General features: G+C 64.7%; 109 protein-coding genes and 1 pseudogene (1 of these 110 cut by a window edge). 69 read left to right on the plus strand and 41 right to left on the minus strand.

The features are described 5' to 3' along the window. Both AWB70_RS18185 and prpB read right to left on the minus strand, forming a co-directional pair. On the minus strand, positions 1–473 hold a 473-nt coding region (locus tag AWB70_RS18185), incomplete at its 3' end, for a citrate/2-methylcitrate synthase (protein ID WP_327349537.1). Positions 474–496: 23 nt separating this feature from the next. Further along, positions 497–1387 carry a methylisocitrate lyase gene (gene prpB, locus AWB70_RS18190; protein WP_053569638.1) on the minus strand — a complete coding sequence of 297 codons (891 nt, stop codon included), beginning with the start codon at positions 1385–1387 and terminating at the stop codon, positions 497–499. 182 nt (positions 1388–1569) lie between these two features. Between prpB and prpR the strand changes: the two genes are divergently transcribed. After that, positions 1570–3438, plus strand: a complete 1869-nt coding sequence (gene prpR, locus AWB70_RS18195; protein ID WP_041731809.1) for a propionate catabolism operon regulatory protein PrpR — start codon at positions 1570–1572, stop codon at positions 3436–3438. A 1-nt stretch (position 3439) separates the two neighbouring features. Here prpR and AWB70_RS18200 read toward each other — a convergent pair whose 3' ends face one another. The 3 genes from AWB70_RS18200 to pcaH all read right to left on the minus strand — a co-directional run bounded on the left by AWB70_RS18200 (position 3440) and on the right by pcaH (position 5150). Continuing rightward, on the minus strand, positions 3440–3745 hold the full coding sequence (locus AWB70_RS18200; RefSeq protein WP_053569637.1) for a DUF2288 domain-containing protein: 306 nt from the start codon (positions 3743–3745) through the stop codon (positions 3440–3442). An 87-nt stretch (positions 3746–3832) separates the two neighbouring features. Further along, the gene (gene pcaG / locus AWB70_RS18205) at positions 3833–4441 is read right to left on the minus strand and encodes a protocatechuate 3,4-dioxygenase subunit alpha (protein ID WP_045454858.1); all 609 of its coding nucleotides are present in this window, start codon (positions 4439–4441) and stop codon (positions 3833–3835) included. Positions 4442–4448: 7 nt separating this feature from the next. After that, positions 4449–5150: a protocatechuate 3,4-dioxygenase subunit beta gene (gene pcaH / locus AWB70_RS18210; protein ID WP_014251183.1), complete on the minus strand. Its 702-nt coding sequence runs from the start codon at positions 5148–5150 to the stop codon at positions 4449–4451. Between the two features lie 114 nt (positions 5151–5264). On the opposite strand from pcaH, the gene pcaQ reads away from it, so the two are divergent. Further along, complete coding sequence (gene pcaQ, locus AWB70_RS18215; RefSeq protein ID WP_053569636.1) at positions 5265–6203, plus strand: pca operon transcription factor PcaQ; 939 nt, start codon at positions 5265–5267, stop codon at positions 6201–6203. 212 nt (positions 6204–6415) lie between these two features. After that, positions 6416–6784, plus strand: a complete 369-nt coding sequence (locus AWB70_RS18220) for a response regulator transcription factor (protein WP_041731807.1) — start codon at positions 6416–6418, stop codon at positions 6782–6784. A 6-nt stretch (positions 6785–6790) separates the two neighbouring features. Here AWB70_RS18220 and AWB70_RS18225 read toward each other — a convergent pair whose 3' ends face one another. Further along, complete coding sequence (locus AWB70_RS18225) at positions 6791–7504, minus strand: lysophospholipid acyltransferase family protein (protein WP_053569635.1); 714 nt, start codon at positions 7502–7504, stop codon at positions 6791–6793. A 120-nt stretch (positions 7505–7624) separates the two neighbouring features. Here AWB70_RS18225 and pip point away from each other — a divergent pair, with 120 nt between their 5' ends. Continuing rightward, positions 7625–8602 (plus strand): prolyl aminopeptidase, encoded by a 978-nt coding sequence (gene pip / locus AWB70_RS18230; RefSeq protein WP_053569634.1) that lies wholly within the window; start codon positions 7625–7627, stop codon positions 8600–8602. A 29-nt stretch (positions 8603–8631) separates the two neighbouring features. On the opposite strand, the gene AWB70_RS18235 is transcribed toward pip, so the two are convergent. Next, positions 8632–9852 (minus strand): EAL domain-containing protein, encoded by a 1221-nt coding sequence (locus tag AWB70_RS18235; protein ID WP_235024285.1) that lies wholly within the window; start codon positions 9850–9852, stop codon positions 8632–8634. Between the two features lie 300 nt (positions 9853–10152). Here AWB70_RS18235 and AWB70_RS18240 point away from each other — a divergent pair, with 300 nt between their 5' ends. The 4 genes from AWB70_RS18240 (at position 10153) to AWB70_RS18255 (ending at position 16355) form a co-directional block, all read left to right on the plus strand. Continuing rightward, entirely contained in the window at positions 10153–10575 is a 423-nt protein-coding gene (locus tag AWB70_RS18240; RefSeq protein ID WP_014251177.1) for a hypothetical protein, read from the plus strand. 553 nt (positions 10576–11128) lie between these two features. Next, a complete protein-coding gene (locus AWB70_RS18245) occupies positions 11129–11905 on the plus strand; it encodes an N-acyl amino acid synthase FeeM domain-containing protein (protein WP_014251176.1) in 777 nt (258 codons plus the stop codon). 151 nt (positions 11906–12056) lie between these two features. Further along, positions 12057–15026 (plus strand): putative bifunctional diguanylate cyclase/phosphodiesterase, encoded by a 2970-nt coding sequence (locus tag AWB70_RS18250; protein ID WP_053569632.1) that lies wholly within the window; start codon positions 12057–12059, stop codon positions 15024–15026. 108 nt (positions 15027–15134) lie between these two features. Next, complete coding sequence (locus AWB70_RS18255) at positions 15135–16355, plus strand: ROK family transcriptional regulator (RefSeq protein ID WP_053569867.1); 1221 nt, start codon at positions 15135–15137, stop codon at positions 16353–16355. A 2-nt stretch (positions 16356–16357) separates the two neighbouring features. Here AWB70_RS18255 and AWB70_RS18260 read toward each other — a convergent pair whose 3' ends face one another. Continuing rightward, the gene (locus AWB70_RS18260) at positions 16358–16984 is read right to left on the minus strand and encodes a LysE family translocator (protein ID WP_045454846.1); all 627 of its coding nucleotides are present in this window, start codon (positions 16982–16984) and stop codon (positions 16358–16360) included. Between the two features lie 131 nt (positions 16985–17115). Between AWB70_RS18260 and AWB70_RS18265 the strand changes: the two genes are divergently transcribed. The 3 genes from AWB70_RS18265 to hutI all read left to right on the plus strand — a co-directional run bounded on the left by AWB70_RS18265 (position 17116) and on the right by hutI (position 20614). Further along, positions 17116–17580 carry an Lrp/AsnC family transcriptional regulator gene (locus AWB70_RS18265; protein WP_045454843.1) on the plus strand — a complete coding sequence of 155 codons (465 nt, stop codon included), beginning with the start codon at positions 17116–17118 and terminating at the stop codon, positions 17578–17580. Positions 17581–17723: 143 nt separating this feature from the next. Beyond that, on the plus strand, positions 17724–19397 hold the full coding sequence (gene hutU / locus AWB70_RS18270) for a urocanate hydratase (RefSeq protein WP_053569631.1): 1674 nt from the start codon (positions 17724–17726) through the stop codon (positions 19395–19397). Next, a complete protein-coding gene (hutI, locus tag AWB70_RS18275; protein ID WP_053569630.1) occupies positions 19394–20614 on the plus strand; it encodes an imidazolonepropionase in 1221 nt (406 codons plus the stop codon). The genes hutU and hutI overlap by 4 nt, the downstream gene beginning before the upstream one ends. Before the next feature lie 69 nt (positions 20615–20683). On the opposite strand, the gene AWB70_RS18280 is transcribed toward hutI, so the two are convergent. Further along, positions 20684–20938, minus strand: coding sequence for a GlsB/YeaQ/YmgE family stress response membrane protein (locus tag AWB70_RS18280; protein WP_053569629.1), 255 nt, complete (start codon positions 20936–20938; stop codon positions 20684–20686). A 208-nt stretch (positions 20939–21146) separates the two neighbouring features. On the opposite strand from AWB70_RS18280, the gene AWB70_RS18285 reads away from it, so the two are divergent. Further along, the gene (locus tag AWB70_RS18285) at positions 21147–21644 is read left to right on the plus strand and encodes a hypothetical protein (protein WP_053569628.1); all 498 of its coding nucleotides are present in this window, start codon (positions 21147–21149) and stop codon (positions 21642–21644) included. Between the two features lie 93 nt (positions 21645–21737). On the opposite strand, the gene AWB70_RS18290 is transcribed toward AWB70_RS18285, so the two are convergent. Then, a complete protein-coding gene (locus tag AWB70_RS18290; protein WP_053569627.1) occupies positions 21738–23546 on the minus strand; it encodes an OmpA family protein in 1809 nt (602 codons plus the stop codon). A gap of 135 nt (positions 23547–23681) precedes the next feature. Continuing rightward, positions 23682–23918 carry a hypothetical protein gene (locus AWB70_RS18295; protein WP_143281656.1) on the minus strand — a complete coding sequence of 79 codons (237 nt, stop codon included), beginning with the start codon at positions 23916–23918 and terminating at the stop codon, positions 23682–23684. Between the two features lie 159 nt (positions 23919–24077). On the opposite strand from AWB70_RS18295, the gene AWB70_RS18300 reads away from it, so the two are divergent. After that, positions 24078–24374 carry a YciI-like protein gene (locus AWB70_RS18300; RefSeq protein ID WP_045454830.1) on the plus strand — a complete coding sequence of 99 codons (297 nt, stop codon included), beginning with the start codon at positions 24078–24080 and terminating at the stop codon, positions 24372–24374. A 14-nt stretch (positions 24375–24388) separates the two neighbouring features. On the opposite strand, the gene AWB70_RS18305 is transcribed toward AWB70_RS18300, so the two are convergent. Both AWB70_RS18305 and AWB70_RS18310 read right to left on the minus strand, forming a co-directional pair. Further along, positions 24389–25381 carry a LysR family transcriptional regulator gene (locus tag AWB70_RS18305; protein ID WP_053569626.1) on the minus strand — a complete coding sequence of 331 codons (993 nt, stop codon included), beginning with the start codon at positions 25379–25381 and terminating at the stop codon, positions 24389–24391. Between the two features lie 178 nt (positions 25382–25559). Beyond that, positions 25560–26825 carry a mechanosensitive ion channel family protein gene (locus AWB70_RS18310; protein WP_053569625.1) on the minus strand — a complete coding sequence of 422 codons (1266 nt, stop codon included), beginning with the start codon at positions 26823–26825 and terminating at the stop codon, positions 25560–25562. A 205-nt stretch (positions 26826–27030) separates the two neighbouring features. Here AWB70_RS18310 and AWB70_RS18315 point away from each other — a divergent pair, with 205 nt between their 5' ends. From AWB70_RS18315 to AWB70_RS18395, 17 genes are all read left to right on the plus strand, one after another. Beyond that, the gene (locus AWB70_RS18315; protein ID WP_053569624.1) at positions 27031–28029 is read left to right on the plus strand and encodes a MurR/RpiR family transcriptional regulator; all 999 of its coding nucleotides are present in this window, start codon (positions 27031–27033) and stop codon (positions 28027–28029) included. Then, positions 28026–28991 carry an isoaspartyl peptidase/L-asparaginase family protein gene (locus AWB70_RS18320; RefSeq protein WP_053569623.1) on the plus strand — a complete coding sequence of 322 codons (966 nt, stop codon included), beginning with the start codon at positions 28026–28028 and terminating at the stop codon, positions 28989–28991. Before AWB70_RS18315 ends, AWB70_RS18320 begins: the two co-directional genes overlap by 4 nt. After that, the gene (locus AWB70_RS18325) at positions 28988–30886 is read left to right on the plus strand and encodes a dipeptide ABC transporter ATP-binding protein (RefSeq protein WP_045454816.1); all 1899 of its coding nucleotides are present in this window, start codon (positions 28988–28990) and stop codon (positions 30884–30886) included. Before AWB70_RS18320 ends, AWB70_RS18325 begins: the two co-directional genes overlap by 4 nt. Before the next feature lie 25 nt (positions 30887–30911). Then, positions 30912–32462, plus strand: a complete 1551-nt coding sequence (gsiB, locus tag AWB70_RS18330; RefSeq protein ID WP_053569622.1) for a glutathione ABC transporter substrate-binding protein GsiB — start codon at positions 30912–30914, stop codon at positions 32460–32462. A gap of 48 nt (positions 32463–32510) precedes the next feature. Further along, a complete protein-coding gene (gene gsiC / locus AWB70_RS18335) occupies positions 32511–33431 on the plus strand; it encodes a glutathione ABC transporter permease GsiC (RefSeq protein ID WP_014251158.1) in 921 nt (306 codons plus the stop codon). 7 nt (positions 33432–33438) lie between these two features. Next, positions 33439–34329, plus strand: coding sequence for a glutathione ABC transporter permease GsiD (gsiD, locus tag AWB70_RS18340; protein ID WP_045454810.1), 891 nt, complete (start codon positions 33439–33441; stop codon positions 34327–34329). Beyond that, positions 34326–35300: a DmpA family aminopeptidase gene (locus tag AWB70_RS18345; protein WP_053569621.1), complete on the plus strand. Its 975-nt coding sequence runs from the start codon at positions 34326–34328 to the stop codon at positions 35298–35300. Before gsiD ends, AWB70_RS18345 begins: the two co-directional genes overlap by 4 nt. Next, complete coding sequence (locus AWB70_RS18350; protein WP_053569620.1) at positions 35297–36121, plus strand: M55 family metallopeptidase; 825 nt, start codon at positions 35297–35299, stop codon at positions 36119–36121. Before AWB70_RS18345 ends, AWB70_RS18350 begins: the two co-directional genes overlap by 4 nt. Before the next feature lie 102 nt (positions 36122–36223). Further along, positions 36224–36442, plus strand: a complete 219-nt coding sequence (locus AWB70_RS18355; protein WP_045455844.1) for a hypothetical protein — start codon at positions 36224–36226, stop codon at positions 36440–36442. 33 nt (positions 36443–36475) lie between these two features. Then, positions 36476–36853 carry a fluoride efflux transporter CrcB gene (gene crcB / locus AWB70_RS18360; protein WP_014251154.1) on the plus strand — a complete coding sequence of 126 codons (378 nt, stop codon included), beginning with the start codon at positions 36476–36478 and terminating at the stop codon, positions 36851–36853. Positions 36854–37005: 152 nt separating this feature from the next. Continuing rightward, entirely contained in the window at positions 37006–37485 is a 480-nt protein-coding gene (locus tag AWB70_RS18365) for a GNAT family N-acetyltransferase (protein ID WP_014251153.1), read from the plus strand. A 122-nt stretch (positions 37486–37607) separates the two neighbouring features. Further along, positions 37608–39146: a histidine ammonia-lyase gene (gene hutH, locus AWB70_RS18370; RefSeq protein WP_053569619.1), complete on the plus strand. Its 1539-nt coding sequence runs from the start codon at positions 37608–37610 to the stop codon at positions 39144–39146. Next, positions 39143–39838 (plus strand): histidine utilization transcriptional repressor HutC, encoded by a 696-nt coding sequence (gene hutC / locus AWB70_RS18375; RefSeq protein WP_014251151.1) that lies wholly within the window; start codon positions 39143–39145, stop codon positions 39836–39838. The genes hutH and hutC overlap by 4 nt, the downstream gene beginning before the upstream one ends. 4 nt (positions 39839–39842) lie before the next feature. Continuing rightward, positions 39843–40418 carry a HutD/Ves family protein gene (locus AWB70_RS18380; RefSeq protein ID WP_167351000.1) on the plus strand — a complete coding sequence of 192 codons (576 nt, stop codon included), beginning with the start codon at positions 39843–39845 and terminating at the stop codon, positions 40416–40418. A 55-nt stretch (positions 40419–40473) separates the two neighbouring features. Further along, the gene (locus tag AWB70_RS18385) at positions 40474–41874 is read left to right on the plus strand and encodes a formimidoylglutamate deiminase (protein WP_053569617.1); all 1401 of its coding nucleotides are present in this window, start codon (positions 40474–40476) and stop codon (positions 41872–41874) included. Between the two features lie 9 nt (positions 41875–41883). After that, positions 41884–42687, plus strand: a complete 804-nt coding sequence (hutG, locus tag AWB70_RS18390) for an N-formylglutamate deformylase (RefSeq protein ID WP_053569616.1) — start codon at positions 41884–41886, stop codon at positions 42685–42687. A gap of 312 nt (positions 42688–42999) precedes the next feature. Beyond that, entirely contained in the window at positions 43000–43308 is a 309-nt protein-coding gene (locus AWB70_RS18395; protein ID WP_014251147.1) for a DUF4148 domain-containing protein, read from the plus strand. A 227-nt stretch (positions 43309–43535) separates the two neighbouring features. On the opposite strand, the gene AWB70_RS18400 is transcribed toward AWB70_RS18395, so the two are convergent. Continuing rightward, a complete protein-coding gene (locus AWB70_RS18400) occupies positions 43536–44240 on the minus strand; it encodes a TetR/AcrR family transcriptional regulator (RefSeq protein ID WP_053569866.1) in 705 nt (234 codons plus the stop codon). Between the two features lie 375 nt (positions 44241–44615). Between AWB70_RS18400 and AWB70_RS18405 the strand changes: the two genes are divergently transcribed. The 8 genes from AWB70_RS18405 to AWB70_RS18445 all read left to right on the plus strand — a co-directional run bounded on the left by AWB70_RS18405 (position 44616) and on the right by AWB70_RS18445 (position 53709). Continuing rightward, positions 44616–45896, plus strand: coding sequence for a Zn-dependent hydrolase (locus tag AWB70_RS18405; protein ID WP_053569615.1), 1281 nt, complete (start codon positions 44616–44618; stop codon positions 45894–45896). An 88-nt stretch (positions 45897–45984) separates the two neighbouring features. Beyond that, positions 45985–47319 (plus strand): NAD(P)-dependent oxidoreductase, encoded by a 1335-nt coding sequence (locus AWB70_RS18410; protein WP_053569614.1) that lies wholly within the window; start codon positions 45985–45987, stop codon positions 47317–47319. 21 nt (positions 47320–47340) lie between these two features. Beyond that, positions 47341–48627, plus strand: a complete 1287-nt coding sequence (gene preA / locus AWB70_RS18415) for an NAD-dependent dihydropyrimidine dehydrogenase subunit PreA (RefSeq protein ID WP_053569613.1) — start codon at positions 47341–47343, stop codon at positions 48625–48627. 27 nt (positions 48628–48654) lie between these two features. Continuing rightward, a complete protein-coding gene (locus AWB70_RS18420) occupies positions 48655–50142 on the plus strand; it encodes an NCS1 family nucleobase:cation symporter-1 (protein WP_053569612.1) in 1488 nt (495 codons plus the stop codon). A 667-nt stretch (positions 50143–50809) separates the two neighbouring features. After that, on the plus strand, positions 50810–52273 hold the full coding sequence (hydA, locus tag AWB70_RS18430; protein WP_053569611.1) for a dihydropyrimidinase: 1464 nt from the start codon (positions 50810–50812) through the stop codon (positions 52271–52273). A 121-nt stretch (positions 52274–52394) separates the two neighbouring features. Continuing rightward, complete coding sequence (locus tag AWB70_RS18435) at positions 52395–53159, plus strand: CDP-diacylglycerol diphosphatase (RefSeq protein WP_233387928.1); 765 nt, start codon at positions 52395–52397, stop codon at positions 53157–53159. A gap of 105 nt (positions 53160–53264) precedes the next feature. After that, complete coding sequence (locus tag AWB70_RS18440; RefSeq protein WP_053569609.1) at positions 53265–53543, plus strand: BrnT family toxin; 279 nt, start codon at positions 53265–53267, stop codon at positions 53541–53543. After that, positions 53524–53709 (plus strand): hypothetical protein, encoded by a 186-nt coding sequence (locus tag AWB70_RS18445; protein ID WP_014251138.1) that lies wholly within the window; start codon positions 53524–53526, stop codon positions 53707–53709. The genes AWB70_RS18440 and AWB70_RS18445 overlap by 20 nt, the downstream gene beginning before the upstream one ends. Positions 53710–53713: 4 nt before the next feature. Here AWB70_RS18445 and AWB70_RS18450 read toward each other — a convergent pair whose 3' ends face one another. The 3 genes from AWB70_RS18450 to AWB70_RS18460 all read right to left on the minus strand — a co-directional run bounded on the left by AWB70_RS18450 (position 53714) and on the right by AWB70_RS18460 (position 55874). Beyond that, the gene (locus tag AWB70_RS18450) at positions 53714–54046 is read right to left on the minus strand and encodes a hypothetical protein (protein ID WP_014251137.1); all 333 of its coding nucleotides are present in this window, start codon (positions 54044–54046) and stop codon (positions 53714–53716) included. A 94-nt stretch (positions 54047–54140) separates the two neighbouring features. Next, the gene (locus AWB70_RS18455; RefSeq protein WP_053569608.1) at positions 54141–55415 is read right to left on the minus strand and encodes an aspartate carbamoyltransferase; all 1275 of its coding nucleotides are present in this window, start codon (positions 55413–55415) and stop codon (positions 54141–54143) included. Positions 55416–55454: 39 nt separating this feature from the next. After that, the gene (locus tag AWB70_RS18460) at positions 55455–55874 is read right to left on the minus strand and encodes a secondary thiamine-phosphate synthase enzyme YjbQ (RefSeq protein WP_014251135.1); all 420 of its coding nucleotides are present in this window, start codon (positions 55872–55874) and stop codon (positions 55455–55457) included. Between the two features lie 124 nt (positions 55875–55998). Between AWB70_RS18460 and AWB70_RS18465 the strand changes: the two genes are divergently transcribed. The 3 genes from AWB70_RS18465 (at position 55999) to AWB70_RS18475 (ending at position 58703) form a co-directional block, all read left to right on the plus strand. Further along, on the plus strand, positions 55999–56478 hold the full coding sequence (locus AWB70_RS18465; protein ID WP_053569607.1) for a hypothetical protein: 480 nt from the start codon (positions 55999–56001) through the stop codon (positions 56476–56478). A 71-nt stretch (positions 56479–56549) separates the two neighbouring features. Continuing rightward, the gene (locus tag AWB70_RS18470) at positions 56550–57926 is read left to right on the plus strand and encodes an NfeD family protein (protein WP_053569606.1); all 1377 of its coding nucleotides are present in this window, start codon (positions 56550–56552) and stop codon (positions 57924–57926) included. Between the two features lie 3 nt (positions 57927–57929). After that, positions 57930–58703: a slipin family protein gene (locus AWB70_RS18475; RefSeq protein WP_014251132.1), complete on the plus strand. Its 774-nt coding sequence runs from the start codon at positions 57930–57932 to the stop codon at positions 58701–58703. Here the strand turns inward: AWB70_RS18475 and AWB70_RS18480 are convergent. Continuing rightward, positions 58700–59236 (minus strand): carboxymuconolactone decarboxylase family protein, encoded by a 537-nt coding sequence (locus tag AWB70_RS18480; RefSeq protein WP_014251131.1) that lies wholly within the window; start codon positions 59234–59236, stop codon positions 58700–58702. The genes AWB70_RS18475 and AWB70_RS18480 overlap by 4 nt on opposite strands. A gap of 185 nt (positions 59237–59421) precedes the next feature. Here AWB70_RS18480 and AWB70_RS18485 point away from each other — a divergent pair, with 185 nt between their 5' ends. From AWB70_RS18485 to AWB70_RS18505, 5 genes are all read left to right on the plus strand, one after another. After that, positions 59422–60363 (plus strand): LysR family transcriptional regulator, encoded by a 942-nt coding sequence (locus tag AWB70_RS18485; protein ID WP_053569605.1) that lies wholly within the window; start codon positions 59422–59424, stop codon positions 60361–60363. A 173-nt stretch (positions 60364–60536) separates the two neighbouring features. After that, positions 60537–61628, plus strand: a complete 1092-nt coding sequence (locus AWB70_RS18490; RefSeq protein WP_053569604.1) for an HlyD family secretion protein — start codon at positions 60537–60539, stop codon at positions 61626–61628. A gap of 11 nt (positions 61629–61639) precedes the next feature. After that, a complete protein-coding gene (locus AWB70_RS18495) occupies positions 61640–63214 on the plus strand; it encodes a DHA2 family efflux MFS transporter permease subunit (RefSeq protein ID WP_014251128.1) in 1575 nt (524 codons plus the stop codon). Positions 63215–63241: 27 nt separating this feature from the next. Next, positions 63242–64696, plus strand: coding sequence for an efflux transporter outer membrane subunit (locus AWB70_RS18500; RefSeq protein WP_014251127.1), 1455 nt, complete (start codon positions 63242–63244; stop codon positions 64694–64696). Next, positions 64693–65142 carry a PaaI family thioesterase gene (locus AWB70_RS18505; protein ID WP_053569603.1) on the plus strand — a complete coding sequence of 150 codons (450 nt, stop codon included), beginning with the start codon at positions 64693–64695 and terminating at the stop codon, positions 65140–65142. The genes AWB70_RS18500 and AWB70_RS18505 overlap by 4 nt, the downstream gene beginning before the upstream one ends. Positions 65143–65184: 42 nt before the next feature. Here the strand turns inward: AWB70_RS18505 and aptA are convergent, their stop codons facing one another. Beyond that, a complete protein-coding gene (gene aptA / locus AWB70_RS18510; protein WP_053569602.1) occupies positions 65185–66513 on the minus strand; it encodes an omega-aminotransferase AptA in 1329 nt (442 codons plus the stop codon). A 155-nt stretch (positions 66514–66668) separates the two neighbouring features. Between aptA and AWB70_RS18515 the strand changes: the two genes are divergently transcribed. After that, positions 66669–68084, plus strand: coding sequence for an aminotransferase-like domain-containing protein (locus AWB70_RS18515; RefSeq protein WP_053569865.1), 1416 nt, complete (start codon positions 66669–66671; stop codon positions 68082–68084). Positions 68085–68102: 18 nt separating this feature from the next. Here AWB70_RS18515 and AWB70_RS18520 read toward each other — a convergent pair whose 3' ends face one another. The 7 genes and pseudogenes from AWB70_RS18520 to AWB70_RS39725 form a co-directional block, all read right to left on the minus strand. Next, positions 68103–68363, minus strand: a complete 261-nt coding sequence (locus AWB70_RS18520) for a hypothetical protein (RefSeq protein ID WP_014251123.1) — start codon at positions 68361–68363, stop codon at positions 68103–68105. A 173-nt stretch (positions 68364–68536) separates the two neighbouring features. After that, complete coding sequence (locus AWB70_RS18525) at positions 68537–69190, minus strand: H-NS histone family protein (protein ID WP_053569601.1); 654 nt, start codon at positions 69188–69190, stop codon at positions 68537–68539. A 65-nt stretch (positions 69191–69255) separates the two neighbouring features. Continuing rightward, positions 69256–70035: an ABC transporter substrate-binding protein gene (locus AWB70_RS18530; protein WP_014251121.1), complete on the minus strand. Its 780-nt coding sequence runs from the start codon at positions 70033–70035 to the stop codon at positions 69256–69258. A gap of 144 nt (positions 70036–70179) precedes the next feature. Beyond that, the gene (locus tag AWB70_RS18535) at positions 70180–70584 is read right to left on the minus strand and encodes an Hsp20/alpha crystallin family protein (protein ID WP_014251120.1); all 405 of its coding nucleotides are present in this window, start codon (positions 70582–70584) and stop codon (positions 70180–70182) included. Between the two features lie 13 nt (positions 70585–70597). Further along, a complete protein-coding gene (locus AWB70_RS18540) occupies positions 70598–71032 on the minus strand; it encodes an Hsp20/alpha crystallin family protein (protein ID WP_053569600.1) in 435 nt (144 codons plus the stop codon). Between the two features lie 214 nt (positions 71033–71246). After that, entirely contained in the window at positions 71247–71624 is a 378-nt protein-coding gene (locus AWB70_RS18545; RefSeq protein WP_053569599.1) for a DUF934 domain-containing protein, read from the minus strand. Further along, a pseudogene (locus AWB70_RS39725) lies at positions 71621–73121 on the minus strand (nitrite/sulfite reductase). The gene AWB70_RS18545 and the pseudogene AWB70_RS39725 overlap by 4 nt, the downstream one beginning before the upstream one ends. Positions 73122–73320: 199 nt before the next feature. Here AWB70_RS39725 and AWB70_RS18555 point away from each other — a divergent pair. Further along, a complete protein-coding gene (locus tag AWB70_RS18555; protein WP_014251116.1) occupies positions 73321–73509 on the plus strand; it encodes a DUF2970 domain-containing protein in 189 nt (62 codons plus the stop codon). A gap of 70 nt (positions 73510–73579) precedes the next feature. Continuing rightward, positions 73580–74563, plus strand: coding sequence for a 2-dehydropantoate 2-reductase (locus AWB70_RS18560; RefSeq protein WP_053569597.1), 984 nt, complete (start codon positions 73580–73582; stop codon positions 74561–74563). Between the two features lie 7 nt (positions 74564–74570). Here the strand turns inward: AWB70_RS18560 and AWB70_RS18565 are convergent, their stop codons facing one another. Beyond that, on the minus strand, positions 74571–75776 hold the full coding sequence (locus AWB70_RS18565; protein ID WP_053569596.1) for an NAD(P)/FAD-dependent oxidoreductase: 1206 nt from the start codon (positions 75774–75776) through the stop codon (positions 74571–74573). A gap of 251 nt (positions 75777–76027) precedes the next feature. On the opposite strand from AWB70_RS18565, the gene AWB70_RS18570 reads away from it, so the two are divergent. Beyond that, the gene (locus AWB70_RS18570) at positions 76028–76408 is read left to right on the plus strand and encodes a nucleotide pyrophosphohydrolase (RefSeq protein ID WP_053569595.1); all 381 of its coding nucleotides are present in this window, start codon (positions 76028–76030) and stop codon (positions 76406–76408) included. Between the two features lie 52 nt (positions 76409–76460). Next, entirely contained in the window at positions 76461–77642 is a 1182-nt protein-coding gene (locus AWB70_RS18575; protein ID WP_053569594.1) for an acyl-CoA dehydrogenase family protein, read from the plus strand. A gap of 34 nt (positions 77643–77676) precedes the next feature. Here AWB70_RS18575 and AWB70_RS18580 read toward each other — a convergent pair whose 3' ends face one another. Beyond that, on the minus strand, positions 77677–77928 hold the full coding sequence (locus AWB70_RS18580; RefSeq protein WP_053569593.1) for a DUF4148 domain-containing protein: 252 nt from the start codon (positions 77926–77928) through the stop codon (positions 77677–77679). 202 nt (positions 77929–78130) lie between these two features. Between AWB70_RS18580 and AWB70_RS18585 the strand changes: the two genes are divergently transcribed. The 5 genes from AWB70_RS18585 to AWB70_RS18605 all read left to right on the plus strand — a co-directional run bounded on the left by AWB70_RS18585 (position 78131) and on the right by AWB70_RS18605 (position 82059). Further along, complete coding sequence (locus AWB70_RS18585) at positions 78131–79168, plus strand: M14 family zinc carboxypeptidase (protein ID WP_045454712.1); 1038 nt, start codon at positions 78131–78133, stop codon at positions 79166–79168. Then, entirely contained in the window at positions 79165–79968 is an 804-nt protein-coding gene (locus AWB70_RS18590; protein ID WP_053569592.1) for an alpha/beta fold hydrolase, read from the plus strand. The genes AWB70_RS18585 and AWB70_RS18590 overlap by 4 nt, the downstream gene beginning before the upstream one ends. Positions 79969–79993: 25 nt before the next feature. Beyond that, positions 79994–80500 (plus strand): cupin domain-containing protein, encoded by a 507-nt coding sequence (locus tag AWB70_RS18595; protein ID WP_053569591.1) that lies wholly within the window; start codon positions 79994–79996, stop codon positions 80498–80500. A gap of 287 nt (positions 80501–80787) precedes the next feature. After that, entirely contained in the window at positions 80788–81027 is a 240-nt protein-coding gene (locus AWB70_RS18600) for a DUF3622 domain-containing protein (protein WP_014251107.1), read from the plus strand. Between the two features lie 138 nt (positions 81028–81165). Next, positions 81166–82059 carry a GNAT family N-acetyltransferase gene (locus tag AWB70_RS18605; RefSeq protein WP_053569590.1) on the plus strand — a complete coding sequence of 298 codons (894 nt, stop codon included), beginning with the start codon at positions 81166–81168 and terminating at the stop codon, positions 82057–82059. 26 nt (positions 82060–82085) lie between these two features. Here AWB70_RS18605 and AWB70_RS18610 read toward each other — a convergent pair whose 3' ends face one another. Then, positions 82086–82280: a DUF1059 domain-containing protein gene (locus tag AWB70_RS18610; protein ID WP_014251105.1), complete on the minus strand. Its 195-nt coding sequence runs from the start codon at positions 82278–82280 to the stop codon at positions 82086–82088. Between the two features lie 137 nt (positions 82281–82417). On the opposite strand from AWB70_RS18610, the gene nthA reads away from it, so the two are divergent. Genes nthA through AWB70_RS18635 form a run of 5 tightly spaced genes read left to right on the plus strand, consistent with a single transcriptional unit; the run spans position 82418 to position 85622 of the window. Then, positions 82418–83065, plus strand: coding sequence for a nitrile hydratase subunit alpha (nthA, locus tag AWB70_RS18615; protein ID WP_053569589.1), 648 nt, complete (start codon positions 82418–82420; stop codon positions 83063–83065). Then, positions 83062–83724: a nitrile hydratase subunit beta gene (gene nthB / locus AWB70_RS18620; protein ID WP_053569588.1), complete on the plus strand. Its 663-nt coding sequence runs from the start codon at positions 83062–83064 to the stop codon at positions 83722–83724. Before nthA ends, nthB begins: the two co-directional genes overlap by 4 nt. Then, positions 83721–84518, plus strand: coding sequence for a nitrile hydratase accessory protein (locus tag AWB70_RS18625; RefSeq protein ID WP_053569587.1), 798 nt, complete (start codon positions 83721–83723; stop codon positions 84516–84518). The genes nthB and AWB70_RS18625 overlap by 4 nt, the downstream gene beginning before the upstream one ends. Before the next feature lie 22 nt (positions 84519–84540). Next, positions 84541–84927, plus strand: coding sequence for a tautomerase family protein (locus AWB70_RS18630; protein WP_053569586.1), 387 nt, complete (start codon positions 84541–84543; stop codon positions 84925–84927). Next, a complete protein-coding gene (locus tag AWB70_RS18635; RefSeq protein WP_053569585.1) occupies positions 84924–85622 on the plus strand; it encodes a 4'-phosphopantetheinyl transferase family protein in 699 nt (232 codons plus the stop codon). The genes AWB70_RS18630 and AWB70_RS18635 overlap by 4 nt, the downstream gene beginning before the upstream one ends. 7 nt (positions 85623–85629) lie before the next feature. Here AWB70_RS18635 and AWB70_RS18640 read toward each other — a convergent pair whose 3' ends face one another. Continuing rightward, positions 85630–86136, minus strand: a complete 507-nt coding sequence (locus tag AWB70_RS18640; protein WP_014251099.1) for a M48 metallopeptidase family protein — start codon at positions 86134–86136, stop codon at positions 85630–85632. Positions 86137–86397: 261 nt separating this feature from the next. On the opposite strand from AWB70_RS18640, the gene AWB70_RS18645 reads away from it, so the two are divergent. Both AWB70_RS18645 and AWB70_RS18650 read left to right on the plus strand, forming a co-directional pair. Then, positions 86398–86913: a metal-dependent hydrolase gene (locus AWB70_RS18645; RefSeq protein WP_014251098.1), complete on the plus strand. Its 516-nt coding sequence runs from the start codon at positions 86398–86400 to the stop codon at positions 86911–86913. 28 nt (positions 86914–86941) lie between these two features. Continuing rightward, the gene (locus AWB70_RS18650; protein WP_053569584.1) at positions 86942–87436 is read left to right on the plus strand and encodes an LEA/WHy family protein; all 495 of its coding nucleotides are present in this window, start codon (positions 86942–86944) and stop codon (positions 87434–87436) included. On the opposite strand, the gene AWB70_RS18655 is transcribed toward AWB70_RS18650, so the two are convergent. Beyond that, positions 87430–87840, minus strand: a complete 411-nt coding sequence (locus AWB70_RS18655) for a cupin domain-containing protein (RefSeq protein ID WP_082378106.1) — start codon at positions 87838–87840, stop codon at positions 87430–87432. The genes AWB70_RS18650 and AWB70_RS18655 overlap by 7 nt on opposite strands. Before the next feature lie 214 nt (positions 87841–88054). On the opposite strand from AWB70_RS18655, the gene AWB70_RS18660 reads away from it, so the two are divergent. The 4 genes from AWB70_RS18660 (at position 88055) to AWB70_RS18675 (ending at position 94831) form a co-directional block, all read left to right on the plus strand. After that, the gene (locus tag AWB70_RS18660) at positions 88055–92920 is read left to right on the plus strand and encodes an NAD-glutamate dehydrogenase (RefSeq protein ID WP_053569583.1); all 4866 of its coding nucleotides are present in this window, start codon (positions 88055–88057) and stop codon (positions 92918–92920) included. Positions 92921–93087: 167 nt separating this feature from the next. Then, positions 93088–93765 carry a CsgG/HfaB family protein gene (locus tag AWB70_RS18665; protein ID WP_053569582.1) on the plus strand — a complete coding sequence of 226 codons (678 nt, stop codon included), beginning with the start codon at positions 93088–93090 and terminating at the stop codon, positions 93763–93765. A gap of 22 nt (positions 93766–93787) precedes the next feature. Beyond that, on the plus strand, positions 93788–94150 hold the full coding sequence (locus AWB70_RS18670; RefSeq protein WP_053569581.1) for a DUF4810 domain-containing protein: 363 nt from the start codon (positions 93788–93790) through the stop codon (positions 94148–94150). Positions 94151–94159: 9 nt separating this feature from the next. Continuing rightward, positions 94160–94831 (plus strand): DUF799 domain-containing protein, encoded by a 672-nt coding sequence (locus tag AWB70_RS18675; protein WP_045454679.1) that lies wholly within the window; start codon positions 94160–94162, stop codon positions 94829–94831. A gap of 91 nt (positions 94832–94922) precedes the next feature. Here the strand turns inward: AWB70_RS18675 and AWB70_RS18680 are convergent, their stop codons facing one another. Next, the gene (locus AWB70_RS18680; RefSeq protein WP_053569580.1) at positions 94923–95183 is read right to left on the minus strand and encodes a hypothetical protein; all 261 of its coding nucleotides are present in this window, start codon (positions 95181–95183) and stop codon (positions 94923–94925) included. Positions 95184–95630: 447 nt separating this feature from the next. Here AWB70_RS18680 and AWB70_RS18685 point away from each other — a divergent pair, with 447 nt between their 5' ends. After that, the gene (locus AWB70_RS18685; RefSeq protein ID WP_053569579.1) at positions 95631–97019 is read left to right on the plus strand and encodes an FAD-binding oxidoreductase; all 1389 of its coding nucleotides are present in this window, start codon (positions 95631–95633) and stop codon (positions 97017–97019) included. A gap of 53 nt (positions 97020–97072) precedes the next feature. Here the strand turns inward: AWB70_RS18685 and AWB70_RS18690 are convergent, their stop codons facing one another. From AWB70_RS18690 to AWB70_RS18700, 3 genes are all read right to left on the minus strand, one after another. After that, positions 97073–97429 (minus strand): host attachment protein, encoded by a 357-nt coding sequence (locus AWB70_RS18690; protein ID WP_045454673.1) that lies wholly within the window; start codon positions 97427–97429, stop codon positions 97073–97075. 123 nt (positions 97430–97552) lie between these two features. After that, positions 97553–99049 carry a succinyl-CoA:acetate CoA-transferase ScpC gene (gene scpC / locus AWB70_RS18695; RefSeq protein ID WP_053569578.1) on the minus strand — a complete coding sequence of 499 codons (1497 nt, stop codon included), beginning with the start codon at positions 99047–99049 and terminating at the stop codon, positions 97553–97555. Positions 99050–99300: 251 nt separating this feature from the next. After that, on the minus strand, positions 99301–101307 hold the full coding sequence (locus AWB70_RS18700) for an FUSC family protein (RefSeq protein ID WP_053569577.1): 2007 nt from the start codon (positions 101305–101307) through the stop codon (positions 99301–99303). A gap of 152 nt (positions 101308–101459) precedes the next feature. On the opposite strand from AWB70_RS18700, the gene AWB70_RS18705 reads away from it, so the two are divergent. After that, complete coding sequence (locus AWB70_RS18705) at positions 101460–102419, plus strand: LysR family transcriptional regulator (protein ID WP_014251087.1); 960 nt, start codon at positions 101460–101462, stop codon at positions 102417–102419. Position 102420: 1 nt separating this feature from the next. On the opposite strand, the gene AWB70_RS18710 is transcribed toward AWB70_RS18705, so the two are convergent. The 6 genes from AWB70_RS18710 to bcsB form a co-directional block, all read right to left on the minus strand. Beyond that, positions 102421–103104 carry a Fe2+-dependent dioxygenase gene (locus AWB70_RS18710; protein ID WP_014251086.1) on the minus strand — a complete coding sequence of 228 codons (684 nt, stop codon included), beginning with the start codon at positions 103102–103104 and terminating at the stop codon, positions 102421–102423. A 52-nt stretch (positions 103105–103156) separates the two neighbouring features. Continuing rightward, positions 103157–105427: a TonB-dependent siderophore receptor gene (locus AWB70_RS18715; protein ID WP_053569576.1), complete on the minus strand. Its 2271-nt coding sequence runs from the start codon at positions 105425–105427 to the stop codon at positions 103157–103159. A 443-nt stretch (positions 105428–105870) separates the two neighbouring features. Continuing rightward, positions 105871–106824 (minus strand): LysR family transcriptional regulator, encoded by a 954-nt coding sequence (locus AWB70_RS18720; protein ID WP_053569864.1) that lies wholly within the window; start codon positions 106822–106824, stop codon positions 105871–105873. Between the two features lie 61 nt (positions 106825–106885). Further along, on the minus strand, positions 106886–111412 hold the full coding sequence (locus tag AWB70_RS18725; RefSeq protein WP_053569575.1) for a cellulose biosynthesis protein BcsC: 4527 nt from the start codon (positions 111410–111412) through the stop codon (positions 106886–106888). Then, positions 111406–112572: a cellulose synthase complex periplasmic endoglucanase BcsZ gene (gene bcsZ, locus AWB70_RS18730; RefSeq protein ID WP_053569574.1), complete on the minus strand. Its 1167-nt coding sequence runs from the start codon at positions 112570–112572 to the stop codon at positions 111406–111408. The genes AWB70_RS18725 and bcsZ overlap by 7 nt, the downstream gene beginning before the upstream one ends. 1 nt (position 112573) lies before the next feature. Beyond that, positions 112574–113491, minus strand: partial view of a cellulose biosynthesis cyclic di-GMP-binding regulatory protein BcsB gene (gene bcsB, locus AWB70_RS18735; RefSeq protein WP_143281658.1) — the end only. It continues 1578 nt past the right edge of the window; the window shows 918 of its 2496 coding nt (coding positions 1579–2496); the start codon falls outside the window, past its right edge; the stop codon is at positions 112574–112576.

Below are 113491 nucleotides of genomic sequence, written 5' to 3' on the forward strand. Positions count from 1 at the left end.
CGCTTGCCGTTGTGCGAATAGTGATACCAGTACAGCAGCATCGAGCCGAGCGAAGCCATCAGGCGATCGGCGATATCCTTCGCGCCCGGCACGTTGTGATCGTCCTTCTCGGGCAGCAGCGTGCCGAGCACGGAGACGCCGGTGCGCATCACGTCCATCGGATGCGCTGAGGCCGGAATCCATTCCAGTGCGGCCTTGAGATTCGCGGGCAGGCCGCGCAGCGCCTTCAGCTTGGTCTTGTACGCCTTCAGCTCGGCGGTATTCGGCAGCTTGCCGTGCACGAGCAGATAGGCGATCTCTTCGAACTCGGAAGTCGTCGCAACATCGAGAATGTCATAGCCGCGATAGTGCAGATCGTTGCCGGTCTTGCCCACCGTGCACAGCGCGGTATTGCCTGCCGTCACGCCGGACAATGCGACGGATTTCTTCGGCTTGAATGCGCCGGTTGCGGTGCTGTTGTCTGCTTCGCTCATCGATTTGTCTCCTGAAACAAGGGTCATTTCTGTGCCGCGAAAAGCTGATCCAGCTTGTCTTCGTAGGCGTGATAGCCAAGATACCGGTACAGATCGGCACGCGACTGCATCGTCTCTACGGCGGCCTTTTGCGTGCCGTCGCGCTTCACCGTTTCATAGAAGTTCAACGCCGCCGCGTTCATCGCACGATACGCGCCGCAGCAGTACAACGCGATATCGACGTTCGCGCTCTTCAACTCGTCGACGGTGAAGAAGGGCGTCGAACCGAACTCGGTCAGATTCGCGAGAATCGGCACGCGCACGGCAGCCTTGAAGCGGCGATAGTCGTCGAGGGTCTTCATCGCTTCGGGGAAGATCATGTCCGCGCCCGCTTCCACATACGCGACGGCGCGTTCGATCGCGGCGTCGATGCCTTCGGCGGCGGCGGCATCGGTGCGCGCCATGATGACGAAGGTGTCGTCCGTGCGCGCATCGACGGCGGCCTTCACGCGATCGACCATTTCGCCGGTCGGCACGACTTCCTTGCCCGGCCGGTGCCCGCAGCGCTTCTGCCCGACCTGATCCTCGATATGCACGGCGGCGACCCCCGCCTTGATGAACGAACGGATCGTGCGCGCGATGTTGAAAGCGCCGCCCCAGCCGGTGTCGATATCGACCATCAGCGGCAGCGACGACGCGTCGGTGATGCGGCGCGCGTCGATCAGCACGTCTTCCATCGTGCTGATGCCGAGGTCCGGCATGCCGAGCGAATTCGCGGCAACGCCGCCGCCCGACAGATAAAGCGCCTTGAAACCGACGGCTTCGGCCATCTTCGCGGCGTAAGCGGTGATCGCGCCGACGACCTGCAACGGCGCTTCCCCGGCGACGGCTGCGCGAAAGCGCGCGCCGGGCGTGTTGGTGGACAACTGGCTCATGTTTCTGCGTCTCCGAAAAGGTGCATCTCAAAAGGCAAGTTGCGGGCCATGCGCTAAGTCATTGATTTTTATGAGATGGCAATTCGACCGAACGAGCGTGTTATTTCAAAATTGAAATCGCTGTTTCAGGCACGAAATCGCAGCGGTATCATGAGCCGCCGCCTCTCTTTCGACGCATCGACATGGATCCTTCCCACACTCCGCGCATCTGGGCCATCGGCATCAGCAAGCTGCGCGACCTGTATCGCGATGTCGCGTCGGCTTACGACGGCGTCGCCGATCTGCGCATCGTCGCGCGCGGCTATGAAGATGCCGTCAACGATATCGAGCACGCGGGCGTCGATCGTCCGGATGTGATCGTCGCGGCGGGATCGAACGGCAGCTATCTGAAAGCGCGTACCGGCGTGCCGGTCGTGCTCGTCGCGCCGACGGGCTTCGACGTGATGCACGCGCTCGCGCGCGCCAAGCGCGAAGCGGATCGCGTCGCGCTCGTCACGCACGGCGAGACGCCGCCCGAGCTGAAGCGCTTCTTCGCGGCGTTTGGCGTCGAGGTCGAAAGCGCGTCCTATCTAGCCGCCGAAGACGCCGAAGCCTGCGTGCTCGATCTGCGCGATCGCGGCGTGAAGGCGATCGTCGGTCCGGGGCTCGTCACGGAACTCGCGGAAAAGGCCGGGCTCAGGTCGGTGTTTCTGTACTCGCGCCCGTCCGTGCAGGCGGCCATCGACACGGCGCTCGAAGTCGCGAACGCGACGCTCGCCGAGTCGATGCGACGCCGCCGCCTCGATCAGGTTCTGCAAAATCTGCGCGACGGCGTGATCGCGCTCGACGCGCAAGGCCGCATCGAGGCGCTTTCCGGCAAGATGGCGCAGCTTCTGCGGCTGAACCCGTCGCAGGCGGTCGGGCGGCGGCTCGCGGAGCTGGCGCCGGATGTGGCGGCGGCCGTACCGGCGGCGCCGGGCGAATCGCTGGAAACGGTGCGCGGCGCGAGCTATGTCGTGCATCGCAGCGCGTGGGGCGAGGGATCGAACGAAACGGGCGGCGCGATCGTCACGTTTCAGGAATCGGTCGCGCTGCAACGGATGGACCGCTCGGTGCGCACGCGTCAACGCGCGCCGCAACTGACGGCGCGCTACGTGATCGGCGATCTGCTCGGCGAAAGCGCGGCCATCGAAGCGGCCCGAGCGCGCATGCGCCGCTATGCGCGCTCGGAGGCGACCGTGCTGATTCGCGGCGAGAGCGGCACCGGCAAGGAGCTCGCGGCGCAGGGCATCCACAACGCGAGCGCGCGGCGCGAGTTCGCGTTCGTCGCGCTCAATTGCGGCGCGTTTCCGGAGACGCTGCTCGAAAGCGAGCTGTTCGGCTACGAGGAAGGCGCGTTCACGGGCGCGCGGCGCGGCGGCAAGCCAGGCCTGATCGAAACGGCGCATCGCGGCACGCTCTTTCTCGATGAAATCGGCGAAATGCCGCTGCCGCTGCAAAGCCGCCTGTTGCGTGTGCTGCAGGAGCGCGAAGTGGCGCGTCTCGGCTCCACGGAGCCGCTACAGGTCGATGTGCGCATCATCGCGGCGACGCATCGTGCGCTGACGGAGCACGTCGAAAAGGGCGAGTTTCGCGCGGACCTGTTCTATCGGCTGAATATTCTGAATCTGGCGCTGCCGCCTTTGCGCGAGCGCGCCGCCGATATCCCGATGCTCGCCGCGCATTTGCTGGCCAGAACGCGCCTATCGATCGACGACGACGCCCTCGCGATCCTGATGGCGTATCGCTGGCCGGGCAACGTGCGCGAGTTGCAAAACGTGATGGAGCGCGTCGCGGTGGAGATGGAGGACGAGCCGGAGCGGCCGGTGACGCCCGCGCTGCTCGCGGACATCGCGCCTGAAATCATGAACGGCGATCAGCCGGATCTCACGCTCAGGGCGCGCGTGAAACGCACGCAGGCCGATGAAGTGCGCGCCGTGCTCGACGCATTCGACGGGGACCGAGAGAAAGCGTGCGCCGCGCTCGGCATCAGCAAGACGACGCTGTGGCGCAAGCTGAGCGGTACGGGCTGACTCAGCCGCGTTCCTGCACGCACACCCACGGCGACGTGACGACGGCCCACAATTCCGGATCGCGCGCGGCGAGATCGGTGGCGGTTTCGGCTTGCATGCGTTCGATCAGTCCGGCGGAAAGCCATTGCGAGACCTGCTGCGTGTCGTCGTTGGCGACGGCTTCCGCGATGCTCACCAGATCGAGGTCGCCCTTCACCCAGATGAGCTTGCCCTGCGCGAAGAAGCGTTCCAGTTCGGACCAGCCGATCTGGGCGGTTTCACCGAGGAGCTTGGCGTAGAGCGGGCTGGGCGTGGGAGCGTCGGACATGAGAAAAGCGCAGAAGAAAACGAAAGGCGTCCGACACTATAGCGCAGTGCCGGACGCCTTCGTTTCAAACGACTGCTGCGAGAAGCGTTACAGGTCGAAGAAGACCGTTTCGTTCGGGCCGCGCAAATGGATGTCGAAGCGATAGATGCTGCCCGACGAATCCGCCTTGACCGACGCACCCGCCTCGCGCTTCGCGATCAGCGTATGGCGGCGCTCGGCCGGCACGCTCTGCAGCACCGTGTCCTTTGCGTTGGCGTCGCTTTCATCTTCGAAATAGATGCGCGTGTAGGTGTGCAGCAGCATGCCGCGCATCAGCACGATGACATCGAGATGCGGCGCGGAATCGTCGGCGGTCGCGCCCGGCTTCACGGTATCGAAGATGAAGCGCAGTTTCGGGTCCGTGCCCGTACCGCAGCGGGCGAAGCCGCGAAAGCCCGACTCGCGCGCTTCCTGCACGCTCTGCACGTAGCGGCCGTTCGCATCGGCCTGGGCGAGTTCGATCAGCGCGTCGTTGACGGGCTTGCCTTCCGCGTCGAACACGTTGCCGACGACGGCGATATGCTCGCCCGGCACTTCACGGTCCGCAGCCGACGCGGTGAAGAGGCTCTTCAGATCGAAGTTGTATTGCTCGGGCACGAGGCCGTAAGCGAAGTACGGACCGACGGTCTGCGAAGGGGTCTGTTTCAGCGTGGTCATGTTCGTTTTACTCCGTCGGCGTTTGGTCCGGGCCGCGCAGCACGATGTTGAATTCGTAGCCGAGCGCGTAGTTTTCCTGCGTCGTGTCGATCGAGAAGGACGACACGAGACGCTCGCGGGCGTGCTCGGGAATGCCCTGATAGATCGGATCGAGATCGAGCAGCGGATCGCCGGGGAAGTACATCTGCGTGACGAGGCGCGAGCCGAAGTATTCGCCGAAGAGCGAGAAGTGGATGTGCTGCGGACGCCACGCGTTCGGGTGATTGCCCCACGGATACGCGCCCGGCTTGATCGTCATGAAGCGATAGCGGCCTTCGTCGTCGGTCAGGCAGCGGCCCGCGCCGAGGAAGTTCGGGTCGAGCGGGGCGTCGTGCTGGTCCGCCTTGTGCACGTAACGGCCCGCGGCGTTCGCCTGCCACACTTCCACGAGCGTATTACGCACCGGCCGGCCGCCTTCGTCGAGCACGCGGCCCGTCACGATGATGCGCTCGCCGAGCGGATCGCCATTCTTGGCGGCGTTACGGGTGAGATCGTTGTCGAGCACGCCCAGATCGTCAGCGCCGTAGACCGGCACGCGCCGGTTGCGCAGGTTTTCCTTCAGCGGAACGAGCGGCAGGCCCGGGCTGCGCAGAATCGACGACTTGTAACCCGGCGACAGATACGCCGGATGCGATTCCCAGTCGCGCGGTGTGAGGATCGGTGAAGTCATGTCGACTGTCTCCTGTCATTGTGGGATTGAATAGGATGTTTCTGACGACTACTTTATATAACGCCGCAAGTTATGGAAAATGATGTTTTGTGCCTTCTTGCATAACGGAACGTCATGGATACCGACTTCACCAACACCCGCGTCAAGTTCCGGCATTTGCAGTGTTTTCTGGCCGTCACGCAGCTCGGCAGCGTGCAGCGCGCCGCCGACAGCCTATCGATCACGCAGCCCGCAGTCTCGAAGACGATCAGCGAGCTCGAATCCATTCTAGGCGTGCGTTTGTTCGAGCGCGGGCGGCGCGGCGCGGTGCCGACGCGCGAAGGGCGGCTCTTCGCGCCGCACGCGAGCGCCTGCGTCGCGTCCTTGCGCGAGGGCGTCGACATGCTGCTGCGCGAGCGCGGCGACGTGCCTGGCACCATCGCAATCGGCATCCTGCCGACGGTCGCGCCCGTGCTGCTCTCGCCCGCGCTCACGTCGTTCCGGCAGCAATGGCCGGCGGTGTCGCTCTCGGTATGGACGGATTCGAACGCGCTTCTGCTGGAAAAGCTGAAGGCGGGCGATGTCGATCTTGTCGTCGGACGGCTGTCGGAGCCGGAAGCGATGCACGGCTTGTCGTTCGAGCAGATCTATCGCGAGCCGCTGGCGGTGGTCGTGCGCCGCGAGCATCCGCTGACGCTGGAGACGCCGCTCACGCCGGCGCTGCTCGCGCGCTTTGCGATCGTGGTGCCGCCGTTCGGCACGCTGATCCGTCAGTCGGCTGAAAGCGTGCTCACCGCGTTCGGCGCGCATGCGCTGACGGCGCTCGTCGAGACCTTGTCGGTGTCGCTCGGGCGCTCACTCGCGATGAACAACGACGCCGTGTGGTTCGTGCCCGCCGGCGCGGTCGAGCAGGACATCGGGCTCGGGCTGCTCGCCTCGTTGCCGATGCCTTTCGCGGGCACCGATGAGCCGATCGGCCTGATCCGCCGCAACGACGCGGCGCGCACGCCGGTGGAGGAAGCGCTCGTCGACGCGCTGCGTGAAGCGGGCCGCTCGCGCGCACGGAGCAAATGACCGGCGTCGCCGGGCGGCGCGCAAGTTGCTGAAGCAGCATTTACCGCGCAGAGTTGGCGCGAAAGAAATACTATGACGAAAGGCAGTGAGAACGAAGTAAATGCAACAAACCGGTTCAGCAGTGGTCACATAAAACGCTGTCCGCCGCGGTCTTCGCAGATTCCGGCAGACCTTCCGCAGCACGCGCCGCACGCACCGAACTTGCCCGCAAGATGAAGACCGTATTGCTCGTCGACGACGACCCCGCCACCATCGAAGCCTGGACCGTCTGCATGCAGGGCGAGGACTGCAACGTCCTGTGCGCGTTCGATGGCAACGGAGCGCTGACGATCCTCGGCGAGCAAAGGGTGGACATCGTCGTCTCCGACTGGATGATGCCAGGGCTCGGCGGCGCGCTGCTCTGCCAGACGATGAAGAACGACGCGGCGCTCGCGCACATTCCTTTCCTGATGATTTCGGGGCATCCGAATCCGCCCGCGTTCGTCAGCTACGACGGCTATTTGCGCAAGCCCGTGGATATGGGCACGCTGATCGCCGCCGTGAACCGGCTGTGCGCCGCGAAGAAGCGGCCGCTGTACTGAGAGCGGCTAGCGCAGTTCGGCCAGCGCCTCGTCCATCTGCGTCTGCGCCATGCGGTTCAGTTCCTGCGGAATCTCGCAATCGAGCGGCAGGCAAGGCGTGACGATCACGCGGATATGTCCGCCCCGATCCGGCCAACCCTTCGCCGGCCAGACCTTGCCCGCGTCGTGCACCACGGGCACGACCGGCACCTTCGTCGCGCAGGCGAGGCGCACGCCACCGGAGGCCAGCTTGAGCGGCGCTTCGTGCGCGACGCGCGTGCCTTCGGGAAAGATCACCACCGAATCGCCTTTCTCGAGGCGCGCCGCGCACTCGCGCGTCACCGCCGTATGCGCCTGACGGATCGAGCCGCGGTCGAGGCTCACCATGTCGAGCCCGCGCAGCACCCAGCCGAAGAACGGAATGTTCATGAGCTCGTGCTTGAACACGAAGCTGATGCGGCGCGGAAAAAGCGCCATGAACGTGAGCGTTTCCCACGTCGATTCGTGCCGCGACAGGATGATGCACGGCCCGGCCGGCAAATGCTCCAGCCCTTCGACGGAACACGTGACGCCGGTGATGACGCGCATCATCACGACGACGGCGCGGCACCAGAGCGTCGCGAGCCGGTAACGCCCGTTGCGGCCGACGAACGGAAAGAGCGGCAGGATCAGGATCGACCAGACGATGCCGCTGCCTAGCAGATACGTTGCAAAGAGCCACTTGACGAGAGTACGGCGCATCGAAATTCGCTGGATGAAGGGAAGCGGGAAGCATAGCGCACGGCGCACGTCATGCGATGTCACCGATCGGATGCAACAATGGATGCCAACCCGAATTCAACAGCCGAGGATGAAAGCGCAATGGAAACCGAAACGCCGGTGCAGTTCGACGAAGGCATGCTCGACGTGGGCGACGGCCATTCGATCTACTGGCGCGCGCAGGGCCCGCGCGACGCGCCCGTGATGCTCGTCGTGCACGGCGGCCCCGGCGGCGCGATGAACGTGAAATGGGCCGAGGTGCTGGAAGAAGGGAAGTGGCGCGTCGTGTTCTTCGATCAGCGCGGCTGCGGCAAGTCCACGCCGTTCGGCAAGCTGGAGCACAACGGCATCGATGCGCTCGTCGGCGACATGGAGACGCTGCGCGTCGCGTTGCAGATCGACCGGTGGGCGATTTTCGGCGGTTCGTGGGGCACCACGCTCGGCCTCGCGTACGGCGTCGCGCATCCGGAACGGTGCCTGGGCTTCCTGCTGCGCGGCGTGTTTCTCGCGCGGCGCGAGGACATCGACTGGTTCCTGTGGGACGTGCGGCGCGTGTTCCCGGAGGCGCATCGCGCGTTTCTCGATGCGATCGAGGCGGCGTGCGGCAAGCGTCCATCGAACGCGCAGGACATCCTGCGGATGACGGAGGCGCCGCTCGCTCGCTTCGACGAAGCCGGCACGCGGCTCGCGCGCGCATGGACGCAATACGAGACGACGCTGTCGGTCGTCAACAAGCCGGAAAAGGAACCCGCCGACGAAGAGAAGCGCCCGAGCGCGGAAGCGAACGCCGCCGCGATCTCGATGGCGCTGCTCGAACGTCATTACATGGCGAACGAGCTGCCGCCGATGCCGCTGTTGCCGCTCATCGCGCGTATCGCGCATCTGCCTTGCCGGATCGTGCATGGCCGCTTCGACATGGTGTGTCCCGCCGATCAGGCGCTGGCGCTCGCCGCGCGCTGGCCGGGCGCGCAACTGGCGGTCGTGAACGCGGCGGGGCACTGGACCTTCGAGCCGGGCAATCTCGCGGCGTTGCGCGCGGGCGCGGCGGCGCTTGCGAGCGCGATCGGCGAGGCGAAGTAGACGCCAAGCAGACGCGAAGCAGACGCGCCTCAGAACATCGCCGGCGCCGCTTCGGTGAGTTTGCCCCAGTCGAGATCGACGCCGATCACCACCGGCTTCTCGGCGCGCTGCGTCGCGATCGTGAGCGTCATGCACAGTGACGTGCCCGTCACGGAAAGATAGGGCGCGGTCGTGATCACTTGCTGCGGCTTCGCGAGCGCATCGACGAAATACGAGCGATTGTCCCAGCGCCCGGTGGACGGGTCTGCGATCGGCGCGAAACGCGCGCTCGGCGCTTTCGCGGCGGCCCCGGCCAGGCCCGGCATGAACTCGCGGCCGCCCTGGTCGAGAAAGAAGCAGCTGAGCGTCGCGGGCAGCGCGAGCACGTCGGCGCAGGCGGCTTCGGTCGTCGTCCCCGAGGCGAAGCGCCGTGCCGCCTGCTTGATGCCGGAGCGATAGGGCAGCACGAGCAGGTCGCCCGCGAGCCGCTCGGCGCGGCGCATCTGGGCGAGCGCATCGAACACGTCTTCGAAAAGCGGCGTCGCGACGCCGCGCTCGGCCAGCGTCGGCGACGGCATGCCGAACAGATAACCCTGCACGAAATCGACGTTCGAGCGCGCGGCGAGCATCAGGTCGTCGCCCGTCTCGATGCCTTCCGCGACCACGAACATGCCCGACTCGTGCAGCAGGTCGACGAGCTTTGGCATCAGCGCGTCGCGCATGTGAGCGCTCTTCGTGCGCACGAGGCTGCGGTCGAGCTTCACGATGTCGGGCCTGAGCGTCAGCAGCCGGTCGATATTCGAATGTCCCGCGCCGAAGTCGTCGACGGCGACGAGAAAGCCTTGTCCGCGAAACGCCTGCGTCGCGCGCGAGAGTTCCTCGACGTCCGTGCCGCCGGATTCCAGCACCTCGATCACGAGGCGCTCCGGCGCGAGGCCGGCCGCGCGTGTCGCCGCCGCGAGCCGCACGGCATAGCCGGGATCGGTGAAGGTGGCGGGATTGATATTGATGAAGAGCCAGTGCGCGGCGGGCAAGAGCGCCGCCGCGTTGCGCAGATGCGTGCGGTGGCTCATGCGGTCGAGCTCCGTGAGCGTGCCCGCGACGATTGCCCGGCCGAACAGATCGAACGGATCGATCAGCGCGCCGCCGCCCGCGTCGCCGCGCAGCAACGCCTCGTAGCCCACCTCGCGCTGATGCGGAAGGCTGTAGATCGGTTGCAGATGCGTGCGCAGCGCGATGCCGTCGACGATCTCGTCGTGTCCGCTCGCCACGTTCACACGACGACGGCGGGCGCGGGCCGCGCGGCGCGCGCGAACGGCATGGGGACAGCGCGCACCGGCAAACGCACGCACGGGCGGGCACACAGGTCGATGAACAGCACGGCAGTCACGCGTTTCGATGGGGATGAGCGCAATATCGGCCGTTCGTGCGCAAACTTGAGCACAACGCCCGCCGGTTTGCCGCGCGCGCCCGTACGACCTATCTTTGTTGATGCGATGCTACGATCCGTGTGCAACTTAGGCCGGGCCGCCCTCGTCGAAAGTTGCCACGAACCAATCCGAGAGAGATAGATGGCGCAACAGAAAACCAATCCCAAACTCGAACAGGCGCTGACGCGCGGCGATCTCGCGATCCGTCAGGCGAACTCGGGCCGCGCCACCGCGGTGCTGCGCGCGCTCGGCAAGATGATCGTCGAGGCCTCCGCGACGATCGGCGTCGAAGCGCATGTCGTCATTCACGATGGCGACAAGATCTACGATCCCGCCGACGGCGTCTGGCCGCAGCAGTTGCTCGTCTCGCTCGACGGTCCCGTCGAGGAGAACGATCCGGACGAGATCCGCACGATCACGCTGCTCGCCGACACGCCCGCCACGATATTCCGCTGCGAATGGCAGCGCGCGGACGGGAACATCGGCCGGCAGGAAGGCCGCCCGCTCGCGATGGTCGCTTTCATTACCGACGTCGATATCCCCTGGCTCGACGAAGACGACTGATTTTTCTGATTCGTTTTAGCGGTTTTCACACGGCTGACATGATTATGTCGTGATAAGGCGGGCGTTTCTTTCGAGGAACGCCCGCTTTTTCTTTTGCCCGTTCTCCACGTTTGAAAATCCCAAACTCTGCACTTTCCGTGTTTCGCAGATTGTGCGAAACAAACTTGTAAGCAAACGTTACCGCGCCCCGTTTTTTTAGTGTTTTCGAGCGTTTACGCGATGCTCCGCGACGGTTCGGCGAACGCTATTCTCCCAATTGCCTCTCGCGTCAATAGGTGGCTGCTCGCCCTCGTTTCTTCACCCGGTTCGGGCTCGCATATTCCTGTACGACATATGCATATATTGGTTTGCAGCGGCTACCCGGCGATTGGCTCGTCGATTAGAAGCTTTCTTCCATCGCTTTAGCCTGAAATTTGCTCAGAAACAGCGGCAAGCACGCACCCCGTTTTTTGACTTCGTGAGAGGCTCGTTTCGCCCGTGTACGGGACCTACTTAAATAAATGTCCTCGGCACGCGGCAATTTCCAATCGCCAAGAAAAAATGGGGTTTACAAATGGAACGTCTCAACCTTGCCAACAACGCCGCCGCCAACCACACCGAACCGGCGGTTCGCCCAACACTCACGATCGTGCCCGCGCTTCAGAAATCCGAGCGCATGCCGTTTACTATTCGTATCGTCCGGGACGATGCCGGGCTGCAGAAAGCCGTGAGCATCCGGCGCTCGGCGTATGGGCGGCATCTGCCCGAATTCGCCGAATCGATGACGATCGAGCCTTCGGATCGCGATCGCGGCACGGCCGTCCTGCTGGCGGAGTCCAAGCTCGACGGCGCGCCGCTCGGGACCATGCGCATTCAGACCAATGCGTACGGGCGGCTCGCGGTCGAGCAATCGGTGCGTCTGCCGGATCATCTGGCGACGAGCCGCCTCGCGGAAGCGACGCGTCTCGGCGTTTCGGGCGGCATGGTGGGACGGGTGGTAAAGGTGGCGTTGTGCAAGGCGCTCTGGATGTTCTGCGAATTGCACGGGATCGATTACATGGTGATCACGGCGCGTACGCCGCTTGATCGGGAGTATGAAGCGATGCTCTTCAAGGATGTTTTCGGCGTCAATGAATTCCTGCCGATGACGCATGTCGGCGGATTGCCGCATCGCGTATTGGCGAAGGACGTCGCCGCGGCGCGCCAGCGCTGGGAAGAAGCCCGTCATCCGCTCTTCAATTACATGGTGCATACGCACCACCCGGATATCGATTTGCATTCTGTAGATTTATCTTTTGACTGGGAACCGGTACGATGCCCTGAGGCTCCGCTGATGGCTTACGGCAGATAAAAAGCACGATCGTATTTAGAAAGGCAATAGCGAATAACCGGACCCCGGAGCGGTCCGGTTGGCCAAAAGCGGCGGCGTGCGGGGTTTTCGGACTCGGCCGCTGCCTGCGCCGCGCATTTCGCGCCGGGCGCAAACGGGGGTTTTTCCAGGTATGGCGTCGGTTATTCCAGCTTCCTTATCGAGATTCAGACGCACGGGCTCGTGGATCGACGACGCGCTGTACGCGGTCGCCGTTTACGCCGTGCCCGTTCTGATTTTGCTCGGTACGATCGCGACGCTCTATTTCCTGCCGCGCCAATATGAAACGCGTGGCGCCGTTCCTCTCGAATTACGTGTTTTCTCCGATCAGAGCGGTCTAATGGGTCCGGCCGATGCGCGCGAAGCGCTGCAAGGCGCCGCGCCCGTTTCCCGTTACAGCACGCGTCTTTCCGAAAAACCGGTGTGGTTCGGCTTTACGACGCCCAGCATGAGCGCCGACTCGTCGACGGTCGTCGAATTGCCGTCCCGTCATGCGCAAACGCTTGCCTGCTGGAATGCAGATACGCTTGATCTTCTCGGCAAGGCCGACCGCGATCTCGTGAGCGGCGAAATGCGCGCGGTGAAAGCGGGCTTCTCGATTCAGGTCGGCCGGCTGAAACACGCCGAAAACATTATTTGCCGCGGCACGTTTTCGGGCCCGGCGCAAATCAATGCCTATGCGTGGGAATGGCAGGGCCTGCGCAATTCGTCGCTCGATTTTCAGGAAAGCTCGGGCCTCATCGCCGGCGGCCTGCTCACGCTTGCGGTATTCGTGTTCGTCACAGCGCTCATCAATCACGAGTGGACCTATGTGATTTTCGCGGTGTGGCTTGTCGGCAATCTGCGCCTGTGCGCGAACGCGATGGGCTGGGACATGCAGTGGGTGGGCCGCGTGCTGCCGTCGGAGTTCATGCAGCCGTTGCGGCAGTTCACTTTCGCCGCCTATTACCTGCTGACGGCCGCGCTCTTTCAGCAGCTCTTCCGGCGCGAGTTGCGCGTGGTCGGCTACAGGTGGCTGCTGCGCGTGATCCAGTATGTCGGCATCGTGCTGCTCGCCGCGGCGCTCGCGCTGCCGTACGAGTACTTCATCCCGGTGCTGTGGGTCATCGCCGGCTTCGGTATCTGCGTGCTGCTGTTCTTCCTCGCGCGGCTCGTGTGGATGGCGCGCTCGCGCACCGTGCTCTGGTATGTCGCGTCGCTCGGCGTCGTGCTGTTCTCCACGTTCTCGGAAGTGCTCGGCGCGGCCTTCGGGCTGAAGGTGCTCGTGGGCGGCGTGAACACGGTGATGGCCGCGCTCTCGTCGAGCATGATGGCCGCCTTCGCGATCGCCGAGCAGATGCGCGCCGAACGCGATTTCCGCCGCCAGGCGCAGATGGAATTGCGCAACACCTACGAAGTCACGCCGATCGGCCTCTTCACGCTCGATACCGACGGCCACTTCGTGCGCGCCAATCCCGCGTTGCGCGCCATGCTCGATCTGCAAAAGGCCGACTACAAGGTGCGGCACTGGAACGACTACTTCGAGGCCGGCGCGTGGGGCGCGTTGCAGGCGCTGGCGTCGAAGGGCAGCGACGGCGAGCTCGAAATGGGCGGCTCGTCCGAGCGCGGCACCGGCGAGCGGCGCTATCTGCTGAAGGCCATCCGCTCGAATGGCTGGATCGAAGGCTCGCTGCAGGACACGACGGAGCGCTCGAAAGCCGTCGAGCGCCTGCGCTTTCTCGCCGAGCATGATCCGCTCACCGGCTCGCTGAACCGCCGCGGCATCGAGAAGGCGATCTCCGCGCAAAGCGAAGAGACGCTGCCGTGGGCGCTGGCGTATGTCGATCTCGACCGCTTCAAGCTCGTCAACGATCTGTTCGGCCATCGCAGCGGCGACGAAGTGCTGCGCCAGGTCGCGGCGCGCACGCGCGCGCACTTCGGGCGCAGCTATCGGGTCGGGCGCATCGGCGGCGACGAGTTCGTCTGTGTGATGCACGATACGTCGATCGAAGACGCCATCGCGCAATGCCGCGAGCTCATCGCCATTTTGTCGGACGCGCCGTATCAGGTCGGCAATCGCGCGTTTCAGGTGAAGGCGTCGATCGGTCTCGTCGAATGCTCGCAGGGCGTGCGCGTGCAGGACGCGCTTTCGCATGCGGACCGCGCGTGCCGCGAGGCGAAGAAAGTCGCGCACACGCATCTCGTCACGTATCGCAAGGGCGCGGCCGCGTTCGAGGAGCGCGCGGAGGAGTTGCGGCTCGTCGAGACGCTCGGGCGCAATCGCCTGCCGCCGGGCCTGTTCCTCGTGATGCAGCCGATCATGTCGCTCTCGGCGCCGACCGAATCGCTCAATTTCGAAGTGCTGCTGCGCATGCGCTCTCCCGACGGCGCGACGCTGCCCGCCGGCAAGGTGATCGTCGCGGCAGAGGAATCGGGCAATATCGCGGCGATCGACCGCTGGGTCATCTCGACGTTGCTCGAATGGATCGAGACGCATCAGCATCAGCTCGGCAATACGCAGTTCGTCTGCGTGAATCTTTCCGGCGGCTCGCTCAACGACGAGCAGTTCATGGAGGACATCTTCGCGCTCTTCGCGCGCTATCAGTCGATCGTGCATTACCTGTGTCTCGAAATCACGGAGAGCGTCGCGCTGCACGATCTGGAGAACACGCAGCGCTTCATTTCGCGCGTGCACGACATGGGCGGCAAGATCGCGCTCGACGATTTCGGCGCGGGCTACACGTCGTTCAAATATCTGAAGGCGCTGTCCGCCGACGCCCTCAAGATCGACGGCGAATTCGTGCGCTCGATGTGCGCGCATCCGGCGGATATCGCGATCGTCGAGGCGATCGTCGCGCTTGCACGCAATCTCGGCATGCGCAGCGTGGCGGAGTGGGTCGAGGACATCGACACCTTGCGCGCGTTGCAGGAAATCGGCGTCGATTACGTGCAGGGCTTTCTCGTCGCGCGGCCGCAGGACAGCGCGGCGATTCTCGCGGCGAGTTCGGCCGCGAGCTTCGTGAAGGACCCGGAAGTGGTGAGCTTCGTCGAGTGCCTGTCGGAACCGGCGCAGGCCGCCGTGTTCGACTATGAGTGGCACGCGCGCGCATCGGGGACGCATTGAATCGCCGGTTTGCTCGCTTGCTAGAATCAGTGCACCAGATTCGAGCAAACGGGGACGAACCCATGAACCATGTCCGGCGCGCACGCGAGCGCCGCGAGGCACGCGCCGATGTCTGAGCGGCCCGCGCGCAAAGCCTCGATGCATTCGGTCGGCTCCAACCAGCTCGGCATGCGCCAGTTCAACGAGCGCATCGTCCTGCAGGCGATCCGGCTGCACGGCGCGCTGCCCAAGGCCGACGTCGCGCGCCTCACGCGCCTTTCCATGCAGACGGTTTCGCTGATCGTCGATCACCTCATCGACGACGGATTGCTGCAAAAAGATGCGCGCACGCGCGTGAAAGGGCGCATTGGCCAGCCTTCCGTGCCGATCTCGCTGCGCGCGGACGGCGCGTTTTCCATCGGCGTGAAAGTGGGGCGGCGCAGCCTCGACGTGCTCTCGATGGACTTCGCCGGCAGCATGCGCACGCGCGAAACCCTGGAATACGCCTATCCCGATCCGCACACGCTTTTCCCCGCGCTTGAGGCCCGGCTCGCGCGCGTGGTCGCCGCGCTCGGCGACGGCGCGCAAAAGATCGCGGGCATCGGCGTGGCCGCGCCGCTGTGGCTCGGCGGCTGGCGCGATTTCTTCGACACCCCGCCCGACGCGCTCGCGGCGTGGAACGACATCGACATTCGCGAACGCATTCAGTCGATGACCGCGCTGCCCGTCGAATTCGCCAAGGACACGACAGCCGCGTGCGCCGCCGAACTGGTGATGGGCCAGGGGCGCGGGCTGCGCAATTTCCTCTATGTGTTCATCGGGACGTTCATCGGCGGCGGGCTTGTCATCGACGGCAGACTGCACGCCGGGCCGAGCGGCAATGCGGGCGCCATCGGCTCGTTTCCGCTGTTTCACGGCCGCGCGCGGCGCGCCGGGCAACTGCTCAATACGGCATCGGTGTACGTGCTCGAAAAGGCGTTCGCCGCCGCGGGCGCGCCGGCCGCGGCCGCGCACGACGAGCGGGCCGTATCGTCGCCATTGCGCGCGCTAGCGGAGACGTGGATGGGCGAGACGTGTCCCGCGATCGCGACGGGCATCGCGTCGGCGGCGGCGCTGCTCGATCTCGAAGCCGTGGTCATCGACGGCGAAATCGATCGCACCTTGCTGCGCGAAGTCATCCGCCGCACCGACGGCGAACTCGCCGGTTTCGACTGGCAAGGCATGACACGCCCGCGTCTGGTCGAAGGGCAGATCGGCCCCGACGCGCGCGCGATGGGCGGCGCGATCCTGCCGCTCTATGCGCACTTCGCGCCGAAGCACGAGCTCTTTCTCAAACCGCTGGAAACCTGATTTCAGTCGAGCGACAGCCGCGCGGCGAATGCGAGCAGCGCGGCGGAGAAGGTCCAGCGCTGCACGGTCTGCGCTTTCGGATGACGGCGCAGCCAGCCGGAAATGCGTACCGCGCCCGCCGCGAGCGCGAGGTCGAACATCACGCCGACTGCGACCAGCACCACGCCCAGTTCAAGCACTTGCGACCAGACCGGCCCCGTCTCCGGCCGCACGAATTGCGGCAGCAGCACGGAACAGAACAGCAGCGCCTTCGGATTGAGGATGCTGCTCAAGATCCCTTTCATATACGCGGAACGCAGCGTGGACGCGGCGGCCTGGCCGGGCGCGGCGTCGAGTCCGAACGCGGGCGAGCGAAAAATCTGAATCGCGACGTACGACAGATACAGGCCGCCCGCGATGCGCACGCCGTCATAGAGCCACGGCGCGCTGCGCAAGAGCGCGGCGACGCCGAGCGCCGAGAGCGTCACGTGGGTCGCGCGCGCCGTGGCGAGCCCGGCGGCGACCGCGAGGCCATGCCGCAGACCGCGCGTGCCGCTCGTCTGAAGCATGAGCGCCATGTCCGGTCCCGGCAGCGCGTAGACGACTGCGAGCGCGCCGACGAAAACCCACAGCAAGTGTGCCGAGACCATGATGAATTCTCCTGTTTCGAAGGCATCATCGTGCCATTTCGGACGCGGCGGTTTCTGGTATTTTGCATCGACATTCTGAGCAGACTTGGCGTGATCCGCTAGAATTTTCGGAATCAGGAGAGGAAAGCGCTATGACCGAACTCGACCGTATCGACCGCGCCATGCTCGCGGCGCTCCAGCAGGATGGCCGCATGCCCGTCGCGAAGCTTGCCGAACGCGTCGGACTTAGCGAAACGCCGTGCGCGCGCCGGTTGAAGCGCCTCGAAAGCGACGGCTATATCGACGGCTATCGCGCGATGTTGTCGCGCAAGGCGCTCGAACTCGGCGTCGTCGCGTTTGCGCAGGTGCGCTTCAGCGTGCACGATCGCGCGCTGTCGGATCGCTTCGAGCGCGAGATTCACGGCATCGCGCGCATCGTGTCGTGCCACAACATTTCGGGCACGGCGGATTATCTGTTGCAGATCGTCGCGCGCGATCTCGACGAATATGGCGTCTTCATGCGCGACGTGCTACGGACGCTGCCCGGCGTCACGGCCGTCGAATCGATGCTTTCCCTGCGTGAAGTCAAGCGCGACGGCGGCCTGCCCTTGCCGTAAGCCTTGTCTATACAAGGACCGGACGAAAGCCTCGGGATTCCCCTAATACAACTGAAGTTGTATATACAAGAACATGAGACCCACTCGCCGCGGGTTTCCGCCCGCGCTCGCCGACTCACTTTCTTGATGCGCAGGAGCACTCCGTGACTTCATCCTCCCGTTTTCGCGACACCGAGATTCGCGCACCGCGCGGCACGCGTCTCAACGCCAAAAGCTGGCTCACCGAAGCGCCGCTGCGCATGCTGATGAACAATCTCGATCCCGACGTGGCCGAGAATCCGAAAGAGCTGGTCGTCTATGGCGGCATCGGCCGGGCGGCGCGCGACTGGGCGTGCTACGACAAGATCGTCGAGACGCTGAAGCGCCTCGAAGCGGACGAGACGCTGCTGGTGCAGTCGGGCAAGCCGGTCGGTGTGTTCCGGACGCACGAAAATGCGCCGCGCGTGCTGATCGCGAATTCGAACCTCGTGCCGCACTGGGCGAACTGGGAGCACTTCAACGAACTCGATGCGAAAGGCCTCGCGATGTACGGGCAGATGACCGCCGGAAGCTGGATCTACATCGGCAGCCAGGGCATCGTGCAGGGCACGTACGAGACCTTCGTCGAGGCAGGGCGGCAGCACTACGGCGGCGACCTGAAGGGCCGCTGGGTGCTCACCGCGGGGCTCGGCGGCATGGGCGGCGCGCAGCCGCTCGCGGCGACGCTCGCGGGCGCGTGTTCGCTGAATATCGAATGCCAGCAGAGCCGCATCGATTTCCGTCTGAAGACGCGTTACGTCGACGAACAGGCGACCGATCTCGACGACGCCCTCGCGCGCATTCAGCGCTACACGTCCGAAGGCCGCGCGATGTCCATCGCCCTGTGCGCCAACGCCGCCGACGTGCTGCCCGAACTCGTGCGGCGTGGCGTGCGCCCGGACATGGTCACGGATCAGACGAGCGCGCACGATCCGCTCAACGGCTATCTGCCGCAGGGGTGGACGTGGGCGCAGTATCGCGACCGCGCGCTGAGCGATCCGGCGGGAACCGTGAAGGCCGCGAAGCAATCGATGGCCGAGCACGTGCGCGCGATGCTCGCGTTCCGCGAACAAGGCGTGCCGACCTTCGACTACGGCAACAATATCCGCCAGATGGCGAAGGAAGAGGGCGTCGACAATGCCTTCGACTTTCCGGGCTTCGTGCCGGCGTATATCCGGCCGCTCTTTTGCCGCGGCGTCGGGCCGTTCCGCTGGGCGGCGCTGTCGGGCGATCCGGAGGATATCTACAAGACCGACGCAAAAGTGAAGGAACTCATCGCCGACGACGCGCATCTGCATCGCTGGCTCGACATGGCGCGCGAGCGCATCAGCTTTCAGGGCCTGCCCGCGCGTATCTGCTGGGTCGGGCTCGGGCAGCGCGCGAAGCTCGGCCTCGCGTTCAACGAGATGGTGCGCAACGGCGAGCTGTCGGCACCGGTCGTGATCGGCCGCGATCATCTCGATTCCGGCTCGGTCGCGAGTCCGAATCGCGAAACCGAAGCCATGCAGGACGGTTCCGACGCCGTTTCCGACTGGCCGCTGCTCAACGCGCTCCTGAACACGGCGAGCGGCGCGACGTGGGTGTCGATCCATCACGGCGGCGGCGTCGGCATGGGCTTCTCACAGCACGCGGGCGTCGTGATCGTATGCGACGGCAGCCGTGAAGCCGACGCGCGTATCGCACGCGTGCTGCACAACGATCCGGCGACGGGCGTCATGCGCCACGCCGACGCCGGCTACGACATCGCCGTTCAGTGTGCCCGCGAGCAGGGCCTCGACCTGCCGATGATCGCGCGATGAAAACGCTCTGGCACGGCTGCCACGCCGCGACGATGGCGGGCGGCAAGTATTCGGTCGTCGAAGACGCCGCGATTCTCACCGACGGCGCGCGCATCGAATGGATCGGGCCGCGCGCGTCGGCGCCGGATATCGGCGCATGCGAGCGCGTCGATCTCGACGGTGCGTGGGTGACGCCGGGCCTGATCGACTGTCACACGCACCTCGTGTTCGGCGGCGATCGCAGCGGCGAGTTCGAAGAGCGGCTCGAAGGCGTGAGCTACGCCGAGATCGCGGCGCGCGGCGGCGGCATCGCGAGCACGGTGCGCGCGACGCGCGAAGCCAGCGAGGACGCGTTGTTCGAAGCCGCGAAGGCGCGCGCGCTCGGCCTCGTGCGCGAAGGCGTGACCGCGCTCGAAGTGAAATCCGGCTACGGGCTCGATCTCGCGAACGAGCGCAAGATGCTGGCCGTCGCGCGGCGTCTCGGGCAAGCGCTGCCGCTGACCGTGCGCGCCACCTGCCTTGCGGCGCACGCCTTGCCGCCCGAATACGCGAATCGCGCGGATGACTACATCGCGTACGTCTGCGACGACTTGCTGCCCGCGCTCGTCGCCGAGGGACTTGTCGATGCGGTCGATGCGTTTTGCGAGCACATCGCGTTTTCGCCGCAGCAAGTCGAGCGTGTATTCCAATGCGCGCGCGATCTCGGCGTGCCCGTGAAGCTGCATGCGGAGCAGTTGTCGTCGTTGCACGGCTCGTCGCTTGCGGCGCGCTATCGGGCGCTGTCGGCGGATCATCTCGAATACATGACCGAAGACGATGCCGTGGCGATGGCGCAAGCCGGCACCGTCGCCGTACTGCTTCCGGGCGCGTTCTACATGTTGCGCGAAACGCAGTTGCCCCCGGTCGATGCGCTGCGGCGGCACCGCGTGCCGATCGCGCTGGCGAGCGATCTGAATCCCGGCACGTCGCCGGCGCTTTCGCTGCGCATGATGCTCAACATGGGCTGCACGCTGTTCCGCCTGACGCCGGAGGAGGCGCTCGCGGGCGTGACGATTCACGCGGCGAAGGCGCTCGGACTGCAGGCGACGCACGGTTCGCTGGAAGCGGGCAAGGCCGCGGATTTCGTCGCGTGGAAGATCGGCAGGCCTGCTGAGCTTTCCTATTGGCTCGGCGGCGCGCTGGAAAATCGCGTCGTGCGCGCGGGCGTGGAAATCGACTTCTCGCGCATCGCCGCATAAAAAGACGCCTCGTCCAAATCGGCGAGGCGTCTTGCTCGAACACGAAACGAGAAACGTCCGGGCGCGGCGTTACGAACTGCGCTTGCGGATCATGCCCCAGACCACGAGCAGGATGATCGCGCCAATGATCGAGGCGATCCACCCGGCAGGCTGCCCCGGCTGATACCAGCCCAGCGCGCGGCCGACGTAGCCCGCGATCAGCGAGCCCGCGATACCGAGCACGATGGTCATGATCCAGCCCATGTTGTCGTCGCCCGGCTTGATGGCCCGCGCGATGAGACCGACGACGAGTCCGACGATCAAAGTACCGATGAATGCAAGCATGCGGTTGCTCCTTGACTGAGTTTGACGGCTTCTTGACTGCGTTGCAGATGGATTCCGGATGGGCCCGGTACATTCAAATTAGCACGGCGCCATGCATTTGGGTATGACGCTGGCCACACGGCCTATGCCATAAGCATGAACGGTGCCGCGTGCGTGACCAAGGTAGAATTCGTTGCATTATCTGAATGCCTGATCGCACCGCAACGATATGACCGATTCCGAATTTCCTTCCACCGACGACGCGATTCACGAGGACCGCCTCTGGCGCGACGACGGCTGGACCGCCCGCGTGATCAAGAACGAGGACGACGACGGCTGGGCCGTCGAAATGATCCAGGCGGGCGAGGCCGAGCCTGCGCTCGTCGGCCCGTGGACGATGGGCCGCGACAAGAAAAACCCGAAGCCGCTCGACGCCAATGCGTTTCGAACGCTCGTCAAGACGGCGTCGGAAGTATTGCGCCGGCATGAACAGCAGCGCCATGCGATGCTGCACAAGAACGTCGCCATCGACGTGCGCGGCGAGGAGATGACGGTCACGCTGGAGATCGTTCCCGACGACGACGATCCGTACGCCAATCTCAAGGCGTTCGATGCCTTCGGCACGCAACTCGCGCATGTGCGTGTGTCGCCGGCATTCAAGCTCAGCAAGGCCAGCGCGGAACGCTGGGCCGAGAACGATTTCGCCAAGCCGGGCTCGGGCGGCTAGACGCGGTTGAGCGCGATTGAGCGCATAAACGAAAACGCCGTCGCGTTGTGCCGCGACGGCGTTTCAAGAGGATGACGAGCGGCGCTCTGGCGCTCAGCGATTTTTCACGACGAATTCGATCCTTCGATTCGCGAAACGTCCGCTCGCGGTTTCGTTGTCCGCAATCGGATTGGCGTCGCCGTAACCCGCCGCCGTGAGCGATTGCGGCGGCACGCCGCTCTTCACCAGGAAGCCGCGGACTGCCTGAGCCCGTTCCTTCGACACTTCGAGCTTGGCCGCTGCCGCGCCCAGCGTATCCGCATAGCCCGCGATTTCGAGATTCACCATCGAGCCCTTGGCTGCGCAGTTCTTGAGCAACTGCGCCGTCTCGCCGAGCGTGGCGTACGCGCTTTCCGGCAACTGCGCGCTCGAACGCGCGAAATTGACGACCTGAAGGTCGAGCACCTTGGTCAGCTTGCTGCCGGAGCACGGCGTGTCGGTGGCGAGCAGGCTCTTCATCGCGCTGCGAAAGGATTGCGTCGCCGTGGCGACCGCGCCATCCACGTCGAACGCGGCGACCTGGAACATGCCGCCGAGCGTGCCCTTCAGACGGTCCGTCCAGCCGAGCTTGGCGTTCGCGGCCGTGCCGCTCAGTTCCACCTTCGAGCCGCTCACCTTGGCTTCGGCGCCGGGCAGGGCCATCAGCGGGAAGAAATCGTTCAGGCGCGAAAGCCAGGTTGCGGGGCGCGTTTCAGGCACGATAGCGACGTTCGCGGTGAAGGCTTTGCCGAAACGAGCCGTCAGCGTGTCGAGCAGATGCTTCTTCTCGGCTTCCGTGCCGACCGTGGCCTCGATCGCGGGCGTGCCTGCCGCGTTGACGTTGAACAGCAATTGCGCATCTCTCCAGGAGGCGGGTGCGGTCGTCGGTGCAGGCGCGGCGACGGCCGATGCCGCCGTGGTGATCGGCGTGTCGGCGATGGCCGATGCGGCGATCGGGGCTTCGTCCACGGGCTGCGTGGCCGGCGCCGACACGTCCGCGACGTGCGGCGCTGCCGGAGCCGTACTCAGATCGATGCTGTCGCGTGTCGTGAAGCCGCGATAGTAGACCAGCGCGAGGATCAGGGCCAACACGGCGAACAGCACCCAGACCCACTTGTTCGAACGCTTCGCCGCGGGCTTGATGACCGGCTTGCGCAACGCAGGCTGAGACGGAGGCGCGGCTGCCGGGCGCGGCGCGGACTTCGCGACAGGCGCGCTCAGCACGGCGGCGGCTGCGGCGGGCTCCGGCGCTACCGCCACGGGCACGTCGTTGTCGATGCGCTGGTCCAGGCTCGATGCGACCGTAGCGAGACGGGGCGCGATGCAGCTGGTGAAGCCTTCGGTGTTGCCGACGCCGATTGCCGCCGCGACCGCGTTCGACATCGACGTATTGATTTCGCCGATCTGCTCGCGCAGGAGTTTCGGCACTTGCGTCAGGCCCCACTGCGCGAGCAGGAAATGCCGCTTCAGGGTGCCGAACAGCACCGCGGCGACGATGCCCGCGAGCGCCGAGGTAGCTTGCGTGGGAACGCCGGTCTCGGCAGATACGGCGTCGGTCAGCGCATCGACGCGCTGGCCGGTCGCGAGCGCGGCCAGCGCATGGCCGTTGGCTTCCAGTTGCTTGAGCCCGCCGGTGGTCGCGATAAGCTTGGAAAACTGATCGACGATATAAGCGTTCGTCTCCGGCTGCATGATGACGGCGTACACCGACTGCGCGCCGGGTACGAGCGTCGCCCGGTCCATCAGCGATGCCACGAGTCCGGGCGCGATGCGTGCCGCGACTTGCCGGACGATGGGCCCGGGTATGCCGAACTGTTGCGACAGCTGTTCCGCGATGTGGTCCGAGATCGCGGAATTGACCGCCTGGACGAGATTGATGCTCATCGACTGTCTTTCCTTTCTACATGGGCGCGCAACGCAGGCGCAATGGTGCAGCGCATTCTATATGCGCAGTTATCCTAAAAAGATTTAGGCAAACTTCTTTACGAAAATGGCGCGCCGATGCGACTGTGCGACGCTTCAGCGTGCGCGCGGGCTCATGCCAGTGAAGAACCTGAGAATGCGCTTTCCGGTGATGCCGAGCCATGACGGTTCGGCGGGCGCGGGTTCGTCGCTGTTCACCTGAAGCGCAAGGAGGGACAGCATGGAGTGAGAGCGAATGAGCGTGCGGTACGATGCGTCGAGCGGCGACGTCCACGCACACGTGCGGCAATCGTGTTTCGCGCACGTATTGCAGGGAGGTTGATCGCGATTCATGGCGGAGTCCTTTTCGAATACCTGCACATGATCTTCGATAAGCTTTCGCCTGACGATCAGAAGCTTCCGATTGAACTCTTGGTTTCGATCTCGGAAATAGGACAAACTAGTCGGGCGAGCCAGACACTGTTGCGCTGAAGTACTGAAAAGGAGAAGGCGATGCACTACCTGCTGATTTACGAACTTTGTTCGGATTATCTGGAGCGCCGCGCGCAATTCCGCGACGCGCATCTCGCCCTCGCGTGGGCCGCCGTCGAACGGGGCGAGATCGTGCTCGCCGGCGCGCTCGACGCGCCCACCGATCGCGCAATGCTGCTATTTCACAGCGATTCACCCGCGCCGGCGGAAGACTTCGCAAAAAACGATCCGTATGTGAAAAACGGCCTGGTCGAGCGCTGGGAAGTGCGCAAGTGGAACACGGTCGTGGGCGCGAGCGCGGCCACGCCTGTGCGATAATGCCGACGAGACAGTCACGCGTCGGCCGTTTCTTCCTCGGGACGATCGCGGCGCGTGGAACCCCGGCGCTGCGCCGAGCGATACAGGCTCGTGAGCGTATCGTCGATCTGCTGCGAGCGTTCGAAGAGCGCCGCGAGCCAGTCGACGAACACCGAGACGCGCGGGGTCGCCTGACGGCTCTTCAAGAACGCGACCGATACCTTCATCGGCGGCGACTTCCACTGCGGCAGCACTTCGCGCAATTGTCCCGAACGCAGATAGGACTGCGCCGCGATGCGCAACGGCTGGATCAGCCCGAGCCCTTCGACGCCGCACGCGAGATACGCGTGTTCGTCGGCGACCTGCACGAAGCCGCGCATCTTCATCGTGACGGGCTTGCCGTCGACATCGAAATCGAAGTCGGCGGGGCGGCCGCTTTTTTCCGACAGACAGTTCACCGCGACATGCTGCGGGAGTTCGTCGAGCGTTTGCGGCGTGCCGTGCTTTTCCAGATACGCGGGGCTCGCGCACGTCACCTGTTCGAGCATGCCGAGCCGGCGCGCGATCAGACCCGAATCCGGTAATTCGCCGAGCTGCACGCTGCAATCGACGCCTTCGCCGACGAGATCCACATTGCGATTGCCGATGCCGATCGACAGCTCGATCTGCGGATAGCGCGCGTGAAACTCCGGCAGCGCGGGCACGACGATCGAGGTCGCGACGGTATCGGGCATCTCGACGCGCAGCCGTCCGCGCAGGCGCTCTTCGCCCGCGCCGAAACCGGATTCGAGCTCGTCGATATCGGCGAGGATTTGCGCGCAGCGTTCGTAATAAGCGGCGCCATCGACGGTGAGATTCAGGCGCCGCGTCGTGCGTGCGAGCAGTTGCACGCCGACGAGCGCTTCGAGTTGTTGCACGGTCGTCGAAACACTCGCGCGCGGCATGCCGAGTGATTCGGCGGCGCGCGTGAAACTGTTCGTATCGACGACACGCGTAAAGACACGCATGGCATGGACGCGATCGATCACGTTGAGTTTTCCTTTTATGACGATTGAATGGCGATGCGCGAGTAAAAGCGACTCCACCGCGGCTATGAGGCTGCGGAAAAAAGGCGCATCGGCGATGGTTAGATCGTACGGACGGGAAGCGTCAACGTGAATACACAAAAATGGCGGATTCTTGCCTGATCCTTCGCGACGGCGAACATCAGAGCATCGGCATCTCGCCGCGCAGCCGGCCCGCGAAACCGGTCATGTCCGCGCCCGAAGGGGATTGGTACAGCCGCAAGCCCATCTCTGGAAGGATGGAGAGCAGATGATCGAACACGTCGCCCTGAATGCGCTCGTATTGCGTCCACGCGGTCGTCGCGGTGAAGCAGTAGACCTCGATCGGAATGCCCTGCGATTCGGGCTCCAGCATGCGCACCATCATGGCCATGTCCTGACGGATTTCCGGGTGCCGCTGCAGATACGCCAGCCCATACGCGCGAAACGTGCCGATATTCGTGAGCCGCCGCCGGTTGGCCGGCTCGTTGGCGAGCTCGCCGAGATTGCGGTTCGCCTGCTCGACTTCGGTCTGCTTCTGTTCCAGATAATCGTGCAGCAGGCGAAAGCGTTTCAGCCGCGCGGTTTCTTCGTCGGTGAGAAATCGCACGCATTGCGCGTCGATACGCAAGGTGCGCTTGATGCGCCGTCCGCCCGATTCGAACATATGCCGATAGTTGCGATAGCTCTCCGAAAAGAGCTTGTACGTCGGCACGGTCGTCACGGTGTTGTCCCAGTTCTGCACCTTGACCGTATGCAGCGCGATGTCCTTCACGAAGCCATCGGCGGCGGCTTGCGGCATTTCGATCCAGTCGCCGATGCGCAGCATGTCGTTCGACGTCAGTTGCGTGCTCGCGACCAGCGACAGCAACGTGTCCTTGAACACGAGCAGCAGCACCGCGGAAAGCGCGCCGAGACCGGAAAGCATCCAGAGCGGCGAGCGGTCGATGAGAATCGACAGCACCAGCACGCCGCACACGAGCGCGAGCGCGAGCTTGCCGATCTGGATATAGCCCTTGATCGAGCGCGTCTGCGCTTCCTTGCTTTCCGCATAGACGTCCTGCCACGCCGAGAGCGCGCTGCCCGCGGCGAGAAACACGCAGATCCACGCGCAGCCATGCGCGACGCGGCCGATGACCACGGCCCAGTGACCGATGCGCGGCACTTCGTCGATGCCGAGCGCGACCGTCGCGAACGGCACCGCGTACCAGAGCCGGTGATAGGCGCGATGCCTGATGAACGCGCGATCCCACTTCTCGTGCCCCGCGAGCACGAGCAGGCGGTGCGCGATACCCAGCACGATGCGCGCGACGACCCATTGAACGAACAGCGCGATCAGCGCGAGCATGACGAGACCCGCGACGAGCTGCGCCCACGGATGAGCGGCGAGTTGCTGCGGCAAAGGATCGGGAAGGAAATCGAAATTCATACTTATGGGTAGGAACAGGGAAGTGCGCCCGGTATTGTGCATGAACGCGCATCGAACACCGCGGCCGTGCGCGTGTTATCGGAACACGCCTCATCGGAACACGCCTTATCGAAAACCCGAGTTCGATGAAAATGAATTTTTTTTCACGAGGTTTTCGAGTAAATATACTTTCATCGTCACTCTGGCAAGGTCAGCAGAGCGTTTCATGTCCCGTTCCCTATCGGCCCATGCGCCTCATGCCGTTCGCACGCCGGCGAGCGCAGACGATCTGATCTCCGCGCGCATCGCCGCGGCCATGCCGACGCTCACGCCGATCCATCGGCGCATGGGCGCATTCGTGCTGGCCAACCTGTTCCGCTCGGCGACCATGCGTATCGACGAGTTGGCGGGCGCGGTGGGCGCGTCGGTCGCGACGGCGAACCGCTTTGCGCGCGCGCTCGGCTTTTCCGGCTATCCGGCGTTTCGCGAGGCGCTCGTGCGCGGCTTCGAGGCGACCATTGCGCCGGTCGAACGCTTGCGGACGGCGCTGGAATCGCCCGCGAGCGGCGCGGAAGTCTTCGATGCATCGCTCGCGCAGGCGGCCGCGAATCTGCGTCTCGCCCAGACGTCCGTCGATGGCGCGAGAGCCGAGGTGATCGTCGAGATGATTCTCGCCGCGCCGCGCGTCTTCGTGATCGGCTATGGCGCGAGCGCGTTTCTCGCCGGTCTGATGGAGCACGGGCTCACGCCGTATTGCTCGAACGTGCAGTCGCTCGCGCTGATGGGCGGGCCGTCGCACGCGGCGCGCCGGCTTTTCACGGCGTCGCGCGGCGACGTGCTCATCGCGATCGCGTTTCCGCGCTATGTCGACGACACCATCGCGCTCGCACGGCTCGCGCGCGATCACGGCTTGCGCGTCATCGCGATGACCGACAGCACGGCGTCGCCCCTCGCGCAAGTGGCGGACCTCGTGCTCGCGATCCGCGCCGAACGCAGGCTGGCGGCGAACTGCGACACGGCGGTGCTCGCGGTCATCGAAGCGCTGTGCGATGCGGTCGCGCATCGCGCGAAGCGGTCGGTCGAGGCGGCGTCGGGATTGACCGAATTCGTGCTGCCGTGGCTCGTCGCGCCGTCGCTCACACGAGAGCACACGGAACACGCCGAGCACGCTAAGCGCCGCACGCACGCGAAAAGAACCATTCACACGGAACCGCGCGAATCATGAAGGCCACACCAGTCATTGCGATTCACGGCGGCGCGGGCACGATCCTGCGCAGCGCGATGAACTCTGAAACCGAAGCGCGCTATCACGCGGCGCTCGAAGGCATCCTGCTCGCCGGACAGCGTGTGCTCGCCGATGGCGGCAGCGCGCTCGACGCCGTCACCGAAGCCGTGCGCCTGCTCGAAGATTGTCCGCTCTTCAACGCGGGCCACGGCGCGGTGTTCACGGCCGCCGGCACGCACGAACTCGACGCCTCCGTGATGGACGGCGCGACGCTCGAAGCCGGCGCCGTCAGTTGCGTGACGCGCGTGAAAAACCCGGTGCTCGCCGCGCGCCGCGTGCTCGACGTGAGCGAACACGTCATGTTCACCGCCGCGGGCGCGGAAGCGTTCGCACAGGCGCAGGGGCTGGAATTCGTCGATCCGTCGTACTTCTATACGGAGGCGCGCCATCAACAATGGATGAAGGCGCGCGGCACGTCGGGCACGATGCTCGATCACGACGCGACGACAAAGTTTGCCTTCGAGAATGATCCCATCGACCCCGACAAGAAGTTCGGCACCGTCGGCGCGGTCGCGCTCGATGCGCACGGTCATCTGGCGGCGGCCACGTCGACGGGCGGCATCACCAACAAGCAGGCGGGCCGCGTCGGCGATGCGCCGCTGATCGGCGCGGGCTGCTATGCGAACGACGCCACCTGCGCCGTGTCCACCACCGGCACGGGTGAAATGTTCATGCGCATGCTCGCGGCCTACGACGTCTCGGCGCAGATGGAGTATCGCGGCGCGTCGCTGGAAGACGCATCGCACGATGTCGTGATGAACCGTCTGCCGCGCATCGAAGGACGCGGCGGTCTTGTCGCCGTCGACGCGAAGGGCAATGTCGTGCTGCCGTTCAACACGGAAGGCATGTATCGCGGTTTCGCGCGCGTGGGCGAAACGCCCGTTACGGCGATCTATCGATGACGATACCGACCCTGCCCGATGCCCGCGTGATCGACGTGCGCGATCTGTCGGTCGCGTTTCGCTCGCGCTCGCGCACCATCGAAGCCGTGCGCAATATCTCGTTTGCCGTGGATCGCGGCGAGACGCTCGCGATCGTCGGCGAGTCGGGCTCGGGCAAGTCGGTCACGTCGCTCGCGCTGATGCGGCTCGTCGAGCACGGCGGCGGTCAGATCGTCTCGGGCAGCATCGCGTTTCGCCGACGCAACGGCATCACGCTCGATCTCGCGAAAGCCTCGTCCGCGACCATGCGCGGCGTGCGCGGCGCCGATATCGCGATGATCTTTCAGGAACCGATGACATCGCTCAATCCGGTGTTCACGGTCGGCGATCAGATCGCGGAAGCCATTGCGCTGCATCAGGGCAAGAGCCATGCACAAGCGCGCGCCGAAGCATTGCATCTGCTCGATCTCGTGCGCATTCCCGAATCCAAGCGCGTATTCGCGCGCTATCCGCACCAGTTGTCGGGCGGCATGCGCCAGCGCGTGATGATCGCGATGGCGCTCTCGTGCAAACCCGCGCTCCTGATCGCCGACGAGCCGACCACCGCGCTCGACGTCACCATTCAGGCGCAGATCCTGCAACTCGTGCGCGGCCTGCAGGACGAGATGAACATGGGCGTGATCTTCATCACGCACGACATGGGCGTGGTCGCCGAAGTGGCGGATCGCGTGCTCGTGATGTATCGCGGCGAGAAGGTCGAGGAAGCGCCATCGGACGCGCTGTTCCACGCGCCGAAGCATGCGTACACGAAGGCGCTGCTCGCCGCGGTGCCCACGCTCGGCGCGATGCGCGGCACCGACCGCCCCGCGAAATTCCCGATCCTCGAAGTCGAACCCGTGGATAGCGCGCCGGACGACGCGAGCGCGCTGCGTCCCTCTGCGGCGGTCGAGAAGGAACAGCAGCCCGCCGTCGACGAAACCGTGCAGCCCATCTTGCGCGTGCGCGATCTCGTCACGCGCTTTCCGGTGAAAAGCGGCCTGTTCGGACGCACGACCGCGGCCGTGCATGCGGTCGAGCGCGTGAGCTTCGAGCTGCGTCCGGGCGAAACGCTCGCGCTCGTCGGCGAATCGGGCTGCGGCAAATCGACCACGGGCCGGTCGCTTTTGCGTCTCGTCGAGAGCCAGAGCGGTTCGATCGAATTCGACGGACGCGATATCAGCAAGCTCGAAGGCCACGCGCTGCAAACACTGCGGCGCAATATCCAGTTCATCTTTCAGGACCCGTTCGCGTCGCTCAATCCGCGTCTGACAGTCGGCTTTTCGGTGATGGAGCCGCTGCTCGTGCATGGCGTCGCGAGCGGGAAGGAAGCGCAGGCGCGCGTCGACTGGCTGCTCGAAAAAGTCGGCTTGCCGCCCGAGGCCGCGCAGCGTTATCCGCATGAATTCTCGGGCGGTCAGCGGCAGCGCATCGCGATTGCAAGAGCGCTCGCGCTGAACCCGAAGGTCGTGATCGCCGACGAATCCGTCTCCGCGCTCGATGTGTCGGTGCGCGCGCAGATCGTCAATCTGATGCTCGACCTGCAGCGCGAACTCGGCGTGGCGTATCTCTTCATCTCGCACGACATGGCGGTCGTGGAGCGCGTGAGTCATCGCGTGGCGGTGATGTATCTCGGGCAGATCGTCGAGATCGGGCCGCGCGCGGCCGTGTTCGAAGCGCCGCGCCACCCGTACACGAGAAAGCTGATGAGCGCGGTGCCGGTTGCCGATCCGTCGCGGCGGCACGCCAAACGCATGCTCGCCGCCGACGAGATACCGAGCCCGATCCGCAAGCTCGGCGATGAGCCCGTCGTCGCAAAACTGGTTGCCGTCGGACCGGATCATTACGTTGCCGAGCATCACGTCGGCGGCGCTTACTAGAAGCACTTCAACAAGGAGTCCAACGATGCCGAGTTTCCAATTGCGCGCGACGCTCGCAGCAAGCGCGTTCGTCACACTGACCGCCCTCGTGCCCGCCGCGGCGCATGCGCAAAGCACCGCCGTGATGGCCGTTGCCTCGACCTTCACGACGATGGACCCGTACGACGCCAACGACACGCTCTCGCAGGCGGTGGCGAAGTCGTTCTATCAGGGCCTGTTCGGTTTCGACAAGGACATGAAGATTCAGAACGTGCTCGCCACGAGCTACGAGGCGAGCCCGGATGCGAAGGTCTATACGATCAAGCTGCGCCAGGGCGTGAAGTTTCACGACGGTACGGACTTCAACGCTGACGCCGTGAAGGCCGTATTCGACCGCGTGACGAATCCGGACAACAAGTTGAAGCGCTACAACCTCTTCAACAAGATCGAGAAGACGGAAGTGATCGATCCGTACACGGTGAAGATCACGCTGAAGATTCCGTTCTCGGCGTTCATCAACGTGCTCGCGCATCCTTCGGCGGTGATGATCTCGCCGGCCGCGCTGCAAAAGTATGGCAAGGAGATCGCGTTTCATCCCGTCGGCACGGGGCCGTTCGAGTTCGTCGAATGGAAGCAGACCGACGACCTGAAGGTGAAGAAGTTCGCGGGCTACTGGAAAAAGGGCCTGCCGAAGATCGACATGATCGACTGGAAGCCGGTCGTCGATAACAACACGCGCGCCGCGCTCATGAAGACGGGCGAGGCGGACTTCGCGTTCTCGGTGCCGTTCGAGCAGGCCGATTCGCTCAAGTCGAGCCCGAAGGTCGATCTGATCGCGGCGCCGTCGATCATTCAGCGCTATGTCAGCATGAACACGCTGCAAAAGCCCTTCGATAACCCGAAGGTGCGCGAGGCGATGAACTACGCGATCAACAAGGAAGCGCTCGTCAAGGTCGCGTTCGCGGGCTATGCCGTGCCGGCCGAAGGCGTCGTGCCGCCGGGCGTCGATTACGCGACGCCGAAGCTTGGCCCCTGGAAATACGATCCGGCCAAAGCGCGCGAACTGTTGAAGGAAGCGGGCTATCCGAACGGCTTCGAAACCGTATTGTGGTCCGGCTATAACCACACGACCGCGCAGAAGATCATCCAGTTCGTGCAGCAGCAGCTTTCGCAAGTGGGCGTGAAGGCGTCGGTCGAGGCGCTCGAAGCGGGGCAGCGCGTGCAGCGCATCGAAAGCGCGCCGGATCCCAAGACCGCGCCCGTGCGCATGCTCTACATCGGCTGGTCGTCGTCGACGGGCGAAGCGGACTGGGCGATCTCGCCGCTCCTGAGCGGCGGTTCCTTCCCGCCGAAGCTCTTCAACACCGCGTACTACAAGAACGATCAGGTCGACGAAGACTTGCAGAAGGCGCTCGCGACCACCGACCGCGGCGAGAAAGCGAAGCTCTACACCGATGCGCAAAAACGCATCTGGGCCGATGCGCCGTGGATCTTTCTCGTCACGGAAAAGGTCGTGTACGCGCGCAGCAAGCGTCTGTCCGGCGCGTACGTGATGCCCGACGGCTCGTTCAGCTTCGACGAGATCGCGATCAAGTAAGGCGCTTGGGCCGGGCACGCGCTGCCCGGCCTCATCTGAAGAAAAACGATGCTCAATTTCATCGCCAAACGATTGTTAGGCTTGCTGCCGACGCTCTTCATCGTCGCGGTGCTGGTGTTCTTTTTCGTGCACATGTTGCCGGGCGATCCGGCGCGTCTCGCCGCGGGCGCGGAAGCCGACGAAGCCACAGTCGCGCTCGTGCGCGCCGATCTGGGCCTCGACAAGCCGTTGCCGCAGCAACTGGTGAACTTCTTCGGCAAGATCGTGCATTTCGACTTCGGCATGTCCACGCGCAGCAAGCGGCCGGTATCGACGGAGATCGCCGAACGCTTCATGCCTACGTTGTGGCTCACGGTCGCGAGCATGGTGTGGGCGGTGATCTTCGGCATGGCGATCGGCATCGTGTCGGCTGTGTGGCGCAATCGCTGGCCGGACCGGCTGGGCATGACGCTCGCGGTGTCGGGCATCTCGTTTCCCGCCTTCGCGCTCGGCATGCTGCTGATGGAAATCTTTTCGGTGAAGCTCGGCTGGCTGCCGATCGTCGGCGATGGCTCGTGGCAAAGCTATGTGCTGCCGTCGCTCACATTGGGCGCGGCGGTCGCGGCGGTGATGGCGCGCTTCACGCGTGCGTCGTTCGTCGAAGTGCTCGGCGAAGATTTCGTGCGCACCGCGCGCGCGAAGGGCGTGCACGAGCCCATGGTCATCGTGAAGCATTGTCTGCGCAACGCGATGATTCCCGTCGTCACGATGATGGGCCTGCAGTTCGGCTTTCTGCTCGGCGGCTCGATCGTCGTGGAGAAAGTGTTCAACTGGCCGGGCCTCGGACGCCTGCTCGTCGATGCCGTCGAGATGCGCGACTATCCGGTGATTCAGGCGGAAGTGCTGCTGTTTTCGCTGGAATTCATCGTAATCAATCTGGTCGTGGACGTGCTGTACGCGATCATCAATCCGACCATTCGTTTCAAGTGAGGACGTGATGAGCGTAACAGCGCAAACGCCGGTCGCCGCCGCCCACGAAATCCGCACGCCGTGGAGCGAGTTCTGGCGCAAGTTCAAACGGCAGCATGTCGCGATGGTCGCGGCGGGCTTTGTGCTGCTGCTGGTCGTGATCGCGATCGTCGCGCCGTATATCGCGCCTTACGATCCGGAAAACTATTTCGATTACGACGCGCTCAATGCGGGCCCGTCCGCCGCGCACTGGTTCGGTGTGGATTCGCTCGGGCGCGATATTCTGAGCCGCATTCTCGTCGGCAGCCGCATCTCGCTGACGGCGGGTCTGCTCTCGGTCGTGATCGGCGCGGTCATCGGCACGTTCTTTGGCCTGCTCGCGGGCTATTACGAAGGCTGGTGGGATCGCATCGTAATGCGCATCGCGGACGTGCTGTTCGCCTTTCCCGGCATTTTGCTCGCGATCGGCGTCGTCGCGATTCTCGGCAACGGCATGGTGAACGTGGTGTGCGCGGTCGCGATCTTCAGCATTCCCGCGTTCGCGCGGCTCGTGCGCGGCAACACGCTCGCGCTGAAGCATCTCACGTATATCGAGGCGGCGAAGAGCATCGGCGCATCCGACTGGACGATCCTCGCGCGGCACATTCTGCCAGGCACGATCTCGTCGGTGGTCGTGTACTTCACGATGCGCATCGGCACGTCGATCATCACGGCGGCGAGCCTCTCGTTTCTCGGACTCGGCGCGCAGCCGCCGACGCCCGAGTGGGGCGCGATGCTCAACGAAGCGCGCGCCGACATGGCGATGGCCCCGCACGTCGCGATCTTCCCGAGCCTCGCGATCTTCTTCACGGTGCTCGCGTTCAATCTGCTCGGCGACGGCCTGCGCGACGCGCTCGATCCCAAACTCGACCGGCCATGACGATATCCGACGTCGCGGGCGTGACCGTCGGTCATTGCACGCTTGCGCAAGGCGCGATTCAGACCGGCGTCACGGTGATTCGTCCGCACGGCGGCGATGTGTACCGCGACAAGGTGCCCGCCGCGGCGTGCGTGATCAACGGCTTCGGCAAGAGCGTCGGGCTGGTGCAGCTCGATGAGCTCGGCGTGCTCGAAACGCCCATCGCGCTGACCAATACGTTCGGCGTCGGCACGGTTGCGAACGCGCAGATCCGCGCGGCCATCGCGGCGAATCCGCGCATCGGACGCGAAGAGCCAAGCGTGAATCCGCTCGTGTTCGAATGCAACGACGGCTATCTGAACGACATGCAGGCGCTCGCGATCGACGAGGCGCATTACGCGAGCGCGCTCGACGCCTGCAGCGCGCATTTCGCGCGCGGCGCGGTGGGCGCGGGGCGCGGCATGTCGTGCTTCGAGCTGAAGGGCGGCATTGGCTCGGCTTCGCGCATTGCGCGCATCGGCGAACAGTCCTTCACGACGGGCGCGCTCGTGCTCGCGAACTTCGGCAAGCTGCATCAACTGGTCATCGAAGGCGAAGCGGTCGGACGAAGGCTGCAAGCCAGCACGCACGCGACGCCCGAACAAGGCTCGATCATCATGCTGATCGCAACCGACGCGCCGCTCGATTCGCGCCAGTTGCGCCGCGTCGCGATGCGGGCCGCGGCCGGCCTCGCGCGCACCGGCTCGGTCTACGGCCACGGCAGCGGCGATATCGCGCTGGCCTTCACGACCGCGTACACGGCGCGGCACGATGCGGACTTCATCGCACTGCCGCCGCTCATCAACGACGCGCGGCTCGATCCGCTGTTCCAGGCCGCTGCCGAGAGCGTCGAGCACGCGATCCTCGACGCGCTCCATAGCGCCGAAACGGTCGCCGGACGCGACGGCCACCGGCGCTTATCGCTCAACGACGCATTGAAGGCACGCTCATGAAAGTGCTGATTTCAGTGGATATCGAAGGCATCGCGGGCGTGTTCCATCCGGAGCAGACGCGACCCGGCAACACCGAATACGAGCAGGCGCGCCGCTGGATGACGCACGAGGCGAACGCCGCCGCGCAAGGCGCATTCGAGGGCGGCGCGTCGCAGGTGTGGATCAACGATTCGCACGGCGGCTTTCGCAACCTGATGCCCGATTTGCTCGATCAGCGCGCGCGCCTCGTGCTCGGCAAGCCGCGCACGCTCGGCATGATGGCGGGGCTGGAGGCATCGCCGGACCTCGTGTTCATGATCGGCTATCACGCGCGGGCGCAAAGCCGCGGCATTCTCGCGCATACCATCAACAGCGCCGCGTTCGCGCGGGTTTCGCTCGATGGCGAGGAGACCGGCGAGGCCGGACTGTACGGCCGGCTCGCGGAGGAACAGGGCGCGCGCGTCGCGCTGCTTTCCGGCGACGACGTGTTCGGCGCCGAAACGCTGCCCGCGTTTCCCGGCGCGCGCTTCCTCTGCGTGAAGACCGCGCACGGCTATTCGAGCGGCGTGACGGAAACCCCGGCGGCGGCGTGCGAAGCGATCCGGCTCGCCGCGCGCGAGACGGTCGAAGGCGCGGCGGCCTCGGGCCACGCGCGGCGTTCCGCGTCCAGGGCGTATCGCTGCGAATTGCGTGCGCAAACCACCGCGTTCGCCGATCTCTTCTGCCAGTGGCCGGCGCTCGAACGCATCGATGCCGTGACCCTCGCTTTCGAGGCGCCGTCGGCCGAACACATCGTGCGAATGCTCAATTGTCTTTCGGCAATGTCCTTCATGATACGGTGAGGGTTTGAACCCGGCGCTTTGAGCATCGTCTTTGAGTATCGTTAGAATGGAGCCACGCGCAAGACCGGCTCTGGTTTTGACGTGTTTTTGCAGACGGCGCTCATGCACACGGTGAAGCTCGAACACAACGATGACGAAGTCCTCGATCCCGCCGATCCGCAACTCGTCGTGCGCGGCTCGCTGTTCATCGACGGTCATGACGCCGGCTGCTGGGAACAGCGGCGCGACGGCACGTGGGCGGCGCATGTGCGGCACAGGGAAGGCTGGATCGTCGAGACGAGCCGCGGCGCGTTGATCGACCGGCTCGCCCGCGAGGCATAACGCAGTTAATTTCAAACCGATTTCACATATTTCATGTATCTGTCGATCATCGCCGTAGGGCTCGGCGGCGGACTGGGTTCGCTGCTCCGATGGGTCCTCGGTCTGCGCCTGAATGCGATCTTTCCGAATCTGCCGCTCGGCACGTTCGCGGCGAACGTCATCGCCGGCTACATCATCGGCGTGGCGGTTGCCTTTTTTGCGCGCTATCCGGATATCTCGATGGAATGGCGTCTTTTCATCATTACCGGGCTGATGGGCGGGCTGTCCACGTTTTCCACGTTCTCGGCCGAAGTCGTCGCGCATCTCCAGCAAGGGCGGCTCGGCTGGGCGCTCGCCGAGATCGCGATCCACGTTTGCGCCTCGCTGCTCATGACCGCGCTCGGTATCGCGACGGTCGCGGTGGCGTCCTGAAGGCACGCAACGAAATCCGATTTCTCGCGATTTGAACGTTTGCGCGCGCCCTATCCCGACGTGTTTCCGCTATTTTCTTCCGCGTTTTCCAACGCCAATCCCTCGCTGCCTATGCAGCGGTTTTTTTCTTTGACAGTAACGAAGGTGATGAAATGCCAAGGCCGCCGCTCATCGATGTGAGACCGTATCGCACGAGCGATCTCGACGGTGTGATCGATCTGTTCCAACGCGCCGTTCGCGAAACGGCTTCGGCCGACTACAACGCAGCGCAGATCGAAGCCTGGGCGCAAGCCGACCGCGACGAATGGGAACTCGCGCGTCTGAGCCGCCCGACCTGGGTCGGTCTCGTGGACGGCGCGCTCGCCGGCTTCGCCGATCTCCAGAAAAACGGTCTGATCGACATGATGTTCGTCGATCCGAAATATCAGCGCAAAAGCGTCGCGACATCGCTGCTCGCGCGCATCGAGGCCGAAGCGGAAGAGGCCGGTCTGACGACGCTGCACACATATTCGAGCGTCACCGGGAAACCGTTCTTCGAATATTGCGGCTTCACGACGCTGCTCGCGCGCGCGATCGTGGTGCGCGAACAGCGCTTTGTTCAGTTCGTGATGGAGAAGGTGCTGGAAACGTAAAATCTGTATAGACAAGATGTGTAAAACCATCCGGGAGATCTCAGTGATATCCCGGATATCCCCTTGTTTCGTCCTTCATGCGCGTTTAGACTTGAGTCTAACTTGTATAGACAGGACGAACCATGATCACGCTCACGCCCGGAAAGCTGACTCTCCCGCAACTGCGCCGCATCGCGCGAGGCTCGGACCCGCTCGAACTCGATCCCGCCAGCTTCGGCGCGATCGATGCGAGCGCGCGCGCCGTCGCCGCCATTGCCGCAAAGGGCGATCCGGCTTACGGCATCAATACGGGCTTCGGGCGGCTCGCCAACACGCACATTCCGGCTGACCAGCTCGAACTGCTGCAGAAGAATCTCGTGCTGTCGCATGCGGTGGGCGTCGGCGAGCCGATGTCGCGTCCGGTCGTGCGGCTTCTGATGGCGCTCAAGCTGTCGAGCCTCGGGCGCGGTCATTCGGGCATCCGCCGCGAGGTCATCGACGCGCTCATCACGCTGTTCAACGCCGACGTGCTGCCGGTCATCCCGGTGAAGGGCTCGGTCGGCGCATCGGGCGATCTCGCGCCGCTCGCGCATATGTCGACAGTGCTGCTCGGTCTCGGCGACGTGACCATCCGCGGCGAACGCGCGAGCGCGCTCGACGGGCTGAAGGTCGCGGGCCTCAAGCCGCTCACGCTGCAGGCGAAGGAAGGGCTGGCGTTGCTGAACGGCACGCAGGCGTCCGCGGCGCTCGCGCTGTACAACCTGTTTGCCATCGAAGACCTGTTCCGCACGGGGCTCGTCGCGGGCGCGCTGTCGGTGGATGCGGCGGCGGGTTCGGTCGTGCCGTTCGATGCGCGCATCCACGAACTGCGCGGGCATCGCGGGCAGATGGAAGCGGCGGCCGCGTACCGCACGCTGCTGAAGGGCTCGGGCATCAACCTGTCGCACGCGGACTGCGACAAGGTGCAGGACCCATACAGCCTGCGCTGCCAGCCGCAGGTCATGGGCGCGTGTCTGGACCAGATGCGCCACGCCGCCGACATCCTGCTGATCGAATCGAACGCCGTCTCCGACAATCCGCTGATCTTCCCGGACACCGGCGAAGTGCTCTCGGGCGGCAACTTCCACGCGGAGCCGGTCGCGTTCGCCGCCGACAATCTCGCGCTCGCCGCCGCCGAAATCGGCGCGCTGGCGGAACGCCGCATCGCGCTGCTGATCGACGCGACGCTTTCTGGCCTGCCGCCTTTCCTCGTGCGCGACGGCGGCGTGAACTCCGGCTTCATGATCGCCCATGTGACGGCGGCTGCGCTCGCATCGGAGAACAAGACGCTCGCGCATCCGGCGTCGGTCGATTCGCTGCCGACGTCGGCGAATCAGGAAGATCACGTTTCGATGGCGACCTTCGCCGCGCGCAAGCTCGGCGACATCGCCAGCAACACGGCCAATATCCTCGCGATCGAGCTGCTCGCGGCGGCACAGGGCGTCGATCTGCGCGCGCCGCATCAGACCAGCGCGCCCTTGCTCGAAGTCGTGAAGACGCTGCGCGCGCACGTTCCGCACTACGATCTGGATCGTTACTTCGCGCCGGATATCGCCGCGATTGCCACGCTCGTGCAGGACGGCGCGATCGGCCGGCACAGCCCGTTCTCGTTCGCGTCGGAAGCGCCGGAACAAAGCGCATGAACACGCCCGCGTATCAGGAGATCAAGGATTACATTCTCCAGCGCATTCACGTAGGCGAGTGGAAGGAGGGCGATCAGGTGCCCTCCGAGAACGAACTCGCGCGCGAGTTCAAGGTCGCGCGCATGACCGTGAACCGCGCGCTGCGCGAGCTGACCGCCGATCAGGTGCTCACGCGCGTGCAGGGCGCGGGCACGTTCGTCGCGCAGCCGAAATACGCGTCGACGCTCGTCGAGATCCGCAGTATTTCCGATGAAATCGTCGCGCGCGGCCATGCATATCGCGCTGAGGTGCTGCATCTGGGCGCGTCGATCGTCGATGAACTGCTTTCCGACGAAATGCATCTCACGCTCGGCAGTCCGGTGTTTCATTCGCGCGTGCTGCACTTCGAGAACGACGAGCCGGTGCAGATGGAAGAGCGCTACGTGAATCCCGCACTCGCGCCGGAATACGCGCGCCAGGATTTCACGACGATCACGCCGAACCAGTACCTCATGTCCGCCGCGCCGCTGCAGCGCGTCGAATACCGGATCGAGGCGTCGGTGCCGTCGCCGGAGATTCGCCAGGCGCTCGCGATGAAAGAGCACGAGCCGTGTCTGCTGCTGCATCGGCGTACGTGGTCGCGCGACGCGGTCGCCTCGGTCGCCAATCTCTGGCATCCGGGCGATCGATATCAATTCACCGGGCATTTCTAATCTCATGATGATTCGCGCCGAATCGCTCACGCCCAGGCCGTGGAAGAACGGCGGCGGCGTGACGCGCGAGATCGCGGCGGGGCCGCCGGGCGCGTCGCTGGATGCGTTCGCGTGGCGTCTGTCGCTGGCGGATGTCGCTGAAGACGGCGCGTTCTCGACTTTCGCGGGTGTCGATCGCGTGCTCGTGCTGCTCGATGGCGCGGGCATGCGTCTGACGCAAGACGATGGCAGCGTGCACGCGCTCGATGCGCCGCTCGCAATCGCGCGCTTTGCCGGCGAAACGCCGATTCACGCGACCTTGATCGACGGCCCGACACGCGATTTCAACGTGATGGTGCGTCGCGATCGCGCCCGCGCGAGCTTGGAGATCCGGCGCGCTTCATGCTGCGTCGAAGTCGTGCACGATGTGACTTTCGTCTTCTGTGCGCGTGGCCGGATCGATATCAAGCTCGCCGACGGGACGCGCCATACGATCGAAACAGGCGATACGCTGCGCCTCGATCGCGCGGCCGTATCCGTGATGGAATGCGAGGCGTCGCATGACGCGGCGTGGCTGCACATCGGCATCGACATGGTGTAATGCGGCGAACGGCTCGCCAAGCAGCCGCGCCTCGATATAAGAACGGAGACTGAACATGAACGCTGCGAATCGCGCATTCTTTGCAGACCACGCGCGTCTCGCCGACGGGTGGCGGCGCGACGTGCTTCTCGAATGGGACGAAGGCGGCAAGCTCGTGCGCGTCACGCCGGGCAGCGCCGCGCCTGCGGGCGTCGAACGGGCGAAGGGGCCGGTCATGCCCGGCATGCCGAACCTGCACTCGCACGCGTTCCAGCGCGCGATGGCGGGCCTCACCGAATATCGCGCGAGCGTCGCCGACACGTTCTGGAGCTGGCGCGATCTCATGTATCGCTTCGCCGCGAAGATCGGTCCCGAGTCGCTCGCGGATATTGCGCACTGGCTTTACATCGAGATGCTGAAGGCGGGCTACACGTCGGTGTGCGAATTTCATTACGTGCATCACGCACCCGACGGCTCGCCTTACGCGAACCGCGCAGAACTGGCCGAGCGCGTCGTCGATGCGGCGGAGCGTGCGGGCATCGGCATCACGATGCTGCCGGTGCTCTACGAATACAGCGGCTTCAACAAGGGCGCGCCGCGCGACGATCAGCGGCGCTTTCTGAACACGCCCGACACGCTGCTCGCGCTCATCGAAACGCTCGCCGCCGCGCGGCCGGAGAACGGTGCGCGGCGTTACGGCGTCGCGCCGCATTCGTTGCGCGCGGTCGCGGGCGAATCGCTCGCGGCGCTGCTCGAAGGGCTCAAGGGGCTCGAAGGCCGCTTCGGTCATGCGCCGGTGCATATCCACGTCGCGGAGCAGGTCGCCGAAGTGGAAGCATGCGTCGCGGCGACCGGGCATCGTCCGGTGGAATGGCTGCTCGAACGCTTCAATGTCGACGAGCGCTGGTGCCTCGTGCACGCGACGCACATCGACGCGCACGAATGCGCGCGTCTCGCGGCGAGCGGCGCGGTCGTGGGCCTGTGTCTCACGACCGAGGCGAATCTCGGCGACGGCGTGTTTCCCTCGCGCGATTATCTCGATGCGGGCGGGCGCATCGGCATCGGTTCGGACAGTCATATCGGCGTGGACTGGCGCTCGGAGCTGCGTCTGCTCGAATACGGCCAGCGTCTGTGCCGCCGTCAGCGCAACGTGCTCGCATCGGCGACGCAGAGCCGTCCCGCCGAACGTCTTTTCGATGCCGCGCTCGACGGCGGCGCGCACGCGACAGGGCGGCCCGTCGGCGCGCTCGCGCCGGGCATGCGCGCGGACTGGCTCGTGCTCGACGACGCGCATCCGGGCATCGGCGGCCATGCGCCCGAGACGTGGCTGTCGAGCGCGGTGTTCTGCGAGCATGGCGAGACGCCGATCCGCGACGTGTTCGTGTCAGGCCGCAAGGTGGTCGATGCGCGCCGTCACGCGCACGAAGACGCAGCGCTCGCGCGTTATCGCGATGCCTTGCGCGGCTTGCTCGCCTGAGGTGGTGCCATGAACGACTCATCGATCTTCATGCTCGAACGCGGCAGCGCGCCGCTCCTGATTTCGATCCCGCACCGCGGCACGCAGATTCCCTGCGCGCTCGCCGACGAGATGACGCCGATCGCGAAACGCACCGAGGATTGCGACTGGCATCTGGAGAAGCTGTATGCGTTCGCGCGCAGCCTGGGCGCGTCGATTCTGACGCCGACTTACGCGCGCTATGTCATCGACCTGAACCGTCCGCCCGACGACGCCAGTCTCTATCCCGGCCGCGACACGACGGGCCTGTGTCCCATCGACACGTTCGACAAGGCGCCGCTTTACAAGCCGGGCCATGAGCCGTCGCGCGAGCAGATCGACGCGCGCCGCGCGATGTACTGGCAGCCGTATCACGATGCGCTCGCCGGCGAGATCGACGCGCTGCGGCATGCGCATGGCCGCGTGCTGCTATGGGAAGCGCATTCGATCCGCTCGGTGGTCCCGCGCTTTTTCGATGGCCGTTTGCCCGATTTCAACTTCGGCACGGCGGACGGCGCGTCGGCGGCGCCGGGCCTTGCCGAGCATCTCGCGCGAATCGTCGAGCGCGACGGACGTTATTCGACGGTCGCGAACGGGCGCTTCAAGGGCGGCTACATCACGCGCCGCTATGGCAGCCCGGCGCAGGGCGTGCACGCGGTTCAACTGGAGCTGACGCAGTGCAGCTACATGGAAGAATCGCCGCCATTCGCCTACGACGAGACGCGCGCGAACCAGGTTCAGCCCGTGTTGCGCGAGCTCCTGACAGGCGCACTGGCCTTTGTGACCACTGCCTGAACGCTGGCGCGGAAGTGACGATTGACTGACGCAGCCGTAATGGCGACGGGTTTTGCAATCGATTACGGTTGCGTCGGACAATGCAAATAATTACGGTTAATCAATAACTTAAGCGTCGTATCGAACTCGTGGAGCGCTGCATCCTGCGAAATGGATTGTTGCGAATCCAACAATTAAGTTTCGTGCAAATTGGGGTTTCCCCTAGGTCGTCTCCCTCCTACACTGTCTTCAAGCGAAACGAAATCAGAAACAGCTTAAAAAGCTTCCGATTCCGGTTCGATTTCAAAACAAGACTACTGGAGGTTCATCATGATCAAGGCATTCGTTCCCGCACTCGTCATCGCCACCGCTCTGGCTGCCCCGACTTTCGCATTCGCGCAAAGCAACGGCCCGGTGACCCGCGCTCAAGTCCGCGCAGAACTGGTTCAACTGGAAAAGGCCGGCTACAACCCGTCTGAAGATCGCGTGAACTATCCGCAAAACATTCAGGCTGCACAAGCCCGTGTGAACGCCGAAAACGGCGTCTCGGCTTACGGTCCTTCGGCAGCAGGCTCGTCGGATTCGGGCGCTCGCAAGAGCGTGCCGATGTCGGGCCGTGGCTCGGTCTACTTCGGTAACTGATCGGAACTCGTCGAAAAGTTCGACGAGGCAGCAGCAGTAGTGGTGGTAGCAGCGGTAGTGGTTGCAGTAGACGTCAGCAGAAAGCAGTACTTGCGAGAAAAGCAGCAGGCAGTACGGCAGTTGGCAATACCGCAGTGAAAGCAGTACAGCAATACCGCAGTAAGCATCAGGCAGTATGCATTAGGCAGTAAAGCGAACGCCGGCCGCTATCGAGGGGCCGGCGTTTTTTATTCAGCGTCCGTTTTCTCTTCGACGCGCGGCGAAACCGCGCCGCACGCGCGCAGCACGAGGCGCACGACTTCCTCCGTCTGTTCATCGAAAGCCTTGCGCGTCAGCGCGCGCTTGCCTTTGAGCGCGCGGATCTGCGCATCGAAATCGGCGTAATGCTGCGTGATCGCCCAGATCATGAACATGAACGTATCCGGCTCGACCGGCGCGAGCAGCCCGCGCGCGATCCAGCTTTCGATGACGGTCACGCGCGTTTCGAGCCACGGCTTCACGCGCTCGTTGAGAATGTCCTGCATGTGATGCGCGCCGTGGATGATCTCGCTCGCCCATACTTTCGAGCCGAGCGGCCTGCGCCGCGACAGCGCCATTTTCGCGCGCACATATCCGCCGATTGCTTCGACGGGATCGTCGCTGCATTCGAAGGTATCCGCCGCGCGATGCCAGTCTTCGAACAGATCTTCGAGCACGCGGCGATAGAGCGCGAGCTTGGTCGGGAAGTAGTAGTGCAGATTGGCTTTCGGCAAGCCGGCGCGTTCCGCGATCATCGCGGTGCTCGCGCCTTCCAGTCCTTTTTCCGCGAACACCTCCTCGGCGCACGCCAGAAGCTGCGCTTCGTTGCTCTCGCGAATCTGCGCCTTGCGCCTTCGCAAGGGCGGCGCGTTCCCGTTTTCGGTGATGCCGCCGGCGTCGTCGTCGTGTCTCATCGTCGAATTCTTGTGCATGTGAGCCGCATCGTGCCTGAATCGCGCCGTCGATGCACGCGGCGCTGCATCGCGACGTAAAAGCCGCCGAATCCAGCACCGGCCGATGCTGCATTGCAATGGCACGTTAATCGCTTGGTCCGTTCCGTGTTTGCCCGCACACGAAAGACGTTGATTTGCTTATTTTAATCGGCTACAACCTGTCCAACTGGACAGGATTTGAAAAGCGCTCGCATCGAAGAAGAAGCGTGTCGTTCGCATCATTCATCGCATAACAGAATTCATGCACCGTGCGCGCGCGGACTTGCACCGCCAGCGCCCGGCATGCACGAAACGAAGTCACTCACATACGAAGTCCGATCGTAAGGAGCGAGGCGCATGAACGTGGTAACGGATGCAATCAGAGAGGCGGGTCTCGATACGTCCATCAGAGTGAATGGCCGGCGTCTATGGGACAGCCTCATGACGATGGCGAAAATCGGCGCGACGCCGAAGGGCGGCGTCTGCCGTCTCGCGCTCACGGATCTCGACAGGGAAGGCCGCGATCTCATCGTCGGCTGGGCGAAGGAAGCGGGCTGCACGGTGAGCGTCGATCAGATGGGCAACGTGTTCATGCGCCGCGCGGGCCGCAATCCCGACGCGCTGCCCGTGATGACCGGCTCGCACGCGGATTCACAGCCGACGGGCGGGCGCTTCGACGGCATCTACGGCGTGCTCGGCGGACTCGAAGTGATCCGCACGCTCAACGACCGCGGCATCGAGACGGAGCATCCGGTCGAAGTCGTCATCTGGACCAACGAGGAAGGCTCGCGATTCGCGCCCGCGATGGTCGCATCCGGCGTGTTCGCGGGCGTGTTCTCGCTCGACTACGGCCTGTCGCGCAAGGACGTCGATGGAAAAACGATCCGCGACGAACTCGAGCGCATCGGCTATGCGGGCGACGTGCCGTGCGGCGGACGCAAGCTGCATGCGGCGTTCGAACTGCACATCGAGCAAGGGCCGATTCTCGAGGCCGAGGACAAGACCATCGGCGTCGTCACCGATGCGCAGGGCCAGCGCTGGTACGAGATCACGCTGACGGGCCAGGAGGCGCACGCGGGCCCTACGCCCATGCCGCGCCGCAAGGATGCGCTGCTGGGCGCGTCGCGCGTCGTCGATCTCGTGAACCGCATCGGCCTCGATCATGCGCCGCTCGCCTGCGCGACGGTCGGCATGATGCAGGTGCATCCGAACTCGCGCAACGTGATTCCGGGGCGCGTGTTCTTCACCGTCGATTTCCGTCATCCCGACGATGCCGTGCTCGCGCGCATGGACGCCGCGCTGCGCGAAGGCGTCGCGCGCATCGCGGGCGAGATCGGGCTTTCGACCGAGCTCGAACAGATCTTTTACTACGAGCCCGTGAAGTTCGATTCGGCCTGCGTGCAGTCCGTGCGCGCGGCGGCCGGGCGCTTCGGCTATTCGCATCGCGACATGGTGTCGGGCGCGGGCCACGATGCGTGCTATCTCGCGCAGGTCGCGCCGACGTCGATGGTGTTCGTGCCCTGCGTCGACGGCATCAGTCATAACGAAATCGAAGACGCCACCGAAGCGTGGATCGAAGCGGGCGCGAACGTACTCTTGCACGCGATGCTGGAGCGCGCGTCGGAACCGGCTTCATAAGCGGTATTTTCCTCTGTCGTATTCCCGCCGTCCGCGTTCCCACGCGCGGACGAAAGGCACCCCCACGCCTGAAAAAAAAGGAACGCGCATGACCATGAAAGCAATCGGCGATATCGCGAGCCATCGCCTGACGCAGGAACAGCTCGCGTGCGAGTTCTCGGACGTCGCGCCTCTGCTCGACGCCACCGCCGCCGCTGCCGCCGCGAGCCGTTGTCACTACTGCTACGACGCGCCCTGCGTGCAGGCCTGTCCGACGCAAATCGATATCCCCGCGTTCATCCGCAAGATCGGCCACGGCAATCTGAAAGGCGCGGCCGTCGATATTCTCTCGGCGAATCCGCTCGGCGGCATGTGCGCGCGCGTGTGTCCGACCGAGATTCTTTGCGAAGGAAGTTGCGTGCGCAATCATCCCGGCGATGAAGCCGTGAAGATCGGCGCATTGCAGCGTCATGCAACCGATGCGGCGATGGCGAAAGGCGAGCCGTTGTTCAAACGCGCGCCGGAAACGGGCAGGCGCGTTGCGATCGTCGGCGCGGGACCGGCGGGGCTGGCGTGCGCGTACCGGCTTGCGTTGGCCGGACATGGCGCGGTGATCTTCGATGCGCGCGCGAAGCCGGGCGGCCTCAACGAATACGGCATCGCGGCGTATAAGACGGTGGAGGACTACGCGCAGCGCGAGATCGAATGGCTTTACTCGATTGGCGGCATCGAGATCAGGGCGAATCAGTCGCTGGGCCGCGACTTCACGCTCGACGAGTTGCGCAAGCAATACGACGCGGTGTTCATCGCGTTCGGACTCGCGGGCGTGCGCGAACTGGCGCTCCAGGGCGAATCGCTCGATGGCGTGATGAACGCGGTCGATTTCATCGAACGCGTGCGTCAGGCCGATGATCTCGCGAGCGTGCCGGTCGGGCGTCGCGTCGTCGTGATCGGCGGCGGCAACACGGCTGTCGATGCGTGCGTGCAGGCCGCCAAGCTCGGCGCTGCGAGCGTGACGATGGCGTATCGGCGCGGCGTCGAAGACATGAGCGCGACGTGGGCCGAGCGCGAGTTCGCGCAGACCCAAGGCGTGACGATTGTCACGCATGCGAAGCCCGTGCGTTTGATTGGCGATGACGGACACGTCACGGGCGTCGAGTTCGAACGCAACGGCGAGCGCTTCGTGACCGACGCGGACATGGTGCTGAAGGCCATCGGTCAGACGCTCGTGGCGGTCGGCATCGACAAGGCGCTATTGACGCTCGATGGCGGACGCATCGTCACCGATGAGAACCGTCAGACGACGCTTGCGAAAGTGTGGGCCGGCGGCGATTGCGCGACGCATGAAGGACTCGATCTCACCGTGCAGGCCGTGCAGGACGGCAAGCTCGCGGCGGCGTCCATCGACGCGTCGTTCGAGCTCACTGCGATCAAAGCCGCCTGACGTCAAAAGGAGACAAACGACATGGCCGATCTGACTTGCAAAATCGCCGGCATTACCTCGCCGAATCCTTTCTGGCTCGCGTCCGCGCCGCCGACCGACAAAGCGTACAACGTCAACCGCGCATTCGAGGCGGGCTGGGGCGGCGTGGTGTGGAAGACGCTCGGGCTCGATCCGCACGTCGTCAACGTGAGCTCGCGTTACGGCGCGGTGCAATGGAACGGGCAGCGTATCGCCGGGCTGAACAACATCGAGCTGATCACCGATCGTCCGCTCGACGTGAACCTGCGCGAAATCGAACAGGTCAAGCGCGACTGGCCCGATCGCGCGCTGATCGTCTCGCTGATGGTGCCGTGCAACGAGCACGACTGGAAGTGGATTCTCCGCCAGGTGGAAGACACGGGCGCGGACGCCGTCGAACTGAACTTCGGCTGTCCGCACGGCATGAGCGAGCGCGGCATGGGCGCGGCTGTTGGACAGGTGCCCGAGTATGTCGAGATGGTCACGCGCTGGGTGAAGGAGGGCACGAAGCTGCCGTGCCTCGTGAAGCTGACGCCGAATATCAGCGATATCCGCATGGGCTCGCGCGCCGCGTTCAAGGGCGGCGCGGACGGCGTGTCGCTCATCAACACGATCAACTCGATCGTCGCGGTCGATCTCGATCAGATGGCGCCGATGCCGACCGTCGACGGCAAGGGCACGCACGGCGGCTATTGCGGCCCTGCCGTGAAGCCGATCGCGCTCAACATGGTTGCGGAAATCGCGCGCGATCCGGAGACGCCGAACTTGCCGATATCGGGCATCGGCGGCATTTCGTCTTGGCGCGACGCCGCCGAGTTCATGGTGCTCGGCGCGGGCAGCGTGCAGGTGTGCACGGCGGCGATGCACTACGGCTTTCGCATCGTGTCCGATCTCGCCGATGGCCTCTCGAACTGGATGGACGAAAAAGGTTACGCGACGCTCGATGCCATTCGCGGCCGCGCCGTGGCGAATGTCACGGACTGGAAGAACCTCAATCTCAAGTACGACATCAAGGCGCGCATCGATCAGGACAAGTGCATCAAGTGCGGGCTGTGTCATATCGCGTGCGAGGACACGTCGCATCAGGCGATCCTGAAGGAGAAGGAAGGCAGGCGTCATTTCGAAGTGGTGGATGCCGAATGCGTCGGCTGCAATCTGTGCATGCATGTGTGCCCGGTCGAGCAATGCATCACGATGGAACGCGTCGATGCGGGCGAGTACGCGAACTGGACCACGCATCCGAACAATCCCGCGCGCGTCGATGCAGAAGAGCCCGCGAAAGCCGCATAAATTGCTTACTCAACCGGAGTGCAATCCATGAAGCAGACAGCGCACGATGTCGAGTCCAGCAGCCTGTATAACGACGATCTCGCGCCGACCGGTCCCGCGCAGCGCACGTGGAAGTGGTATCACTTCGCGGCGCTGTGGGTCGGCATGGTGATGAACATCGCGTCGTACATGCTGGCCGCGGGGCTCACCGATCAGGGCATGTCGCCGTGGCAGGCGGTGATGACGGTTCTGCTCGGCAACGTGATCGTGCTCGTGCCGATGCTGCTGATCGGTCATGCGGGCGCGAAGCATGGCATTCCGTATGCGGTGCTGGTTCGTTCGTCGTTCGGCACGCAGGGCGCGAAGCTGCCGGCGTTGCTGCGCGCGATCGTCGCGTGCGGCTGGTACGGCATTCAGACGTGGCTGGGCGGCAGCGCGATCTATACGCTCCTGAATATCCTCACCGGCAATGCGTTGCACGGCGCGGCGCTGCCGTTCATCGGCATATCGGTGGGGCAGCTCGCGTGCTTTCTCCTGTTCTGGGCCTTGCAGTTGTACTTCATCTGGCACGGCACGGATTCGATCCGCTGGCTCGAAAGCTGGTCCGCGCCGATCAAGGTCGTGATGTGCGTCGCGCTCGTCTGGTGGGCGACGACGAAAGCGGGCGGCCTCGGCTCGATGCTTTCGGCGCCGTCGCAGTTCGTGGCGGGCGGCAAGAAGGAGGGCCTTTTCTGGGCGACGTTCTGGCCGGGTCTCACTGCGATGGTCGGTTTCTGGGCGACGCTCGCGCTCAACATTCCCGACTTCACGCGCTTTGCGCGTTCGCAGCGCGACCAGATGATCGGCCAGTCGATCGGCTTGCCGGTGCCCATGGCCTTGCTTTCCGTGATCTCGGTCGTCGTGACTTCGGCGACGGTGGTGATCTATGGCAAGGCCATCTGGGACCCGATCGATCTCACTAGCCGCATGACCGGCATCGGCGTGGGCATTGCGTTGCTGATTCTGACGCTCGACACGATGTGCTGCAATCTTGCGGCCAATCTTGTCGGACCTGCTTATGATTTTTCTAGCCTTTGGCCGAAGGGGATTTCTTATCGCGCGGGCGGCATGATCACGGCGACGATCGCTATCGTCATGATGCCGTGGAAGATTCTCGCGACGACGCAGGGTTATATCTTTACGTGGCTCGTCGGGTATTCGGCGCTGCTCGGGCCGGTCGCGGGGATCATGATGGTGGATTACTTTTTTATTCGCGGCACGCGGCTCGATCATCGGGAGCTTTTTGCCGAAGACGGCGAGTATTCGTATAGCAATGGATGGAATGTTGCGGCTGTCGTTGCTTTGCTGGCTGGCGTGTTGCCGAATTTGCCGGGGTTCTTGCATACGGCGTTTCCTGCTTCGTTTTCGGGGGTGCCGGGGGTTTTTAATGCGATCTATACGTATGCGTGGTTTGTCGGGCTTGTGATTGCTGCTGTGGTTTATGGGTCTTGGATGAAGTTGCGGGGGAGTTCCAGAGCGGGGGTGTTGAGTGCTTGAGGTTTTGACTGTCGCCGGATCCCGTATTCGTGTCGGTCTATTAGCACTGCCCCTGTGCGGGGCGGCACCTACTTTCTTTGCTGCTGCAAAGAAAGTAGGCAAAGAAAGCAGCTCTCCCCAGCCTAAGCACTTCACGCCGGCCGCGGCACAGGCGATTGGCTGAATGGAACCCGGAGTAGCGAGTGTTCTCGTTGCCGTACCGGGCTTGGATCGCGCACGGTCTGACGAGCTAGTGCGCAAGGGGCGCGGGTTCAGCACGAAATAGCTTCGGCACAGCGCTACGCGCTGCCGCTGGGTATGCAAGGGAAACCCACGCATACCCGATTGACCCGTCGGCCGCGAAGCGGGCTGGAACTTGAAATGGCTGTACCAACACATTGAGTGGCGCGGTGTGACGGACCGTGCGCGATCCAAGCCCGATTGGGCCTTTGAGGGCACTCTTTAGGCGAGGACCGTTCCCCGAGGAGAGGAGTGGTCAACGTGCGTGTGACCGCGGGCGGTGAGAAAGCTGCTTTCTTTGGTGACTTTCTTTGCAGCAGCAAAGAAAGTTACCCCCGCCCCGGGGAGGGGCAGAGCCAATAGACCGACAAGAAAACAGGATTTCACGCAAACGCAAAAGCAAGCGCAAAGCAAGCGCAAGCAGAACCCAAACAGGAGGAACCAAAAAATGCCCACACTAATCCGCGGTGGCACCATCATCGACGCAGACCGCACCTACCGCGCCGACGTCCTCTGCGCAGAGCCCCAGGAAGGCGGCACCATCCTGGCCATCGCCCAGGACCTGAAACCCGATCCAAACACAAAAACCATCGACGCCGGCGGCCAATACATCATGCCCGGCGGCATCGATCCGCATACGCATATGGAACTGCCCTTCATGGGCACCACCGCCAGCGACGACTTCTACACCGGCACGGCAGCGGGCCTGTCGGGCGGCACGACGAGCATCATCGACTTCGTGATTCCGAGCCCGAAGCAACCCCTGATGGACGCCTTCAGGGAATGGCGCGGCTGGGCGGAAAAGGCCTCGGCGGATTACGGTTTTCACGTCGCGGTGACGTGGTGGGACGACTCCGTGCATCGCGACATGGGCCTGCTCGTCCACGAACACGGCGTGTCGAGCTTCAAGCACTTCATGGCCTACAAGAACGCCATCATGGCCGACGACGAAGTGCTCGTGAACAGCTTCACGCGCTCGCTCGAACTCGGCGCGCTGCCGACCGTGCACGCGGAAAACGGCGAGCTCGTCTTTCAGTTGCAGAAGCAATTGCTGGCCAAAGGCTTCACGGGACCGGAGGCGCATCCGCTGTCGCGTCCGCCCGAAGTGGAAGGCGAGGCGGCCAATCGCGCGATCCGCATCGCGCAGGTGCTCGGCGTGCCGCTCTACATCGTGCATGTGTCGGCGAAAGATGCCGTCGATGTCATCGCGAAAGCACGCAACGACGGGTTGCGCGTGTTCGGCGAAGTACTGCCGGGCCATCTCGTGATCGATGAATCGGTCTATCGCGATCCCGACTGGACGCGCGCCGCCGCACATGTGATGAGCCCGCCGTTTCGCACGAGCGAGCATCGCGAGGCGTTGTGGCGCGGTCTGCAATCAGGGCAATTGCACACGACCGCCACCGATCATTGCGTGTTCTGCGCGTCGCAGAAAGCAATGGGCCGCGAGGATTTCACCCGAATCCCGAACGGCTGCGGCGGCGTGGAAGATCGCATGGCGGTGCTGTGGCATCACGGCGTGAACATGGGACGTCTCACGCCGAATGAGTTCGTGCGCGTGACATCGACGAACGCCGCGCAGATCTTCAATCTCTATCCGCGAAAAGGCGCGGTTCAGGTGGGCGCGGACGCGGACCTCGTCGTATGGGACCCGAGCGCGACGCGCACGATTTCCGTGAAGACGCATCATCAGAACGTGGATTTCAACGTGTTCGAGGGCATGACGGTGCAGGGCGTCGCAACGCACACGCTCACGCGCGGCGCGCACGCGTGGGCCAACGGCGATCTGCGTGCGGAGCGCGGCGCGGGGCAATATCTGAAGCGTCCGCCGAACGCGTCGTACTTCGAGGCGGCGCGCGTTGCGAACAAGCTGAAGGAACCGCATCCGGTGAATCGCGCGGAAACGGCCTGATTGTGTCGGTCGGCATGGCCTTGCGCGGTGCGGCGCGAGGCTGTGCCGCATTCCGGCACTTTCACGCGCTTGCAAGCATAATCCGGCAGGCTCAAGCCTTTTGCATCGCCGGATCATGCCGATGAAAACCTCGAAAAAACTCCGCTTCCTCCCGGCGCTCGCCGCGCTTTTTCTGCCGCTCGCCTGCGCGGCCAATCCGAATGCGTTGTGGGAGATCGTCCATGACTATTGCGAGCCCGCCGCCGAAGGGGCGCGCGTGCAGCAGAAATGCGCGGACGTGAATCTAGCGGGCGGTTATGCGGTGCTGAAGGATCTCGTCGGCATCGCGCAATATCTGCTGATTCCGACCGCGCGCGTGAGCGGCATCGAAAGCCCGGAATTGCTGGAGCCGAATGCGCCCAACTACTTTCGCGATGCGTGGAACGCGCGCGGCTACGTGAACCGCGCGCTGCGTCGCACCTTGCCGCGCGATGAAGTGTCGCTGGCCATCAATTCCGCGAGCGGGCGCACGCAAAATCAGTTTCACATTCATATCGATTGCCTCGCGCACGACGTCGCGCAGACGCTTCGCGAACTGGGACCGACGATCGGCACGGACTGGGCGCCGCTGCCGGTGCGCCTGCGCGGTCACGTCTACAGCGCAATGCGCATCGACGACGCCGACCTCACGCATACCGATCCCTTCAAGCTCCTCGCGCCCTACGCCGCGAGCCGCGGCCAGACGATGGGCGAGCAGACGCTATTGCTCGCGGGCGCGACCCGCGGCGACGGCGCGCCTGTGTTCATCCTGCTCAACGATCACGTGCAGCCGGGCAACTGGGCTTCGTCGGAGGAGCTTCAGGATCACACGTGCTCGCTGGCCGATCGGTCTATAGAAAAGCCGTGACGCTTCCAGAAGAATGAAGTGACGCGATTGCTTCGGAATGCGCATCAAGTGCATGCATTTCGGAATTTCGCGCCTTGTCACTTCATCTTCTGGGAACCACAATGAATGCTCTTCGACATTACGTTTGACCCGTTGAAGGACGCGATCAATCGTCTTCAGCATGGCGTGTCGCTCGATCTTGCGAAAGAGATCGTCTGGAATGACGTCGTGTTGAAGATCGACAAACGTCGCGATTATAGAGAGGTTCGCGAAGTGGCCTATGTACCGCTTCGCGGCCGCACGTTCTGCGTGGTCCTCACGCGGAGACACAACGCGCTGCGCATCATCAGCCTGCGCCGCGCAAACAAAAGGGAAATACGCAAGTATGGAACATCAAACATTTAACGGACTCATTCTTCCAACCGACGAGGAAGAAGAGGCGATCAACCGCGGCATCGCGCTGGACCCCGACACGTGGGAACTCAGCGACGAGGAGTTCAAGGAGCTGAAACCCTATTCCGTCTGGATTCTCGAGAATCCTAACGGCACCGAACCTCCCACCGCGGCATGAGCTGTCACCCCGCGTCGCGCGCAGGCAGCCGATGCGCAAACACGCGCGGCGCGATTACTTCCACGCGCGCTTCGGGCAGCACGCGTTTCAATGTGCGCAGCGTGAACGCGAGATCTTCGCTGGCCGTATCGAATTCGAGCCGCAGGTCGCAGCCTTCACGCTGCGCCTGACTCACATAGATGCCGAGGGGCGAATGAAACAGCGCGCGTATGCGTTCCCGAGAGGCCTCGCCGTCGGCGAAATGCGCGACGGCCAGAATGCGTACGCGCTGGCATGCGCCGAAACCTTCATCCTGTAATTTTCTGCGGCTGACAGCCCACGCAAGCGACATGTCCATGGCCGTTGCTCCATCATGTTTTCCTTGAGTAGAAGCATAGGCCGGCTTTCATCAATGACGTGCCAAGAAACAGGCGCGGCGTGTAAAAAACGTATCAATCGAAGCCGTGGAAGACGGCATCGTCCGGGCCGATCGATGCAGGCGATTTCCACGCCGCGTCGCGCATCGAATGCTGCACCTGATGCTCGACGCCCAGCAGCACCGCGAAAATCGCCATGCGCACCGCGATACCGTTGTCGGTCTGGCGAAAGATCGCGAGCCGCGAGTCGTGATTCAGATCGGTTGCGAGATCGTTCGCGCCGGGGCGGCTGTCGCGCGGCAGGGGATGCATGATAAGCGTATCGCGGCCGCACGCGTCGTCCACGAGCGCCTGATTGATCTGGAAATCCGGCGTGTAGCCTTCGATCGACTCGTCGGCGAAACGCTCTTTCTGAATGCGCGTGGCATAGACCACGTCCGCGCCCGCGAGGCCCGCGCGCAAGTTGCTCGTTTGTTCGATCACGTGATCGCCGCGCGCGATCCGCTCGACGATATGCGTCGGCATCTCCAGCGAACGCGGCGACACGAGCGTGAACTTGAGCCCCTTGTAGAGCGAAAGCAGCTTGGCGAGGGAATGCACGGTGCGCCCGTACTTGAGATCGCCGACCATCGCGATATGCGCGCCGTCGACGATCTTCCCGAGACGCGAAAACTCGCGCTGGATCGTATAAAGATCGAGCAGCGCCTGGCTCGGATGCTCGCCGGGGCCGTCGCCGGCGTTGATCACGGGAATGTTGGTCGCGCGCGCAAACTCGGCGACCGAGCCTTGCTCCGGATGCCGCACGACGATCGCGTCGGCGTAACCGCTGATCACGCGGCTCGTGTCGTAGATCGATTCGCCCTTCGCCATCGACGAAAACGTGAAGCCCGTCGTGTCGCACACCGATCCGCCGAGCCGCGCGAACGCCGCGCCGAAACTCACGCGGGTGCGCGTGCTGGCTTCGAAGAAGAGGTTGGCGAGCACGGCGCCTTCGAGCACGCGCGTGATTTTCTTGCGCCGCGCGATCGGCTGCATCATGTCGGCCGTGCGGAACAGCGCCTCGGCCGATTCGCGCGAAAACTGGCCGATGGAGAGCAACTGCGGCCGGCCTTCGAAGTCGATAGCAGGATATGCGCTTTGCGTAGATCCGCCGTTTTCCGGCATACCCGACAGAATTTCGCCGACATAGCGGCCCGCGATTTCCGGCATGGCGCGCGACTCGGGCGACTCGTCCGGCAGCAGCCAGGTGTCGAGCGCGCGGCGCGATACGCCGATGCGCGACGCGAACGAATCGCGCGTCATGTTCAGACGCCGCATCGCGTCGCGAAGAAGGGTCTGCTGCTGGGTCATCGTCACCGCTCCGAAAATATACGCGGTGCGTATATTAGGTCACTCGCCGATCAGATGCAAGACGAGTTCGCGGTGATGCGGCGCCGTCCGATGCTCGAAGACGTAAATGCCTTGCCACGTGCCGAGCACCATCCGGCCCGCCTCGACCGGAATCGAAAGCTGGACGGTTGTCAGCGCGGTGCGCAGATGCGCGGGCATGTCGTCGGGGCCTTCGGTGTCGTGCACGTATCGACCGGGCGCTTCCGGCGCGACCGATTCGAAATAGCGCTCTAAATCGGCGCGCACGTCGGGATCGGCGTTCTCCTGGATCAGCAGGGAGGCCGACGTATGCCGGCAAAAGAGGGTGAGCAGGCCGGTGCGGATATTCTGAAGATCGATCCAGTGATCGATGTCGGGCGTGACTTCGTGCAGGCCGCGCGAGCCTGTCGCGACCGTCAGATGGTGGAGTGCCTGTTTCATGTCGGTAAGTTCCGGGAAAGGTGGGCGCCACGTTCATGAGTTTACCGGCTTCCTTGCGCGCCGAACCGTTGCGGTTCGATGAACTATCCTGTTGTGGACGATGGTTCCACGAAAGACGCTCCCGATGACCGAAACGCTTTCGATAAGACAATCCGCATCCGCGATGCTCCTTGCGGTCGCGATTGCCGCTCACGCCGACGACACGCGCGAAAACCGCGGCAACGATCCTTTCCTGCACGTATCGAGCGCCATCGCCGCTTGCCCCGCGCCGCTCGGCCCGTTCGAAACCGAACGGGAATGGCTGGACGAAGCGCATTACCGCATCGAGCGCGGCAATAGCTGCTGGATCGCCGGCCGCTGCCGTCTCTCGAACAGTTACGACTACGACAAGGAAATTGCGCAGAGCGTCACGCGGCGGCTCGCTTCGCTGAACGCGTCGCTGCAATGGCGCGAGAAAACGAGCCTGTGGCTGACGCTGCAACGCCGCTTCATCTATCTCGACGGCTGCGTATCGCGCGATTTCGACACCGCGCGCTTCGTGTCCGCGCTCGGCGAAACGGCCGATGTCGAAAAGGTCATCGACCGCACGACGCGTCGGCCGTGATCGCGTAATTGGCCTAAGCTGAAAGAGAGACCGAAAACGAGGAACCGCGGCGCGCGCTTGCGGTTTTGCCGATGAAAACCTGGCTGTGGCGCTGCGTCCGATGGCTCTGCTGGCTGATCGCATTCGCGCCCGTGAGCGCCGCCGCGACGGCCCCGGTCGCCGTGATTCCGCTGAAAGGCGCGATCGGCCCGGCGAGCGCGGATTTCGTCGTGCGCTCGCTCGCCCGCGCCGCCGAGGAGCACGCGCAGCTCGCGGTGCTCGAACTCGACACGCCCGGCGGCCTCGATCTTTCGATGCGCTCGATCATCCAGGCGATCCTTGCTTCGCCGGTGCCGGTGGCCGCGTTCATCGCGCCGAGCGGCGCGCGCGCGGCGAGCGCGGGCACGTACATCACCTATGCGAGCCACATCGCGGCGATGGCCCCCGGCACGAACCTCGGCGCGGCCTCGCCCGTGCAGTTGGGAATCGGTGGCGGCGGCGGCGGCGGCGGCGGCGCGGATCGCGAGGGCAAGTCCGCGTCGAACGCCGACGCGCAATCGACCGAAACGCGCAAGCAGATGCAGGACGCCTCGGCCTATATCCGCGGCCTCGCCCAATTGCGCGGGCGCAACGTGCAATGGGCCGAGCGCGCGGTGCGCGAAGCGGTCGCGCTGTCGGCGACGGAAGCGCTGGAGCAGAAAGTCATCGATCTGACCGCCGCCGACGTGCCCGATCTGCTCGCCAGGCTCGACGGCCGCCGCATCAAGACGGCGAGCGGCGAACACGTCCTCGCGACGAAGAACGCGCCGCTCGTCGTGCTGCAACCCGACTGGCGCAGCCGCTTTCTCGCGACCATCACGGACCCGAGCGTCGCGCTCATCCTGATGATGATCGGCATGTATGGGCTTTTCTTCGAGTTCGCCAATCCCGGCATGGTGCTGCCGGGCGTCGCCGGCGCGATCTGCCTGCTCGTCGGCTTGTTCGCGCTGCAACTCCTGCCGATCAATTTCGTCGGACTGGGACTGATCGTGCTCGGTCTCGGCTTTCTCGTCGCGGAAATGTTTCTGCCGACGTTCGGCTCGCTCGGCATCGGCGGGATCATCGCGTTCGCAATCGGCGCGCTCATGCTGATCGATACCGACGTGCCGGGCTTCGGCGTGCCGGTCGGCGTCGTGGTCGGGCTTGCGCTGTTCACCGCGCTGTTCGTTTTCACGGTGTCGGGCGTCGCGTTGAAGGCGCGCAGGCGTCCCGTCGTGAGCGGCGAAGAGGCGCTGCGCGGCAGTATCGGCGTGATGCTCGCGCATGAAGCCGAAGGCGGCTGGGCGCGCGTGCACGGCGAGCGATGGCGCGTGGAGGCGGCCGCGTCGTGCGCGTTGCCGCAGGAAGGCGCGCGCGTGCGGGTGCTGTCGCGGCATGGGCTGACACTGACGGTCGAGGCCATCGACGAACACATTCACAACGAGGCTTGAAAAATGGGGCTTACTTTCGGTTTCAGCGGCATTCTGATCGCGCTCGCGATCTTCATCGTGGCGTCGGCGGTGCGCATCTTTCGCGAGTACGAGCGCGGCGTCGTGTTCATGCTCGGGCGCTTCTGGAAAGTGAAAGGACCGGGGCTCGTGCTGATCATTCCGGTCGTGCAGCAGGTCGTGCGGATGGACTTGCGCACCGTCGTGTTCGACGTGCCGCCGCAGGACGTCATCACGCGCGACAACGTGTCGGTGAAGGTGAACGCGGTCGTGTACTTTCGCGTCGTCGATCCGGAGCGAGCGGTGATTCAGGTCGCGCGCTTTCTCGAAGCGACGAGCCAGCTTTCGCAAACCACCTTGCGCGCGATTCTCGGCAAGCACGAGCTCGACGAACTGCTGTCCGAGCGCGAGCGCCTGAACAGCGACATCCAGCGCGTGCTGGATTCGCAGACCGACGCGTGGGGCATCAAGGTATCGAACGTGGAGATCAAGGACGTCGACATCAACGAGACGATGATTCGCGCGATCGCCCGTCAGGCCGAAGCGGAGCGCGAGCGGCGTGCGAAGATCATTCACGCGGAAGGGGAATTGCAGGCCTCGGAGAAGCTCCTGCAGGCGGCGCAGATGCTCGCGCAGCAACCGCAGGCGATGCAACTGCGCTACCTGCAAACCCTGACGACGATCGCCGGCGACAAGAATTCGACGATCGTCTTTCCGGTGCCGGTCGATATCGTTTCCACCGTCATCGACCGGATCACTAAAGGCCCGCCGAAGCCTTAAGCGAGCTTCGGAAAATCGAGCGTCGTGTCATTCACGCGATTCACCAGATTCGTGAAGTTGATGACGCTCATCGCGAACAGCGTGTCGATGACCTGCGCTTCCGAATAACCCGCTTCGCGCACTTCGTCTAGACGCGCCGCGTCGATCGTGCCCGTCGTTCCCGTGAGATGCCGCACGAAGCGCACGAGCGCGTCGCGCTTTGCGTTGCCGGTGGCTTCGCCTGCGCGGATCTGCTGCGTTTCCAGTTGCGACAGCCCGACCATCTTGCCCACCAGCGTGTGCGCGGCGGCACAGTATTCACAGCCCACGAGTTCGCTCACGGCGAGCTTGATCGCTTCGACATCGGCCTTGTCGAGGCTGCTCTTCGCGAGAATCGCGTCGCCTTGAAGTGCTGCGCCGAGCGCGGCCGGGCTATGCGTGCCGATGGTCGCGTACGCGTTCGGCACCTTGCCCGCGGCCTTCTTGATGGCGGCGAAAAGATCGGCGGCGGCGCCGGTTGCTTCGTTGACGTTGATCTGGGAAAGACGGGACATGGTGTGCTCCTTCGTTCAGTGGTTGGCCATCTCGATGGCATGGGTGAACTTTAGGCGCGCACGGCTTGCGCGTGAATGCTCGCGCGGCTCGTAAAACCGCGCGATCGTCTCAACGTGCGAATGCGGCGGCTTCATGCCATCATCGGGGCTTTCCCGGCACGCATCGCGCGATTCTCGACACGCACATGGATTATCTGACGAGCCTGAAGGTGTTCTGCACCGTGGTCGAAGCCAAGAGCTTCGCGCGCGCAGCCGACATACTCGGCTTGTCGCCGCCGGTCGTGTCGCGGGCCATCGCGGGGCTCGAAACGCGGCTCGGCAGCCGGCTTTTCAATCGGACGACGCGGCAAATCTCGCTCACCGAAACCGCGGAGCGCTTCTTCGCGGATTGCTCGCGCGTGCTCGACGAACTCCAGGCGATGGAAGAGCGCGCCTCGCATCGCGCGAGCGAAGCGACCGGCCTCCTGCGGCTCGTCGCGCATACGACCGCCATGACGAGCCGCTACACGCCGCTCGTCGCGAGCTTCAGGCGCGCGCATCCGCACGTCGGCCTTGACGTCACGCTGACCGAACGGCCCGTGGATCTCGTCGGCGAAGGCTACGATCTCGCGCTCGTGCTGCCGTTCATGCTGTCCACCGATACGCCCGTTACGCGCCTGCTCGAAACCATTCCGCTCGTGCTCGTCGCGAGTCCCGCGTATCTCGCGCAACATGCCGCGCCGCGCCATCCGTCCGAACTCGTCGATCATCATTTCGTGCCGATGTCGCCGTCCATCCGCAAGCCGGTGCTGACGTTTCGCATCGGTGGCGAGGACGTGCGCGTGCCGGTGAATCACGATATCTCGTCGAACAGCGCGCTCTTCAATCGCGACATGGTGTTGCAAGGCTTCGGCATCGGCGTGCTGCCCGCGGCGCTCGTTCAGAGCGAGATCGCGGCGGGGCGGCTCGTCACGCTGCTCGACGCTTACGAGCGCGTCGATGCCGCGATCGAGATCCGCATTGCCTACAGTTCGCGCGCGCTGGTGCCGGCCAAGGTGCGCGCGTTCGTCGATCACGCGGTGCGTTTTTGCGCCGATGAACTCGCGCCGCCCGACCGGGCGCCGCTCGCCACGCTCCGGCAAGACTGAGGCGAAGCCTTATCCGGCGCGGCTTTGCGCGATTCTTTCCACCAGCGTTATTGTCTCGTGTGCGCCATGACGGTTGACATGGTGTATATGCACATCTAGTCTTCCGGGCTATGACGGGCAACGCAGGTTGCCCTTTTTCCAATTTAATATGTGCATATGCACAAACAAGCTCAATGACGACTCCTACGACGGAAATGCCATCGGTGGCGGCGCCGGCTCTCACGAGGCCGGCGCGGCGAATTCCCTGGATGCTGCTCGCGCTCGGGCTGATCGGACTGGTGTTGATCGCCGCCGCCTCGTATTGGGCGCTCGTGCTGCGCTTCGTCCAGACGACCGACGACGCCTATGTCGGCGGCGACGTCACCGTGCTCGCACCGAAGGTCAACGGCTTCGTCACCGACGTGCTCGTGCAGGACAACCAGCGCGTGAAGGCGGGGCAAGTGCTGATCCGCCTCGACGCGCGCGACTACGACGCGCGTCTCGCGCAGGCGAACGCGGAAGTGTCGAGCGCGCGTGCGGCCGTGGCCGAACTGCAGGCGAAGGACGCGCTGCAGGCCGCCGTGATCAATCAGCAGCAGGCGGAAGTGCGCGCGTCGTCGGCGGAACTCACGCGCAGCGGGCAGGATCGCGTGCGCTATCGCGAACTGGTGAAGGACGATGCGGTGTCGAATCAGATCGTCGAACGCGCGGATGCGGACTACACGAAGGCGCAGGCGGCGGTCGATCGCAGCGGCGCGTCGCTCGTCGCGGCGAAACGCCAGTTGAGCGTGATCGAAGCGCAGATCGCGGATGCCGAGGCGCGTGTCGCGACCGCCGAGGCCGCGCGGCGCGTCGCGGAACTGAACGTCGAATACACGACGATCCGCTCGCCCGTCGATGGCTACGTGGGCAACCGCACGGCGCGCGTCGGCGTGCTCGCGAACGTCGGCACCTCGCTTCTGACGATCATCCCCTCGACCGGACTGTGGATCGACGCCAACTTCAAGGAGGATCAGCTCAGGAAAATGCGCCCCGGCGACGAGGCCGATGTCGAACTCGATGCGTCGAGCGTGCCGCTCACCGGCCGCGTCGAAAGCCTCGCCCCCGCGACCGGCGCGACCTTCAGCGTGCTGCCCGCCGAGAACGCGACCGGCAACTTCACGAAGATCGTGCAGCGCGTGCCCGTGCGCATCCGTCTCGATGTGCCGAAGGGCATGGAATCCGTGCTGAGGCCGGGCCTGTCCGCGACCGTCAAGGTGCATCTGCGCAAACAGGCGAACGGCTGAGGAGCGCGGCCATGACTCACACGATTCCCTCCGATCCCGCCTCACAGCCGATCAAGCAGCGCGTGTTCGCCTTCGCGCTCATGTGCCTGGGCTTCTTCATGGCGACGCTCGATATCCAGATCGTCGCGTCGTCGCTGAAGGATATCGGCGGCGGCCTGTCCGCGAGCCAGGACGAGCTGTCCTGGGTGCAGACCTCGTATCTGATCGCGGAAATCCTCGTCATTCCGATGTCGGGCTGGCTCTCCAAAGTGATGTCCACGCGCTGGCTCTTCGTCGCTTCGGCGGTCGGCTTCACGATCACGAGCATGTTGTGCGGCATGGCATGGGACATCAATTCGATGATCCTCTTTCGCGGCATGCAGGGCGCGCTCGGCGCCGCGATGATTCCGACCGTGTTCACGACGGCCTTCGTGCTCTTTCCCGGCAAGCAGCGGCTGATCGCATCGACGACCATCGGCGCGCTGGCCTCGCTCGCGCCCGCGGTCGGCCCGGTGATCGGCGGATGGATCACGGATCAGTGGTCGTGGCATTGGCTGTTCTATCTGAACGTCGTGCCCGGTCTCGTCGTGGCGGTACTCGTGCCGAAGTACGTGCATATCGACGAGCCGAATCTTGCGTTGCTGAAGAAGGGCGACTATCTCGGCATCGCGCTGATGTCCGGCTTTCTCGGCTGTCTGGAGTACGTGCTCGAAGAAGGGCCGCGCAAGAACTGGTTCGGCGACGACGCGATCATCGCGTGTGCATGGATCTCCGGGATTTGCGGCTTTCTCTTTCTCGTGCACGCGTTCACGGCGAAAGATCCGGTTGTCGATCTGCGCGCGCTCGCGGTGCGCAACTTCGCGATCGGCAGTCTGCTTTCGTTCGTGACGGGCATCGGCATTTTCGTCTCGGTGTTTCTGACGCCCGTGTTTCTCGCCCGCGTGCGCGGTTTCGATTCGCTGCATACGGGTCTCGCGCTGCTTTCCGTCGGCTGTTTTCAGTTGATCGCCATCGGCTTTTATGGCTTCGCGACGCGCTACTTCGACATGCGCGTGCTGCTCGCCTTCGGTCTGATCTGCTTCGGCGCGGGCTGTTATCTCTATACGCCGCTGACGCACGACTGGGGCTGGCAAGAATTCCTTCTGCCGCAAGCGCTGCGCGGCATCGGCCAGCAATTCGCCGTGCCGCCCATCGTGACGATGGCGCTCGGCTCGCTGCCGCCGTCGCGGCTCAAATCGGCCAGCGGTCTGTTCAATCTGATGCGCAATCTCGGCGGCGCGATCGGCATTGCGGTCAGCGCGACGATGCTCAACGACCGTCTCAATCTGCACTACCTGCGCCTGAACGAGAACGTGACGATCGGCCGCCCGGTCATCGACGATCTGTTGTCGCGCAGCTCCGCCCATCTCGCGTCCGTCGCGGGCGATGCGCTGAACGCGTCGCAAGCGGGACTCGCCTCGCTGCATGCGCTCGTGATGCGCGAAGCGCTCGTGCTGACGTTCGCCGACTGCTTCTACGTGCTCGCGCTGTGTTTTCTCGTCGGCCTCGCGACGGTGTTCTTCGCGAAGCCGATCACGACCGCGCCGCCGTCGTCGGATGCGCATTGAACCGGGTCTTATCTGGATGCTTCGATCATGAAGAAACTGCTTGCCGAAATACTCGCGTGTCTGACGCTCGCCGCATGCGCGGTGCAGCCCGCCACGCACGCCGATCTGCCCGCGAAAGTGAACGCGACCGCGCCCGCCGGCTGGAGCGTCGATGTGCCGAAACAGGACGCCGATCCCACCGCGTGGTGGAACCAGTTCAACGACCCGGCGATGCATGAACTGGTCGCGTCGGTGCTGAACGACAACCTCGACGTGCAGGCCGCGGTCGAACGCGTGAAGCAGGCACAGGCGCTGACGACGCAACGCCGCGCCGCGCTGCTGCCGCAACTCGATCTGGGCGCGGGCGGATCGTACACGCGCCAGAACACGCCGCCGCCGCTTGGCTATGTGAAGCAGGCCGGCATCGGCCTCAATCTCAGCTGGACGCCCGATGTCTTCGGCGGCGAGCGTCTGGAACTGCTGGCGTCGCAGGCGCAGCTTGTTGGCCGCGAACATGCGGCGGATCAGATCAGGCTCGCGCTCGCGGCGAATACGGCGGGCGCGTATATCGATCTGCGCTGGGCGCAGGCGGAACTGAAAATCCTGCAAGACAACCGCGAGATTCGCGAGCGCGCGCTGAAGCTCACGCAGCGCCGTCTGCAATACGGCCTGTCGACGCAACTCGATGTCGCGCGTGCGCAGAATCAGTTGAGCGATCTGCTCTCGCGCATTCCGCGCACGCAGGCGACGATTCAGCATCAACTGAGCCTGATCGCGGTGTATTCGGGCCGCACGCCCGAGTCCGTCGACCGGCTGATGCTCGCGAACGCGGGGCCCGCGCCCGTCATTCCCGTGCCCGCGAATGGCGCGCCCAACATGCTCCCGTCCGATGCGTTGCTGCGCCGCCCGGACGTGCTCGTCGCGTATGCGACCGTGCAGCAGCGCGCGGCGGAAGTGGGCGTCGCGCGGGCGGAGCGTTATCCGAAGTTTTCGCTGCGGCTTTCCGATGGCCTGCTCGCCTCGTCGTATCTCGGCTTGCCGACCCTGACCGACAATCTCTTTTCGGCGGCGCTCAACGCGACCAGCCCGATCTTCAACGCGGGGCGCATCACCGCGGAGATCGAGCAGAACGAGAGCCGGATGCGCGAGTCGGAATTGCGCCTGCATCAGACCATGCTCGAAGCGCTGAAGGACGTGGAAGACACGCGCAGCGATCTCGTCAGCACGACCGAGTCGACCGCGCGCCTGACCGATGCGCTCGCCGCGTCGGGCCAGTCGCTCACGCTCTCGTCGCAGTTGTACAAGGGCGGCGCGGCCAGCTTCCTCGATGTGCTCGACGCGCAGCAATCGTATCTGCGCGACGCCGATGCGCTGAATCAATCGAAGCGTGAACACGCGCTCGCGGCGGTAGCGCTGTATCGCTCGCTGGGCGGCGGATGGAGCGTGACCGGCGATGACGGCGTCATCGAGACCGCGAACGCAAAAACGGAGACGACGAAATGAGCATGGTCGAAGAAACGGGCGCGGGCCTCGACGGCCTCTCGCAACTGCGCAAGCTGATCGCGTGCAAGCGCAGGCCGGGCATCATGGTGTCGCTGGATCTGGAATTCGTCGAAGTCGAGGCGGGCAGGGCGGTGTTCGCGGGCGTGCCGGGCGATCACGCGTACAACCCCATCGGCACCGTGCACGGCGGCTATGCCGCGACGCTGCTCGATTCCGCCTGCGGATGCGCGGTGCATTCGTGCCTGACCGCGACGCAGGCCTATACGACGCTCGAACTGAAAGTGGCGTATCACAAGGCGATCACGCGCGATTCGGGCATGCTGCGCGCCGAAGGGCGCGTGCTCTCGATCGGCCGCCGCGCCGCGTTCGCGCAAGCGTCGCTCAAGGATGCGAGCGGCTGGTTGTTCGCGTCGGCGACCTCGACCTTGCTCGTCATGGAGCGCTGAAAAGCCCGGTTCCTCATCGAAAGGAACCGGACTGAACGCGCTTTATTTCACGCTTTCCAGCGCCTTTCTCACCGTGCCGAAGATCTGATCGATCTGATCGTCTTCGATGATGAGCGGCGGCGAGAACGCGAGGATATCGCCGGTATAGCGCACGAGCACGCCCGCTTCGAAGCACTTGACGAACACTTCGTACGCGCGCGCGCCGGGCGCGCCTTCGCGCGGTTCCAGCTCGATGCCCGCCACGAGCCCGAGATTGCGAATGTCCTTCACATAAGGCGCGTCGCGCAGCGCGTGCGCGGCGCTCTCGAACTTCTCGGCCTTCGATGCCGCGCGCTCGAACAGCTTGTCGCGCGTATAGAGATCGAGCGTCGCGATCGCCGCCGCGGTCGCGACCGGATGCGCCGAGTACGTATAGCCGTGGAACAGTTCGATGGCGTTGGCCGCGCCCGCATTCACCACCGTGTCGTGCACGTTGCGATGCGCGGCGACCGCGCCCATCGGAATGGTTGCGTTGTTGATCGCCTTGGCCATCGTGATCATATCGGGCGTCACACCGAAATACTCGCTCGCGGTGGCCTTGCCGAGACGGCCGAAACCGGTGATGACTTCGTCGAAGATCAGGAGAATGCCGTGCTTCGTGCAGATGTCGCGCAGCTTCTGCAAGTAGCCCTTCGGCGGCACCAGCACGCCGGTCGAGCCCGCGAGCGGCTCCACGATCACGGCCGCGATCGTCGATGCATCGTGCAGCGCGACGATGCGCTCCAGTTCGTCGGCGAGATGCTCGCCCCATGCGGGCTGGCCCTTGGTGAACGCGTTGTGCCCGAGATCGTGCGTATGCGGCAGATGATCGACCGACGGCAGCAGCGCGCCCGAAAACGTCTTGCGGTTCGGCGCGATGCCGCCGACCGAAATGCCGCCGAAGCCGACGCCGTGATACCCGCGCTCGCGGCCGATCAGGCGCGTGCGCTGGCCTTCGCCGCGCGCGCGGTGATAAGCGAGCGCAATCTTCAGCGCAGTATCGACGGATTCCGAGCCCGAGTTCGTGAAGAAGATGCGATCGAGGCCTTGCGGCATGAGCCCGGCCACTTTGGTCGCCGCTTCGAAGGCGAGCGGATGGCCCATCTGGAAGGTCGGCGCGAAGTCGAGCGTCGAGAGCGTCTTTTGCACCGCGTCGACGATTTCCTCGCGGCAATGGCCCGCGTTCACGCACCAGAGGCCCGCCGTGCCGTCGAGCACTTCGCGGCCATCGGTCGAGCGGTAATACATGCCTTTCGCGCTTTCGAGCAGGCGCGGCGCGGCCTTGAACTGCCGATTGGCGGTGAAGGGCATCCAGAACGACGACAGGTCGTCGATGACGGGGCGGGCATTCATGACGGGTCTCCTCCTTGGAAAGTTCGGTCACTGCACTGTATTCCTCGGCAAAATTGCGCGGCATAGACAGTTGCTTGACTGCGCTGCCAACTGTGCTGGCAAAATGTCGCAAACTGTATTGGCCGATGCGCCCGAGCCGGGCTATCCTCGAATTCATGATCGAACTCAAGCTGGAGCGCGGCTCGCGTCAGGCGCCGACGCTCGTCGAACAACTGGTGCGCGCGTTCGCCACGGCGATCGAGGAGCAGACCTTGCGCGCGGGCGCGCTGCTGCCGTCGGTGCGGCGGCTCGCCGAAACGCAGGACCTGAGCACCTTCACGGTGACGGAAGCGTATGGCCGGCTCGTCTCGATGGGCCTCGTCACCGCGCGGCGCGGCTCGGGTTATCGCGTGGCCGTGCGCGCGCAGAGCGAGCGCGTGCGGGCCGTCGAGTGGCAGCCGCCGAGCCTCACCGCGACCTGGCTCCTGTCGGACGTCTTCGCCGATCATTCCGTGCCGATCAAGTCCGGCTGCGGCTGGCTGCCTAACGAATGGGTCAACGAAAGCGGCCTGCAACACGCGCTGCGCGCGGTGAGCCGCGTGCCGGCGGCGCGCATCGCCGATTACGGGCATCCGTATGGCTTCGCGCCGCTGCGCGAGCGGATCGCGGAGCAACTGGATCGTCACGGCCTGCCCGTCGATGCCGCGTCCAACGTGCTGCTGACCGCGGGCGCGACGCAGGCGCTCGATCTCATCGTGCGCACCTTGCTGCGCGCGGGCGACGCGGTTGTCGTCGAAGATCCGGGCTACTGCAATCTGCTGCAGATCCTGCGGCTTGCCGGGCTCGACGTGCACGGCGTGCCGCGCACCGTCGCGGGCATCGATACGGACGTGTTCGAGCGCATCGTGATCGAGCATCGGCCGAAAGCGGTTTTTCTCAACACGACCTTGCAGAACCCGACCGGCGCGACCTTCGGCATGGCGTCGGCGTTTCGTCTGATGCAGATCGCGGAGCGGCACGGCCTGTGGGTCGTCGAGGACGATGTGAACCGCGAGCTCGCGCCGCCCGGCGCGCCCCTGCTCGCGGCGATGGAAGGCCTGAGCCGCGTGCTGTACGTCGGCGGCTTTGCGAAGACGATCACGCCCGCGCTGCGCTGCGGTTATGTCGTCGCGGAGCGGGACGTGCTGCGCGAACTGGCGCGCACGAAAATGGCCGTGGGACTGACGTCGTCGGAGGCGACCGAGCGCATCGTCGAGAAAGTGCTGACGGAAGGGCGCTACGCGCGGCACGTCGAGTTTGTCGTGGAGAAGCTGAAGGACGCGCATGCGCTCGTCGAAGACCGCATGGATGCGCTGGGCATCGCGCTGTTCCGAAGACCGCGCGCGGGATTGTTCGTGTGGGGCGCGCTGCCGATCGATCCCGCCGAAGGCAGCGCTGTCGCGACGCGCGCCTTGCAACACGGCATCTGGCTCGCGCCGGGTTCCTATTTCAGGCCCGGCGATGCCGAGAGCGCATCGTTTCGATTCAACGTCCCTTATTCCGCGGACGATGCGCTCTGGGCATTTCTGGAAAAAACGATTAAAGCGATTTAAAAACGGTCACGCCATTATTTATTGCGCGACTTGTGAAGACGTGGAAGCCGAAACCTGTCCGCGCTGATTTTGCGCCGTGCGTTCCGTATTGCCGAAATCGCTGCGTCCTTGCGCGGATTCTTCCGCGGCGAAGGTTTGTGCGCTGACGCCATGCTGCGAAGCCGGCGCGCCGACATCCGGACGATAATGCGGCGCGGGACCATAACCGCTTGCGAACGCGGAACCGGCAAATACCGAACTCAATGCAATGGCAAAGCTCACTACGAGTCGCTTGTTCACAGAGTGCTCCAATGGAAATATGAGGAACGGCAATCGGAAAGCGCGTCGTTCGATTCGACACGCCCCCGACTTGTGAACGCAGTGTAGAAGGCATTCGCCAGTTTTTAATCGAGCGAAAAGCCAATTGAGTTTTCGTCGATCTCAAACAATGGGATAAAGCGGTGCGCCGCGCATCATGCGGATGGGCCGTCGTTCGCCGGCGGTATGGGCGTCGCCGGTGTGTCCGGTGCGGGTTGCTGCGGCGCAGGTGCGTTGGCTTCTTCGGGCGCCGCGGCTTGCGCGGCGCGTTTGCGTGGCGCGGCGCGCTTTGCCGCTGGCTTCGGTGCTGGCTTTGCCGCGGGCTTCGCCGTTTTAGCCGCGCTGGTCTTTTTGGCGGCGGGCGCCGTGGCGGATTTTTTCGCCGCGCTTGCGCGGGTCCGTGTGGCTTTCTTCGCTGCCGTCTTCGGCTTCTCCGCGCTTTCGACGGCTTGCGCGTCGATCAGAAACTTGCTGCGGTCCTTCACGTTCGCGATCCACGCCGGCGGCCGCGCCCAGCCGCTCCATGTTTCGCCCGTCTCCGGATTGCGATACTTCGCGGGCAGCTTGCCCTTTTTGGCGAGCTTGGTCATCGTTTCATGGCGGCCCGCCGGCGCGGGATACGCGACGCGCGGCTTCTTGGCGGGCTTCGTCTTTTTGCCGTGACGGGCGATATCGTCGGTCGTGAGGCCGTGCCGCTCCATCAGCGCGCGGATATCGTCGAGCACGGCTTGCGCGCGTTGCGCGATCAGCCGTTCCGCCTGCGCCTGGAGTTTCTTCAGCCTGGCTTGTATCTGCTTGAGCGTCGCCATCCCGGTCTCCTTTTCGTGAAGGCGCTAGTGCGAGCCGGCCCGCGAGCCGGCTCGCTTACTCTTCTTTACTCGCCGTAGATATCGAAGTCAAAGTACTTCTGCTCGATGCGCTTGTACGTGCCGTCCTTGATCATCGCGGCAATGGCGCCGTCGAGCTTCTCTTTCAGATCGGTATCTTCCTTGCGCAGGCCGATCGCGGTGCCGGGTCCGAAGATCGCGCTGTCTTCCAGCGCGCCGCCCGCGAAACCGTAGGGCTTGCCGCGCGGCGTTTCGAGAAAGCCGCGTTCGGCCTGCACGGCGTTTTGCAGCGAGGCGTCGAGACGGCCCGCGAGCAAGTCCGCATAGACCTGATCCTGATCCGCGTACGACACGACCTTCACGCCCTTGGCGCCCCAGTGCGCCTTCGCATAGGTTTCCTGCATCGAGCCCTGCTCGACGCCCACGGTCTTGCCCGCGAGCGATTCCGCCGTCGGCTGGATGGCCGAATCGCGCTTCGTCACGAGGCGCGTGGGTACGTGAAAGAGCTTGCTGGAGAAGGCGATCTGCTTGACGCGCGCGGGCGTCATGGACATCGTGGAGAGCACGGCGTCGAACTTGCGCGATTTGAGGCCCGGAATCATGCCGTCGAATGCATTCTCGACCCACACGCATTTCGCGTTGAGGCGGCGGCACAGTTCATTGCCGACATCGATGTCGAAGCCGACCAGCGTGCCGTCGGGCGCTTTCGATTCGAAAGGCGGATAGCTCGCATCGACGCCGAAGCGGATCGTCGACCATTCCTTCGCATGCGCGCCGATCGATACGGTCAGCAGCGAGCCCAACAACACCATCAACAGCCTCTTCACGATAGTCCCTTTTTCGATGAGTTATGAAGGTAGGCGGCATGCGCCGCCGACGCCGATTATAGAGGCGCGTTTCCGGGGCAATAAAAAAGCGGCTGCGATTCGCTTGAATCGCAGCCGCTTTAAAACGAAATGCTATTGAAGAAGTTATCCCGCACGCACTTCGACGCGGCGCGGACGCGCTTCCTCGCGACGCGGAATGGTGAGCTTCAGTACGCCGTTCGTGAGGTTGGCGTCGATCTTCGATGTGTCGAAGTCGTCGCTGACCGTGAAGGCGCGAGCGAAACGCGGCGCGCGCAGTTCGGCGTGATGCACGCGCACGGCGCCTTGCACCGGCAGTTCCGCTTCGGCTTCGATGGTGAGGCGCGCGTCGTGCACTTTCACGTCGAGCTTCTCGCGCGGCACGCCGGGCAGATCGGCCCAGAGCGTGATGCCGTGGCTGTCCTCGACGATATCGACGGCGGGCGTCACCGTTGCGCGGCGCGGCGTGTCTTCGCTATTGCGCGCGACTTCGTTCGTATTTTGCGGGGCGATTTGCGTGTTCTCGGTCATGATGGGCTCCCTCTTACTGAATGGTGATCGCGCGCGGCTTCGATGCTTCGCGCTTGCCGATGGTGATGGACAGCGTGCCGTTTTCATAACGCGCTTCGACCTTGTCGGCGTCGGCGTTTTGCGGCAGTTCGATCACGCGGCGAAAGCTCCCCGTGAAGCGTTCTTTCGCATACGTGCGCGCGCCTTCGGCGGCAGCTTGCGCGCGGCGCTCGCCGCTGATGGTCAGCGTGCCTTTATCGACGGTGACATCGAGCGAAGCAGGTTCGACGCCCGGCGCGAACGCGACGATATGAATCGCGTCGTCCGTGCTGCCGATGTTCAGGCGAGGGAAGGCATCCGCGCGGCTCGAACGAATGCTCGAAGGAAGATTGCCGAAGAGCGAGGACACCTGCCGTTGCATGCGGTCCAGCTCCGAGAAAACGTCGCCGCCAAAATAAAAGTCACTCATGGTCAGTCTCCGATAGTGCGGTCCGGCGCGGCCGGCAGCGGGGAATCAAAACGACAGCGCGGTGGTGGCTGCCTCTGCATCCAAGGTAGGAGCGAAGGCTATCGTTTCAATATCGGAGCACTATGTTTCAAGCGCTTTTTATTTTTTTCGGGCGGCTCTTGAAAGCCGCCGAAGGGCGCGCATATCCGTTCGAATGCGCGCCCGCTCGGCTTCTTCAGTGCGATGCGAGATCGCCCTGGTAATAGCCCGCAAATCGCGCGAACTGTCGTTCGGCATCCGCAGCATCCAGCCCTTCCTTGAGCACCGCGCTCGAAAACCCCGTGCGCTCCATCTGCACGAGCTGATCGATCAACACGTCGCCCGTTGCGCGCAAATCACCCCTGAAACCAAGGCGCCGGCGCAGCAGATAAGCCTGGCTGTACGCACGGCCATCGGTGAAATGCGGGAAGTGCAATTCAATGCGATCGAGCTCAGCCAGCCGGTCTTTCAGCGTGAGCGGATCGTCGTCGTTGGAGAGGCTCGCAACGCGTTCGTTCCTGTCCGAGCCGTGGTCCTCTTGCGTGAGAATGCGCATGCGTTGAACGCCGTTCATGCCGATACCTCCTCGTTCGCGCGCGCCGCATTCGCCGATGTCTTGAACGGCTCCAGTCCCACTCGCCGCACCGTGTCGATGAAACGCTCCTGATGCTCGCGCGTGTCGCGATACGTCGTCAGGATCGCTTCGATCGCATCGGGCACTTCGGCCGCGCTGAACGACGGCCCGATCACCTTGCCCGGTTGCGGCGCGCCGCTTGCCGCGCTGCCGTCCGATCCGCCGAGCGTGATCTGATACCACTCGCGTCCGTCCTTGTCGACGCCGAGCACGCCGATATGCCCGCTGTGATGATGCCCGCACGAGTTGATGCAGCCGCTGATATGCAGATCGATTTCGCCGATGTCGTCGAGTTCGTCGAGATCCTGATAGCGCTCGGTGACGGCTTGCGCGATCGGCAGCGAACGCGCATTCGCGAGCGCGCAGAAGTCGCCGCCGGGGCACGCGATCATGTCGGTGAGAAGCTGCACATTCGCGCTCGCGAAGCCCGCTTCGCGCGCCCGCCTGCCAGAGCGCGAAAAGCTCGCTTGCGCGCAACCCACGGCAGCACGACGTTTTGCGTCGGCGCGACAACAAGTACAAGGCGCGCATCAAGATACTGATGAAGGCCATGCGCGACGTTGCGTTGCAGCCAGCGCGTAAAGAGCGCGGGCCGATCGGCTTGCGCCTCATCGATGCTTGCATGCGACGCGTTCAACGCGGGCGGCCGTAACGGTTGTAGACGCGCACGATCGCCTCGATGTAATTCATGATGTGCGGGCACGGCAGGAACTCGCGCATCGGCGTGGCGATGACGGGCGTGCGTCCCATGCCGCCGCCCGCGCTCACGCGAAAGCCCAGTTCGCCGCGCTCGTCGCGCACGAGTTGCAGGCCGACGTCGTGCCAGGCGGTTGCCGCGCGGTCCTCGCTCGCGCCTGTTATCGCGATCTTGAACTTGCGCGGCAGAAACGCGAACTCGGGATGCAGCGTGGTCCATTGCCGCATGATCTCGGCGAACGGACGCGGATCCGCGACTTCGTCGGGCGCGACGCCCGCGCGCTCGTCGCAGGAAATATTGCGGATGCAGTTGCCGCTCGTCTGAATGCCGTGCATGTCGACGCTGGCGAGCAGGTCCATCACGTCCGCGGATTTGTTCAGCGGAATCCAGTTGAATTGCACGTTGGTGCGCGTCGTGAAATGCGCGCAATGCGAAGGCAACCGCGCGGTGCCGAGCTTGGCCTGAGCCTCGCTCGCCACGCGATAGACCTCCGGATCGGGATCGTCGTATTCGCGCGCGATGCGGCCGAGCACGCGCAACTGCGCGCTCGACAGTTCGCCATACGGCACGGCCACCCGCAGCATCGGCGCGTGGCGCTGCACGTACCAGCCGTTCTGCAAACGCAGCGGGCGGAATGCGTCTTCGCTCAGACGGCCGTCCTGCCAGCGCTCAAGCTGATCGCGGAACTGCGCGGCGCGGCTCTTCACGAAAGATTTGTCGAACTCGGTGTATCGGTACATGGATGCGGCCGGATGGCGGAGAAAGCGCCAACGATAGGGCGCGAGGCGGCATCAGAACAAGCAGCAGTTGCGATGAATTTCACGGCAGCAGTGCGCCGCGCGCCCGAATCTGCTACCGCCGAAAACCCCGCAACTGCTGCTGTTTTTCGCGCGCGGGCCGGCTCATCATGAACCCGTGAAAGAACAACCGGAGCCGGTCATGGAACTCTTGAAGATGATGCGCATCGTGCTGTGGAGCTTTTTCGGCGTGCGCAAGCGCGCGTCGCACAACGCCGATTTCGCGCAGGTGAAGTTGCCGATGTTGCCGGTCGTCGCGGTGATACTCGCCGCGACTTTCGGGCTCACGCTGCTGACGGTCGCGAAGTTCGCCACGGGCATCGCGCACTGATTTGCCGGCGCGCGCCGTATCCCGCTCTTACAATGGCGAACGGATGATTGCCACGAGCGAGGATAGGACGATGAAAGTAGGCATCTATGGCGCGGGCGCGATCGGCGGCTGGATCGGCGTGAAGCTCGCGCAGGCAGGCTGCGATGTGAGTGTGGTCGCCCGCGGCGCCACACTCGATGCGTTGAGGCAAGAGGGATTGCGCCTCGTCGAGAAAGACGCGGCGCATACCGTGAAGGTCGCGGCAAGCGCCAATCCCGCCGATCTCGGCGTGCAGGATCTCGTCGTGGTGGCGGTGAAGGCGCCCGCGATGGAATCGGTCGCGGCGCATGTCGCGCCCTTGCTTTCGCGCGACACCACCGTGCTGACCGCGATGAACGGCGTGCCCTGGTGGTTCTGCGACGGGCTCGGCGAGCCGTTCGCGGGCAAGCGCCTGTCGTCGGTCGATCCGCACGGCGCGATCGCCGCCGCGATCCCCAGCGCGCAGACGATCGGCTGCGTCGTGCATGCGAGCTGCTTCGTCGAGGCGCCGGGCGTGATACGTCATCATCAGGGCAAGGGGCTGATTCTCGGCGAAGCAACCGGCGCGCCGAATGCACGCACGGAATCGCTCGTCACGCTCTTCTCGATGGCGGGCTTCGACGTCACCCTCTCGCGGCAAATCCAGCGCGACGTCTGGTTCAAGCTGTGGGGCAACATGACGATGAACCCCATCAGCGCGATCACCGGCGCCACCACCGACCGCATTCTCGGCGACGATCTCGTGCGCGGCTTCGTCACCGGCGTGATGCTGGAGGCGAAGGAAATCGGCGCGCGCTTCGGCATTCCCATCGAGCAGGAGCCGGAAGACCGCCATGCCGTGACGCTCAAGCTGGGCGCCATGAAAACGTCGATGCTGCAGGACGTGCAGGCGGGCAAGGTGGTCGAGCTCGATGCGCTGGTCGCGTCGGTGCGCGAACTGGGCGCGATGACCGGCGTGCCCACGCCGTTCACCGACGCGCTGCTCGGCCTCGCGCGCCTGCACGCGCGCACGCTGGGGCTGTATCCGCCAGCGTGACGCCCTTTTACGCGACGACGATACGCAGCGGGTCCGCAGCCGCGAACGCTTCGGCCCGCTCCGCGCTCGGCGGATAGATCCATTCCGTGTTGATGCGCGTCTTCAGTTCTTTCGCCTGCGCGCCTGACATCTTCACTTCGCGTTCCCAGCCTTCCGTATAGACCGCGCCCCACGGGCCGAGATCGAGACACGTCACGTATTTCGGCTGGCTGTACGGGATCGGCGCTTCACCGAGCAAATCCGCCGCGACGTTGTGGCCCGCCGAGCGGCCGAGGTTCATCGCGTGCTGGCAGGACATCATCGCGTGGTTGCCTTCGTCGTCGGTGGCCGCGTAGGCGACATCGCCCGTCGCGTAGACCGTATCGACACCCAGCACGCGCAGATTGCGATCCACGTGCAGGCGGCCCAGCGCGTCGCGTTCGGCGGGAATCTGCGTGGTCAGCGTGCTCGCGCGCACGCCCGCGGTCCAGATCACCGTGCTCGCGTCGATCCGCTCGCCGTCCGACGTGGTGAGGCCGTTCGCATCCACCGACGCCACGCCCGTGCCGAGCCGCCATTGCACGCCGAGCGACTGCAGCGCTTCGACGATAACCGGGCGCGGACCGGCACCCAGTTCCTTCCCGATCACCGCATTGCGGTCGATGATGATGACGCGCGCCTCAGCGTTCTCGCCAAGCGCCGCGCGTAGCCGCGCCGGCATTTCCGCAGCCGTTTCGATCCCCGTGAATCCGCCGCCCGCAACGACGACGGTATTGCGCGCGGGCGTGTCCGGCTGCGCCGCGAGCCGCTTGATATGCGCTTCGAGCGCGGCGGCTTCGTCGACCTGATCGACGCTGAACGCGTGTTGCGCAAGCCCCGGAATCTGCGGACGGAAGAGGCGGCTGCCCGTTGCCAGAACGAGACGGTCGTAGTTCATCGTCGAACGCGAGCCGTTGCCGCCAACCACTTCGACCTGACTGCGCTCGACGTCGATGCGCTCGACCTTGCCCTGCACGAACCCGACGCCCGTGGAGGCGAAGATGTCCAGAAGCGGCGCCTTCATGCCCGCGGCGTTTTCTTCATAGAGACGCGGACGCACGTGCAGATGCGGCTCCGGCGCGATCAGCAAGACTTCGATATCCGTCCTGCCGTGCTGATCGATGAGACGCGCGGCGGAAAGGGCGCTCCACATGCCGGCAAAGCCGGCTCCGATTACCAGAATGCGCTTGGACATTTCGATGCTCCTTGGGATTCGATGTTGGGTTCGCTCGATGGACGGCTCGCCGCCGTCATCGATTAACTGCGATTCTATGAGTCGTAGATATCGAGCGCAAGATTTTTGGCGAGGCAAGCGAATGTTGTCTTGAATTCGCGTGTCTGGATAAAAATAGGTTCAACTCGGACACGACGAAGCGTAGTTGATGCGTATCGCTGGCCGCCGCGTTAAGCTGGGCGCGGCATGCAACGAAACATCAGAGGAAGCGAATGGAGCAACAGAACCCGCAAGAAGGCGCAAGCGAGCTGGTCCAGATGCGCGACATGCTGCGCGAGTTCGTTCGCGAACGCGACTGGAGCCGCTTCCACTCGCCGAAGAATCTGGCGGCGGCGCTGTCGGTCGAGGCGAGCGAACTGCTCGAACCGTTCACGTGGCTCGCCACCGGCGACAGAACCGAGCTCGATGAAGCCAAACTGCGCGCGATCCGTCACGAGATGGCGGACGTGCTCGCCTATCTCGTGATGCTCGCCGATGCGCTGGATGTCGATCTGCATCGCGCACTCATCGAAAAGATGGCGCTGAACCGGTCGAAGTATCCGGCGCACAAGGTGAAAGGCGACGCGCGCAAGTACACCGAATACGACGAGTAAGCGCGGGCGAGAAACGGTTAAGCTTGCCGTTCGTTTCCTTGGAGGATTGCCGATGGACTTTTCGCTCTCTGCGGAGTTGACCGATCTTCAGGCGCGCGTGCGCGCTTTCATCGCGGAAGAAATCGTTCCGCTCGAACGCGATCCGCGTTGCACGCCGCACGGGCCGAACGAGGCGCTGCGCGCCGAGCTGATCGCGAAGGGCCGCAAGGCCGGGCTGTTGTCGAGCCATGTCTCGCCGGAGTTCGGCGGCCTCGGCCTGAATCACGTCGCGAAGGCCATTCTGTTCGAGGAGGCGGGTTATTCGCCGCTCGGTCCCGTCGCGTTGAATATTGCCGCGCCGGACGAAGGCAACATGCATCTGCTCGAAGCGGTCGCCACACCCGAACTGAAGGAACGCTGGCTGCGCCCGCTCGCGGCGGGCGCGATCCGCTCGTGTTTCTGCATGACCGAGCCGCCGCCGGGCGCGGGCGCGGATCCCGCGATGCTGCAAACCACCGCCACGCAAGACGGCGACGACTACGTGATCGACGGCCGCAAATGGTTCATCACCGGCGCGGAAGGCGCGGCGGTCGCGATCATCATGGCGAAATTCGCGGATGGCCCCGCGACCATGTTCCTCGCGGACATGTCGAGCCCGGGCATCGTGATCGAGCGTGCGATGGATTCGCTCGACACCTGCTTTCCCGGCGGTCACGGCGTCGTGCGCTTCGAGGGCTTGCGCGTGCTGAAAGAGAACGTGCTGGGCGAGCCGGGCGAAGGCTTTCGCTACGCGCAGGTGCGGCTTTCGCCCGCGCGTCTCACGCACTGCATGCGCTGGCTCGGCGCGGCGCGTCGCGCTCACGATGTCGCGACGGCGTACGCGCGGCAGCGTCACGCGTTCGGCAAGGCGTTAGGCGAGCACGAGGGCGTCGGCTTCATGCTCGCGGATAACGAAATGGACCTGCACGTGACGCGCCTCGCCATCTGGCATTGCGCGTGGGTGCTGGATCAGGGCGTGCTCGGCAAGCACGAGTCGAGCGTCGCGAAGGTGGTGTCGTCGGAGGCGCTATGGCGCGTCGTCGACCGCTCGGTGCAGGTTCTGGGCGGACAGGGCGTCACGCATGAAACCGTCGTCGCGCGGATTTTCGCGGACATGCGCGCCTTCCGGATCTACGACGGTCCGTCGGAAGTGCATCGCTGGAGCATCGCGCGGCGCATTCTGCGCGGGCCGAAACCGCGCGCCGAATCCGCCTGACGAATTCGCCTGACGAATTCGCCGGCGAGCCGCCTTATTGCACGATGGTATTTCCCTGCGCCTGCCGCTGCGCGATGATGCGGCTTGCGCGCATGGCGTTGTCGGGGTAGTTGAGCCAATCGTTCGGATCGTAGCCGACCGAGCGCCACAGCAGGAATTCCTGCCGGACCTGCGCGCGCGTCTTGGGCGCGTTCGGGTCGCTCGTCTGCGCCTGCGGTTGCGCGAATGCGGAAGCGGCGCAGCATAGTGCCAGCGCGCCGAGAACGATGCGGGAAGCGGATGTCATGACGAATACCTCATACCGTGCAGCACGGTCATACTCATTCTAGGTGACAGAACGCGAAAGAGCAGAACACGTTCGCACATGTCCCCGCATACCGCATTCCCCGTCCTATACTCGGTGGCTTCGGGCGGGATGCCGGCACGGCGCAGAACCAGTAGCCTGAGATAAGTCACGAAAAAGAAACACACGATAAACAGGCGCAGTCATGAGCACGTCGGGCGTTGCCGTCACGAGCAGTTTTCCGGAGATGGATGAACTGAACGCGATTCGCGTCGCGGGCGGCGCGCGTTTCGCGTGGCGCACGATCGGCGAAGTGCGCGCGCAACAGCATACGTTTCCGCTTCTGAGCGCATCGATCGGCTCGGACGATCCGCAGGCGCCCGCCATCGGTTTTTTCGGCGGCGTTCATGGACTCGAATGCATCGGTACGCAACTCGTGCTCGAATACATGCGCGCGCTGTTGCGCCGGCTCGAATGGGACGACACGCTGCATCATCAATTGAGCGCGATCCGGCTCATCTTCATGCCGATCGTCAATCCCGGCGGCATGTTCGCCCGCACGCGCGCGAATCCGAACGGCGTCGATCTGATGCGCAACGCACCGCAAAGCGCTGAAGGGCGCGTGCCGTTTCTCGCGGGCGGCCAGCGCATCGGGCCGTGGCTGCCGTGGTATCGCGGCGCGGCGGACGGCCGCATGGAGGTCGAAAGCGCGGCGCTCCTGTCGCTCGTCGAAGAGCAATTGATGTCGCGGCCGCTCAGCTTCGCGCTCGACTGCCATTCGGGCTTCGGCTGGGATGACAGCATCTGGTTTCCCTACGCGCGCACCGAGCGGCAAATGGCGCATCTGCCCGAAATGTTTCTGCTGAAGACGATGTTCGAGGAGTCGTATCCGCATCACGGTTACGCGTTCGAGCCGCAGAGTCATCAATATCTGCTGCACGGCGACTTGTGGGACTTCGCGTACGACCGCTCGCGCCCGCCCAACATCTTTCTGCCGATGACGCTCGAACTCGGCTCCTGGCGCTGGATTCGCAAGAACCCGATGCAAGTGTTCTCGCGGCTAGGCATTTTCAATCCGATCAAGGCGCATCGGACGCGGCGCGTGTTGCGGCGTCATCCGAACTATTTCGATTTCCTCACGCGCGCCGCGTTCTCTTCGCGCCGCTGGCTGCCGAGCGGCGATTTCCGCGACGAAGTGATGCGCCGCGCGCGCGAACACTGGCAGCGCACGGGCGTGTCATGAGTCAGTGGATTCTCTTGCGCGGACTCACGCGCGAAGCGGAGCACTGGGGCGCGTTCGAGACGGCGCTGTCCGCGCACGGGCTCATCGGCGCGGGCGAGCGAGCGGTGTGCATCGATCTGCCGGGCAACGGCGCGGAACATGCGCAGGAAGCGCCGTCGTCCGTCGAAGCGATGACGGATTTCGTGCGCGCACGCGCCGCCGCGATGAACGTGCGCGCGCCGTACCGCGTCATCGCCATGTCGCTTGGCGCGATGGCCGCGACCGCGTGGGCGCAGCGGCATCCCGGCGAGATCGAGCGGCTCGTGCTGTTCAATACGAGCATGCGTCCGTTTGCGCGCGTGCACGAACGGCTGCGCCCTGCGTCATGGCCTACGCTCGTTCGCATCGCGATGAACTGGTCGAAACCCGAGCGATGCGAAGCGCTGATTCATCGCCTGACATGCAATCGCAATGATGCGTTCGACGCGGACATCGCGCACTGGGCGCGGCTGCGGCGCGCGCGTGGCGCGAGCGCGAAGAACGCCTTGCGGCAACTCGCGGCGGCCGCGCGTTTTTACGCGCGTCGCGATGCGCCGCGCTGTCCGGTGCTGCTGCTTGCATCGGCGGCCGATAGGCTCGTCGATCCGGCATGTTCCCTTCGCATTGCGCGGCAGTGGCGCGCGTCGCACGCGGTGCATCCGTGGGCGGGCCACGATCTGCCGCACGACGATGCGGACTGGACCTGCCGGACCATCGCAGCCTGGCTCGACGAAGATCGAGCGACTACGCGCGCGTGTGACACACGTATGACACGCGCGTGACTCCCCAACCTCACGTGAGCCGACCATGAAGCCACCGATCGTCAATCTGGACACGCTGGAACCGCAACCGCTGCCGCCGGCCTTCGCTCCGACAGGCCCGGCCGCCGAACGCTTCGCGCCGCGCATCGCGCGTATCGGCGGCATGCTCGGCGCGAAGAAGCTCGGCTACAGCCTCATCGTGCTGGAACCGGGCAAGCGGGCATTTCCGTTTCATCACCATCGCGTGAACGAAGAGATGTTCTTCGTCGTCGAAGGCGAGGGCGAGGTGCGCATCGGCAGCGAGACGCACGCGATTCGCGCCGGCGATATCATCGCGTGCCCGCCGGGCGATTCCGAAACGGCGCATCAGATCATCAACACGGGCAAAGCGACGCTGCGCTACCTTGCGATCAGCACGATGCAAACGCCCGAAGTGGTCGAATATCCCGATACTGGCCGCCAAGCCGTGCTCGTGGCCGACGAACCGGGTATCAAGGGATTGCGTGCCGTCTTTCGGGCAAGCGATTCGCTCGATTACTGGGAGGGCGAGTGAAACGGGCACGAACCTGACCGAATGGCGTCATTTCCGCCATCTCGCGTGTTATTGCAGGTAACAGTCACGTTTTTATTGTTAATTCTTGTGAGCCGCGTGCCTTCGACGCCACGCCTAGGGAAACCTCGTGTTGCAACGCAGCATCCCATTGCGTATGCTGTTTCTGGATGGCGGCTCGGCCGCCCGGAAGCATCGACACGAATAATCAAAACGCCAGTAAGCAAGGAGCGTTTCATTGAACGGGGGCCGGTAAGCGTTACGGGCGTCCGCTCGAAGGAGCCGCACATATGGAACTGACCACATCGTCGAAGCCGACGCTGCACGTCTTCCAGCAGGAAGGCGGGTGGCATTGGGGCATTACCGTCGAACGCGAGGCGGGCGGCGGAATGAAGGTCGTCGCCTATAGCGACGAAGGCTTCGATTCGGAGGAAGAAGCGCGCGAGGACGGCGAGCACGTGCTGCGCTCGGAAGACTGGCGCTCGCGTCAGAGTTTCAGCCGCAGCGAGCGCCGGCAAGGCTACTCCTGATCGGGGCGGCCGCGTTCGCCCCGAGGTTTTCCCGCTGTTTCCGCAGGTTTCCGTTGTTCCCGCCCCTCGCCGCATCTTTCCCCTGCACCAAAAACGCGCGACACTGAACGCACCTTCGTTCCGACCGAGGCGCCCGACATGTCGTCCGTTCCTTGTCCCGACCGCGCCACCCCCGACGATCTGCGCTTCGGCGTGCGCCGCATGACGCCCGGCGATGCCGATATCGCGCTCGACTGGGCCGCCAGCGAAGGCTGGAACCCAGGCCTCGACGACGCCCGCTCGTTCTTCGCCGCCGATCCGCACGGCTTTTTCGTCGGCACGTGGGACGGCGCGCCGATTGGCTGCATTTCGGCAGTCGCCTACGGCGATGCGTTCGGCTTCATCGGTCTTTATATCGTCAGCCCGGCATGGCGCGGCAAGGGGTTCGGCATGCGCCTGTGGGAAGAGGGCATGACTTATCTCGGCGCGCGCAACATCGGTCTCGACGGGGTGCTCGCGCAACAGCCGAACTATCGGAAATCCGGCTTCGTGCTGGCGTATCGCAACGTGCGCTATGAAGGTGTCGCGTTGGCGGATGACGAACCCGTCGATGGCGTGACGATCGCCGACGCGCTAAGCGTTCCGTTCGAACGGTTGCTCGACTACGACACGCGCATGTTCGCGTGCGAGCGCGCCGCGTTCCTGCGCGCGTGGCTGGCGCAGCCGCAGGCGCACGCGCGCGCGTGCATCGCGATCGACGGCGACAGCGTGCGCGGCTTCGCCGTGATTCGCCGCTGCGGCACGGGCCACAAGATCGGACCGCTTTTCGCCGACGATCTGCCGACGGCACGTGCGCTGTATCGCGCGCTGGTGTCGGGCGTGCAGGGCGAGGCCGTGTTCCTCGACGTGCCCGAGAGCAATCCCGCCGCGGTCGCGCTGGCCGTCGAACACGACATGCAGAGCGTCTTCGAAACGGCGCGCATGTACACGCGAGCGGCCCCGGACGTGCCGCTTGCGAACGTGTTCGGCGTAACGACTTTCGAACTCGGCTGAACGCGCGAAGGCGCTGCGGCCGGCATTCAGGCCGGTGGCGCGCCGTCGTGGAACATCGTCTTCAGTTGCGCGCGCAACTCGGGCGAGTCGGTGTGCTGATGCACGCTCATCGCGTGCTGCACGGCCGCTTCCATCAGCTCGTCTTCGGTGTCGGCGGAAAGAACGATGCTGCACTTCACATCGCTCGGGCATTCGCGGCAGTCGATGTACTTGCGTGTCATGGCTTCCTCCTCGCATGAGACGCTGATCCCAGTATAGGCCGCAATATAGGCGTCGTACGCTCGCCCCGCGCCCGATGTTTGCACGCGCGCGCGCGCTCCGGTAACGTGTGACGTCTGTGCCACTCGCGAGCCCGCTCATGAGCCACGATCATCCGCATCATCACGAACACGAACACGAAGGCAGCGCGCTGCCGGAGATGGATCTGCGCGTGCGCGCGCTCGAATCGCTGCTGGTCGAGAAGGGGTATGTCGATCCGCAGGCGCTCGATGTCTTCATCGAAACCTACGAGCACAAGGTCGGGCCGCGCAACGGCGCGCGCGTGGTCGCGAAGGCGTGGAGCGATCCGTCGTATCGCGCATGGCTTTTCGACGACGCTACCGCCGCCATCGCATCGCTCGGCTTCACCGGACGGCAGGGCGAGCACATGGTCGCGCTGGAAAACACGGAGGACGTGCACAACATGGTGGTCTGCACGCTGTGCTCGTGCTATCCGTGGTCGGTGCTCGGGCTGCCGCCGGTCTGGTATAAATCCGCGCCTTATCGGTCGCGCGCGGTGATCGACCCGCGCGGCGTGCTGAAGGATTTCGGCGTCGCGCTGCCGGAGCGCGTCGAGCTGCGCGTGTGGGATTCGACCGCCGAAGTGCGCTATCTCGTCGTACCGATGCGGCCCGCGGGCGCCGATCATCTCGACGAAGACGCGCTCGCGAATCTGGTCACGCGCGATTCGATGATCGGCACGGGCCTCGCGCTCGCGCCGTCGCAGGCAACGGGAGCATCGGCATGAACGCGGCACACGACATGGGCGGCATGCAGGCGTTCGGTCCTATCGAGATCGATGCGTGCGACGCGCCGGGCGCATCGCCGTTTCACGCGGAGTGGGAGCGGCGCGTGCTGGCCGTCACGCTCGCAATGGGCGCGACCGGGCAGTGGAACATCGACACGTCGCGCGCGGCGCGCGAAAGCCTGCCGCCCGCGCAGTATCTCGGCAGCAGCTATTACGAAATATGGTTCGCGGGCTTGCAGAAGCTGCTCATCGCGAAAGGCCTCGCGAATGCCGATGAAATCGCGAGCGGTCACGCGCAATCCGCCGCGAAGCCGAACGTGCGCGTGATGAAGGCGGCGGACGTGAGCGCGGCGCTCTTGCGCGGCGCGCCGGTCGATCGTCCGGCGAGCGCGCCCGCGCGCTTTGCGGTCGGCGACGCAGTCCGCACGAAGCTCATCAACCCGCCGACGCACACGCGTCTGCCGCGCTATTGCCGCGGCAAGGCGGGACGCATCGTCGCGGTGCGTGGCACACATGTGTTTCCCGATGAAAACGCGCTTGGCCACGGCGAGCATCCGCACTGGCTCTACACCGTGCGTTTCGATGCGAAGGAACTGTGGGGCGCGGACACGACGGCGTCGTCGGTGTGCGTCGATTGCTGGGAGCCGTATCTCGAATGACCTGCGACGAATCGAAGCTGCACGACCTGCGCGCCGCGCTGCCCGAACTGCCTTTCGACGGCGACGGCCCTGTGTTTCGCGCGCCGTGGGAAGCGCAGGCCTTCGCGATGACGCTCGCGCTGCACGAGCGCGGCATCTTCACGTGGAAGGAATGGGCGCATGCGTTGAGCGTCGCGATCAGCGATGCGCAGGCATCGGGCGATCCTGACCACGGCGACACGTATTACGCGCACTGGCTGAGCGCGCTGGAGCGTCTCAGCGCCGAGAAGGGCTGCGTGAGCGCGACCCTGCTCGCGCGCAGGCGCGTCGAATGGGATGAAGCCGCGCGCAGCACGCCGCACGGCGAGCCGATCGTCCTCGGTCGCAAGCGCGCGCTGCCTGAAGCGACGCTCGATGCGTATCGCGCGGCGATCTATCGCATCGACGCGACGCCGCGCATCGACATGAAGATCGGCGCGGCGAATGCGGCGGTCGTGTCCTTGCTGCTCCAGCATGACGTGGAGAGCGCGGTGTTCGTCACGGCCTTCAATCCGTTCGGCCACGTGCTCGCGCCCGAAGACAACGCGGCGCGTCAGCGCAGCCTGATCGAACGCGTCGGAGAGATGGGACTGCGCGCGCTGCCCGGCGAAGGCGTCGATCCGATGAATATCTGGAGCGCCGAAACGAGCCTTTTCGTGCTCGGCGCGACGCCCGGCACCGCCGACGCGCTCATGACCGGGTTCGGGCAGAACGCCGTCGTGTATGTGGATCGCGCGGGCGTGCCGGAATTGCTGCTGCATCCGGATTATCGTTGAATCAATTAACGGGGAGAATCGCATGCCGCTTGTTCGAATCGATCTGCTGAAGGGCAAGGAGAGCGCGTATCGCGCGGCCATTGGCGAAGTGGTGTACGACGCGATGCGCACGACGCTCGACGTGCCCGAGAACGATCGCTTTCAGATCATCACCGAGCATGGCGCGACGGATTTGATCCTCGATCGCACATACCTCGGCATCAGCCGCACGGACGATTGCATCGTGATTCAGGTCACGCTCAACGAAGGCCGCGATCTCGCAAAGAAGAAGGCGTTCTATAAGGCCGTAGCGGATGGCCTGCACGAACGCCTGAAACTGCGGCGCGAGGATGTGTTCATCAGCCTCGTCGAAGTGAAGAAGGAGAACTGGTCCTTCGGCAATGGCGAGGCGCAATACGCACCCCAATGACCGAAACGACGTCCGCGTTCGACATACACGCCTTACCGCTCCCCGCCGATGCGCCCGCCGACATCCGCGTGTGGCGCATCGCCCTGGACCTGACCGCTCCAATCGACGGCGCAGCCTACGCATCGCTGAACGATCACGAACGCGCCCGCGCCGCGCGTTTCTTGCGCCACGCGGACGCCGCGCGCTTCGCCACGATGCGCTGCGCGCTGCGCTATCTGCTCGCCGCCGAGACGGGCCGCGACGCCGCGAGCCTCGTTCTCGCCGCCAGCGAAAAGGGCAGACCCTATCTCTCGCAACCCGACGCCCCCGATTTCAACGTGTCGCACTCGGGCGCCTACGGATTGATCGCGATATCGCGGGCACGACGCGTGGGCGTCGATATCGAGGAAGCGCCACTGTCTTTCCATTGGCGCGAACTCGCCCCCGCGGTTCTCGCCGAGAGCGACCGCCGCGAAATCGAAGCCATGCCCGAAGCCGCGCGAAGCAGCGGGTTTTTCGACTGCTGGACGGCGAAGGAAGCGGTGTTGAAGGCGCACGGCGACGGCATCGGCGGCGGCGTGCTCACGCTGACCGGTTTTTCCGTGCTGCCCCGCGATGGCGTCCGCTATGCGCTCACGCGCAGCGCCGGCGCATTCGACGCCGTCTCGCTTGCCGCGCCGGCCGGATACGCGGCGGCGCTCGCCTGGGCGCGTTGATGCGCGCTTACGCTGCCTTCGTCTTGAGCAGATCGCGATGCGTGAGATAGAGCCGCAAATCGAATTCGATCTGGTGATAACCAGGCTGCATCAACTCGCAGAGCCGATAAAACGCCTTGTTGTGATCGCTTTCCTTCAGGTGCGCGAGTTCATGCACGACGATCATCCGAAGAAACTCGGGCGCGGTGTCCTTGAAGAGCGACGCGATGCGGATTTCCTTCTTCGCCTTGAGCTTTGCGCCCTGCACGCGCGAGATCGCGGTATGCAGACCGAGCGCGTGACGCAGCACATCGAGCTTGCTGTCGTAGAAAACCTTGTCGATGGCGGGCGCGACGCGCAGAAACTCCTGCTTCAGGTCTGAGCAATAGTCGTAAAGCGCGCGATCGGACTGGACCGCGTGCTTGCTCGGGTATCGCGCGTCGAGATAAGTGCCCAGCTGTTGCTGGGCGATCAGTCGGCGCACCTTGTCCTGAAGCGTGTTCGGGTAAGCGCTCAGGTATTTCAGGTGTTGCATGACGGCCAATTTCAGATGAATACGTTCAATGCCTGAATGCGCAGGCGGGCGTGGGGCGCTCGGATGAGCGTCCGCAGCGGGAATTGCGCAGCAATCTAGGAAACATTTTAGTCAACCGCACGCCGCCTCGCCGCCGTTGTGATCACAGAGCCTGTTTCGGCGCGCGCATTTCCGTAAGTTTATGTTTCAGCCCGGCCCCATTTGCGCACGCCATGCGAACATGCGCGCTTTCCTGACCACGGTGACGACGCGGGTTTCTTCATGGCATCGAGCAAGGCGCATCACGCGACCGGATGGGCCGCGGGCATCATCGCGGCGGCGGTCGTCACGCATCCCGTTTCGGCGGCGCGGGCGGATTTGCTCGCGGGCGTGCTCGCGCTGCTCGCAGGCGTTGCAGGCGCAACCGCGCCGGACTGGCTCGAAGTCGCATGGTGGACGCGCGCGCGCAAGCTGTGGATCACGCATCGCACGCTCACGCACTGGGGCATCGGCTGGGCGGCGCTGCTCGCGGTCTCGTATCATTTTCTCGGGCGGCATCCGGCGGCGCCGGTCGCGTTCGGCTTTGCCTGCGGCGGCCTCATGCATCTGTTCGCGGACTGGCCCAACCCGCTCGGCGTGCCGTGGATCGCGTCGCGCCATTCGCTCAATCTGTGGACGAGCGGACATTGCGATCTGATCATCGTGGCGGCGGCGTGGGCCGCGGCGCTTTTCGTCGTCGACGATGTCTGGTTTCATCATGCCTATGGCCGCATGCTGCTGAACGCGCTGCGCATCTAGCCCGACCATCGCGAGGAGTCTCGTTCTCATGCAACCGAATCGAATCACAAAGCGCTTCTTCCTGTTCTGCGCCGCAGTTTTGGCGATGCTCGCGCTCGGCGGCTGCGCGGGCTTCCTGAACCGCGACGCGATGCGCGTGACGGTCGCGGGCATCGAGCCGCTCGAAGGGCAGGGGCTGGAAATGCGCTTCGCCGTGAAGCTGCGCGTGCAGAATCCGAACGACGCGCCGATCGACTTCGACGGCGTCGCGCTCGATCTCGACCTCAACGGCCGCCCGTTCGCGAGCGGCGTGAGCGATCAGCGCGGCTCGGTGCCGCGCTTCGGGGAGTTGGTCGTCTCGGTGCCGGTCACCGTATCGGCGTTTTCGGTCGCGCGCCAGGCGCTGGGCTTCGCCACCGGCGACACGGTCAAAAAAGTGTCCTACGCCGTGCGCGGCAAGCTCGCGGGCGGCATGCTCGGCGGCGCGCGCTTTTCGGACACGGGGTACGTCGATATGCCGATGTCCGGCGCATCCGGCTACTGATCGTTTTCCCGCGGATCGTAGGGCACGACGCGGTCCGCTTCGTTCGCGTCGTTGCGCGCGACCACGGCGCGCGCCGGTTCCGTCGCGCTCAAATTGACGGGTTGATGCGGCACGCCGGGCGGAATGAAGACGAAATCGCCCGGCTCGTTGATGACCGATTCGGCCAGCCCCGGTCCATAGCGCGTCTCGATGCGCCCTTCCAGAACATAGATGCCCGTCTCGTAGCCGACATGCACGTGCGGCTCGGCCTGTCCGCCCGGCGGCACGACGACCAGATGCATCGACAGGCCGCGCGTGCCGGCCGTCTGCGCCGACAATCCGATGAAATACGGCAGACGCTGCACCGCGGTGGCGACTTCCTGCTGCGGCCGCACGGTGACGACCTTCTGCTGATCCTGCTGCATGGCGCTCTCCTTTCGGGCTTTCATCGACAATAGCCGATAGCGCGTGTCGCGCAAAGATCACGCGGCGCGGCTATCTTAGCCCGACAGGCGCGCACCGCCTTTGTGCAACCGCACATGCCCGACGCGCGGCCAAAAGCCCGCTCCGGCGCATAATCTCCTTGATTCGAAGAGCGTGCCGTAACCGCATCGCAACCGAAAGCCTCGGGAGGACACCATGCTGGTCAAGAACGAAGCGCGGGTCGAACACCTCATCAAGGATCTCCTCGAATTCGCGCGAGGACGATTGCCGGAAGCGACCTACGAGGTCATCGAGCCGCTTCTTCGCTATTACTACGAGCAGGTCGACGTGGAAGACATCGCGAGCCGCGATGTCGCCGATCTCTACGGCGCCGCGATGGCGCACTGGCAGACGGCGCAGAAGTTCGCGGGCGGACGCGAGGTGCTGCGCGTCTACAACCCGAATCTGGAGCAGCACGGCTGGCACTCGGATCATACGGTCGTCGAGATCGTGAACGACGACATGCCGTTTCTCGTCGATTCCGTGACGATGGAGCTGAATCGCTTAGGCCTCGCGCTGCATTCGGCGATTCATCCGGTGTTTCGCGTGTGGCGCGCGAGCAAGGGCGCGCATGCGGGCGAGATCGAGCGCATCGGGCAGGGCCACGCCGAAGCCGGCGACGGCGACTCGCAGCTTGAATCCTTCATCCATTTCGAAGTGGACCGCTGCAGCGACGGCGAGCGGCTCGACGAAGTGCGCGAGAACATCGCGCGCGTGCTTGGCGACGTGCGTGCGGCGGTCGAAGACTGGCCGAAAGTCACCGAATCGGCGCGTGTTGCGATCAGCGATCTGAAAACGCGCGACACGACGCCCGACGGCATCGAGTCGCGCGCGTTCCTCGAATGGATGGTCGCGGATCATTTCACGTTCCTCGGCTGCCGCGATTACGAACTCGTGGGGCACGAAGGCGGTTTCGCGCTGCGCGGCGTGCAGGGCTCGGGTCTGGGCATTCTGCGCGAAACCTTGCGCGCGCCGTCCGCGGGCGATCTCACGCCGCTGCCGCCGGGCGCGGCCGCGATCATCGAGAGCGCGGCGCCCATCTTTCTGACGAAGGCCAATTCGCGCGCGACGGTGCATCGGCCGGGCTATCTCGACTATGTCGGCGTGAAGCGCACGTCGCCGGACGGCAAGGTGATCGGCGAGCGGCGTTTTCTCGGGCTGTACACCTCGACCGCGTATCTCGTGCCGACCTCCGAAATTCCGATCGTGCGGCGCAAGTGCGCGAACATCGTGCGGCGCGCGGGCTTTCTGGAGAAAGGGCATCTGGCGAAATCGCTCATCAGCGTGCTGGAGCAGTATCCGCGCGACGAGCTGTTTCAGGCCGACGAAGACACGCTCTTCGAAATCGCGCTCGGCGTGCTGCGCCTGCAGGAACATCAGCGCACGCGGCTCTTCGTGCGGCGCGACCGCTTCGACCGTTTCGTGTCGTGCCTCGTGTTCGTGCCGCGCGACAAGTTCAACACCGACCTGCGCCGCCGCATCAGCCGCGTGCTGATGGAAGCGTTCAACGGCAAGAGCATCGAGTTCACGCCGCTGCTTTCCGAGTCGCCGCTCGCGCGCATTCATATCGTCGTGCGCGCGGACCGCGGCGCGATGCACGAAGTCGATACGCGCGAACTCGAAACGCGCATCGTGCAGGTCGCGCGCCGCTGGCAGGACGATCTCGCCGATGCGCTCATCGACAGTCACGGCGAAGAAGCCGGCAATCGGCTGTTGCAGCGTTACGCCGATTCGTTCCCGGCGGGTTATCGCGAGGATTATCCGGCGCGCACGGCGGTGCGCGACATCGAGCTGATCGAGGCGACGCATACGCGCCCCGGCGGCTTGTCGATGAGTCTTTACCGGCCGATCGAAGCGGGCAAGCGCGCGTTTCGCTTCAAGGTGTACCGCGCGGGCGATCCGATCGCGCTGTCGCACAGCCTGCCGATGCTGGAGCACCTCGGCGTGCGTGTCGATGAAGAACGGCCGTATCTGATCGAGCCGACGGGCGCGCCGAACGCGTGGATCCACGATTTCGGGCTGGAATTGCAGGACGATGTCGAGTTCGACATCGATCGCGTGAAGCCGCTCTTCGAGAACGCGTTCGCCGCGGTGTGGTCGGGCGAGATCGAGAACGACGACTACAACCGGCTCGTGCTGCGCGCGCAGTTCGGCTCGCGCGACGTCACGATCATGCGCGCGTACGCGAAGTATTTGCGGCAAGTCGGGTCCACGTTCAGCGACGCGTATATCGAGCGCGCGCTGATCGGCAATCCGCAGATCGCGAAGAAGCTGCTGCAGCTTTTCATGGTGCGCTTTGATCCGGCGCGCGGCGGGTCCGCGCAAGATCGCGAGCAGGCCGCCGAACGCGTGCTCGCCGATATCGAAGCGGCGCTCGATCAGGTGCCCAATCTCGACGAAGACCGCATTCTGCGGCAGTTTCTCGGCGTCATCACGGCGACGGTGCGCACGAATCATTTCCATCGCGATGCGAACGGCGAGGCGCGTCCGTATGTCTCGTTCAAGCTCGATCCGTCGAAGGTGCCGGGCCTGCCCGAGCCCAAGCCGATGTTCGAGATCTGGGTCTATGCGCCGCGCGTCGAGGGCGTGCATCTGCGCGGCGGGCGCGTCGCGCGTGGCGGGCTGCGCTGGTCGGATCGGCGCGAGGATTTCCGCACTGAAGTGCTCGGCCTCATGAAAGCGCAGATGGTGAAGAACACGGTGATCGTGCCGGTGGGATCGAAGGGCGGTTTCGTCGTGAAGAATCCGCCGCCGGTGACGGATCGCGAGGCGTTTCTCGCCGAAGGCGTCGCGTGCTATCAGATGTTCCTGCGCGGCCTGCTCGACGTGACCGACAACCGCACGCCCGAGGGCATCGTGCCGCCGCCGGATGTCGTGCGGCACGATCCGGATGACCCGTATCTCGTGGTCGCCGCCGACAAGGGCACGGCCACGTTCTCCGACTATGCGAACGCGATCGCGCACGAATACGGCTTCTGGCTCGACGATGCGTTCGCGTCCGGCGGCTCGGTCGGCTACGACCACAAGAAAATGGGCATCACCGCGCGCGGCGCGTGGGAGTCGGTGAAGCGCCATTTCCGCGAAATGAACTTCGATACGCAGACGACCGATTTCACCGTGGTGGGCGTCGGCGACATGTCCGGCGACGTGTTCGGCAACGGCATGCTGCTGTCGCGTCATATCAAGCTGATCGCGGCATTCGATCATCGGCATGTGTTTCTCGATCCGACGCCCGATACGGCGAAGAGCTTCGAGGAGCGCGCGCGGCTGTTCGCGCTGCCGCGTTCCAGTTGGGCCGATTACGACGCCTCGCTGATCTCGACGGGCGGGGGCGTGTATCCGCGCACGGCGAAGTCGATTCCGATCTCGCCGCAAGTGCAGGCGGCGCTCGGCATCAGCGCGGCGGTGCTCGCGCCGAACGAGCTGATGCACGCGATTCTGCTTGCCGAAGCCGATCTGCTCTACAACGGCGGCGTGGGCACGTATGTGAAGTCGACCGCGGAGACGCATCTACAGGTCGGCGACCGCACCAACGACGCGGTGCGCGTGAACGGCGCGGAGCTGCGCGTGAAAGTGGTCGCGGAAGGCGGCAATCTCGGCCTCACGCAACTGGGGCGCATCGAGTTCGCGCAGAAGGGCGGGCGCATCAACACGGATGCGATCGACAATTCGGCGGGCGTCGATTGCTCGGATCACGAAGTGAACATCAAGATTCTGCTGGGTCTCGTGGTCGCGGACGGCGAGATGACCGAGAAGCAGCGCAACGCCTTGCTTGCCGAAATGACCGATGAAGTCGGCCTGCTGGTGCTGAAGGACAACTACGCGCAGACGCAGGCGCTCTCGATCGCCAAGCGCCACGAAGCCGAAACGCTCGATGCCGAGGCGCGCATGATGCGCTATCTCGAACGCGCGGGCCGTCTGAAGCGGCGCATCGAGTTTCTGCCGAACGACGACGAGATCACCGAGCGCGCGGCGGCGAAGTCGGGGCTGACGTCGCCGGAACGCGCCGTCCTGCTCGCGTACGGAAAGATGTGGCTGTACGACGAACTGCTCGAATCGGACGTGCCGGAAGATGCGCTCGTCGCCGACATGCTGCCCGACTATTTCCCGAAGCCCTTGCAGCAGCGCTACAGCGAGACGATGCAGCGCCATCCGCTGAAACGCGAAATCCTCGCGACGCATCTGACCAATGCGCTCGTGAACCGTGTGGGCTGCACCTTCGTGCATCGGCTGATGGAAGAGACCGATGCGCGCCCGAGCGATATCGTGCGCGCGGCGCTGATGTCGCGCGATGTCTTCGATCTCGACGATCTGTGGCGCAGCATCGACGGGCTCGACAATATCGTCGCGGACGAAGTGCAGGCGCGCATGTTCGTGGAGGTCGTGCGCCTGCTCGACGATACGTCGCTGTGGTTCCTGCGCCATCTGAAGCACAACGGAACCGGCACGGCCGAGGCGAGGGGCCTGCTCGCGCGTTGCCGCGAGGCGGCGCAACGGCTCGCGCCGCAACTGCCCGCGCTCTTGCCCGCGACGCAGCTCGACGCGTGGTATGCGCGGCGGCGCGAACTGGAGGATGCGGGCGTGGAGAGCACGCTCGCGGCGCGCGTGGCGAGCGGCGAGATCGCGACCGCGGTGCTCGACAGCGCGGAAGTGGCGGCATGCTCGGAGCGCAGCCTGGAACTCGTCGCGAGCGTGTACTTCGGCATCGGCACTTTGCTCGATTATCGCGGCATCGCCGAACGGGCGATGGCGCTGCCGATCGCGACGCACTGGGATCTGCTCGCGCGCGCCGCGGCGCTGGAGGAACTCGCACGGCTCAAGCGCGCGCTGACGGTGAGCGCGCTGGAGCAGTCGCGCGGCATCGACGCGCCGGATGTGATCGTCGAAAGCTGGCGCGCGAAGCGGGAGGCCGCGCTCGACCGGTACACGCGTCTTTTGGCGGAATTGCGCGCGAGCGGCGGTGCGAGCTTGTCGATGTTGCTCGTGGTCGTGCGGGAGATGGCGGTGCTGGAGCGGGCTTGATCGGCGACAACCCGACTTGCCGAGACGGCGGCTGCGGATGCAGTCGCCGTTATTTTTAGGAATTTTCTTCCTCTCGAAAATTTTGAAATGCCAAATAATCGTCGGCGTTTTGAAATCGTCTGCTGATAGGCAGTCGATCTAACTTTCCGACGTTTTTGAGGCAATCAATGAAATTGACAAAAGGACGCTTGACGTTCGTCATCGCGTCTGCAACAGCGATCCTGAGCGGATGCGCGACCGAGGCGTCGCGCGCGTTGGCGGTGCCCGAAGTCGCCAGCGCCCAGAAGCCCTTCGCCGGCAAGCCGGTGCCGGTCGCGATCGGCAAATTCGATAATCGCTCGACTTATGGGCGCGGCCTGTTCTCGGACGGCGTCGACCGCCTCGGCAGTCAGGCCAAAACCATTCTCGTCACGGACTTGCAGCAGAGCCGCCGTTTCGCGGTGCTGGACCGCGACAATCTCGGTGAAACGAAGCAGGAAGCCGGCTACGCGAACAAGGCGCAGACGATCCGCGGCGCGAACTACGTCATCACCGGCGACGTCACCGAGTTCGGCCGCAAGGAAGTGGGCGACCAGGAACTCTTCGGCATTCTCGGCCGTGGAAAGACGCAGGTGGCCTACGCGAAAGTGAGCCTCAATATCGTCGATATCGCCACGTCCGAAGTCGTGACGTCGAGCCAGGGCGCGGGCGAGTTCAGCTTGTCGAACCGCGAAGTGATCGGCTTCGGCGGCACGTCGACCTATGACTCGACGCTCAACGGCAAGGTGCTCGATCTCGCCATCAGCGAAGCGGTCAATCACCTGGCCGAACAAGTCGACGGCGGCGTGCTGAAAGCCGCCAAGTAACGCTCGCTTCCAATCGAAAGACATGAACATGAAGAACCACACACTGACTGGCCTCGTGCTGCCGGTCGCGGCGGCGTGCGCGCTGCTGACGGGATGCGCGACCAAAACGCCATCGCTTTATCAATGGGACGGCTATCAGCCTCAGGTCTACGAATACTTCAAAGGCCAGAAGGATGCGGCCCAACAGATCGCGGCGCTGGAGCAGGCGCGTACGAAGATCTTCGCGAGCGACAAGACATTGCCGCCGGGATTCCGCGCGCATCTTGGCATGCTGTACGCAAGCGTTGGCAAGGGCGCCGAGGCCCGCCAGCAACTGACGGAAGAGAAGGAGCGGTTTCCCGAATCCTCCGCGTATATGGATTTCCTGTTGAGCAAACTTCAGTAAGCGCCGAACATGACCTTGAATATTTCCCGCAAACTCATCGCGGTTCTGTCGATTCTCCTGTTTCTGTCGGCGTGCGCTTCTTCGCGCAGCCAGCCCGACTACACGGCGTTTCGCAATAGCAAGCCGCGCTCGATTCTCGTGTTGCCGCCGATCAACGACACGAACGATGTCAACGCGACTTACGGCATGCTCTCCCAGATGACGATGCCGCTCGCCGAAGGCGGCTACTACGTGGTGCCGGTCGCCGCAATGGAAGAGACCTTCAAGCATAACGGCCTGACGCTGCCCAACGAGATTCAGGACGTCGCGCCGGCCAAGCTGCGCAGCATCTTCGGCGCGGATGCCGCGTTGTACACGAAGATCACCGACTACGGCTCGTCGTATCGGGTCATCGCGAACAAGACGCAGGTTTCGGCGCAAGCGAAGCTCGTCGACTTGCGTTCGGGCGAGACGCTCTGGAATGGTTCGGCAACGGCGAACGGCAGCGAAACCGGCTTCAATGTCAGCGTGGGCGGCGGGCTCGTCAGTGCGCTGGTGCAAACGGCGGTTAGCCAGGCCGTGAATGTCGCGACGGACAAATCCTGGGATGTCGCCGGATTGACCAGTCAGCGTCTGCTGGCGACAGGCGCGCCGAACGGCTTGCTGTACGGTCCGCGATCGCCGAAGTTCGGCACGGACTAAGCGAAACGGGGTTCTTACTACGACTGCGGCGCGTCCGGTACCCCGGCGCGCCGCAGTTTTTTTTACGGGCTACATCGTTGCCCGTGACACGTCAGTGCGTGAACTGGACGCGATTGTTCGGATTATTCAGATCCGTATGGAACGTGTCGTTGCGCGGCTGCTTGCGCGCTTCGTCGAAGCGGCGCGACTCGGCGCGTTCGTGGCCGCGATACTCGCCTTCGTGGCGGCCGTTGTCGTGGTGCGCATAAGCCTCACGGTTCTCGTGACGCTCGTGTTTCTCGTAATACGGCTTGGCAAACGCGCTCACGGAAACGCAAGCGATGATAGCGGCGGCGAGAAGCTTCTTGTTCATACAACAATTCCTTCAACGATTCGGCAGGCCGGATGACCTGCGCACGCAAAAAAACGCGGCACGTCACGCAGCGTTGACGTCGCTCACTCCGTTGTAAGGACTTTTGACATTTATTGGCAGAGGAGTGCCTTAAAACAAAGTTATCCGAATCGAATTCATAAAGCGCTGATTCCAATAACACGACGCGATGCCCACTTTGTCCGATTCATGCTAGATGACGAGTAAAAAATGGCTGCCTAAGGCCTTTACATCCTGTAAGTCACGGCATTAAATCAATGAGCGGGCCGCGGTCCGCTTTCGCAGTCTCTTCCCGTTCTCGTGATCTCCATGGCGCGCTTCTGATCGACCGGCCGGTTTCGATCCGACGACGGGTTCCTTGCGCTTTCGCCGTACCAGCTGGCAGGGTCGGGCACGTCGCGGCGCTTCATCCAGCAGCGAGGTCTCACAATGAGCAACATCTCAGGCGAAGCGATCGACACCTTCAAGGCGTCGGTGAGAGGCAGAGTCATCTCACCGTCGGATAACGACTACGACGAAGCACGCAAGGTCTGGAACGCGACCATCGACCGCCGCCCGGCGCTCATCGTGCGTTGCGCGGGCACCGCCGATGTCATCGCCGCGCTCGCGTTCGCGCGCGGCAACGGCATGCTCGTTTCGATTCGCGGCGGCTCGCACAACATCGCGGGCAGCGCAGTCAGCGACGACGCATTGATGATCGATCTCTCCGCGCTGAAATCCGTGCGCGTCGATCCCGCGGCGAAACGCGCGTACGTCGAGCCCGGTGCGTTGCTCTCCGACTTCGATCACGAAGCGCAGGCCTTCGGTCTCGCGACGCCGCTCGGCATCAATTCGACGACAGGCGTCGCCGGTCTCACGCTAGGCGGCGGATTCGGCTGGATCAGCCGCAAGTTCGGCGTGACGGTCGACAATCTCGTCGCGGCGGAAATCGTCACGGCGGACGGAAAATGGCGGCGCGTGAGCGCGGAGAGCGAGCCCGATCTTTTCTGGGCGCTGCGCGGCGGCGGCGGCAACTTCGGCGTCGTTACGCTGTTCGAATATCAGTTGCATGAAGTCGGGCCTGAGATCTACGGCGGCCTCGTCGTGTTTCCGCTGGAGCAGGCCGACGCTGTGCTGCCGAAGTATCGCGAGTTCGTCGCGCAAAGTCCCGATGAACTGACGGTGTGGGCCGTGCTGCGTCTCGCGCCGCCGCTGCCGTTCCTGCCCGAAGAGGCGCACGGAAAACCGGTGGTCGTGCTCGCGAGCTGCTATGTCGGGCCGGTCGAGAACGGCGAGCGGGCGCTTGCGCCCTTGCGCAGCTTCGGCACGCCCTACGGCGAGCATCTTGGCGCGATGCCTTTCGCGGCATGGCAGAAGGCATTCGATCCGCTGCTCACGCCGGGCGAGCGCAATTACTGGAAGTCGCACAATTTCGCGGGCCTCAACGATGAAACCTTCGGCATCCTGACGAATGCGGTGAACTCGCTTCCGTCGACGCAATGCGAAGTGTTCATCGGCGCGATGGGCGGGCAGACGAACCGCGTGCCTGTGGATGCGACCGCCTACGCGAATCGCGATTCCATTTACACGATCAACATTCATGGCCGCTGGAGCGACGCCGCCGATGACGAGAAGTGCACGAAGTGGGCGCGCGACATGTTCTCCGCCATGACGCCGCACGCGATCGGCAGCGTCTACGTGAACTTCATGACGGGTGAGGAGGGCGATCGCGTGAAGGCGGCGTATGGGCCAAACTACGAGCGGCTCGCCGAAGTGAAGCGGCGCTACGATCCGGACAATCTGTTCCGCAGCAATCAGAACATCACGCCCGCGGCGTAGTGCCCGGCGCGCCGTTTCTCGCGGGGGAGGCGGCGCGCATTGTCAGGCGCGATTCATGGCCGGTCGAGATGACGGCCGATATCGCGCGTCTCCATGTTCGACACGTCGCGGTCGATTTCCTCGTAGACGAGCTTGCGCGTTTCGCTGCTGAGATGCGGGCGCAGCACGCCGAGAAACCTGGGCTCGACGGCAAGCCGCAAGCGATCGAATCGCTGTTGCAGGCGGCTGCGCTCGAGAAACTCGGCGACGGTCCGCGCGAACTTCTCGCGTTCCTTGTCCGCCGTATCCGCCGCGCGCGGCGCCGGATGCCTGAGGTCCTCGATCTGCCGCAGATCCAGCTTCAATCCGTGCGTCTCGAAGATGCGCGCGCGGCTGCCGTCGGCGGCGAGAACCCAGGTGATGGCGGTCATGGTGTTCCTCCTGTTCGCCGGCCGAAGCAGGCTCCCGCCATTGTGCGCTGATTCCCGCGCGAGCGACGCCGTTTGCGCGCGTCATTCGCTTTCGCGATGCAGCATGACGCGCGCGCGACCGCTTTAAGGAAGCATCGATCCGCTCGCGGCAAAGCGCGCGTGAAACGAAAACGCCTGATCCAGACGGTGCGGCGTGTGCCCGCCGAGCGCTGCTGCATCGCGGTAATAGTCGCGCAAAAGATCGCGATACAGCGGATGCGCACAGTTCTGGATCACGCTCAGCGCACGTTCGCGCGGCGCGAGGCCCGTGAGATTCGCCAGCCCCCGCTCGGTCACGACGATATCCACATCGTGCTCGTTATGATCGCAATGCGGCACCATCGGCACGATGCTCGAAATACGGCCGTCCTTCGCGACCGACTTCGTCGCGAACACGGCGTACGCGGCATTGCGCGCGAAATCGCCGGAGCCGCCGATGCCGTTCATCATGTGCGTGCCGCCGACATGCGTCGAATTCACGTTGCCGTAGATATCGGCTTCGAGCGCCGTGTTGATCGCGATGAGGCCGAGCCGGCGAATCACCTCGGGATGATTGCTCACTTCCTGCGGCCGCAGCACGAGGCGGTCGCGATAGCGTTCGATATCGCGAAGCACCTTGTCCTGCCGTTGCGCGGACAGCGTGATCGACGCGCCCGAGGCGAAGGTCGCTCGGCCGGAATCGAGCAGATCGAAGGTCGAGTCCTGAAGCACTTCGGAGTAGATCGTCAGCGCCTCGAACGGCGACGCCGCAAACCCCGAGAGCACCGCGTTCGCAATCGTGCCGATGCCCGCCTGCAACGGCGGCAACTGCTTCGGCAAGCGTCCGCGCGACACTTCGTGTTGAAAGAACTCGATCAGATGCCCAGCGATGAGCGCGGTGTCTTCATCGGCCGGAAGCACGGTGGACGAACTGTCCGGCGTGTTCGTGATGACGATGGCGGCGATCTTTTCGATGGGAATCTCGATCGCCGCCGCGCCGATCCTGTCGTGCGGCTTCACGATCGGAAGCGGGTCGCGCTGCGGCCTGCGCTCCGGAATCCAGATATCGTGCAGGCCTTCGAGCGCCGCCGGCTGCGCCAGATTGATCTCCACGATCACGCGTTGCGCGAGTATCGCGAAGCTCGCCGAATTGCCGACCGATGTCGTCGGCACGATGCCGCCCGTCTCCGTGATCGCGGCCGCTTCGATGATCGCAAGATCGAGTTGGCCGAGCCGGTTCGCGCGCAACAGCTCGACGGTCTCCGACAGATGCTGATCGACGAACATCACGTCGCCGCGATTGATCGCGCGGCGCAAGGTTGTATCGACCTGAAACGGCAGGCGGCGCGTGAGCACGCCGGCTTCGGTGAGCAGGCGGTCGGTGTCATGGCCGAGCGATGCGCCCGTCATGAGCGTGATGCGCAGCGGCTCGCTTTCCTCACGCGCGCGGCGCGCGATTTCGAGCGGCACGGCCTTCGCGTCACCAGCGCGGGTGAAGCCGCTCGCGCCGACGATCATGCCGTCGCGAACGAGTTGCGCCGCGTCGGCGGCCGAGGTGATCTTGCCGCGCAAGGCGGTACAGCGGATACGGTCTTCGTACATCGAATCTATCTTCAGTGGCTTCGTTTAAACGAAGGCGATTATAGGTAGCGTGCACTGCCGTTAAAGCTGCAAGGTTGAAAGACATTGTTCAATGCAGTCAAACATTGTGCTTCGTCCCATTCAATGCACGCGCGAGGCATCGCACCGCCGGCGCTCCTGCGGCATAAGGGCGCGCCGCGAAAGCACTGCGATCAATATAGGGCGAGCATCGGCGCCGATAAATAGCCCTGCCAGGAAGGCACATTTGCAGTTCAGCGATCGAAAGGCGCATCGGGATCGACAAGCGCGGTGCGCACGACATGCAGATGCGCAAGCACGCGCTGCATGTCGCGCCGTGCAGCGCGCCCGGCGGGCACGGCATCGCGCACGCCTTGCGCGATCACGATCGACGCGACCACGGATGCGATCGCACGGCGCAGCGTCTCGCTGCCCGGCGCGCGAAACAGCACGGCGATGTCGCGCAGCACGCGCGCGAGCGATGCGCGCCACGCGCTCTGCAACGCATCGGGAAAGCAGTGCGCGTTCAATGCGCGCGCTTCGCGGCGCAGATCGATCATGGCCTGTCCGACTTCGAGCGTAACGAGCATCCACGAAAGCGCGCGGCGATGCTCGCGCGAACGCCGCACGAGCAAGCCGCGCAACTGGAACATCAGATCGTGCGTGCCCGAATGAAAGCGCTCGCCGAGATCCGCGAGCTTGCCTTCGCAGGCGAGCGCCGCCATCGCGCGCAGTTGCGCGAGCGTCCTGCCGACGAGCCATTGCGTGCGCGGCGGCACGACGACGGCGCACATCATGGCGACAGCGAGCATCGCGGCGAGAATCGCGAGGCCGTTGTTCAGCAGAAGGCCCGGATCGTAGACCATGCGGTTGTCGGGCGCGGCGAGCAGACAGAAGAACACGCAAAAACCGATGCCGTATCCGGCGGAAGCGGGACGCATCGCGAGGAACGCGCCTGCCGCGAGCGGTGGCGCGAGCATGGCGCACAGCAGCGCGATGCCATCGATCGCCGGGTAGACACGACACAGGAACACATAGCCCGTGACGATCGCGAGCGCGGCGCCAGCCGCCATCTGCATGATGAACTTCGAGGGCCGCGCCGATGCCGACGATAACCCGCAAGCCAGCGTCGCGCCGATCACGGCATGGCCGCCGCTCGGCCACGCGGTGACGATCCAGAACCACGCGGTCGCGGCGATGGCGATACCCGTGCGCATGAACGTCGCCGCGATGACGAAGCGGCTGGTCTTCGCTTCAAACCGCGAAGCCACGCTTTCATTCGAGAGATCGCTGTTCGATATCGATACATAGCGCAGCGTGTCGTCGACGAAGCGATTCAGCAGTTCGGCCGACGTCGTGAAGTCGAGGCGCGTCGCCAGCGTTGCCTTGTAGTGCGCGAGATGCACATCCAGCGCGTCGTGCTCGAAGATGCGCGCGAGTTCTTCGAGGAAAGGCGTGAGCGCATCGCGCGCGGCGGGCAGGCGCTTCATCGACTGGTCGAGCGCATGCAGGCGAGCGCAGACATCCATGAATGCGCTGTTGAGCGCCGCGAGCCCGCGACGCCCGGACGGCAGCGCGCGCGATTCATACGCCGCGACACCGCGCGTCGCTTCGAAGCCGACGATCTCATCGACGAAATCGGCGAAGCGGCGCTCACGCGCGACACGCGAAAGACGCCCGCGCAACACGTCCGACGCGAACGAGGCGAAACGCGCCTGACGCCGCGCGAGCGTCTGCGCGAGCGTGGCGCTGGCATGGCGCGGAAACACGAGCGCGCTCACGACGCTCGAACACACGATGCCGAGCATGACCTCCGCGCCGCGCGTGAGCGTCGCGATCAGCAGGCTATCGGGATCGGCGACGGCGGGAATGCCGATCAACGCGGCCGTATAACCGGCGAGCACGAAGCCGTACCAGCGGAACTGCCGATACCGCACGGCGAGCGCGATGCACGCCGCGACCCATGCGGTGAGCGCAAACATATAGAGCTCGGGCTGCTGCACGAACACGGCGCCCAGCACGAGCGCGGCGAACATGCCCAGCGCCGTGCCCGCGAAACGAGACACGCTCTTCGCGAGCACCATGCCGGCGAACGGCTGCATCAGCACGAAGGTGGTCGTCATCGCGACGCGCGGCTGCGGCAGCTCGAAGCGCATCGCGACGCCCATCGCGAGGAACGCGGCAAGGAGCGTTTTCGCGAGATGCAGCCAGACGTAACCATCGGTGACGAGCCAGTCCCGAATCGAATCGCGCGTCGACAAGCGTGTGTCCGGTCATCCAAGAAGGCGCCGATTGTAGGCAAACCGCCTTGCCGGATTAATGTGGGAATCAGGGAACATTCTTTCCTGATTCAACAACAATCGAGCGCGTGGGAAAGCGGACAATAGCGCTTTCCAGGCAATATGACGGTTCGATGGATACCCTACAGAACATGCGGGTCTTTACCCGCGTGATCGAAGCCGGCAGCTTCACGGCTGCGGCACAGTCGATGAACTCGACGACCGGCGCGATGTCGCGCGCCGTTTCCGAACTCGAAGCGCATCTGCGCACGCGCCTGATGAACCGCTCGACGCGGCGTCTCGCGCTCACATCGGCGGGCGAGCGGTATCTGAAGCGCGTGCGGCAGATTCTCGCCGATATCGACGGCGCGGAAGAAGAAGCGAGCTGCGCGCACGAGCATCCGTCGGGCACGCTGCGCATGTTCAGCTTCGCGAGCGTGGGGCAGCATTACATTCTGCCGGCCATCGCGCGATACCGCGCATCGTATCCCGATGTGAAGGTCGAATTGACGCTGTCGCAGCGCATGCCCGATCTCTTCGAAGGCAGCAGCGATGTCGCGGTGATTTCGGCGAGCGCGCTGTCGGACTCGGAAGTGATCTCGCACCAGCTCGGCACGACCTTCAGCATTCTGTGCGCATCGCCGGACTATCTGCGCGCGCGCGGAGTGCCGGAGGTGCCCGCCGATCTCGCGCAGCACGATTGCCTCACCTTGCAGACGCCGGCGTTTCCCGCGCGCGAATGGACGCTCGAAGGCCCCGACGGACGCGAGACCTTGCAGATCAGCGGACCGGTTCAGGTGAACATCGCGGAATCGCTCGCGGTGGCGATCCGCGAAGGCATGGGCATCGGCATGCTGCCGCTCTATGCGGCGATCGAAGGCTTGCGCAACGGCTCGCTCGTTCGCGTGCTGCCGCACCATACCTTGCAGCGCACGAATCTCTACGCGCTCTATGCGTCGCGCAAGTTCGTGGATGCGAAAACGCGCACATGGGTGGAGTTTCTGCGCGCGCATGTGCCCGATGTGATCGCGCGCGACGAAGCCTTGCTCGAGGAAGTCGGCCGGACGCGCGCGAACGTGTTGCGCGCGGCGTGACTCAGGTCTCGCTCCACATGCGCAGCAGGTTGTGATAGCAGCCGACGAGCGAGCGTTTCGCGGCTTCGTCGCCGTTGGTGGCGTTCAGGCGCTGGATCGAGTTGTCGAGATCGAAGAGCAGGGCGCGCTGCGCGTCGTCACGCACCAGGCTTTGCGCCCAGAAAAAGCTCGACACGCGCGCGCCGCGCGTAACCGGCCGCACCTGATGCAGGCTCGTCGCGGGATAGACGATCGCGTGTCCCGCGGGCAGCTTCACTTCCTGCACGCCATATGTATCTTCGATGATGAGCTCGCCGCCGTCGTACTCGTCGGGCGGCGTGAGAAACAGCGTGACGGAGACATCGGTGCGCACGCGCGCGCCATGACCGGGCACGATGCGAATGGCGCCATCGACATGACTGCCGAAATGCATGCCGCCTTCATAACGGTTGAATAGCGGCGGATACACGCGATTGGGCAACACCGCGCTGATGAAAAGCGGATGACGCTCGAGTGCGCCGACGATCGCATCGCCCATTTCGAGCGCGATCGGCGAGCCTTCCGCGATCTGCATGTTGCGCTTGACCGGCGCGCCCTGATAGCCCGCGGTCGCGCGGCCATCGACCCATGAGTCGCTTGCTTCGAGCCGCGCGCGCATCGCGGCGGCGTCGTCCGGGGAGAGCACGTCCGGTATCGAGAGGATCATCGTTATGGCCTTCTGGGCGCGCGCCGCATGCGAGGCGGCGCGCGCGGTTACATCAACGGAAGCGGTAATTCAAGGTCGCGAGGAACGTGCGGCCGAGGCCCGGCACCGCGCGCCCGCCGTCCGACGGAATCAGCGCATCGTAGTACTTCTTGTCGGTCAGGTTCAGCACGTTGAACTGGATATCGTAGCGCTTCTGATGATACGCGGCCATCACGTCCCAGCGCACGTAGCCGCCCACTTCCACGAGATTGTTGTTCGCCGCATAGCGCGACGACACGTACGACGGCCCGCCGCCAACTTGCCAGACCGGCGTGAAGTCGTAGGTCGTCCAGAACGTGAGCATGTGCTTCGGCGTGTTCGCGGGCACGTTCCCCTGCGTGCCGTCGAAGGACTTCAGGATGGTGCCGTCCATGTACGTGTAGCCGCCGAACATCTGCCATTTCGGCGTGATGTGGCCCGCCACGCCGAGCTGATAGCCGCGCACGCGGATATCGCCGTCTAGCGAGTACGTGCCGTCCGAGGCGAGCGTGCGCGCGTTCGTCTTCTCGATGCTGAAAAGCGATTGCGTCACCGACAATCCGCCGTTCAGCAGATCCCACTTCGAGCCGATCTCATACGACTTGTTGTGCTCGGGCGGCAGGTTCTGCTGGCCGCTCGTGAGCGTGAGCGCTTCGAGCGACGGATTGAACGACGTGCCATACGACACGTAGTACGACTGCCATTCCTGCGGCTGCCACACGACGCCGGTGCGCACGCTCGTGAAGTAGTTGGTCTGCGTCGCGTAGCCCGGCTGGTTGATCGAGTTATGGATCGACGCTTCATAGCGGTCCCAGCGCACGCCGCCGATCCACTTCCAGTGCTCGCCGATCGAGATCGTGTCGTTCAGGTACAGGCCGACATCGTTCGCGCTCGATTCGGCGAGATTGGTCGCCACCTCGCGATAGTTCGCCGGACGCGGCACGTACGGCGGATTGACGAGCGGCACGATCGCGAGCGTGTTCGAAGGCAGGCCCGGCGTGGTCGCGGTGAAGCTCTGGTTGCTGTACGTCTCGTGGCTCAGATCGACGCCCACGAGCGTGTCGTGCTTGAGAAAGCCGGTCGCGAACTTGCCCTGAAAATCGGTCGTGTTATAGACCGAATGATCGTTGATGTTGCGATCCTTGCCTTGCAGACGCACGAACAGCGACGACAGCGGCAGCGTCGTGTAATTGCCGTTCGAAAGCGCCGGCGACGTGCCGAGCGGCCCCGTCAGCACGGCCGCGGCGTTGGTCGCGCGTGCCTCGGTGCTGTAGTGGCTGAATTGCGTCTGGTTGCGCAGCGTGAACATGTCGTTGAAACGATGCTCGATGCGCGCGTTCACCGTCTGCACGTCCTGGATCGTGCGGTCGTCGGTGAAGCCGTAGAAGGTTTTCGGATCGACCGGCGCGGGGTGGCCGTTCAGCGGCGGAATGCCGTAGTCGGGCTGATCGCGGTTGTGCTGGATCAGCGCGGACAAGGTCACTTGCGTCGGCGTGCCGATGCCGAACTTCACTTCCGGCGCGACGCCGTAATCCTTGTTGTGCATCTCGTCGCGCGTGGAGCCGAGCGACTGGCCGAAGGCGTTGATACGGAACGCGGAGGTGTCCGTCATCGGCTGGTTGATGTCGACCGTCGTGCGATAGCGGTCGTGCGTGCCCGCCTGCAGCGAGACATCGGCGCGCGGCTTCATGTTCGGCTGCTTGCTGACCTGATTGATGACGCCGCCCGTCGAGCCGCGCCCGAAGTACAGCGACGAAGGGCCGTACAGCACGTCGATGGATTCGAGATTGAACGTATCGCGGTAATACTGGCCGCGATCGCGGAAGCCGTCGAGATAGATATCCGTGCGTGCCGAGAAGCCGCGCAGGTTGATGTTGTTGCCGATCTGGCCGCCTTCCGCCGCGCCGAGCGTGACGCCCGGCACGTTGCGCAGCGCATCGGAGAACGAGCTCACCGCCTGCGATTGCAGCACCGCCTTCGGCACCACGACGACCGCCTGCGGAATGTCGCGCAGCGCGGTCGGCACCTTGGCGCCGACGCTCGACACGTCCGCCTGAAAGTCGGGCGCGTCGGCCTGGCTCGTCACGTTGACGGCGGGCAGGGCGGCGGTTTCGGGTGCGGTGGAGGAAGCGGCGTCGGCGGGAGCGGCCTGCTGTCCTGTCTGCTGTGCGACTTGCAGTGCGGGAGGGGAATTCTGCGGTGCGGTTTGCGTGGACTGCGGTGCGGTCTGGGCGTAGAGCGGCGTGGCCACGGGAACCGCGGCAATCGTCATCAATGCCGCGGCGAGCGGCTTCTTCCTCAACATGTCGTTTCCCCGATGCTTGTTAGTGAAATGCGAATCGGCGGCGAAGCGGGTTTTCGCGTGCCGAATGTGATCGAACAGAAAATGGAAGCGGAGCAGGCGGCGTCGTCGAGAAGCGGCGGCGGCGCGTGTGCGCCCGACATTCGCGGCGCGCCTGATTGGGTCAGCCTATCGCCGTGATTGGGTTAAATGCGAATCAGTATCATTACATGTCGCAACAATATTTGGAAATAAACGTCACAAAAGTCGGGTCTTTTTTCCGGGTTCCGTGACGCCGACGCAACGTAAGCGTTGTAAGGTATGCCGATGTTCGCTTAATGCGATTGACGGCTGAGCGCCGCGCAGCATGGGATTGCGCATGCCAAGCGATTTGGCGCGCTTCGATGCGGCGGGATTGCGGACAAAAAGTGGCGGATGCGAATTTCGGCGTCGCGCGTTGCGGCGTTTCAGATTCCCGCGATGCCGGAAGTCACGAGCGCATGGGGACCGCTCGTCAGTTGTTCTTTGAGGAAGTCGATGCAGACGCGAATCTTCGCGGAGTGCGACGAGCGCGCCGATGTCACCGCCCAGACGTCCGCGCGCTGCCGGTACGCGGGCAAGACCGGCACGAGCGTGCCGTTGCGCAGACTGGATGCGATGTCCCAGATCGAGCCCATCACGATGCCGAAGCCTTGCTCGGCCCACTGGCGCACGATGTCGCTATGGTTCGACGCGACCGGCCCCGTCACCTTGACGCTTTCCTCGCCGTTCGGGCCGGCGAGACGCCACACGCCGAAACGCTGATAGCGTTCGCGAAAGAGCAGGCAGTCGTGTTGCGCGAGCTCGGCGAGCGTCTTCGGCGCGCCGCGCCGTTCGAGATACGCGGGCGCGGCGGCGAGCACGCGAAAGCTCTCGACCATCCGGTGCGCGATCAGATGCGGCTCCTGCACTTCGCCGACGCGTATGTCGATATCGAAGTTCTCGCCGACGAGATCGACGCGCCGGTCGAGCAATTCCAGCCAGATTTCGAGTCCCGGATGACGCCGCCGCAATAGCACGAGCGCGGGCGACACATGCTCGCGCCCGAGCCGCAGACTCGTACCGATGCGCAACAGGCCGCGCGGATCGTCGATGCCGGCGAAGGCGTCGGCCATGCCCTGCACGTCGTCGAGAATCTTCTGCGCCCACTGGAAGGCCGCTTCGCCGTCGCTCGTGATCGACACGCGGCGCGTCGTGCGCATGAAGAGCTTCACGCCGAGCGCCGTTTCCAGCATCGCGATGCGCTTGCTCACGTGCGCGGGCGAGATGCCCGTTTCGGTCGCGGCGGCGATGAAGCTCGAACGCCGCGCGACGATGCAGAAAAGCTGCAGGTCGCGCAGGAATTGATCATTGTTCGCGACGAGCGCGCCTGGCGTTTTCATCATGCGGCCGATCGTGCGCGCGTGCGCGTCCGGCCGCAAGCGAAACGCGCGCGCGACGCCATCAGTTCGACAGCGACAGATACGGCGAACTGAACGCCTGCGGCGGGAATACCGGCTGCGCGCCGCTCTGACGCGTGAAGCTGTAGCGCACGTACACGGCGGCGAGCCATTCCCGATACTGATACGCGTTGCCGAACGACGCCGTCGCACCGAACGCAAGCTGCGGCGCGAGCTGATATTCGCCCGTCGCGTTGAGCGAGTACGACACGCCCGTCTTGCTCTGGCCGGGATAGACCGCGCCCGCGTCCGGCGCGGCGCCCGAACCGGCCGCGATCGCCTGATACGTCGAGTTCGTCGGGAAGTAGTTCGACGCGTCCTGCCGGTAATGCTGCACGCCGATCGAGCCCTTCAGGTCGTACGTGAAGAGTCCCGAGCGCCCCGTGTACTCCACCGGGAAGTTCAGAATCACGTACTGCTGCGGGCTGAAGTAGCCGCCTTGCCCGTAAGTGAAGTACGAGAGGTTCTTGTCGTAGTGCATCAGCGTGGTGTTCGCGCCGATGGTCAGCGTCTGGTCCGCATCCTTGATGATGCGCGTGTAGATGCCGCCGCCGCCCTTCACCGCGTTGTTGGTCGCGACCTGCTTGCCGTCGAGGAACTGGTAGGCCGCGTTCACATAGACGCCGCTCGTGCTGTCGTCCCAGGCGAAGTCGGCGCGCGCGCCCGTCGAGGTGACGCCGCCCCATTCGAGGTTCGCGCCCGAGTCGCGCGTCCCGGCGTAGGACAAGAGGCTGTCGGTGACGGCGCGGCGTGCGACGGCGAGCGAGTACGACACCTTGTCGGTGATCGCGTTCTGATACTGCACGCCGCCGACGACGTTGGTCTCGCGGAATCCGAGCGGCGTCGTGCCGATATCGCCCTTGAAGTTGCGGTTCTCGTAGCCGAGCGCGAGGCCCACGCCCGTCGCCGTCTGCGAGCCGTAAGTGTTCGTCGGCGGATTGGCGGTCGCGCCGCGGCCCGAGCCGAAGCGCGCGAGCGTGTTCTGCGTGCTGGCCGCCGTGCCCGCGTCGAGCGTGACGGGCGTCGCGCGCACGATCACATGGCCGTTGCCCGCCTTGATGCGGCCTTCGATGGGCGCTTCGATATCGGTCAGATTCGACAGGCCGTCCTCGCCGTCGCGGCTGCGGAAGAAGAGGCCGCCCGAAATCGTGCTCGCCTGCTCTCGGTTGATCTGCGCGAGTTCCTCCGCGACACCCGCCGTCTGCGAATTCGCGACCGGCGCGGGAACGCCGCCGGCGCTCATCGTCGCGGCGGCGGCGGCGCGCTGCCCCGGCTGCGCTTGCGACGGGTAGTAAGGCTGCGCATAGCCCGCGGGCGGCTGCGGAATGTACGGCTGCTGCGCGTATTGCGGCGGCGCGTACTGCTGCGGCTGCGGGTAATAGGGCTGCTGCGGATACGGCGCCTGCGCGTAGGGCTGCGGGGGCGCGCCGTAAGCATAGGGATCGGCGGGACGAGCGGGCGCAGCCGCGGCTTTGCGCGACGTTGCCTGCTTTTTCGTGCTGGCGGCAGGCGGCGGCGCGTAGGCATTCGATTGCGCATCGCGCGCGCCGGGCGACATCGGCCAGGGCGCGGCGTACGGGTCCTGCGCGGCATAGGGCTGCTGCTGATACGGCTGCTGCTGATACTGCTGTTGCGGATACGCCGGCTGCTGATACTGCTGCTGCGGATAAGCCTGATACGCCCCGGCATCCTGTCCCGGATACGGCTGCAGCGGCGCGCCCGACTGCCCCGATCCATACGTGTCCGGGCCGTATCCACCGCTCGCGGCCGGACGTGGCGCGCTCTGCGGCGCGGGCGCGTTATAAGGCACGCTATAAGGCGCGGGCTGAGGAGGCGGCAGATAGGTCGGCACGGGCTGCGAATAACTTGGAGGTGGGGCCTGACGATAAGACGCGCCCGATGCGAGCGCCGGATTCGACGCGGTATCGACGGCGGTCTTGCCTTCGAACGGATTGGTGCCCGGCAGCGGATTCGAACCGATGCGGCTCATCGCCGTTTCCCAGCCACGCGGCACGTCGCTGCGCGCCTGGCCAGGCGGCGCGGCCTGCACCGGCGTATTGGCGGCCACGAGCGAGCGTTGCAGGAACTGCGCCGCGAGATCGAGCTTGCCCTGCGCGCGATACATCCGGCCGATCGCGGCGAGCACGGCCGGATCGTTCGGCGCGGCCTGATACGCCTGATTCGCGTAGGTTTCGGCGAGTTTGAAATCGCGCACGCCGCTCGCCGCGGACATGGCCGCCGTCTGCAAGCCGATGTCGTCGGGACGGCGCGACAGCGCTTTCTGGTAGCTCGCGAGCGCGCTGCGGTCATCGCCCGCCGAGGTGTACATGCGGCCGAGCGCCGCCTGCAGATCGGCGTTGTCGGGCATCGCGGCGAGCCACGGCGAGATCACGTCGTAGGCCGCGGCGAGATCGCCCTGCCTGCGCACGGTATCCGCGCGCGCGACGACGATGCCCACGTTCAGACTCTCGAAGTCGGCGCGCTGCTGCGTCGTGAGCGGCATCGACTGGAGGCGGCGCATGACGGAGCCGAGTTCGGCATCCTGCTGCGTCGCCGACAGAATGCCCGCGTATTGCAGCAGCAGGCCGGTGTCGTTCGGCGCATTGGCGATCGCGCCGCGCACGAGCGACAAGGCCCGCGCCGGATCGCCCGCCTTCAGATACGCCGATGCGACCGCGCCCACCAGTTCCGCGTTGCCGGCGGCGACCGGCTCGGCGCGGCGGAGGATCGCGAAGGCCTGCTGGCGCTGGCCCGCGGCGGCGGCGCGCGTCGCGAGTTCGGCCTGCTGTTGCACCCACAGGCGATGCTGCAGCGCGCTCATCGCGCTCGTGCGCTGGGCGGCGGGAATCCGTTCGAGCTGCGCGAGGCCCGCGGCCCAGTCCTTCGTTTCGGCGGACAGCAGCGCGCTGGCATAGAGCGCGTCGGTCATGTCGGGATGCGCGGCCACGAGGCCGTCCATCATGCTGCGCGCATTGCCGACCGCGCCCTGACGCACGTAGATGCGCGCGAGATCGAGCCGCAGCCACGGATCGTCGGGATTGTTGAGCAGCGCGTCTTCGAAGAGACTGCGCGCCGCGCCCAGATCGCCGCGCGCTTCGGCGGCGCGCGCCTGCGCGGCCTGCGCTTCGCCGCGCAGCTTGTTGATGCCGCCCGCTTTGGCCTGCTGTTCCGTGTTCAGGCGGTTGGCGAATTCGAGCGCCTCGTCGCCGCGTCCCTGTGCGGCGAGCGCGCCGACGAGCCCGCGGATCGCATCGGGATTGTCGGCCTGACGGCGCAGCGCCATGCGATACGCGGCTTCCGCGCCGCGCGGATCGCCGTTCGCGAGCAGCATTTCGCCGAGCAGCACTTGCGCGGTGACATCGGACGGATTGGTCGCGATCGCGCGTTCGAAGAGCGCCTTCGCCTGCGCGATCTGGCCGTTGCTGCGCGCGCCGATGGCATCGCTCGTATAGGTCCAGTAGGTCGCGCTCGTGAGCGCGTCTTTCCAGCGCGCCGGATTGCCGGCCCGCGAGGCTCGTTCGAGATAGGTGCGCGCTTCCGAGAAGCGCTCCTGCTTCAGCGCGGCGATGCCCATGCCGCCGAGCGCGTCGGCGTCGTTCGGGTCGCCCGCGAGCACCGTCGAAAACTTCGCCCGGGCCGTCACGAGATCGCCGCGATCCAGCGCGGTGAAGCCTTCCGCGACCACACGTCCGCGCGCATCGACGGCGGCGTCGGTCTGCGAGCGTTCGCGCGCGGTCTTGTCCTGCTGCACCATCGAATCGAAGCGCGCTTTCACGGCGGCGTCGTCGGGCGATAGTTGCAGATACGCCTGAAAAAGCGGTGCGTCCGATGCGCGCGCGCCGAGCCACAGGAGCGCCTGCCGCCAGCTTTTCTTCGCGTCCGCGCCGACGGCACTGTCGTTGGCCAGCTTCGCGAGCCGCGCGATGCCGTCGCGCCGCGTCGCATCGCGATAGGTCAGATGTTGCGCGTAGGCAAGTTGATAACGCGGCTCGTCGGGATACTGGCGCGCGAGCTGTTCGAGCCCGCGGCGCGCTTCGTCCCAGCCCTGCGGCGTCGCGGCGAGCGCCTGGTAATACTCCAGCTGAAGCTGCGGCGTCGTGGGCTTGCCTTCGATCGCGCGCTTGTATTCCTGCACCGCCGACGCGCTTTGTCCGCTTTGCGCGAGACGCCGCGCGTCGTTGACTGTCTGGTCGCGCGAGCTGGTTTCGCCCAGACGCCGGCCGAGTTCGTCGATATTCGGATAGTTCGGCGCAACCTGACGCAACTGCGCGAGATACTGCTGCGCGCCGCTGCCGTCCTTGCGGTCGGCGAGCACCATGCCCATGCCGAACAGCGCATCGGGCTGCTTCGGATTGATGCGCAGCACTTTCTGCCACGCCTGCTCCGCGAGGTCGCCGCGCTTGTGCGACTGCCAGTATTTGCCCTGATCGATGAGCACGGTCAGCGGATCGGCCGTGGCTTGCGCGAAGGCGAGAACGGGCGCGGCGCTGAGCATCGCCGCGATGACGCGTTTCCTGGTCCGGATCAGCATGCGCTTCTCCAGTTCGGCACGAGACGCCCGTTTTCATCGAAGCGATATTTCCCGTCGACGAAACCGCCTCCGAAAAGTCCGAGCACGCGGTCGTAGTAGACCGGCTCGCGTCCCGCGCCCGGCGGCGCGCTGAGCGCTTCGAGATGCGCGCGCGCAAGGCCCAGGCCGCGCTCGTCGTTCAGCGCCTTGAAGTACGGCGCGAGCGCGCCCCAATAGGAAAGCGGACCTTCGCCGCTTGCCGCGCCCGTCGTCACGTTGACTTTCTCCGGCGGGAAACCCGTCTGCGCGACGCTCTGGCGCATGCCGGGCAGCGCATCGAGCCACGGCCGCGCGAGCGGATCGCCCGCCGGCGCCATGCCGGCCCACAGATAGACGCGGATCGCATCGTAGCTGCCGATATCGCCGTTCTTCGGATCGACGACGAACTGGCCGTTCGAGCCGGCCTGGTACGCCGCCCAGTCCGGCGCGTAGCCGTGCGGCGACGTCACCTTGATCATCTTCGCGGCGCTTTGCGCGAGCTTCGCCCACGGGCCGTCGGGCATCTCGTGCGCAAGGCCGCGCAACAGCGGCAGCGGCAGATAGCTCGGGTTCAGGCGCGTCACGTCGCCGGTGCGAAAACCGTGCGGGCCGGGCAGCAGCATCGGCCCGAGGCCCGGCAGATCGACGACTTCCTGCTTCACGATCTGCGTCGCGAGCGCGAAGGCGAGCTTCGTGTACATCGGCTCCTTCCAGAGGCGGCCGGCCTGAAAGAGGTCGTAAGCGATCCACAAATCCGAATCCGACGCCGAGTTCGGGTCCATCACGCCGAACGAGCCGTCCGGCTTTTTGCCCCATTGCCACGCGGGCAGGCGCACGGTGTTCGCATCGAACTGATTCGCCGAGAGATTGCTGCGCGTCCAGTTGAAGAGCCGGTCGAACGTGGCGCGGTCGTTCGCGACGAGCGCGAAGAACATGCCGTAAGACTGGCCTTCGGACGTGGTCTGCTGCGCGTCGGTGGAGCGGTCGATCACGCGGCCATCGGCCTGCACGACGCGCTCGACGAAGATGCGGTACGCGGGCCAGTCGCACTGCTGAACGGCCTGAGCGGCCTGCGCGCCCGTGGCCGTGGCCGTGGCCGCGATGATCGCTCCGGCGAAAACTTTGGCGGTCGAAACCCGCATATCAATCCCTCAGGCGGCGTGCGGCGACCGCGCGCAGCATACGGTAGAACAGGGCAGCGATGATGAGCGCGGCGAGCACGCCGGCGATCACCAGCAGAATCGGGTGCGACGACAGCGCCCAGCGCATGTAATGCATGGGCGACAGATGACCGACGAAATACGCTTCTCCGTTCGACGTGACCGTGACGGTGCGGCCGTGAATCACCGCCACCGCACCTTGAATGGACGGCAGCAGGTCGTTGTCGAGCAGCGCGGCGGAGAGATCGGCGTCGGACTGGCCCGCGGCGCTGATGAGCGCGACCGCGCTGCGGCCGCTCTTCAGCGGCGATTCGAAGCCGGTCAGGAGGGCATCGCCGTTCGAACTCACGAGCGACAGATCCGCGCGCGCCGGCGAGCGTTCCGGACCTTGCTCGCCATGCCACCAGTCGACGACCTTGAAGGCGACATCGGAAAGCTGGAAGGTGCGCGCGTCGCCGTCGCCGGAGAAGGGCATGTGCTTCGCCCAGCGTTGCAGGAGCGGCTGACGGCCCGGCGAGCCGAGAATCAGCAGATCCTTGTCGGCGAAGCGGTCGACATCGTTCGCGCTCGTCACGGTGACGCCTGTCACGGGATAACCCGTCGATGCGCCCATGCGGCCCATTTCGAGCAGATACAGGCTGTAGTCGGCCGAATTCGGCTCGTTCGGCAGCACGACGGCCGTCTGCGAGAGATCGGCCATGCGCGTGAACGGGAAGCCGCCGTTCGCGAACGCGGCGAGATCGGGCAGCGCCATGTAATGCGGGAAGCCGGAGAGATCGATGGTCGAATTCGGATCGATCGCGCCGACGACGTTATCCAGCACGCGCCCCGTGCATTCGCCGGTCTTCGGGATGTCGTAGTAGAAGTGCAGGCGCAACTGCGCGCGCGGCGTGATGAGCAG

It is taken from the genome of Caballeronia cordobensis (assembly GCF_001544575.2).
GTDB lineage: Bacteria > Pseudomonadota > Gammaproteobacteria > Burkholderiales > Burkholderiaceae > Caballeronia > Caballeronia cordobensis.

Coding starts and splice junctions, on each gene's coding strand:
- AWB70_RS18560 (WP_053569597.1), top strand. CDS start 73,580: ATGAAAGTAGGCATCTATGGCGCGGGCGCGATCGGCGGCTGGATCGGC.
- AWB70_RS18595 (WP_053569591.1), top strand. CDS start 79,994: ATGAAGCCACCGATCGTCAATCTGGACACGCTGGAACCGCAACCGCTG.
- AWB70_RS18495 (WP_014251128.1), top strand. CDS start 61,640: ATGACTCACACGATTCCCTCCGATCCCGCCTCACAGCCGATCAAGCAG.
- AWB70_RS18420 (WP_053569612.1), top strand. CDS start 48,655: ATGAAGCAGACAGCGCACGATGTCGAGTCCAGCAGCCTGTATAACGAC.
- AWB70_RS18505 (WP_053569603.1), top strand. CDS start 64,693: ATGAGCATGGTCGAAGAAACGGGCGCGGGCCTCGACGGCCTCTCGCAA.
- AWB70_RS18355 (WP_045455844.1), top strand. CDS start 36,224: ATGCACACGGTGAAGCTCGAACACAACGATGACGAAGTCCTCGATCCC.
- AWB70_RS18490 (WP_053569604.1), top strand. CDS start 60,537: ATGACGACTCCTACGACGGAAATGCCATCGGTGGCGGCGCCGGCTCTC.
- AWB70_RS18240 (WP_014251177.1), top strand. CDS start 10,153: ATGGCGCAACAGAAAACCAATCCCAAACTCGAACAGGCGCTGACGCGC.
- AWB70_RS18575 (WP_053569594.1), top strand. CDS start 76,461: ATGGACTTTTCGCTCTCTGCGGAGTTGACCGATCTTCAGGCGCGCGTG.
- AWB70_RS18245 (WP_014251176.1), top strand. CDS start 11,129: ATGGAACGTCTCAACCTTGCCAACAACGCCGCCGCCAACCACACCGAA.
- AWB70_RS18580 (WP_053569593.1), bottom strand. CDS start 77,928: ATGACATCCGCTTCCCGCATCGTTCTCGGCGCGCTGGCACTATGCTGC.
- AWB70_RS18410 (WP_053569614.1), top strand. CDS start 45,985: ATGACCATGAAAGCAATCGGCGATATCGCGAGCCATCGCCTGACGCAG.
- AWB70_RS18385 (WP_053569617.1), top strand. CDS start 40,474: ATGAACGCTGCGAATCGCGCATTCTTTGCAGACCACGCGCGTCTCGCC.
- AWB70_RS18645 (WP_014251098.1), top strand. CDS start 86,398: ATGGCATCGAGCAAGGCGCATCACGCGACCGGATGGGCCGCGGGCATC.
- AWB70_RS18470 (WP_053569606.1), top strand. CDS start 56,550: ATGAAAACCTGGCTGTGGCGCTGCGTCCGATGGCTCTGCTGGCTGATC.
- pcaH (WP_014251183.1), bottom strand. CDS start 5,150: ATGACTTCACCGATCCTCACACCGCGCGACTGGGAATCGCATCCGGCG.
- AWB70_RS18400 (WP_053569866.1), bottom strand. CDS start 44,240: ATGAGACACGACGACGACGCCGGCGGCATCACCGAAAACGGGAACGCG.
- AWB70_RS18380 (WP_167351000.1), top strand. CDS start 39,843: ATGATGATTCGCGCCGAATCGCTCACGCCCAGGCCGTGGAAGAACGGC.
- AWB70_RS18605 (WP_053569590.1), top strand. CDS start 81,166: ATGTCGTCCGTTCCTTGTCCCGACCGCGCCACCCCCGACGATCTGCGC.
- AWB70_RS18685 (WP_053569579.1), top strand. CDS start 95,631: ATGAGCAACATCTCAGGCGAAGCGATCGACACCTTCAAGGCGTCGGTG.
- AWB70_RS18475 (WP_014251132.1), top strand. CDS start 57,930: ATGGGGCTTACTTTCGGTTTCAGCGGCATTCTGATCGCGCTCGCGATC.
- AWB70_RS18310 (WP_053569625.1), bottom strand. CDS start 26,825: ATGAATTTCGATTTCCTTCCCGATCCTTTGCCGCAGCAACTCGCCGCT.
- AWB70_RS18600 (WP_014251107.1), top strand. CDS start 80,788: ATGGAACTGACCACATCGTCGAAGCCGACGCTGCACGTCTTCCAGCAG.
- hutG (WP_053569616.1), top strand. CDS start 41,884: ATGAACGACTCATCGATCTTCATGCTCGAACGCGGCAGCGCGCCGCTC.
- AWB70_RS18675 (WP_045454679.1), top strand. CDS start 94,160: ATGACCTTGAATATTTCCCGCAAACTCATCGCGGTTCTGTCGATTCTC.
- AWB70_RS18540 (WP_053569600.1), bottom strand. CDS start 71,032: ATGAGTGACTTTTATTTTGGCGGCGACGTTTTCTCGGAGCTGGACCGC.
- AWB70_RS18690 (WP_045454673.1), bottom strand. CDS start 97,429: ATGACCGCCATCACCTGGGTTCTCGCCGCCGACGGCAGCCGCGCGCGC.
- AWB70_RS18435 (WP_233387928.1), top strand. CDS start 52,395: ATGAAAACCTCGAAAAAACTCCGCTTCCTCCCGGCGCTCGCCGCGCTT.
- gsiC (WP_014251158.1), top strand. CDS start 32,511: ATGCTCAATTTCATCGCCAAACGATTGTTAGGCTTGCTGCCGACGCTC.
- AWB70_RS18325 (WP_045454816.1), top strand. CDS start 28,988: ATGACGATACCGACCCTGCCCGATGCCCGCGTGATCGACGTGCGCGAT.
- hydA (WP_053569611.1), top strand. CDS start 50,810: ATGCCCACACTAATCCGCGGTGGCACCATCATCGACGCAGACCGCACC.
- AWB70_RS18480 (WP_014251131.1), bottom strand. CDS start 59,236: ATGTCCCGTCTTTCCCAGATCAACGTCAACGAAGCAACCGGCGCCGCC.
- AWB70_RS18405 (WP_053569615.1), top strand. CDS start 44,616: ATGAACGTGGTAACGGATGCAATCAGAGAGGCGGGTCTCGATACGTCC.
- gsiD (WP_045454810.1), top strand. CDS start 33,439: ATGAGCGTAACAGCGCAAACGCCGGTCGCCGCCGCCCACGAAATCCGC.
- crcB (WP_014251154.1), top strand. CDS start 36,476: ATGTATCTGTCGATCATCGCCGTAGGGCTCGGCGGCGGACTGGGTTCG.
- AWB70_RS18250 (WP_053569632.1), top strand. CDS start 12,057: ATGGCGTCGGTTATTCCAGCTTCCTTATCGAGATTCAGACGCACGGGC.
- AWB70_RS18485 (WP_053569605.1), top strand. CDS start 59,422: ATGGATTATCTGACGAGCCTGAAGGTGTTCTGCACCGTGGTCGAAGCC.
- AWB70_RS18315 (WP_053569624.1), top strand. CDS start 27,031: ATGTCCCGTTCCCTATCGGCCCATGCGCCTCATGCCGTTCGCACGCCG.
- AWB70_RS18500 (WP_014251127.1), top strand. CDS start 63,242: ATGAAGAAACTGCTTGCCGAAATACTCGCGTGTCTGACGCTCGCCGCA.
- AWB70_RS18670 (WP_053569581.1), top strand. CDS start 93,788: ATGAACATGAAGAACCACACACTGACTGGCCTCGTGCTGCCGGTCGCG.
- AWB70_RS18280 (WP_053569629.1), bottom strand. CDS start 20,938: ATGCTTGCATTCATCGGTACTTTGATCGTCGGACTCGTCGTCGGTCTC.
- AWB70_RS18300 (WP_045454830.1), top strand. CDS start 24,078: ATGCACTACCTGCTGATTTACGAACTTTGTTCGGATTATCTGGAGCGC.
- AWB70_RS18515 (WP_053569865.1), top strand. CDS start 66,669: ATGATCGAACTCAAGCTGGAGCGCGGCTCGCGTCAGGCGCCGACGCTC.
- AWB70_RS18285 (WP_053569628.1), top strand. CDS start 21,147: ATGACCGATTCCGAATTTCCTTCCACCGACGACGCGATTCACGAGGAC.
- AWB70_RS18225 (WP_053569635.1), bottom strand. CDS start 7,504: ATGCGCCGTACTCTCGTCAAGTGGCTCTTTGCAACGTATCTGCTAGGC.
- prpR (WP_041731809.1), top strand. CDS start 1,570: ATGGATCCTTCCCACACTCCGCGCATCTGGGCCATCGGCATCAGCAAG.
- AWB70_RS18715 (WP_053569576.1), bottom strand. CDS start 105,427: ATGTTGAGGAAGAAGCCGCTCGCCGCGGCATTGATGACGATTGCCGCG.
- bcsZ (WP_053569574.1), bottom strand. CDS start 112,572: ATGCGGGTTTCGACCGCCAAAGTTTTCGCCGGAGCGATCATCGCGGCC.
- AWB70_RS18345 (WP_053569621.1), top strand. CDS start 34,326: ATGACGATATCCGACGTCGCGGGCGTGACCGTCGGTCATTGCACGCTT.
- AWB70_RS18555 (WP_014251116.1), top strand. CDS start 73,321: ATGGAACTCTTGAAGATGATGCGCATCGTGCTGTGGAGCTTTTTCGGC.
- AWB70_RS18290 (WP_053569627.1), bottom strand. CDS start 23,546: ATGAGCATCAATCTCGTCCAGGCGGTCAATTCCGCGATCTCGGACCAC.
- AWB70_RS18710 (WP_014251086.1), bottom strand. CDS start 103,104: ATGATCCTCTCGATACCGGACGTGCTCTCCCCGGACGACGCCGCCGCG.
- pcaG (WP_045454858.1), bottom strand. CDS start 4,441: ATGACCACGCTGAAACAGACCCCTTCGCAGACCGTCGGTCCGTACTTC.
- scpC (WP_053569578.1), bottom strand. CDS start 99,049: ATGTACGAAGACCGTATCCGCTGTACCGCCTTGCGCGGCAAGATCACC.
- AWB70_RS18660 (WP_053569583.1), top strand. CDS start 88,055: ATGCTGGTCAAGAACGAAGCGCGGGTCGAACACCTCATCAAGGATCTC.
- AWB70_RS18350 (WP_053569620.1), top strand. CDS start 35,297: ATGAAAGTGCTGATTTCAGTGGATATCGAAGGCATCGCGGGCGTGTTC.
- nthB (WP_053569588.1), top strand. CDS start 83,062: ATGAACGCGGCACACGACATGGGCGGCATGCAGGCGTTCGGTCCTATC.
- AWB70_RS18680 (WP_053569580.1), bottom strand. CDS start 95,183: ATGAACAAGAAGCTTCTCGCCGCCGCTATCATCGCTTGCGTTTCCGTG.
- hutH (WP_053569619.1), top strand. CDS start 37,608: ATGATCACGCTCACGCCCGGAAAGCTGACTCTCCCGCAACTGCGCCGC.
- AWB70_RS18725 (WP_053569575.1), bottom strand. CDS start 111,412: ATGCTGATCCGGACCAGGAAACGCGTCATCGCGGCGATGCTCAGCGCC.
- AWB70_RS18590 (WP_053569592.1), top strand. CDS start 79,165: ATGAGTCAGTGGATTCTCTTGCGCGGACTCACGCGCGAAGCGGAGCAC.
- AWB70_RS18255 (WP_053569867.1), top strand. CDS start 15,135: ATGTCTGAGCGGCCCGCGCGCAAAGCCTCGATGCATTCGGTCGGCTCC.
- AWB70_RS18650 (WP_053569584.1), top strand. CDS start 86,942: ATGCAACCGAATCGAATCACAAAGCGCTTCTTCCTGTTCTGCGCCGCA.
- AWB70_RS18545 (WP_053569599.1), bottom strand. CDS start 71,624: ATGAACGGCGTTCAACGCATGCGCATTCTCACGCAAGAGGACCACGGC.
- AWB70_RS18450 (WP_014251137.1), bottom strand. CDS start 54,046: ATGGACATGTCGCTTGCGTGGGCTGTCAGCCGCAGAAAATTACAGGAT.
- AWB70_RS18535 (WP_014251120.1), bottom strand. CDS start 70,584: ATGACCGAGAACACGCAAATCGCCCCGCAAAATACGAACGAAGTCGCG.
- AWB70_RS18265 (WP_045454843.1), top strand. CDS start 17,116: ATGACCGAACTCGACCGTATCGACCGCGCCATGCTCGCGGCGCTCCAG.
- AWB70_RS18440 (WP_053569609.1), top strand. CDS start 53,265: ATGCTCTTCGACATTACGTTTGACCCGTTGAAGGACGCGATCAATCGT.
- AWB70_RS18260 (WP_045454846.1), bottom strand. CDS start 16,984: ATGGTCTCGGCACACTTGCTGTGGGTTTTCGTCGGCGCGCTCGCAGTC.
- AWB70_RS18705 (WP_014251087.1), top strand. CDS start 101,460: ATGGATACCCTACAGAACATGCGGGTCTTTACCCGCGTGATCGAAGCC.
- nthA (WP_053569589.1), top strand. CDS start 82,418: ATGAGCCACGATCATCCGCATCATCACGAACACGAACACGAAGGCAGC.
- AWB70_RS18465 (WP_053569607.1), top strand. CDS start 55,999: ATGACCGAAACGCTTTCGATAAGACAATCCGCATCCGCGATGCTCCTT.
- aptA (WP_053569602.1), bottom strand. CDS start 66,513: ATGAATGCCCGCCCCGTCATCGACGACCTGTCGTCGTTCTGGATGCCC.
- hutC (WP_014251151.1), top strand. CDS start 39,143: ATGAACACGCCCGCGTATCAGGAGATCAAGGATTACATTCTCCAGCGC.
- AWB70_RS18570 (WP_053569595.1), top strand. CDS start 76,028: ATGGAGCAACAGAACCCGCAAGAAGGCGCAAGCGAGCTGGTCCAGATG.
- AWB70_RS18640 (WP_014251099.1), bottom strand. CDS start 86,136: ATGCAACACCTGAAATACCTGAGCGCTTACCCGAACACGCTTCAGGAC.
- AWB70_RS18455 (WP_053569608.1), bottom strand. CDS start 55,415: ATGACCCAGCAGCAGACCCTTCTTCGCGACGCGATGCGGCGTCTGAAC.
- AWB70_RS18720 (WP_053569864.1), bottom strand. CDS start 106,824: ATGAAAACGCCAGGCGCGCTCGTCGCGAACAATGATCAATTCCTGCGC.
- AWB70_RS18295 (WP_143281656.1), bottom strand. CDS start 23,918: ATGAATCGCGATCAACCTCCCTGCAATACGTGCGCGAAACACGATTGC.
- pip (WP_053569634.1), top strand. CDS start 7,625: ATGGAAACCGAAACGCCGGTGCAGTTCGACGAAGGCATGCTCGACGTG.
- AWB70_RS18630 (WP_053569586.1), top strand. CDS start 84,541: ATGCCGCTTGTTCGAATCGATCTGCTGAAGGGCAAGGAGAGCGCGTAT.
- AWB70_RS18445 (WP_014251138.1), top strand. CDS start 53,524: ATGGAACATCAAACATTTAACGGACTCATTCTTCCAACCGACGAGGAA.
- AWB70_RS18655 (WP_082378106.1), bottom strand. CDS start 87,840: ATGCAGCAGGATCAGCAGAAGGTCGTCACCGTGCGGCCGCAGCAGGAA.
- AWB70_RS18635 (WP_053569585.1), top strand. CDS start 84,924: ATGACCGAAACGACGTCCGCGTTCGACATACACGCCTTACCGCTCCCC.
- AWB70_RS18320 (WP_053569623.1), top strand. CDS start 28,026: ATGAAGGCCACACCAGTCATTGCGATTCACGGCGGCGCGGGCACGATC.
- preA (WP_053569613.1), top strand. CDS start 47,341: ATGGCCGATCTGACTTGCAAAATCGCCGGCATTACCTCGCCGAATCCT.
- pcaQ (WP_053569636.1), top strand. CDS start 5,265: ATGGATACCGACTTCACCAACACCCGCGTCAAGTTCCGGCATTTGCAG.
- AWB70_RS18525 (WP_053569601.1), bottom strand. CDS start 69,190: ATGGCGACGCTCAAGCAGATACAAGCCAGGCTGAAGAAACTCCAGGCG.
- AWB70_RS18625 (WP_053569587.1), top strand. CDS start 83,721: ATGACCTGCGACGAATCGAAGCTGCACGACCTGCGCGCCGCGCTGCCC.
- hutI (WP_053569630.1), top strand. CDS start 19,394: ATGAAAACGCTCTGGCACGGCTGCCACGCCGCGACGATGGCGGGCGGC.
- gsiB (WP_053569622.1), top strand. CDS start 30,912: ATGCCGAGTTTCCAATTGCGCGCGACGCTCGCAGCAAGCGCGTTCGTC.
- AWB70_RS18610 (WP_014251105.1), bottom strand. CDS start 82,280: ATGACACGCAAGTACATCGACTGCCGCGAATGCCCGAGCGATGTGAAG.
- AWB70_RS18220 (WP_041731807.1), top strand. CDS start 6,416: ATGAAGACCGTATTGCTCGTCGACGACGACCCCGCCACCATCGAAGCC.
- AWB70_RS18565 (WP_053569596.1), bottom strand. CDS start 75,776: ATGTCCAAGCGCATTCTGGTAATCGGAGCCGGCTTTGCCGGCATGTGG.
- prpB (WP_053569638.1), bottom strand. CDS start 1,387: ATGAGCCAGTTGTCCACCAACACGCCCGGCGCGCGCTTTCGCGCAGCC.
- AWB70_RS18665 (WP_053569582.1), top strand. CDS start 93,088: ATGAAATTGACAAAAGGACGCTTGACGTTCGTCATCGCGTCTGCAACA.
- AWB70_RS18460 (WP_014251135.1), bottom strand. CDS start 55,874: ATGAAACAGGCACTCCACCATCTGACGGTCGCGACAGGCTCGCGCGGC.
- AWB70_RS18585 (WP_045454712.1), top strand. CDS start 78,131: ATGAGCACGTCGGGCGTTGCCGTCACGAGCAGTTTTCCGGAGATGGAT.
- AWB70_RS18365 (WP_014251153.1), top strand. CDS start 37,006: ATGCCAAGGCCGCCGCTCATCGATGTGAGACCGTATCGCACGAGCGAT.
- AWB70_RS18200 (WP_053569637.1), bottom strand. CDS start 3,745: ATGTCCGACGCTCCCACGCCCAGCCCGCTCTACGCCAAGCTCCTCGGT.